Consider the following 100,097-nt stretch of genomic DNA (forward strand, 5'->3'; position numbering starts at 1 on the left):
GTAGTTCATGTTCTGATTCTCCTTGTGTAGGGGTGGTGTGGTAACTTCATTCTACACGAATCAGTCATGGGCTATTTTTTTATTCTCTTAGCAGCTGTCGCACTTCATATTACAATCCGTCTGGTAAAATAGAATTCAAACTATAAGACAGGTAGAAGGAGTGCGGTAATGATTTATTTAAGAAGCTTTAAGCTTTCTGATTATACGAATCGAAATCCCAACATATACCCTGATTATGTATTTAAGCACGTGGCTGGAGAGGTGCTTTTGTTTGATCGAATTACTGTGTTGTATGGGAATAACGGTAGCGGAAAATCCACTTTGCTCAATGTAATTTCCAACAAGCTAGGAATCTCGGGGGCTGAAAAAATGACAAGCTATGGGCATAGTATTTATGCTCAGCGATTCCTTGATTTGAGTAGCTATCAGCTTGGGCATGATGAGCAAGAGCATGAAATCAGGCAACTTCCAGAAGGAAGCCGATATATGAAATCAGAGGATATTTTATATGAGATCAAGAAGATACAGCAATCTTCCGTGCTGCGTGAAGGAATAATGTATGAGCAGATTAACAAAGGGATGAGCAAGGCTCAGGCGGCACAATATGAAGCTACGTATGCGTTTAAGAAGAAGCTGGAGAACATTCAATTCTCGCAAGAAAAATACTCTAATGGAGAAACGTCCATGCAGTTTTTTGAGGAATATTTGCTACCTGGGCAATTGTATTTATTAGACGAGCCGGAAACGTCACTTTCTCCTGCCAATCAAATAAGAATGGCAGAACAAATAAATGAGCTGGCACGATATTTTGATAGTCAATTTATTATTGCCACTCATTCTCCCTTTGTTTTAGGCGCGTTACATGCAAAAATTTATAATCTGGATGCCAAGCCTCTTCAAACAGCAGAATGGTTTGAGCTAGACAATGTACAATTTTTTTATCGATTTTTCAATAAGCATAAGCAATTGTTTGAAAGAGAGTAGGAGCTCATGGCCGCAAAATGGTTTCCAATGCGAGCTGAGGCGCTTTGCTAAATGAAGCGGAGGGCCTTTTGCGTTTCGGAAGGTTGCGAGCAAGCTGGCATATTCATATTGGAATCTGGGACGCTTTTACCTCATAAACAGGGCGTGTTTAAACCGCCGTATGCTTTTTGTACTTGACGGCTTCCCGATCCGTATTTACACTGACGATGATTTGAGGCATATATTTTATAACGATTGGAGTGAAGCGAATGGAGCAGTTGATAAGCATTGTGATGCCAACGTATAATCGGGCGCATATCATTTCCGGGGCGATTGAGTCCATCTTGCGCCAGTCTTACACGAGCTGGGAGCTGATCGTCGTTGATGACCGAAGCACAGATCATACGGAAGAGGCAATCCGCGAGTGGACGCGCAAAGATGCGCGAATCCGCTATGTGTGCAATGAACGGGAAAAAGGACCGGGCGGCGCGCGAAACACGGGGATGCTGGCGGCGAAAGGCGAATATTTGGCGTTTCTTGATTCCGATGACGAATGGTATCCTTGCCATTTGACCGACAGCATGAAGACGCATGCGCTGACGAAAGCGGATATCAGCTTTGCGCTATGGGTGGAACGGCACGGGGATATTACCTCCTACAACTTCGACAATGAGGTTGAGCGGGATTGGCTACATTCGATGAGAACAACGTTTGAAACATGGAATGACGAAGAAACGATTGTATTCGAAAAAGGATTGTTCGAGGCGTTTTTGTCGCATACGCGCAATTTTTTTCAACTGAACACGATGGTATTCCGTCGGGAGCTGCTGGACGAAGTCGGCTTGATCAACGAACATTTTTATCTGGGGGAAGATACGACCTATCTGCTCCGCTTTTTCGACAAATACAGAATTGCGCTGCAAACCAAACCTCATTCCGTCTACAGGCAGTCTACCGACAGCCTCTACTTCTTCTGCGACCGCTGGCAGCTTGATCCCGATACGATTCATCTCAACGAGGAAATATATATAAAAATCGAGGGCCTTAGCTTCAAATCTATCAAGGTGCGCGAGCACATCCGGGATTTGGTCACTCAGTCTGATTCCGTCGGCAATAAAGCGAAACAGCTCTCTTACATTGACATCGGCATTGCAAGCAAATATTATACGCTCAGCTATCTGAACCGTTACGACCGCAAAAAAGCGCTCCACTATTGCCGCCAATCCCTTCGTTACAACGTTTCGATTTTTAATCTGTTTTTGTTTGTCAAGCTGCTGTTTTCAAGCAAGAGCGGAAATGTTTTTTTGCATAGAGCTCTTAATTTTTGGTAGATTTACTCAAAAAAGTAAAAGAATTTCCCCCTCTATTGTACGATTTTCTCCCTATCGCAAGTGAAAGATTAGTACTACTATAAGGGTAAGTAGCAAGAAATTACCTTTTTATGAGAAAAATATTGCATTTCACTACTTTAACTCATTACCGCTACACCCGGTTAAACGTCATGATTTTTCCCCTGCGTAACACTGAACCGCCTGTATGATGAGCACTGCGATGTACAAGCCATATTTTTTTGTTCTGCTGGCGTAGTTTTCAATCAACTGGTACCCGCACAATAGCAAATCTGCCTAATTAGCACGACCTCGTTCTATTGCATGAGCTTGTCCATCAGCAATTATTCCACACAAAAAGCATGAGTTTCCCAGTCAACATGCCCCCTCACAATCAATGAAATAACTATTCAGCACGATCCCACACATAAGCCTGAACTTGAACTTGCTTATTCCTTAAGAACAGTCACATTGGCACGAATTTGCCGCAGAATTTCTTTTTTGAACGGCTTGATTGCACCAGCTTGTTTTTTTCGTTAAGAAAGAGAAACAATGTAGGTTTGTTTGCACTCTGAATGTTCCTTAAAAAGAATATTTGGAAAATGATGTTTGTTATTAAGAAGTTAGCTAAGTTTTATTTTTCCAGACTACTCCACAAGGAGAGTGTATTTATGTTCAGAGAGATGCATAAGTCCAAAATTCACCGTGCTGTCGTGACAGAAGCCAATTTGAATTACGTAGGAAGCATAACCATTGATCAGGATATTTTGGATGCATCGAACATCCTGGAGAACGAAAAAGTGCAAGTGGTCAATATTAATAACGGAGCCAGGCTGGAGACGTATGTCATAACCGGCCCAAGAGGCTCGGGTATGGTGTGCTTGAACGGCGCCGCTGCCAGACTGGTCCAGCCCGGCGACCGCGTCATTATTATTTCTTACGCGATGATGGAGGAATCGGTAGCCCGCACGTATCGTCCGCATGTCGTCATTATGGACGAGCATAATCGTATCGTAACGGAGGATTATCAAGAACTGCATTCCACAACGGTGTGATAAAACACAGAACGGAGGGCTGCCGACTATGAGATCCATCCGTAAATTGTCCGGCGTATTGTTGGCGCACAAGGAAAGCGATGCGGGAATTTTATTTTGTGAAAGCAGTCAGGAGCGCTACTTGTCGTACGGTCAATTACTTGCAATGGCCGGAAGGGCGCTCCATCTGCTGCGCGAGCAGGGCCTTGAACCAGGCGACTTTGCCGTCATGCAGACAGAAGATAACGAACGGTTTATCCTTCTGTTCTGGGCTTGCGTGCTCGGCGGTATTGTCCCCGTACCTGTGACGGCGGCGCGTACGGACGAAGGACGCAAAAAGCTGATCCAGATATGTAAGCAGTTGCAAGCGCCGAGATTGCTCTGCGATGAAGAGCTTTGGCCGGGAATTCAAGGCTACGCTTTGAAGCACGGGGAATCGGAGGTGCTGGCCCAGCTGGAGTCTGGTTGCGTGCCGATTGCGGAGGTTCTAACGGCGGCTGCAGATGCAGACCGGCCCGAGACTGAGCCATATGACGCAGCCGAATCGGACACCGCATTCATCCAGTTTACATCGGGCTCTACCGGAGACCCGAAGGGGGTCGTGCTGACGCACGGCAATCTATTATCGAACATGGCCGCCATTATTCATGGGGCGCAGTCAACGGAGCGGGATTCTTCGCTGAGCTGGCTTCCGCTGACGCATGATATGGGGCTCATCGGCTTTCATCTTTCGCCGCTGTTTTGCGGCATGAATCAGTTTCACTTGCCAACCTCCACGTTTGTGCTTCATCCCATGAAATGGCTGGAACTTACGCATAAGCACCGGGTGACATGTCTCTCCTCGCCGAATTTCGGTTATGTGCATTTTCTGCAGCATTGGAAGCCGGAAGGAGCGGCGGCATGGGATTTGTCTTGCGTCAGGTTGATTTTTAACGGGGCTGAACCGATATCTGCCGCCCATTGCCGCGATTTTCTGGAGGCGATGAAGCCGTATGGGTTAAAGGGAAATTGCATTTTCCCGGTATACGGGCTTGCGGAAGCGAGCCTGGCCGTGACGTTCCCGGGAACGGAAGATCACCTGAATACCATTAAGCTTGAGCGCCAATCACTGGCTATTGGACAACCTGCACGAATGGCCGCGCACGGGGATCATGCCGCGATCGAGATCGTCGAGCTGGGCTTCCCCGTACAAGAGTGCGAGGTGCGCATTTGCGACGAAACAGGAAACCCTTCGGCAGCAGGCAGCGTAGGCTTGATTCATATTAGAGGCCGCAACGTTACAAACGGCTACTATAAGCGGCCCGATGTAAACAAGCAAACGATTTCCCCGGACGGCTGGCTGAATACGGGAGATTTGGGTTTCTTGCTGGAAGGGCGTTTATATGTGACCGGCCGCATGAAGGACGTCATTTTCGTCAACGGGCAAAATGTGTATCCGCATGATCTGGAGGCGTTGATCAGCGGCCTGAAAGGGGCCGAAACCGGGAAAACGGCGATTGCCGCCGTTCAGGATGCGACGACCAAACGGGATGCGATCGCAGTTTTTATTCAGCATCGCGGCAAGACCGGCGGATTTGTACCGCTGATGGCCGAGGTGAAAAAACTACTGAACGCATCGGCCGGTCTGGACGTTGCTTTTGTTGTCCCCGTTCGGCGAATTCCGAAAACGACCTCCGGCAAAATTCAACGCTACGTATTGGCGGAAGCGCTGCGAGAAGGCGAGTTTGCCGAAGCGCTTGCCGAGCTGGCGGAGCTGGAAGCGGCGGCCGCGCTTAAGCGGCGTGATGCGGAAGGCGGCGATGCCTTGCGCGGGGATGTCAGCTTGGAGCCGGCCACGGAGACGGAGCAACGGATCATGTCCATCTGGCGCGAGGTGTTGAAAAAGGATTACATAGGCCGAAATGACGGCTTTCTCGAGCAAGGAGGCAATTCGCTCAAGGCGGCTTATGCCGCCGCCAGGCTGCAAGAGGCGTTTGGCGTCGAGCTTACGCTTACCGAGCTGTTTTTGCATGATACAGTGAGTTCGCTGGCCGCTTTGCTGGAGCAAAAGGCGCAGGAGGGCGAAGGAACTGCCGCCGTTGCGCCGCCGGTGGCCAAAGCGGAGGAGCGGACGGTTTATCCGGCGACCTCGGCGCAAAAGCGGCTATTCATTTTGGAAGAGCTGAATCCGGGGCTGCTCAACTACCATCTGCCATTTGCGGTCCAGGTGAAGGGCCCGCTCGATATCGAACGATTCCGCGCGGCGTGGCGGGCGCTGATAGAGCGGCATCCGGCGCTGCGGATGTCCTTTTACATGGAAGAAGGCCATGTGATGCAGCGCATCGATCAGGCGGTCGAGCCGCCGCTTGCCGTCGTTGACGGAAGCGGCTGGCCGGTGCCTTCGCTGGCGCTGCGGCAGCGCAGCTTCCTGCAGCCGTTTCGTCTGGATCAAGCACCGCTGCTGCGCATGGAGCTTGTGCGCATGGAGCGCGAGTCAAGCGTTCTGCTGCTGGATATGCATCATATCATCACGGATGGAACGTCGATGGGCATTTTGATGTCCGATCTTACGAGGTTTTACGAGGGGAAAGCACCTGAGCCGTTGTCGATTCATGGCGGGGATATAGCGCTGTGGGAGGAAGCGGGCCAAAGCGGCGGGTGGCTGGAGCGCCAGAAGCTTTATTGGCGCGAAATCTTTCGGGATGGCGTGCCGTCTCCAGCACTTCCGTCCCCCCGCCCAAGACCACAGACGCCAAGCTATCGCGGGGCAATTGAGCGCTTCGAGCTGGAGCCTGAGCTTGCCGGGTCGCTGCGGATGTTGGCTAGGCGCGAGGGCGTAACATTATACACTGTGCTGCTTTCGATTTATTATGTACTGCTTGCGAAATACACGGGCGAATTCGATATCGTTGTCGGCACGGCAGCCGCAAGACGGTTACGGCCAGAGCTGCAAAGCGTAGTCGGAATGTTCGTCAACATGGTTCCGGTCCGCCTGCGCGGGGATAGCGGTGCACGCTTCGATCAATGGCTGAAGCAGGTCAATGGGGAGACACTGGCGGCTATCGGCAACGGGGATGTGCCTTATGAAGAAATAGCCGAACTGGCCAATGTGAAACGGGAACACGGGCGGAATCCGCTGTTCGATTCGGTGTTTACGCTGCAAAATATGGAGCTGCCCGAATGGCGGAGCAAGGATGTCGTCTACACGCCCCAAGCGATGGACAGCGGCTCGGCCAAGTTCGACCTGACTTGGGAGTGCGCGGATACAGGCGCAGGCATCGCATTTACACTGGAGTATGCACTGGATTTGTACGATGAGCGTGCCGCTGTGCAATTAGCCCGGCATTATGTAGCGCTGGCCCGGGCAGTAGCCGCGCAGCCGCATGTGTCGCTTGGCGAGCTTGATCCCGTCGATGACCAAGAGCGGGAACGGCTGCTCCGGCTTGGCCGTTCATTCGCCTCGCCGCTGCAGGAGCTGTCGCTGCACAGGCTGTTTGAACGGCAAGCGGTGGAGACACCGCAGCAGATTGCCGTTGAATTGGGCGAGCGGGCATATACCTACAGCGAGCTGAACGAACGTGCCAACCGGTTCGCGCGCACGCTTGTACGGCGCGGCGTGGCGCCGGGTGCGAAGGTGGCGCTGCTGTTGCGGCGCTCGCCCGATATGATTGCGGCGATATTGGCTGTGCTGAAAGCGGGAGCCGTCTATGTGCCGATCGACCCGCACTATCCCGAAGAGCGGATTTTGTTTATGCTGCAGGATACGGAAGCGCGGGCGATCGTGGCTGCGGCTGCGACGATGGAGATGGGCGCACGGCTTGCCGGAGACAGCATAGATGTCGTCGACATGGATGGACTCGATACGAGATGGGCCGGCGAGTCCGGCTATGATCTGGACATCGACGGCTCGGCGGACGATCTCGCTTATATCATGTACACGTCCGGCTCGACGGGCAAGCCGAAAGGGATTATGACCGCGCATCGCAATGTGTCCCGGATTGCCGTCCATACCGATTATGTAAGCATTTCGGAAAACGATGCGCTGTTGCAGCTTTCCAACTACGCCTTTGACGGTTCAACGTTCGATTTGTACGGAGCGCTGTTGAACGGCGCGAAGCTGACGCTGGTCGGCGAGGAAGAGGTTGCCGACGTTGTGCGGCTGACCGAGCTGATTGAGTGCAGAGGCATTACCGTATTCTTTGTGACGACGGCGCTGTTCAATACGCTGGTCGATCATGGGCTGGAGTCGCTGCGCGGCCTGCGCCATATTTTATTTGGCGGAGAGCGGGCTTCCGTGCCGCATATCCGCAAAGCGCTCCGCGCGCTTGGACCGGGCGTGCTCCTGCATGTCTACGGCCCTACGGAAACGACGGTGTTCGCTACCTGCTATCCGGTCACGGAGACATGGGACGGACAAGGAACGGCCACCATGCCGATCGGCGCGCCGATCGCGCGTTCAGAAACGCTGGTGCTGAATGAGCAGGGCCGATTGCAGCCGGACTGGGTGCCGGGCGAGCTGTGGATTGCGGGCGACGGTGTCGCATCCGGCTATGTGAATTTGCCGGAGCAGACCGCTTCGAAGTTCCGGCCGCATCCGTTCCGGGAAGGCGAAACCGTGTACGGAACCGGCGACCTGGTGCGCCGCTTGCCTGACGGAAATTTGGAATTTCTGGACCGGATCGACAGCCAGGTCAAGTTGCGGGGTTACCGGATTGAATTGGGCGAAATCGAAAGCGGGCTGCTGGATTGCGCGGGCGTCAAGGAAGCGTTTGTCGCGCTGATCGAGAATGACGGCGCGCCGTATTTATGCGCTTATATCGTTGCGGAGCAAACCGAAGGGCAGGCAAGCGTTCGAAGCCAACTGACAGGCAAGCTGCCGTCATTTATGATTCCCGCCGCGTTTGTGCAGTTGGAGAAGCTGCCGCTGAGCGGGAGCGGCAAGGTGGACAAAAAAAGTCTGCCTGCGCCGGAGCGCGCAGTCCCATATGAAGCGCCCGCCACAGATACGGAAATCATTGTCGCAGGATTGTGGCAAGAAGTGCTTCATGTAGGGCAGGTTGGCGCGCTTGACCACTTCTTTGAGCATGGCGGCCATTCCTTGAAGGCGGCCGCATTGACCTCAGTAATCTACAAGCATTGCCGGGTGCGCATGCCGCTTCAGGAAATTTTCAAGCTGCCGACGGTCAGAGAGCAGGCGGCCTGGATCGACAGGGCTGCCAAGGAAACGTACGAACCTGTTGTGGGCGCGCCAAAAGCCGCATCCTATCCGCTCAGCCCGCCGCAGCGGCGCATGTTTTTGGCGGAAAGCATGGCTGATATCGGACTAACCTACCATATTCCGCTCGCGCTTAAACTAACGGGTGCGGTGGGTGAGACCAGAATCGGGCCAGCGCTTCGGAAGTTGATCGAACGGCATGAGCCGCTGCGGACCTCCTACCATTGGATCGACGGCGTTCCGGCACAGATCGTGCACGATTCGGCCGCCTTTGTTCTGCAAACAGCGGAGCTTGCGGAGACGCCGCTGCCGGAATGCTTGAGCGAGTTTTTCCGGCCGCTGGAGCTTGCAGCAGCGCCGCTGCTCGCCGCATGTTATTGCCGGCCCGAATCGGAAGGTGCGGAGGCTTATCTGCTGCTCAACATTCACCACATCGCGGCGGACGGTATATCTGTCAAGCTGCTGCTGGAGGAGTTGACCGCTTTGATCGACGGCGCTGAACTTGCGTCGCCGGCTCTGCATTACAAGGATTACGCCATTTGGCAGGAGCGACAGTCCGGCTCGGAGCGGGCCAGGGCAAGCCGAGCGTTTTGGACGGAGCAGCTTGCAGAGTCGCCGGCGCCGCTCGATATGCCATTGGATCGACCGCGCGGCGACCGTCAGACATTTGCGGGTGATACGTATAGCTTCCACATTCCGGCGGCGCTCGCCGCACGGCTGAAAGAGACGGCCGCAAACGCCGGAGCGAGCATGAACAGCCTGCTTTTTGCTGCTTACTCGCTGTTGCTGAAGGGAACGACGCATCAGTCGGAATTTGTAATCGGTTCTTTGGCGGCAGGCCGGACGCATCCGGACACGGCCCGGATGATCGGCATGTTCAACCAGTTTCTACCGATTCGGATGTCGGTGGCGGACGAGCTGCCAGTCCTGGCGTTTGTCGGTGAGACCCATGGGCGTTTGCTTGCCGCATACGGTCATGGCGATGTCAGTCTCGAGCACATGATGGAAGCGGCCCGGTATCCGCATGAACCGTCGCGCAACCCGCTGTTCGATACGATGCTGATCGTTCACAACCAGTTTGAAGACGAGAAGCTGGTGACGCGCGGTGACGGCTGGAGCATGGAGCCTTTGCCCGTCGGCCACGGAACATCCAAACTGGACTTTAAGCTCGATCTGTACAGCGATGGCGAAGGCGGTCTGCGGGCGGAGCTGGAGTATAATACGGGATTGTTCCATAAAGGCACGATGGAGCGGTTGGCGGCGCGGCTGCTTTACATTTTGGAGCAAACGGCCGCCAGCCCCGACCTGATCTGTGGCGAGGTCACTATGGCGACGCCTGCCGAAGAAGCCGCCTTTGCGGCATGGAATGATACGGGACATCCGTACCCGGCGGAGAAGACGATTCACGGATGGTTCGCCGAGTCCGCCCGGCGGTGGCCGGACTTCCCGGCGGTGCGGTCGGCCGAAGGCTCGCTGACGTACGGGGAGCTGAATGACCGCGCCGAACGCATGGCTGCCTTGCTAAGAGGCAAGGGGGTTGCGGTCGAAACGATTGTGCCGATTGCCGCTCAGCGCTCGTTGTCCATGATGATTGCGATTATGGCGGTGCTCAAGGCGGGAGGGGCCTATTTACCAATCGACCCGGAGCATCCGCCCGAGCGGACTCGCGGCATCCTTGAGGATAGCGGGGCCAGACTGCTCCTGGCGGGGGCCAAGTGGATTCATACGCTCCCGGCCTTCCAGGGAGAAACGCTCGATCTGGACGCGCTTGCGGCTGCCGCCGCATCGGAGCTGCCGAAGGGCGAAGAAGAAACGGACCTGCCGCCTCAAGCGGGCCCCGAGCATTTGGCATATGTCATTTATACATCAGGCTCTACGGGCAAACCCAAAGGCGTTATGGTGGAGCACCGCTCGGCAATCAACCGGCTGAACTGGATGCAGACGGCTTATCCGCTGAATGAGCACGACGTTATTTTGCAAAAAACGCCGATCACGTTCGACGTTTCCGTATGGGAGCTTTTCTGGTGGAGCTTTGCCGGTGCTTCGCTTTATTTGCTGGAGCCCGGCGGGGAGAAGGAGCCGTCGGTCATGCTGCGCTCGATTGTGGAGCAGACGGTTACGGTTATGCATTTTGTGCCGTCCATGCTGGGCGTCTTTTTACCCTATGCAGCGGACAGCGGCAGAGGCGGCGAGCTTTGTTCCCTGCGATACGTATTTGCGAGCGGCGAAGTACTCAAGCCCGCGCATGTTGCAGGTTTTTACAGCCTGATGGAGCGCGGCGGCGGTCAATGCCGGCTCATTAATCTGTACGGCCCGACGGAAGCGACGGTCGATGTCAGCTATTACGATTGCCCGGACGCTGGGGCGGGTACGATTCCGATCGGCAAGCCAATCCATAACATCCGGCTCTACATTGTGGACGAGCGGATGAGACCGCAGCCGATCGGCGTGTCCGGCGAGCTGTGCATCGAGGGTGCCAGTCTTGCGCGCGGATATCGCAACAGGCCGGATTTGACGGAGCAAAGCTTTGTTCCGAATCCGTTTGCCGCAGGAGAGAAGCTGTACCGTACCGGCGATCGCGCAAGGTGGCTACCGGACGGCAATATTGAATATTTGGGACGCTTTGACCATCAGGTCAAGCTGCGTGGCCTCCGCATCGAATGCGGCGAGATCGAGCACGCGCTGCTCTTGCAGGCGGAAGTTCTCGATGCCGTGGTGACGGCGGTGACGGACCCTGCAGGAGAGCCGGCGCTTTGCGCAAATCTCGTGACAGCAGACGGGGAGGCGCCGGAGGAAGCGAGCCTTCGGGCGGCACTTAAGGAACTGCTGCCGGAGTATATGATTCCTTCGTATTTTGTTGCTATGGAAGCGTTCCCGCTGAGTCCGAGCGGCAAAGCCGACCGCAGCCGCCTGCCACAGCCCCGGTTCGTTGAACCGGCGGCTTGCGGCGAGGCGCCGGCTACGACGACGGAGAAGCGGCTGGCCGAGCTTTGGCGGGAGGTGCTCGTTCTGGCCGCAAGCGGGCCGGACGATCGAGCGGTGATCGGGAGAGAAGCCCATTTCTTCCAATTGGGCGGCCATTCCTTGCGCGCTGCGCAGCTTGCGGGCTTGATCGAGCAGCGTTATGGAGCGGCGTTTGCGATGAAGGATGTGTTCGACGCTCCCCTGCTGCGGGAAATGGCGGCCCGCATCGACACCGCGGCTCCCAAGCGGATCGCGGTTATTGCCCGGACGGAAAGCCGGCCGTTCTACCCGTTGTCGCTCGCGCAGAACAGGCTGTTTGTGCTGCAGCAGCTTTATCCCGACAGCACGGCCTACAATCTTCCGCTCGCGCTGAACCTGACGGGCAAGCTTGATCAGGACAGGCTTCGCGAGGCGATTCAAGGGCTGATTGACCGCCATGAACCGCTGCGCACCAGCTTTGACTGGGCAGACGGCAAGCCGGTGCAGCGTGTCCATGAGCGGGTTTCGTTTGAACTCGCCGTGCATGCCTTGATGGATGCGGCGGACTTGAATACATTTGCGCGTGCGGTCGTCCGCCCGTTCGATTTGCGAAAGGCTCCGTTAATTCGGGCCTTTCTCGCGACGGACGGCGAAAGTCGGCATACGCTGCTGCTGGACATTCACCACATCGTCGCCGACGGCGTGTCCATGAATGTAATGGCGTGCGATTTCGAGCAACTGTATCGCGGCGGCTCCTTGCAGCCGCTGCCAATTCACTATAAGGATGCCGCCGTTTGGCAGCAGGAGTGGATGGCTTCGGAGGCGAGAGAGCAGCAAGAGCAATATTGGGCGTTCCGGCTAGCGGGTACGCTTCCTGTGCTGCAACTGCCGACCGATTTTCCGCGTCCGCTTGAACAAAGCTTCGAAGGCGCCAAGCTTGCGCTGTCGATTCCGGCGGAGCTTGCCGAGGGGACCTCGGCGGCGGCGGAGAAATGGGACGTTACGCCATTCCATATCTGGCTTGCCGCCTACCATACGTTATTGCATCTGATGACGGGGCAAGACGATCTTATTGTCGGCACGCCGATCGCCGGCCGCTTCCATCCCGCAACCGAGTCTCTGGTCGGCATGTTTGTCAATACGCTGCCGATTCGCAGCAGGCCATCCAGCGAACTGCCGTTCAGAGCGTTCGCCGAGCAGCTCAAAGAAACTGCGCTTGCGGCGCTGGACAACGGCTTGCTCCCGTTTGAGCATATGGTGACGATGCTGGGTGTGCCGCGCGACCTGAGCCGCAATCCGCTGTTCGACACGATGTTTGTCATGCAGCATATGGAGGCCGGACAGGCGGCGGACGCCTTGCAATTCGAGACGCAAGTGCCGGACAATCGCGTATCGAAGCTGGACTTGACGTTTGAGATTGCGGATCAGGGCGCAAAAGGCGCAGCCTTGACGATCGAATATGCGACGGCGCTGTTTAAAGAAGACAGCATACGCAGAATGGCGGAATGGTATTTCCGTATTGTCTGCCTTGCACTGGCCGAGCCGGAGCGGCCGCTCGGAGGGATCGGGCTACTTGACGCCGCGGCGGCGGAGAAGCAGAACGAAGCGTTCAATCGCACGGTGGCGCCGTATGCAAGCGGCGATACGGTAGAGGTTTACCTCGAAAGACAAGCGGCGGAAACGCCGCAGGCCGTTGCGGTTGCGGCGGAGGACGGAGCATTGACATATGCGGAATTGAATCGGAGGTCGAACCGGCTGGCGCAGGCGCTCAGAAAGCAAGGCGTCAAGCGCGAGGAGCGCGTGGCCGTCGTGATGGATCGCAGCCTGGAGATGATGATTGCAATCTTTGGCGTGCTGAAGGCGGGCGGAGCTTATGTGCCTGTTGCGCCGGGCTTGCCGACGGAGCGAATCCGCTACATGCTGGACAATTCCGGAGCCAAGCTTGTCTTGACGAAGGGCAAAGCCCCGGAAGGGCTGGAGACATTTCTGCCATTTATGGACGTTCATGAGACGCTGGCGCAGGAGCGACACGACTTCCCTGTGGAGAAGCTGCATGATTCACGTTCGCTTGCTTATGTGCTGTATACTTCGGGATCGACCGGACAACCGAAAGGGGTCATGATCGAGCATCATTCCGTCGTCAACCGGATCGGCTGGATGCAGAAGCGATACGGACTGGACGCAAGCGGAGTCATTATGCAGAAAACGCCGATTACCTTCGACGTATCGGTCTGGGAGCTGTTCTGGTGGAGCTTTGCGGGAGCCAAGCTGGTCCTGCTGCCTCCGGGCGGCGAAAAGGACACCGCACTTATGATGGACACGATAGCGCGGCATGGCGTAACGACGATGCATTTTGTACCGTCAATGCTGCACCTGTTCATGGAGCATCCCGGCTTGCTACGCGGGGAGGCAAGGCTGGAGAGCCTGAGGTATGTGTTCGCCAGCGGCGAAGCCCTGACTGCGGATCAGGTGCGGCGGTTCCGCGAGCGGATCGGAGTTCCATTCGATGCCAGGCTTGTGAACTTGTACGGCCCGACCGAGGCGACGGTTGACGTTTCCTATTACGATTGCTCTGACGGCGATATTCCGATCCAGGTGCCGATTGGCAAGCCGATCGACAATATCTCGCTTTATATCGTGAGCGATGCGATGAAGCTCCAGCCTGTCGGCATTGCCGGGGAACTGTGCATATCCGGCGCGGGCCTGGCGCGGGGTTATATCGGCCGGCCCGATTTGACGGAAGAAAAGTTCGTCGATAATCCGTTTGCGGCGGGCAGTCTGATGTATCGGACAGGAGACCTTGCCAGATGGCTGCCTGACGGAACGATCGAATATTTGGGCCGAATCGACCATCAGGTAAAAATAAGGGGCCAGCGCATCGAATGCGGGGAAATCGAGCATGTGCTGCTCGGTCATCCGGTGGTTTCGGAAGCGGTGGTCATGAAGCGGGACGCCGCAAGCGGGAGTCAATATTTATGCGCGTACATCGTTTGCTCCGAACCTGCGGACCAACAGGAACTGCGGGATTTTACAGCGCTGCGCCTGCCGGATTATATGATTCCGCAGGCCGTGGTGGACCTGCCAGCCATGCCCCTGTCTCCAAACGGCAAAATCGACCGGAAGGCGCTGCCGGAGCCGGAGCTGGCGGCGGATAGCGGTACTCCGTTTGTCGAAGCGACAAGCGATATCGAACTGGCGATTGCCGACGTATGGCGCGAAATCCTGCAAAGGGACGACTTCGGCATCCATCATCGTTTCTTCGATGTTGGGGGAGAATCGCTGCTGCTGGTGCGGGTGCATCAACGGCTGGAGGCGTTGTATCCAGGCGCTCTCGGCGTAACGGATTTGTTCACCTATCCGACTATCGCATCGCTTGCGGCTTATCTGGAGTCGAGAAATCGCGAGCTCGCGAGCTGGAGCTGGAGCGGACTGCCTGTGGCAGACGACTACGTCAGTAGCGGCTATACCGCGGAGCGTATCGGTAGCGTTCAGTTCCAACTGGACCGGGCGGTTGCACAAGGGATTGCGGAACTTGCGGCATCCCGCTCAGTGACTGTTGAAACTGCGGCTTATGCCGTATATCTGTACTTCTGGCGCGGCGAGTCCGGCATGGGCCGGCTTGTGCTTCCGGCAATGACGGACAATGGGCTGATTGCCCCGAAAGAAATCGACTTTGCGGAGGTGCGCGATTTCGATACGCTGCTGCGGCATGCCGCCAAGCGGGCGAGTGCGGGAGAATGTTATACTGCACGGCAAATCAGAAAGCAGCCGCAAGCCGAAGCCGGATTTGCCTTGTTCCCGTTATTTGCAGGAGCAGCGCAGCATGGGTTCAAGGAGCGGGAGGCGCTATTGGAACGATTCGATGTTGTGCTGTATATGGATGGCGCTGCGTCACCAAGCGGAGCGGAAGGGCCAGAGCTTGGCGGGGTTTGGACGTACGACGCCCGGCGCCTCGGCAAGGAGGCGGTGCTGGATTGGGCTTCCGCTTACCTGGAGCTGCTGTCGAGCGTGGTCGAGCAATATCGCGCCGCAGCAGACAGTGCCGCCTCGAGGGAGTAGCATGAGCCAAGCCGGGGTGCGTCTGACCCAAGAATACATTTGACAGAAGTAAGAAAGGAGATTTCCTGTGAAAAAAGTGTTGACCGTTATAGGGAATATCGCGCTTTATCTCGGGGTCTTTTATGCACTGCTCTATCTGCTTCGCTCTACTTACAATTACGAAGCGACGCTGTCCTTCGCCAAGTTTCTGGATCGCAACCCGGCCATGTTTATGGTCGTTTTGTTCACGCTGATTACGCTTGTTTACATGCTCATCTTTCGTATCAAAGGATGGATCTGGCCCCATGCAGAAAAAAATCTGTTCCGCGCGTCGGGCTTCAAACGGCTGAGCGGCTCGCGCATCTTGCTGATGATTGGTCTGGGTCTTGCCGGAAGCTTGTTCAGCATCGGCCTTATTGTTATTGACGATATTGCCCAGCGATTCCCGTCCATTCCCGCGCTAGTAGACGATCTGATCAGGGGGGATTCGATCTGGTACGTCATTCTGGGCGCCGGTTTGATTGGCCCGGCATTTGAAGAAATATTGTTCAGGGGCCTCATTTTTAGCGAGCTTCGCAGGGTTATGCCGGTATATGTGGCCTTGGTTCTGCAAGCCGCGGCTTACGCCTACTTCCAGCCGAGCGCGGCGCTTTCGGTCATCAGCATCGGTTCGGGCCTGATTTACGGGGGGTTGTATTTGCGCACCGGGTCGCTGTGGTCGCCTATTCTGGTACAGAATACGGCCATGGGCACAATCTTTTTATTTAAATATTTCGGGTTCTACGAATGGTTTGACAAGCTGGGCGATGTTTCGCTGTATATCATTACAGCGCTCTGTCTGGCTGCGTTGATTGGAGGTTCCGTCTATGTCTGGCGGACCTCCGGTAATGGCGGCATCGGCGCACGTGTCAGTCAAGCTCTGACGGCTGACGCGCCGCCGGCAGCACAAAAGGGGGGCTGACCGCATGAAGGCGTGGGGAATGATGCTGGCTCGCGTGGCCGTTGTTATCGGCCTGTATTTTGGATGGTTTTTTACCGTGACGACCTTATTTTTCGATTATGTATACCCCAGAAGCACGTGGTTTGAACAGAACACGGTAACCGTCATTATTTTGAACGATATGGTAGGTTTGCCGCTAATGCTGCTGGCCTGGAGGTTTATATTCAAAGAAAATCTGTTTAAGGCGGCTGAGTTCCGTGTAATGGGCGGCAAATCGGTGGCGATCGCTTTATGGATCGGGCTTGGAGCCGGCCTGTTTACAGTCGCTTTCTCCCGGCTTCCCGCCATTGCATCGGACAGGTACCAGTTCCGCGAATTGTTTGATTACCTGAACCGCGCGGAATGGTATGTATTTCTGGTTTTTCTGATTCTCGGAAATATTTACAAGGAGACGTTGTTCAGAGGCATTCTGATGAATGAGTTTAGACGCGTGTTCCCGGTGTGGATCGCCATTGTGATTCAGGGCGTGTTGTACGGTGCGTTGTTCTTTTTCGGAGACATTCCGCTGTCGTTGTACGGTTTTCTTGGCGCTGTTATTTTTGCGCTCTTGTATGTCTGGTTTAAATCCATCTGGGCGCCGATTGCCGCGCAAGTCGCCTGTCAGGGCAGCCAGTATCTGCTTTGGCATTACGGGCCAGAGACGACAGACGTCACCGTCATGTCCATCGTAATGGCTGTAGCGGTCGCCATGATTGCGGTTGGCATATTCCTTGCGGTCAAGCGTCGCTCTTCGATCTCCGCGCCGCTGTCTTCCGAGGCGGTGACTTCGGCGTGAAGGGATTGCGAATAGCGGGAAATACCGTCTTATATTTGGTCATTTATGCGGCGATTGTGAAGCTTGTCAATCAAGCGCTCTACAACTGGGTCAGCGATCCCGGGCTGAAAGATTGGATCGCTGATAATTCCGGCATTGTGATGATCGTATCCAATATCATCGTGCTTGCACTTTATCTTCCGCTGCTGTGCTGGCAAAAAATTTCGCTGAAGGATTTAGGGTTTGTTCCTGTGCGCGGCGGATCATTGCTGCTGTCCGCAGGGACGGGCGTCTGGCTCGGCTTGTTTATCGCCGCGTTTACCCGTCTTCCGTGGATAAAAGCGACCTTTCCGGCCATTTCTGATCTGGTCGCTTTTGTCGCCGGCGGCAGCCTGATCATTTTTGTACTCGGCAGCTTGCTGCTGGGGTCTTTGCTGGAGGAATGGCTGTTCAGAGGCATGGTGTTCCATATGTTGCGTAAGCGTCTTTCGGTTCTGTGGACGGTGCTGCTCCAAGCCGTATTGTTCGGTGCTGTATTTATGAATGTGACACTTGGTGTATTTGCGGCGCTTGGCGCGATTGTATACGGAGCCGTTCGCGCCGGATCGCATTGTCTTTGGGGGTCGCTTGCGGCCCATGTATGCAGCACAGGCACCTTGTATATCATGCTGCAATGGGCGGGTGATTGGCAGTCCGGTACGCTTGGATTATTAGCCCTGATCAGCGGACTCGGCATCGCGGCGCATGTGTTGCTGCTGCTGCGCGGGAGCGGCGGAAGGGCGGAAAAAGAACAGACCGTCAGTGATTCCATTACTATCTAGGAGGGATGGGTGCCATGTTTCAACTGGATCTGCTAGACACCAAAAAAGACACATCCGGGCGGAAGGGGCGGAGTGGAGGCTCCGTCTCCAATGTTTCCCTCAAGGATATTGCGATTGTCGGGATATCCGCCAAGCTGCCGCGCGCGGAATCGCACGAAGCCTTCTGGGAGCTTCTGCGGAGCGGCAAGGACCTGGTAGGCGGGTTTCCGGATTCCCGCAAGGAGGAATTGAAGCCGTATTTGCGCCGCATGGAGGCGCAATACGGCTCCGTTTCCTTTTTTGACGGGGCGTATATCGAAGATATTTCAGGTTTTGACTATTCTTTTTTCCGGCTTTCGCCCAAGGAAGCCTCGCTGATGAGTCCGGCGCAGCGCCTATTCCTGCAGACGGCCTGGGGCGCGCTTGAGAATGCGGGGTACGGCGGAGATGCGCTGCATGGTTCGCGCACCGGCGTCTTTATCGGCTATAACGGAGACGCACTGCATGATTATAAGCGAATCATCGAAGCGCTGGACCCGGACGCCTTGTCCATGGCGGCGCCCGGCAATCTGAGCTCCATGATACCGAGCCGGATTTCGTATTTGCTTAATTTGCGCGGACCGGCGATCAGCGTGGACACTGCCTGCTCCTCCTCGCTGGCAGCGGTCCATCTGGCATGCCAATCGATCCGCAGCGGCGAATGCGAGGCGGCGATTGCCGGTAGCGTCAAAATTAACGTGCTTCCGCTGGATACCGGCATACGGCTTGGCATCGAGTCAAGCGACAACCGGGCCAGAACGTTCGACGACTCGGCGGACGGAACGGGTATCGGCGACGGCGTGATTGCGCTGCTGCTAAAGCCGCTGTCCCGAGCGCAGGAGGACGGAGACCCTATTTATGCCGTCATCAAAGGAAGCGCGATGAATCAGGACGGCAGCTCGGTCGGCATTACCGCCCCGAATGCCCTCGCACAGGAGGACGTCATTGTGCGCGCCTGGCAGGATGCGGACATTGATCCTGAAACGGTGACGTATATGGAGGCACACGGTACGGGAACCTCACTGGGCGACCCGATCGAAATCGACGGGCTGACGCGCGCCTTCCGGAGATATACCGATAAACGGCAATTTTGCGCCATCGGCTCGCTGAAAACAAATATTGGCCATCTCGACCATGCCGCCGGCATTGCAGGGCTGCTCAAGGCGATCCTGTCGCTTGTCCACAAGCAGCTTCCGCCAACGCTTCATTACCGCTCGCCTAATCGCAACATTCCGTTTGTGGATTCGCCCGTTTATGTCAATGACGAATTGACGCCATGGGAGACGGACGGCGAAGCAAGAAGATGTGGAGTAAGCGCGTTCGGCATGAGCGGGACCAATTGTCATGTTGTGCTGGAGGAGGCTCCCGCCGCGATGCCTTCGGGTCGTTCGGACAGAGCGGAGCTGTTCTGCTTGTCCGCACACAGCATGACGGCGCTGGAACGGCTCTTGCTGCTAATACGGGACTGGGCTCAGCAGCATCGCGGCGATGAGACCTGCAGCCTGGCCGACCTTTGCTACACCTTGGCTGTCGGCCGGGGAGCCCATCGGTATCGCCTGGCGATTGCGGTAAGCGGCTGGGAAGAGCTTGCCCAGACCTTGCATGCCACAGCCGAAAGCGGCCTTACCGGCCTTATGCAGCCGAACGTCTGCTTCGGGAAGGTCGATTCAGCTGCGGCCGGGAATATGCGGCAGAAACCAAACGAACGGGAAATAGAAGCGCTGGAGCTGGGCCAACGTTACGTGGGCGGATACGAGATCGACTGGAAGGCGATCTATCGGGGACAACGCCGCCATCGGCTGCCGCTTCCGACGTATCCGTTCGATTCTCACCATTGCTGGGTGGAGGAGGCGCGCGCCGGAGCGTCGCTTCATACGCCATTTGCCTGGAGCGGATATTCGCTCGTTGGGGATATTCCCGCGGAGCTTCAACAAGAAATGAACGAGACGTTTGCCAGATGGCAAGCCGCGCTGGAACGGAGCGGCGGGATAACGAGTCAGCGCCGCCGCGGCGTTGCGTTAACCGGGGAACTTTCCGGCCTGGAATGGGAGCAGCATGTCGCAGATGTCTGGGGAGAGCTGCTCGGTTATAACGAATTGTCTGCCAATGCCGGTTTTTATGAGCTGGGCGGAGATTCCATTATTGCGCTCAAAATTGTAAACCAGCTCAGCGAGCTTGCGGGCGTCCGCATTCAGGCGGCGGATTTGCTGGGGCATGCGGATCTGCCTTCATTCACGGCCCTGATCGAGCGGCGGATCTGGGAGAGCGGCGCGGCGACAGCGAAAAGAGCGAACGCTCCGCACGATGGACAAGGGGCGGACGTTGGGAACGGCGGACATGAGGCGAACGGTGGTAATGACGGGCAAGCGGCGGCCGACGGCCTTGACGGAGCAGGAGCGTCCGGCGGACATGTCAGGCCGTTGACCAGCCAAGCGTCCGACTCTTTGTCCGGCGATAGGCTGGAGCCGATTCCAAAGGCGGCCCCGCAAGAGCATTATCCGGTTTCATCGCCGCAGAAACGCATGTATTTGCAACAGCAGGCGCTGCCGGATGATCGCAGCTACAATTTGCCCGAATTGTTGCACTTGGACGGGGCTATTGATGCAGATCGGCTGGAGGCCGTCCTGCAATCCATCGTGGAGCGTCACGAGACGCTTCGTACCACCTTCCACGTCATCGACGGAGAGATCAGGCAGCGTATTCACGCTGCCATTCCTTTCCGCCTGATTCGCATGGAAGCCGATGAAGCGGAGGCGGACGGCGTGCTGCAAAGCTTGTTCCGGCCGTTCAGGCTCAATACGGCTCCGCTTCTCCGCGCAGCCTTGCTGACGCTGGGGCCGGAGCGCCATATGCTGTTTCTTGATATGCATCATATTGCATCCGACGGCATGTCGGCAGGCATTCTTTTGTCCGACCTGATGACTTTATATCAGGGCGGTTCGTTGCCGCCGCTGCCGCTGCAACACAAAGATTATGCGGTATGGCAGGAGAGCAGGCCGCTCTCCGGGAACGCCGAACGGTATTGGCGCGAGCAATGCCGGGGAGACTGGCCGACGCTGGAGCTTCCGACCGATGTCCCGCGTCCGCCCGTCAAAGGCAATCGCGGCGAAACGTTCGACGTGTTCGTCGAGGCCGATTTGACAGCGGCTGTGCGCAGCCTCGCGGCCGGATCGGGCGCGACTCCGTTTATGGTGCTGTTATCGGCGTATTACACTTTCCTCGCTCACTATACGGGGGCCGAGGACATTGCCGTCGGCACGCCGATTGCGGAACGGAACAGGCGCGAGTTGGAAGCGATCGCGGGCATGTTCACCGGCACGCTGGCGCTGCGCGCTTATCCGCGCGCCGACAAGCCGTTCAGAGCCTTCTTGTCCGAAGTGAAAGAGATGGCGACCGGGGCTTACGCCCACGCCGATTATCCATTCGAGGAAATCGCGCAATGGATGGACAGAAGGGACGCCAGCCGGAGTCCGCTGTTTGACACGATGTTCATCATGCAAAACCTGGGTATTCCAAAGTCTTCGTCGGAGGGATTGTCGTATCGCCACCAGCGCTTTGAGCATGGCACGGCCAAATACGATTTGATGATTCAGGCTGTGGAGAATGGTGCGGAATTGCGGCTTGTCGTGGAATATAATGCAGATTTGTTTCGCCGCGCGACAGCCGAACGGTTCATGCGGCATTATGTGCAGCTGCTGCGCAGCGTGACGCTCCGTCCCGACGCCGCGCTTGGCGAAGCGGAGATGCTGACGGAAGAGGAGCGCCTGCACATGCTGGGGCTGGGAAGACGCGAAGCGGACTTTCCGCCGCCGCGCTGTCTGCATGATTGCTTCAAGGAACAGGCGGCGGCCGTTCCCGACCTGCCGGCCGTATCTTACGGCGGTGAATCCATGACCTATCGGCAACTGGATTGCCGCACCGATGCGTTGGCGCGAACCTTGCGCGCCAAAGGTGTGGGACGTGGCAGCGTAGTCGGCATCATGGCGGAGCGTTCCATCCCCATGCTGACCGCTATGCTCGCCGTTATGAAAGCCGGAGGCGCTTATATGCCTGTAGATCCGCATTATCCCGAGGAGCGCATCCGCTATATGTTGGAGGACAGCGGCGCGGAGCTGGTATTCGCGGACGGCGCGCGTTCCGGAGCCGCGGCCGTCGTGCCGGCCTCCTTGCAGGTGCTGGACATTGCGGATGAGACGCTATTCTCCGGCGGAGACGATGCCGCCGCATGGCCGCAGGACGCCGCCGATCCGATGTATGTCATCTATACCTCCGGTTCTACGGGTCAGCCCAAGGGCGTCATTGTGCCGCACCGCAGCTTTTACAATTTCGGACATTCGTTAAGAACGTTTTTCGATGGGCAATACGGCGAGAGAGACAGATGCCTCAGCCTGACCAATATTTCGTTTGACGTCAGCGTAGCGGAGCTGTTTATGCCGCTTATGTTCAGGGCTTGCACGGTGCTTTACCCGGAGCCGAAATTGCTTGATCCGCGGCGAATTGCCGAGGTGATTGCGGAAGAGCGGATTACATTCACTTATTTGCCCCCGTCTTTGCTGAAAGAGGTTGCGCGGCTGCTGGAGCAATCGGCTTCCGCGATTACGCTAGACAAAATGCTCGTTGGGGTAGAGCCGATTAAAGACGAAACGCTGGAGCTGTATACGAAGCTTAATCCCGAGATTCGGATTATTAACGGCTACGGTCCGACGGAGGCGACGGTTTGCTCCAATATGTACGCATACAAGCCGGGCGCTTATCGCGGTGGCTATGTGCCGATTGGCGGGCCGATGCACAATGTCGAAATTTATATATTCGGCTATGGCGGCCAGCTTGCCCCTATCAGTGCAGCCGGGGAGCTGTATATTGCCGGCAGCGGCCTTGCCGACGGTTATGTGAACAAGCCGGATATGACAGCCGAGTGCTTTTTGCCGCATCCGTACCGGGAGGGCCGCTTCATGTATCGCACCGGCGATATCGCAAAGTGGCTGCCGGACGGCAACGCGATGTATGTGGACCGGGCCGACCAACAGGTAAAAATCAGAGGCGTGCGGATTGAAATGAACGAGGTCCGCTCACAATTGATTTCCCTTCCCGAGGTGGAAGATGCGGTTGTGGTCGTTCACGAGCAGGCAAGCGGCGACAAGGAGCTGTGCGCGTATGTGGTCGCTTCGGACAAGCTCCCTTCGCGGGAATGGCGAAGAAAGCTGAAAGACAAGCTGCCGGAGGCGATGATTCCGGCCTATATCGCGGCGATTGACGTGATACCGCTAACGCCGAACGGGAAAGTGGACCGGCGCGCCTTGCCGGAGCTGGAATCCGGGCTTCGGGAGAGGGGAAAGCCGGAGCTGCCGCGAAACGGGATGGAAGAGCGCGTCGCCGCCATTTGGGAGGAAGTGCTGGGCGATCCTGCCGGGCCAATCGGCATTCACGACGACTTTTTCGAGCTTGGCGGCCACTCCTTAAAGGCTGCCGTGCTGGCGGGCAAGCTGCAGCAGGCGACGGGCGTGGAGGTTCCGCTCAGCCTGATATTCGAGCTTACTTCCATTGCTGAAATGGCCGCCTGGCTGACGGAGCGGGACGGCGTCGCTGCGGCGGCAGAGCCGATCCCGAAGGCGGAACGCCGCGAGTGGTATCCGATGTCGCGCGCCCAGCGCCGCCAATATATGATGCAGTTGCTGGCCGGAGACGCCACAATGTATCATGTGCCGTTCGCGCTCCTCTTACAGGGCAGGCTGGATGCGGCGCGGCTGGAAGACGCGTTTACGGCGCTGATCGGCCGACACGAAAGCTTGCGGACGACCTTCCATATGACAAAGGAAGAGTTCAGGCAAAGGGTTCATCCGCCGTATGCGTTCAAGCTGGAGGCGCTGGATCGCGCAGCGTTCACCGGGGACGAAGCACTGCGGGGAGCGCCGCCGGACGACGCCGAGGTGACGAGGCTGATGGGAGTCTTCCAGCGCCCGTTCCATCTGGACAAGCTGCCGCTGCTGCGGGCGGGGCTGCTGCGGCTGAATGAGGAGGATCATCTGCTACTGCTGGATATTCATCACATTATTACGGACGGCGTATCCTCCGTTTTGCTGGTGAATGAGCTGTCGCAGCTGTATGCCGGGCAAGCGTTGCCGGAGCTGCGTGTGCAATACAGCGATTATGCGGTGTGGCAGGAAGCCGGATTTGCAAATACCGCTTATGCGGAGCATGAGCGGTACTGGATGAAAATCTTCGAAGGCAAGCTTTCTGTGCTGGAGCTGCCGACGGATCGGCCGCGGCCGTCTCTGCCGAGCTATAAGGGCCGCCGCCATTCGTTCCTGCTGGACGCAGTGACAACGGCGGAGGCGCGAAAGCTGGCGCGGGAAGCGAAGACGACGCTGTATACGGTGCTGCTGGGCGCTTTTGCTGCGATGCTGGCCAAATACAGCGGGCAGGCCGAAGTGATTGTGGGCACTCCCGCCGCCGGTAGGGAGCATGCCGATACGCATGGCATGATCGGCATGTTCGTCAATACGCTGGCCCTGCGGACGCGGCCGGAAAGAGACAAGACGGTACGGGCCTATATGGCGGAGCTGCATAACCATGTCGTAGAGGCGCTTTCACGCCAGACGTATCCTTTCGAGGAGCTGGTCGAAGGGCTGAAGGCCGATGTGGACAGAAGCCGCCATCCTTTGTTTGACGCCATGTTTGTCTTGCAAAATATGGACCGGGCGGTGATGGAAGAAGGCGGCGTCGTCTTTGGCGAAATGCCGTTCGAGACAGGGACAAGCAAGTTCGACCTGACTCTGGAAGCGGTGGAGCGGGAAGCGGAAATCGAGCTTCAACTGGAATACGCAACGGATTTGTTTCATGAGGCAACCGCTCGCCGCATGGCGGAAAGCTATACTGTGCTCATGAGGGAGATGTGCAGAACGCGCGATCGCACGGTCGGCGAGCTTGAGCTGATGAGTGAAAGCGAGCGGGAGCAATTGCTGGCTCTGTTGGCCGGAGGAGGCATGCCGGTACAGGCCGAGAGTAAAGAGGGGAGCAAGGGTAGGATGGAAATTCGAGCTGAGAAGGGCATGACGAACCGGCAAGGAGACGCGGCGGCGGCTTCCACGCAAGCAACGGTGGAATGGACGGGGTTTGTGCAGGAAGTGGAGCGCCAGGCGGCGCGCACGCCGGATGCGGCGGCGATTCAATTCAGCGCGGAGATAATGACGTATGCCGAGCTGAACGAACGCGCGAATCGGCTTGCCCATTCCTTGCGGGCGAAGGGCGTGGGGCCTGAGCGCATTGTCGCGCTGATGGCGTCCCGTGGCCCGCTGCTGCTTGTCGGCATTTTGGGTGTTCTGAAAGCCGGAGGCGCATATGTCGCCATTGATCCCGCTTACCCGAAAGAGAGGATCGACTGGATGCTTGAGGATTGCGGCAAAGCGCTTCTGCTGACGGAAAAAGCATATGCCGGAGTCGTAACGAAAGCCGTTGCCGAGTGGTATCTGGACGATCCGGAGCTGTATGCGGCGGACAGAGGCAATCCGGAGTTTGTCTATAAGCCGGACCACTTGGCGTATGTGCTGTATACGTCGGGCTCGACCGGGCGTCCCAAAGGCGTGATGATCGAGCATCGCGGGCTGGCGTATTTCATTAGCGGCTTCCGAAACCGGATCCCGTTTGAGAAGGGCCAGAGCATCCTGGCGATGGCATCGGTCTCCTTTGATATTTTTGTCGTTGAAAATCTGCTTCCGCTCACGCTGGGTATGCGGATTGTACTCGCGAGCGAAGAGGAACGGGGCGACGCAGCCTTGCTGCAAGGCCTGATCGACACGCACGGCGTCGATGTGGTGCAAATTACGCCGTCGCGCTTCAAATGGTGGATGAATCAGCGAGGCGAAACAGACGGTTTGCAAAAGCTGCGCATATTGATGATCGGGGCGGAGCCGCTGACGGCCGATGTGCTCGGCAGGCTGCGCGCCGCTACCGGAGCCAGATTGTTTAATTTGTACGGTCCGACGGAGACGACGGTGTGGACCTCAATTCGGGAAGTGACCGAAGGAGAGGACATTTCGATCGGCACGCCGATCGAAGGTTCCGTCATGATGGTGCTTGACGAAGGACTGAAGCTGCAGCCGACAGGCGTGACGGGCGAAATTTGCATCGGCGGGCCGGGCGTCGGACGTGGGTATCTCAGCCATCCCGAATGGGATGTCGCTTTTGTGCCGAATCCATATGCGCCGGGCGAACGTATGTATCGCACGGGCGACCTTGGGCGCAGGCTTGAAAATGGGGAGTTTGCTTATGCGGGACGCCGCGATTTCCAGGTGAAAATCAGGGGCCACCGGATTGAAATCGGTGAAATTGAGCAGTTGCTGCTTCGCCATGAGCAGGTGAAGGAAACGGTCGTCACCGCGTTTCAGGAAGAGGATGGGGAATATGCGCTTTGCGCGTATGTCGTCATGCAGAACGCCGCGGCAGCGGATGCGGAGCAAGGCGGCGCCGCGCCACCCGGCCGGTTGACCGCGCAGTTGCGCGAATATCTAAGGGACAAGCTGCCTTCTTATATGGTTCCGGCCTTCATGGTCGTTCTGGATGACATTCCGCTTACGCCAACGGGCAAAATCGACAGAAGGGCGCTGCCGAAGCCGGGACAGGCCGACGTGGGCACACGAGAGCTTGTTCCGCTGTCGACGGATACCGAGCGCAAGCTGGCGGAGATTTGGAAGGAACTGCTCGGTATGGATGTCATCAGCGCCAAGGACAGCTTTTTCGAGCTGGGCGGCCATTCTCTGAAGGCGGCGGGCATGGTCAGTCGCATTGCGGAACGCTTTGGCGTCCAAATGCCGCTGCGCGATATTTTTATGAATCCTACGCTTGAAGGTCTAGCGGCCCATCTGGACACTAGCGAAACCGTGGCTACGGCACTCATTCCGAAGCAGCCGGAGCGCGAGCATTACCCGATGTCGAGGGCGCAGCGCCGCCAATTTATGATGGGGCTGATCTCAGGCGAGGCAACGATGTACCATGTGCCGTTCGCCGTGCATATGCAAGGCAAGCTAGATGTGGAGCGGCTGGAGGAAGCTTTCCTTGTGATGATGCGCCGCCATGAATCGCTCAGAACGACGTTCCATCACGAGGAGGACGAGTTCCGCCAGCGCGTGCATGCGGAGCCGGTATTTACGCTGGAGCGAGGCGCCAGGCTGAGAATGGCGGCGGGCAAGCTGCTCGCGGAAGGCGGAGACGAAGGATTGTTCGGCGGCATCAGCGCGCTGATGGAGCGCTTTATCCGTCCGTTTGATCTCGGCAGTCTCCCGCTGTTCCGGGCCGGATTAATTTCGCTTGGCGAGGAGCGCCATCTGCTGCTGCTGGACTTTCATCATATTATTACCGACGGCGTCTCCGTCAGCGTCCTGCTGCAGGAACTGACCACTTTGTACGACGGCGGCGAGCTGCCGGGGCTGGATATCCAGTACCGGGATTACACGGTATGGCAAGAAGAACAAATCGGCAGCGAGTCCTATATGGGGCATGAGCGCTACTGGCTGGAGGCGTTCGAAGGGGAGCTGCCGACGCTGGAGCTCAAGACGGCCTTGCCAAGGCAGGAACTGCAAAACTTTGAGGGCGGTCTGATCAACTTCAGACTGGATGAGGAGCTGACGCTCAAGATCAAGGCGTTTGCGCGCGAGCGCGGCACGACGTTGTATACGGTGCTGCTCGGGGCTTATTCGATGCTGCTGAGCAAATGGAGCGGTGAGGAGGATATCATTATCGGCACGCCGGTAGCGGGCCGCAATCATGTGCAACTTGAAGGGCTGATCGGGATGTTCGTCAATACGGTCGCGATTCGCAGCTTCCCGGAATCGTACCGGACCGTTGGCGATTATTTGTCCGAGCTGCATGAGGATGTGCTGCGGGCGCTGGAGCACCAGGATTATCCGTTCGAGGATTTGGTGCAAAAGCTGGGAGTCGAACAGGACCACAGCCGTAATCCGCTGTTCGATACGATGTTTATTTTGCAAAATATCGATCGCGTCGCTTACCGTTCTGGCGGCACTGAATTCAACCCCAAGGAGTTCGATCCGGGTGTCAGCAAATTCGATCTGACGCTTGAAGCGGCGGAACGGGACGGGCGGCTCGGCTTTGCGCTGGAATATGCGACAAGTCTTTTCCGCGAAGAGACTGCCCGGGCGCTGGCGGATGATTATACGGCGATCATGCGCGCGTTGGTCGGAGGCGGAGCAAGCCAAAAAATCAGTGCTGTGAACTTGAACCAATATTCCGAGCCTAAGGAGGCGGCGAACGATGAAGCTGTCGATGAAAAGGAAACCGTTTAACGAGTTTTGGATGAACTGCATGCTGAACCAGGCGTTTTCCATTGCGGTGTCGGAGGAGCCCAGCTACAGGGATGCGGCGTATTTGAACATTTACCGTTACTATCCTTGGGAGGCCGCAACGGACAAGGATTTCCGCTATCCGACAATTGACACACTATATTATATGGACGATCCGGCCAGATTTCCGCTGTCGCAGGTGATCCGCTATATCGAGCCCGGTCATTTCCGAAGCAAGGAGACGGTGCTGGAGGAAATCAGGGCGATGCTTACGGGCGGACGCAGCTTGAGCGTAAACGTCGATTTGTATGACTGGCTGCCGGGCAGCATGGCCTGGAAAAAGTTCCATTGGTATCATTATTCGCTGTTTAACGGATACGACAAGGAGCGCGGCGTCTTCTACGTCATTGACGATACGCTTGCAGGCTACGAGGAGCACGAGGTGCCGGAGGAAAGGCTGCTCAAGGCGTACGGCAATTCGGAATACAACGTGAACCCGGACTATTTGGGGCCTGCCTTCTACGTATACAACCTGCAGGAAAAGGTTCAGCCCTACGAGTTGAAGCTGGCTGAAGTGGTGGAAAATGCGGAGCGGCTGGCGAGGGAGCTTGGCGAGTTCTCAATAGAGGGCATGTGGAATGTAGATTCCGACCCGGAGAAGAAGCAAGCTCATTTGACCTATGGCCTAGTCGGTGTCAACATCATTTGCAACCGGCATATCGCCAACATGTCGCTGCTCCGCTCCATGCGGGATAAGAGTCTGATCGGCGAAGCGCTGCATGAGTCGCTGTCCGGTCAGCTTGGCGCAGTGAGGGACGGATGGGAGCTGGTGAAGGACCGCTTTGTGACGGGGGACTTCGAACGCGGCAGAGAGCTGGCGCTCGCGGACGATTTGTTCGCGAAGGAAAAAGCGTTCTGGGCCACGCTTGTCGCCGGCGCGTAAAGGCCGCTTGCGTCAACATGTTACCCGGGAGGCGGGCGTTATGACGATATCTTTAATTTGTTTGCCATATGCAGGAGGCTCCGCACAAGTGTACAAGCGCTGGACGAACCGGCTGCACCCTGGCGTGCGTCTGGTGCCGGCCGAACTGGCAGGCAGAGGAAGCCGCATGGGCGAGCCGTTCTATGCGGATGCAGCGGAGGCCGTGCGGGATTTGCTGCCGCTGGTGCTGGAGACAGCGCTTGGCTCCGATTCATATGCTTTATTCGGCCACAGCATGGGCAGCCTGCTTGGGTATGAGGTGCTGCATGCGCTGCGGGAGGAAGGATTCCCGCTGCCTGCGGCAGTCTTCCTCTCCGGCAGAGGGGCGCCGCATTGCGAGCAAGATGAGGCTCGCCGGACCCATATGCTTCCGGATGACGAGTTTCTCGAGGAATTGAAAGGGCTCGGCGGCATGCCTGATGAGCTGTTCCGCCATCGGGAGCTGCTGGATATGTTTATGCCGATCCTAAGAGCCGACTTCAAGCTTGTCTGCGAATACGAGCATCGGATGCGGCTGCCGCTACCGCTCCGGCTCGCCATCTTGAGCGGCATGGATGACGGCTGCGTCAAAGGCCCGCTCGGTGAATGGGAGCGTTATGCGACGGGAGGCTGCGAGCTGATGCTGTTTGAAGGCGGACATTTCTTCCTGCATGAGCGGGAACGTGATGTTATAGCGGTGATAAACAAAATGCTGACCGAGGCGCCTGCCCCGATCTGACCCTGAGGAGCGTGATGGAAGATGCTGAACAAACATGCGATATGGTTGCCCGGTCAGGGCTCTCAGCGCGTCGGAATGGGAAAAGCACTGAGCGAGCGGCATGCGGTTGTCAAAGCGACGATGGAGGAAGCGAACGAAGTGCTGGGCATGCGCCTTGACAGCCTGATGTATGAGGGACCGATGACGGAGCTGACGCGGACGGACAATGCCCAGCCTGCCATTCTTGCGCTTGGCGTGGCGATGTACCGCGTCTACAGCCGGGAATGGGGATACCTACCTGCGATGGCTGCCGGCCACAGCCTGGGTGAGATTACCGCTTTAACCTGCGCGGGGGCCATAACGTTCCCGGATGCGCTCCGGCTCGTACGCCGCCGCGGCGAGTTGATGCAAGGGGCCGCCGCTGCGGGGATTGGCGCGATGGCTGCCGTGAACGGGCCGAGTCCCGATGTTGTCGCCAAAGTATGCTTGGAAACCAGCGCAGGCTGCGCGGACGGAAGCCGTATTGTTGTGGTATCGAATATGAATTCAGAGCGGCAAACGGTGATTTCGGGCCACAAAGAGGCCGTCCATGAAGCGTCGGAAAGACTGTCCGCCCATGGGGCCGCAGTCATTCCACTGCAGTTAAGCGCGCCGTTCCATAGCCCGTTGATGGCGCCGGCGGCGGCACAATTTGCCGAAGTGCTGAGTGACGTCTCGTTTGGAGAAATGGGTTTTCCCGTAGTTTCCTCCTTGACGGGTCTGCCTTACGGGAATATGGCAGAGATCGCGGGTATGCTGGCAAGGGGATTGACGGACCCCGTCAATTGGCCGGCGGTCCTTGCATTTCAGAAGAGCATTGGCGTTGCCGCTGCCGTGGAACTGGGTCCGGGCAATGTATTGAAACGGCTGGCTCCATCGGACGGACTGCGCGTATTCGCTTTTGACGACAAGGAGGATGAGGCGCATCTGGTTGCCGTAAGCCGGCAAAGAGACGCTTATTCAATTGAACTGCTTAATCGTTGTCTGGCTATCGCTACTTGCGTCCGCAACCGCAACTGGAACGCAGCCGAATATGAACAAGGCGTCGCTTCGCCTTACCGTGGCGTGCAGCAGTTGGTCGAGCGACTGCGGGATACGGAAGAACAAGTGGCGGAGGCGCATGTTCTGCAAGCTCTGGCGATGCTGGAATCGGTCTTTCGCACCAAAGGCACGTCCGCCGAAGAGCAGGAGCGGCGGCTTGCAAGACTGCGCGATGAGTTCGGCCTGCGCAGCTTGCCAGGCGTTTCTCCTGCCGACCGACCATACGCGGGCAGTCTATTATAGGAAGGAGTGGGGTCATGGGTATCCGGCTGGCCAATGACGAGTTGGAACAGGATGGAGCCCGGCGCCCCGCGGGGCTGCCGTCTCCCGTGGAGATTTTGCAGGCATTGATCCGTTTCAATACAACAAATCCGCCGGGCGAGGAAGCCGCATGCATCATGTATATCCGGCAACTGCTTGAGGATGCGGGCATTGAGACGCGGATCGAGGCGTTTGATCCGGCCCGGCCCAATCTGCTGGCCAGAATGAGGGGCAGCGGGGAGGCACCGCCGCTGCTGCTGTATGGGCATGTCGACGTCGTTGGCGTAGACAAGCAAGCCTGGAGCCGCGACCCGTTCGGGGGCGACATTGAAGGCGGCTTCGTCTGGGGGCGGGGCTCTCTTGATATGAAAGGCGGCGTGGCGATGCTCGTCTCGGCTTTCCTCCGCGCGCATGTCCGCAAGCTGCCGCTGCGCGGCGATCTCATTCTGGCGATTGTCAGCGACGAGGAAGCAGGGGGCGAATACGGGGCTTCCTTCCTGGTAGAACGGCATGCCGATTATTTTGCGGATGTAAAGTATGCGCTCGGCGAATTCGGCGGCTTCGCGTTTCATGCGCTGGGGAAAACCTTTTATCCGATTATGGTGGCGGAGAAGCAGATATGCTGGCTCAAAGCGACAATTCGAGGAGACGGAGGCCACGGCTCCATGGGCAAGCCGGGATCCGACTGTATGGCGCAATTGGGGAATATGCTTCAATCGCTTAGAAGGAATAAGCTGCCGATACGTGTGACACCAGCGGCCCGGTTGATGATTGAAGGCATGGCCGCCGCGCTGCCGCTGCTGCCGGCGCTGCTGCTGAGAGGGCTGATGCGTCCCCGGATGAGTGGCCTCATCCTGAAGCTGCTGGGGAAAAAGGGCGGGACGTTCGCCCCGCTTCTGCGTAATACGGTCAGCGCGACCGTCGTTCGCGGCGGCGAGAAAATCAACGTTCATCCAAGCGAAATTATGGTCGAGCTGGACGGCCGAACGCTGCCGGGCGTTACTCCGCAGCAATTTATGGACGAGCTGCGCCGAATCGCGATTAATGATTCGATCGGGCTGGAAGTGCTGCGCCATGACCCATGCGCCGCAGCTCCCGACATGGGGATGTTCGGTTTGCTGTCCGATGTGCTGAAAGAAGCGGATAAGGAGGCCGTTCCGGTGCCGATGCTGCTACCCGGAGGAACGGACGGAAGATTGTTTGCGAGGCTCGGCATCCAAACCTACGGTTTCCTGCCAATGCCGCTGCCCGAGGACATGCAGTTTACCAAACTGATTCATGCCGCGGATGAACGCATTCCCGTAGAAGCGATCGGGTTCGGCACGGATGCGATTTACCGGGTGCTGGAGCGGTACGGAGCGCAGCCGCTGTCATCGGATGGTTAGAACAGCTTGTCATGCACATGCCGTTACCGTAGACCGATGCAAGGAACATGCAAATTGTGCATAGAAGAAAAGCGCAAGTTCAGGGCGACTCTCGCTGGGGACTGACCACATAGCGTGAGACAAATAAAAGCACCTTCAAAAAAAGCTTCCATGTCGTAAGTTGTGGAGGACAATTTTGGAGGTGTTTTTGTATTGGGAACAAGAGTGGGCTAATGATCTGGTATGCTTCTCAGTGTTGTCGTGAATATTATTCTCGATGCACTGGTCATCTTCGTCTTCCATTGGGATGTGATCGGCGTTGCATCTGCTACGGTCATTTCTAACTTGGTTGGCGAATCCATTCTACGCCTTCCATATAGGATTTAAGAGCCAGTTCTTATCGATCTCAGTAAAACAGTTTAAGGCTACCAAAGACATTCTGAGTAACGAAAATACCTATGCGGGTAATAAAATGATGGCTGAAATTTGGCTGCTGGAATACCGGTGATTGGCTTCATTCCAATGCCCGACTATCTGCTCGTGGATAGTGAAAACAGAGTGATGGACAAATTTGATGCAAAGCTCATGTATACGCAAATTGTATCGTTGCTGAATGCGGCCAAGCTAGTAGACGCAAGGGAGACGACTAAGCTTGTCGCCTACTTGGAGCTTTGCAGGCAAATGGGGCTGACACCGCAGAATGAGGATGAGTTTAATATCAAGCAAGTAACCGATGATTTTTACGGCTCGCTTTTCTCAAAAAGTGGTTTCAGACATGTACAGCCCGATTGTATGGAGCTATATCTGCCAAAGGATCAAGAGAAATATACCGTAACGTATGTCGACGAAGGGAAGAACACGGATTCATTGTATGCGATGGAGCAGCTACAAAGGAAGGATAAATATGCAGTGTTTCTTAACGGAAACCATGGGCTTATTCAAATCAAAACGGCTCTTCCGAATGGAGAAAAGCTGCTCGTGGTAAAAGATTCATACGCCAACAGCCTCATTCCTTTCTTATTAAAGCATTTTAGCGAAAATAAATGTGTTAGACCTTCGGTATTACCTCGTTATGCTTACAATAGTCGTCGTGATTAGTGTTTTGTCCGGATGTTCGGGTAAGGATGACAAGACTCCAGAACAACTGTCGGCCACCCAAATCGGAAAAAGTATCGAACAGGCAGTGAGTCTAAAGGAAATGAAAAAGAGGGATCTGAATAAACTGCAGGAATTGTATAAGATTGATGTAGACAACGTGGATGATTTTATTCTTTATACGTCTACATCGAATGTAAAAGCTGACGAATTGGCCGTCATCAAGCTGAAGGACGAGAGTCAGGTTGAAAACGTCAAAGAAAAAATCGAGCTACGAATCGATTCGCAAAATATAAAATTCAAAGACTATCGCCCGGATGAATATTTTTTGGCCCAAAATCATGTATTAAAGACGAAGGGACCATTTGTATTTTTCGCAGTTTCTAAAGAGGCTAATCAAATGGAACATACGTTTGATGACGTATTTTACTAAAATGGCGGGAACAGACCGACCGATTAATATAACGATGATAAGGAGTAATTTGCATATGATTGATGCCCTATGGTTACGTTCTTGCCTCTGTAGGATGAGAGAGTTGGGTAAGCGGATCTTGAAGCTAAATCGGTCATGTCTTAATGCACATAAAACCCACGGTTTTAAAAGTTTCAGTCTTTATCGTACTGGAAATCTAGTATATCCATTATTGATTGCATGTTTAAGGAAAGTAGTTTTAACCGTGGATCCATAATTTTCTGCTTATCAGATTTAATTAAAAATATTAGTTCCTACTTCAAACCGTACTTTACGGATAAATTAATTAAATCTATCGTTCAAAATAAGGGTTCTCAGATTTTCAACCTCAATAATTATTCATAGGTTCCTGACATTTGATTAAGAAAAACAAAGAAGGCCCTCATAAGAAGGCTTCTTTGTTATGATTATTATTTACAAAGTCTGAAAAGCAATAAGTACCGGGGATGAAGAATTCCCAACAATATGCCATATGCAATCGCCTACGTTAACTAGAGGAAGTCAATTCTAAATCTATAACATTTCACAGATTCTATTTGAACTGGCCACGGGTGTTATGGTTGATGAGATTAAATCATTATTTAAGAAATTCATTCGACAAAGTGAAAAAAGCGAGGGGTTAATAAAGAAGCTTTATTCTGGAGATTTTTGGTGCTGTCACATTTTGGGTCGAGCTGTTCGTTGTATAGAGTGAAAGGGGGGGAGACAGCTTGAATGATACGGAGTTAAGTCAGATCATTGCAGATGTGTTAGATGGGGACACAGAAAAATTCGAAAAAATCATGGAGGTTTATCAAAAACAGATTTTTCTCTACTGTTATCATATGCTGGGCAATTATGCCGAAGCTGAGGATAACGCACAGGAAGTATTTTTGAAGACATTCCGCACCTTGAAGAAATATACCCAATATCAAATAGATTTTGGCGCCTGGGTATACAAGATTGCCTACCATCAATGTATCGACATCATCCGTAAGCGAAAGTTGGTGAAATATTTGCCTTTCTTTTACCAGGATGAGAAAGAAAATAATGAAGTCGACTTGCATATTGAAGCCAACTATTTTGATGAATCCGTACATCAAGCCATGGCAAAATTATCGGCGGAAGAGCGTAACTTGTTAATCTTACGTTGTGTCGAGGATAAAAGCTACCAGGAGATCGGATTGATTCTCGGCAAAAACAGTGCCAGCCTTCGTAAAAAATACGAACGTGCATCTGCAAAATTTCGAAAGTATTATGCTCAAGTGAAGGGAGTGGGAGTGTATGAATATGGACAGGGATCGGGATTTGAAAAGACTGTTTGATGACCCGCGCATTCCCGACGCCGACTTGACAGGAAAAGTAATGAGAATATTACATGCTAAGCCAAAAGAAAAGGAGAGGTTTTTTATGAAATATAAAGTTGTGTTGACTGCGTGTTTAGGGATGATGTTAATGGCCTCCACGGGTTATGCGGCAGTTCAATATCATTCTTTGACGAATAAAGATGGCAAAGTCGTATATGAAACTAAATCGACGAAAGATTACGTAAAAAAAGAATCGAAAGATGAGACAGAACGGTTCAAGGCATTTTATGAACTTAAGGATAAGGTGCTAAAGAACGGGGAAGCTGGGCTGTTCTATATGGTTGCCAATAACCCGAATCATGAAACAATTATTGGAACGAAGGTGACTGTCTTCCAAGATCTTTCTCAATTGCGTGATAAGATTACGGATAAATCCATTAAGATCGCAGACAAAGTCAATGGAAATTATACATTCCAAAAGGCGGACGTAATCTTTAAAAATGCTCAGGAAGTGAATCCTCCTTCTTGGGAAGAAAAAAAGAAAATGGCAGAAAAGCTGAGAAAGCAGGCGGAAGAATCCAATCAGGGATATGCCATGATGCCGGTTGAAATGACAGATCAGCTTTTCCTTCTCTTTGCTACGTATCAAAATGGCGAAGATAAAATCGGGGTTGATATCACTAATCTGAGTGGAAATAGCGATCCTACAATGTATATTGACGAGAACGTTGAATTTAAGCAGGAGAAGGTTCAAGTGAAGGGAATAGAAATGCTGCATACAGAATTTGCTCCTTCGCAGACGCACGAGCTGAAATGGGTATCCGAGAGCCCAGACAAAAAGGTGAAATACGCCTATACTTTACGTGGAGACATAAATAAAGTAAGCAAAGAAACCCTAATGAAACTTGCCGAAGGCTATTTGGAATAATAAATATTAAAACAACGGGAATCTTCTCCAATCTAATTGGGGGAGATTCCCGTTTACTCCGTATCGATATAATAGAAGGCTGAGAATCCGAATAAGATTCTCAGCCTTTTGTGCGCTTTAGCAGCGTAAATTCACTTTAATACATATTCATCTTAAATGTAATTGTTAAAGATGCTATAGGAATTCAGCATCATGAATGCAGTCGAAGAGAGTGAGTTGCCGATAAACACTGTCCGGTTTTTCATGCCTATTGTAATGGAATTATCCAAGGCTGTACTTACTTAAAATCTTATAAGAAATTCTTGAAATCACAGAAATTTATCCAATAGGGGGATGCTATTATACAAATATAAATAAAGACGAGGTGATGATATGCAAGCAAAATTGGCAGCGGACGCCATTCCCCTCACCAAAAAGCGGAATTCATGGATAAGAACGATAAAGAAGTATAAAGTGATGTACGCGCTCTTGTTCCCGGCATTAGTTTACTTTGCCGTATTCAAATACATTCCTATGGCGGGAATCATTATTGCTTTTAAAAACTATAACCTAGCTTTAGGACTATGGGATAGCCCATGGGTGGGATTTAGAAATTTTACAGATTTTATGAACGGCGTTTATTTCTGGGACATCATGAGAAATACGATAATCATATCGCTGTATAAGCTATTGTTCGGTTTTTCAGCTCCTATCATACTTGCTTTGCTGCTCAATGAAGTTTATACCCAATGGTTTAAGAAAATCGTACAAACGATCACTTATTTGCCCCATTTTCTATCATGGGTCATTGTTTATGGAATGATGGTGGCATTATTAGCCCCAGGGGATGGTCTTTTTAACATGATTTTGAAGGAAGCTGGAGTTGAACCCATCTCATTCCTAACGGAACCTGCCTGGGGCAGACTGCTGATCATCTTATCTGAAATATGGAAGGATATTGGATGGGGAGCGATATTGTACCTTGCAGCATTAGCAGGAATCGATCCAAGCTTATATGAAGCGGCTAGAATTGATGGCGCTTCCAAATGGAGACAGCTATGGCATGTAACACTTCCCGGCATTCGAGGCGTGATGATTCTGATGCTGATCCTTAAATTAAGCCATATTCTGGATGCTGGTTTTGACCAAATATTCATGTTTGCCAACAGCTTTAATCAGGAGAAGATCGACATTATCGACACATGGGTATACCGTGAAGGGCTCGAGCGACTTAAGATTGGCTTGGCTACTGCTGTGGGATTGTTTAAAGCGGTCATCGGATTTGTTTTAGTGTTGGCAGCGAATAAGCTCGCCAAAAAATTCGATGGGCAAATTTGGTGAGGTGGTTATCAATATGATCAATTTGACAATCGGAGAAAAAGTCTGGCAAGCAGTCGTTTATTTTATTCTTATTTTGCTAGCTCTACTTTGCTTACTACCCTTTCTATATGTGGTTGCTGTTTCAGTGACACCAGAATCGGAAGTGTTAAGAAGAGGAATTGTTATTATACCCGAATCCTTTACCTTTCTAGCCTATAAAGAAGTATTCATTTCTCATGGTATCGGGCAGGCGTATAAAATTACATTGTTTCGAACGATAGTGGGCACTGCTCTCAATGTGTTCTTTACGGTAATAGCGGCATATCCGTTATCCAAAAAATATTTGCCGGGTCGAAGCCCATTTTTACTATTCATTGTCTTTACCATGATGTTTGGGGGAGGATTAATTCCGACTTATTTACTAGTCCGCTCTCTGGGATTGCTAAACAGTCCGTGGGTATTGATTATTCCACATCTCATTAGTGCATTTAATCTGGTGATCATTAAAGGCTTTTTCGAGCAATTGCCTGCTGAAATCGAGGAATCAGCGAGAGTAGACGGTGCAAGTGAGCTTCAGTCGTTATGGCGGATCATTTTACCCCTGTCCTTGCCCGTCCTTTCCACAATTTCATTATTTTACGCAGTCGGGCATTGGAACAGTTATTTCGATGCTATTGTTTATATCAATGATACCAACTTAATGCCGCTTCAAGTGATCTTGCGCAACATCCTGCTTAACGTCGCAACACAAAGTGCTGATTCGCTTGCCAATACCGGAGCTGTTAGTACGTTCGCTATACAAATGGCAGCAGTTGTCGTGACTACAGTTCCGATTTTGATCGTTTACCCATTTATGCAAAAGCATTTTACCAAAGGTGTACTCTTGGGATCGGTTAAAGGTTAAAAAGATATTCCAACCTGAGTTGTTACGGGGAAACCGTGATAATATAGAAGCAAAGGAGAGGTCATTATGCAACGAAAAGCGATTACATTTGCTATTCTGACAGCAATGGTCGGTGTGGGAACGGTATTGTCAGGATGTGGGGAACAAAAAGAGGTTACATCATCAGCTTCGGGTAATTCACAAGGCCAGTCTAGTCCCTTTGAAACCAAATTGAAAATTTCGATGTTTAACCAAGGCACTTTCAATGCTGCTGCTCCGATTCCTCCTCGTGAAGAAGATATCCAACGCCAAATGTTGGAGAAAGCAGTAAATATCGACTTGGAAATGATGATTCCTCAATCAGGGCAAGCAACGACTAAATTAAATACGCTCATTGCTGGCGGAGATATTCCAGATTTGATCTTCTTGAAGAGCCGGGCTGATCTCGCGCAATATTATGACCAAGGGGTTCTTGCGGATTTGACACCGTATCTGGATCAATTTCCTGAATTGCAGAAACGTTTTAGCAACGACTCCTGGGAGGCGATGTCCTATCAAGGAAAAACCATTGGGGTTCCAGGTTATGATAATGTAAACGGTATCAGCCGGAGCTTCTTCATCCGCAATGATTGGCTGAAAAAGCTGAATATGGAAGTGCCAACAACACCTGACGAGCTATTCGAAGTTATGAAAGCCTTTACAGAGAAAGATCCGGATGGTAATGGCAAAAACGATACGTACGGATTCATAGGTGGAATGAATAAAGAAGGCAATCTGCAAACCTACGGCTTCGATAGTTTGATGTGGATGTTTGGCGTCAATCCTCCCTCAGCCATAGATGTAAAAGACAATGAACCGGTGTTCCTGTATACCGACCCAAAAATGAAGGAAGCGCTCGCTTATATTAATAAAATGATGGAAGCCAAAGTTGTAGATCCAGACTGGGTGACGATGAATACTCCCGATTTGCTCGACCAAAAGTTATTTAAGGGTAAAGTTGGCTTCATGATAAGAGATGCCCGCAGGCTGGAACCGGATTATCAGCAGAAAATGAAAGAAATCAGTGGAGAGGTGCCGGAATGGATCGTTATTCCTCCAATGACAGGTCCTTATGGTGATCAAATTGTAGAGAGAAAATCGTTCCAAGGCAATTCATGGGCCATATCCAAGAAAGCGGATAAGGACAAAATCATTCGGATCTTGTCCATGCTGAATTATCTCTTTACGGACAAAGAAGCCTATCCGAATTTTGCATACGGAATTAAAGGGATTCATTGGGATTTAGTGGACGGCAAGATCAAAAATAAAACCTCCGAATTATCGAAGGAAATGAAAGAAAAGTACCTATGGGTTGATCATTATAGAATGCCGCGTCGTGGTGATGATGCTGAGTACTTCAGCTTCCAAAATCCTAAGACGGCAGAAGCTTTTGAGAACAATCAGAAATACGTGGCGCCTACTTTGCCCGGGAATTTATTGACTGAAGACCCGAACGATACATTGGCAGCGGACCGCCAACGTTTCATTAATGAAAGCTTGGTCAAATTTATGACCGGCAAAGATCCTCTTGACAACTGGGAGAATTTCCTCAATACGTTGGACACCAAGTTTGACATGCAGAAATATAAGGACACAGTAATCAAGCAATTTAAAGAAGCGGGCTTAATCAAGTAAATCAAGTAGAAACGGCTTCGCCGTCCTTTTAAAGGGCGGTACCGTTTCAGCGGGAAAGATAAGGAACATTTATGCGCGAAGCATATAAATTCTTATCTTTTAAACAAAGAGAGTGGCTAAAATTAGCCCCTCTCTTTATTGTCATATGCTATTATTTGTTTAATACAGATTTAAAAGGAAGAGGATCGATGCGAAGAAGAATCAGCTTGCCTTTAAAATTATTTTTTATCGTGTTTGCATTTGTATTAAGCTGCATAATCTTGATAAGCCAATTGTCTTATCGCTATGTCCAAAAGGAAATAAGAACCTCTGACATTTATTACACCAACCAAATACTTGACAAGGTAGATCAATATTTCACAGTTAATTTTTCCTCCTTCCAGACGATCCTGTTCTCGGTCGAGTCATCGGTGAAAGCCAACATTGACAATACAGATGTGATTAAAAAGCAATTAAGAGAGCTGTATGAACTCAACAGTAATTACGTTAGTAATATTTATTTGATCAAAAGCGATTTATCCATTCTAGGCGGGAGTACACCTACCCGAATATTCGATGAACCTTTAGCTGAAAGAGAACCTTTGTTTGATGCAGCTGACAAGAATAGAAGGATTACATTTGTCAGTGATCCTTACAAATCTAAATATTCCGGCTGGACCGTTACGATGGTTCGATATCTGAACGGTGCTCCGTTTCCCATGGCCATTGCGGTAGATTTGGATCTAAATGCCATTGAAGAAACCTTGTTCAAGATTAATAAAAAAGAACAAATGGATTTGGCTCTAATCACCGCATCGGGAAAAATCATTGCCGGATTTTCGGAAAATAAAGGACCCATAAATATTCAAGATCATACTTTTTCAATCGGTGAAACGTCAGCAGAACAAATTCTGGATACTACAGAAACAAGCCTTCAACTACATACCAAGGATGGTATTCCAGTCTCCCTTCTGAAAAAACCGACTGAGAAATTCAACTGGACCATCATCTCGATCAACGATGAATCACGCTTGAAAGCTGCTTTGTCCAGATTGGAAACCTATTATATCGGGCTTCTAGCTGCAGGTCTTCTCTTAAGTCTGTTCATTTCCTTTTTTATTGCCAAATATATAAGGACCCCTCTCTATGCGCTCAAAACAAAAATGAAGCGGGTGGAGCAAGGCCTCCTCACAACTACAATATCGATTAACCGAAACGATGAGTTTGGAGATCTCTCCCGGGCATTCGATCGTATGCTGCAGCAAATTGTGGAACTGATACGTGGAGCAGAGCTACATAATGAACTTGAGCGGAAGCTGGAAATCCAAGTGCTTCAGTCTCAAATAAACCCTCATTTTCTGTATAACACGCTTGGTTCTATCAGCAATGTCATACGACTCGGACAAATAGAGAAAGTAGATGTGGTGATCGAGTCTCTCATTTCAATATTGGAATATGGGATAGCTGATGCTTCTGAGAAGGTTTCACTACGTCAGGAATTGCAAAATGTATCGGACTATATCGCGATCCAGAACATCCGCTATAACAGAAACTTCCACTTGATTAAAAATATCGAAGCAGGGTTAATAGATTTCCCGGTTTTTCGAATGCTGCTGCAGCCCCTTGTGGAGAATAGTATCTTCCATGGTTATAACGGAGGGGGGATCGAAGGCCCTATTACTATTCATGCGTACAGGGAGGGCGGCATCGTCATCATAGAAGTAGTTGATCTAGGCGAGGGAATTCCAACTGATAAAATAAAGCATATTTTGATTTCAGAACCGAGTGATGTGGAAGTAAAAAGGAAAAGAATCGGGTTAAATAATATTCATGACCGAATAAGACTTCACTACGGAGAACAGTTCGGGCTCCAAATCCTAAGTATACCTAAGGAAATAACCCGTGTGCAAGCCTTATTCCCAGCAGGCTCGTTTAAAGGAGATGCATGATGGTGAGAGACTACACCTGCTTCATTGTTGACGATGAAGATCTAATCATTCAGAGATTGGAATTGTTTTTTAACGAGCTCTCCCATAGGGATAAGCGATTTCATTTAGTGGGAAAAGCGAATAATGGGCTGAAGGGGATAGAGGAGATCGTAAAGCTTAAGCCGGATATCGTGATATCTGATATCGTTATGCCGCGAATGGATGGAATTTCCATGATTGAGCAGCTAAAACCAAAGCTTCCCCATACCCAATACATTCTTTTGACCGCTTATTCATCCTTTGAATACGCCCAGAGAGCTATTCAAGCCAACGTATTGGAGTACATTGTTAAGGTTCCGCTCAGGGAAAAGGATTTAGATCGCGCTTTAGATAAGGCAGCCGTGATTTTAAATGAGGTTAAGAAAAAAGAAGCGGAATTTCAATCGTTAAACGTATCCGTGCTTGAAAATAAATATAGAGTCCGCAAGCAATTTTTTAATGAGCTTATCAGAGGCGAAATTCCTTCTCATCGGGCATCGGATTTTGCCAATCGCATGCAATTCCATTTCTTTCAAGCCAACTATTGCTGCTTCATTGTTGAAATGAATCTGTATGAAAGTTTCCGAAACGATTATTCAGCGTCTGATCAAAACATCTTGAAATATGCGATTACGAATATAATCGAAGAAACTGTGGTGAATGGTGGCAGAGGTGTAGCTGCGGATCTATCCGATAATCGTTTTATTGGCTTTCTTTCCTGGGAAAATAATCGCAGCGATATGGACACGGAATATGCTTGCCATTCATTGGGCAGTCAGATCGTCTCCCATTTACATCAATATTTGAATCAAAGGGTATCCGTCGCTTTTGGAGGTCCGCACCGAGGCTGGGAATCTATCAAACAAGCTTACATGGAAGCAAATATCGTGAGTGAGGATTTCTATTATCATGAAGAGAAAGTAGTCAAAACAACTATGCATCGGTTCCAATACCGTAATGACAAAAAGGAGGACTTTCAGCTGAAACTGGCTGATTTTCTCACATGGGTACAAAGGAAAGTTTCCAAGGAAGAGCTGGAGAAAAAACTCTCTGATTTAAACCAATTTGTGACGAATTATAAAATTCATAAGTCTATCATGACACCTATGCTTCAAGACTTATACAGAGACATTACTGCGAAATTTAAATCGGGGAACTCGTTGACCACGGATGTATCAGAGTTTCCTATAAAATTCATGACATTTCGGGAGCAGCTTGCCTATATTGGCGACTTCACATTCGAATATGTACACGCTGGCCAACTTTTACATCGTATAGAAATCATGAGTGCTATGCGGTTTATAGAGAAAAACCTGAAACAGAGATTAACGCTCGAGGCGATTGCCGAGGAAGTTAATTTAGCTCCATCGTATTTTAGCAGCTTATTCAAAAAAACAATGAATGAGGGCGTTATCAGCTTCATCAACCGCAAAAAAATCCACTTGGCTCTCGAGCTGTTAAATGTTCAGGATTATTCTTTATTGGAATTGTGCGAGGAAGTAGGAATTGTGAATGAAGGTTATTTTTGCAAGTTATTTAAAGAATATACGGGTGATACGCCTAAGCAATATCGGATAAAAATGACACGGTATGAATCCAAATAAGGTTGCAAAAAATGTATAAATTTCTCGCGAAATCATGTAAAAAAAAGGGCACCAAAAGGCTTACCATGATAGAAGGATCTAATCATGGAGGTTATCAAAATGGAGCTTATTAAAGCAGATGTAACCGTCGTCGGCGGAGGTATTGCTGGGATATGCGCTGCCATTGCTGCCGCACGCCAAGGGCTGCAGGTTTCACTTATTAATGATCGGCCGGTTCTTGGAGGAAATGCGAGCAGCGAGGTGAGGGTTCATATCAACGGGTCAGCATATCTCGGAAACAGTCCATCCTATTATGCACGCGAGGGCGGATTGGTGGAAGAACTCAAGTTGAAGATTTTTCACTATAACCCGTTATACAACAAGAAGCTTATGCTATCACTTTCGGATACGGTCTTGTTGGATATGGTTTATGCTGAGCCTAACATTTCTCTATTTCTGAATACATGCGTGCATGAAACGGGCATGGAGAACGGCAGAATTAAATGGGTGGAGGGTCTTCAATTGGCTTCCGAAAGAAAATTTCGTTTCGAAAGCCGAACCTACATCGATTGCTCCGGAGATGGAGTTGTCGGATATCAAGCAGGTGCTCTCTTCCGCTGGGGGAGAGAAGCGAAGCATGAATACAAGGAAGAATTGGCTCCTGAAGTGGCGGACCATTACACCATGGGCGATACGATCTTGTTTCAAGCCCGTGACGTAGAATATTCCGTTCCATACAAAAGACCTGGCTTTGCATATGATATTACGAAGTTGGCCTTTTTCGATAGTATCAGAAAAGGCTTAAACCATCGGGCTTTACCAAGAAAAATCAACGGGCTTGGCGGATTGTGGTGGCTGGAATACGGTGGACATATGGATATTATCAAGAATAATGAAGACATCGCATTGGAACTGCGGAAATTGGTGTATGGGATTTGGGATTATATCAAAAATAGCGGCGAATTTGATGATGTAGACAATCTCATCTTGGATTATGTATGCCCGATTCCGGGAAAGCGGGAGTCGAGGCGGTTTATAGGGGAACACACCTTGTCTCAGAACGATCTTACAACAAAGCCGCATTTCGAAGATGCTGTATCCGTCGGAGGATGGTATATGGATTTACATGCTAATAAGGGCGTCTACGATGAGGGGCCGGCTACAGCATGGAATTTCGTTCCTGGATTGTACAATATCCCTTTCCGCAGTTTATATTCACGTAATATTCCTAATCTCATGTTCGCTGGTCGCAATATAAGTGCTACCCATGTGGCTTTCGGATCTACTAGAGTAATGGCAACCTGCGGTTGTATGGGGCAGGCGGTTGGGACGGCTGCTTCGTTATGCTTGAAATATGAGATAGACCCTGCAGCCATAGTCGAATCTCATATGGAGGAGCTGCAGGCACTGCTGCTTCGAGATGGCCAAACGATTGTAGGGCTTCAAGAGGAATTGGATCCTTACTTCGCTGACGGATTAAATATTCGAGCCTCGTCTCAGCGCAGCTATGACAATCTTCATCCAAGCGAAGAGATTTCCTTGGAGAAAGGGTTATGTTTGGTCTTGCCGATTCAGACAGCCGAGGCTGAAAGCGTACGGATCAAAATTAAAAATAGGTCCGAGCATTCGGAAACACTGCATGTGAAGCTGTTTGGCGGGGAACGGAAGGAAAATTACATTCCCACCAGCGAGTTGAGAGACTACCGCCTGGTTATTGCAGCCGGTCATGACGAATGGATTACGCTAGACTTAGGCTGCAAGAAACCGGCTGACGACAAAATCTACATCGTATTGGAGGGTACGGCGAGCCTTGCCGTATACGGCAACGAAGAGAAATTGACAGGAGCGGTTAGCTTCCATTATAGGCCGGAAGAGCCGTCCAGGCTGAAGAAATTCAATAAGAGCATTTGCTTCAAGGATCTGTTACCGTCCCAGAGTATGTATAATCCCGAGAATGTCATCAACGGCTTCTCCAGACCTTATGGCCAACCGAACGGCTGGATTTCTGAACGTACGGAAGGACAGGAATGGTTGGAATTCTGTTTTGCAAGCCCCAAAAATGTAGACGAAATCCATCTTGTTTTCAATTCACAGCTGGATTTGGAGCATTTCAACGACCCAATTGAGTCCCTTATCCAAGATTATGATATGACCTTGACCTTAGAAGACGGAACCGAGAGGACAATCTTAACTCGTGGAAATTATCTCACGTTGAATAAACATAAGATGGATGCGAAACGTGTAACCCAAATCCGGATTAATTTCTGCGCAACTTATGGTTCGCCTTATTTTGAAGTGTTTGCTGTAAAATGCTTTGCTCCTAAAATTGATAAATGAGGTCAGGTGAAGTCACGATGAAGGAATTATTCCCTCGTAGAGGGCTCCCCAATATCATTCAGAAATTGGAAAATGGGGATACCGTAACAATCGTCTATTTCGGCGGCAGTAATACCCGTTCTGAAGGCTACAGGGTCATGACGGCGGATTGGCTTCGTGAGAAATATCCCCAGGCGGATATCCGCTCTGTGAATGCAGGCATTGATGGGACCGGATCGGATTTGGGATGTGCCCGTTTGGAGACAGATGTACTGCGTCATCGGCCTGATCTAGTATTTGTTGAATTTGTCGGTAACGATGGCGGAGATCCCGAATCCAAGGCGCGGATCGAAGGGATTGTCCGTCAGATCCGCAAGCGGAGCCGGTTTACCGATATCCTGTTCGTTTATACGCTGAAGGAGCGGGATGTGGCCTTATTTCAGTCTGGGGAATACCAGAAGGGGGCTTTAATGCAAGAGGAAGTGGCCGACTATTATGGTATTCCTTCGATTCATCTGGGCGTAGCGGTCAGTCACTTGGTTTCGGAGGGAAAACTCATTTTTACCTCAAGGGAAGACGTGTCCATTTCCGGAGCCGTTATTTTTACGCATGATTCGATCCATCCGACCATTCCCGAAGGACACCAGATTTACACGGATACGATCACCCGGTCATTTGAGACAATTAGCGAACTCAGGGGTCATCTGGGAAGGTTAGTACATCACTTGCCTCAGAATCCGTTGGTCCCGGCTAATCCTTGGGAGTATGCGACCATGCTGTCACTGGATGGTCTTACTACTTTTTCCGCAGGATGGTCTTACATGACGCCCGATGATTCTGCTTTAGTGCGCGAGTACAATTGGTTGTTCCCCGGCCTATGGCGAGCAGTCGATCCTGGAGAGGCTATCACGGTGCAGTTCGAGGGAACCCATATCGGGTTATTCGATATCGGGGGGCCTGATTCTGGCAGATTGAAGGTGTCGGTGGATGGGGGGGACCCCTTTATTATCGATCGATTCACACTATACAACGATCATAATCGAAATCAGTATGTATTCTTGCCGGAGCTCCCGAATGGGAAACATACGGTTCGCTTTGAAGTCGATACCGAGAAAACAGACAAAGCGGCCGTGTTTGAGGCATGCGGCAATGAACGAAGTAGAGAGCACGTTAGGCAGAATCCAGATTGGTATGATCAAACGGTGATTCAGCTTGGGAAGTTGTTATTGGTGCAGCCGCCATTATAATTAATCATTAGGCTTTGTACAATTGGTAGACCTACATCATAACTGACTGCAGTTGAGCGAGCAGTTATGATGTAGGTCTCTTTTTTAAAATATAAGAATTTATATGTTACATGCTATAAATTATCCTAATATTTCTATGAGAAACGGTCGTCGTCTTTAAAGGACGACCGTTTCTTCTTGCTTAAAATCTTATAAGAAATTCTTAAAATCAAAGAAATTTCACAGTTCTGTAACATGCTATGATAAAACCGACAGAGCGGGCTTAGCCAGAAGTAAAGGCTATTTGCTTCTGTACGATCTTCGAACAAAGGAGGGCACCATTATTTTGAAAGCGTTATCAACACAAGGGAGGCTGTGAGTTGTATGATAAAAAGGAAGCTGTTTTTCTTAATCGTTTTCATCGTAACGATATTAGTTCCTTTCAGCCTAGTCGGAATAAGGACCGCTTACGCGGAGCCCTTACCGTATAAGACGATTATCATCGATGACGGGAGCATCACGATCAATGATGTTGTGACACCTGATGTGGGTAACGAGTACAACGGATATTCAGCTCCGAATTGGACCACAAGTACAGGGGTGAAGGGATATGATAACTCCAGTTCTAAATATACGAGTACAGCGGGCAGAACGATATCCTGGAATCCGCGATTGGAAGCGGGAACGGCGAGAATATCATTATACAAGCTTAACTGGGAGGATAAGGCGGATAGCAATGTAAAAATTGAAATCGTTCATAATGGAACGACGGATGTTCTCTATATGGATTTGCGACCTTCATTTGGTGCTCCTGCGGGATGGGTGGATCTGGGAGAGTACTATTTTTCCGGGGTTGGAAAAGAATTCGTTAAATTGACTCGGTCTACCAGCACAACCAGCACGATAATTACTCGTGCAGATGCGGTCAAGTTCGAAGGGAATATTCAGCAAAAAGAGCCACATAAGACGATCATCATTGATGATGGAAGCATCACGATTGATGATGTTGTCACCACTGATGTAGATAACGCGAATAACGGGTACTCCGCTCCTTATTGGACTACAAGTACGGGAGTGAAGGGATATAATAATTCCAGTTCCAAATTTACCGATGCTGTAGGAAGAAGCATCACATGGAATCCGCGATTGGAAGCAGGGACGGCGAGAATTTCGTTTAACAAGCTTGATTGGGCGGATAAAGCAGATAGTAATGTTAAAATTGAAATTGTTCACAATGGGATTACGGATGTCATGTTTATGGATCTGAGGCCCTCGTCGGGCCCATCGGCCGGATGGGTGGATTTGGGGGAATATTATTTCAGTGGGAATGATAGCGAATTTGTCAGACTGACTCGAACGCAGCCCACGACCGGAAAGATCATTACGCGGGCCGATGCGGTCAAGTTTGAAGGGAATATCCGGCAGCAAGCTCCGCCGTTACCTCCGCTGCGCAGCCGTACATTAACGAATCTCAGTTACACGGAAAAAGGCAGTATCGAGAATGCTAGCTATAAGGCGACTTTCTATGAAGCAGCTTGGGATGGAGGCAAATCCATCGTTCGTGATATGTTCTACAAGGACACGGATACAGGGAACTGGGTGCCTGTCAATAATGTGGCGGAAAGACTTGAAGAGCAATGGGTCTTATTGGATGGGAATGCGGGGAGTCTAACCAATTACTACGATACGATGAACAAACGCTGGATTACATTCGACGAGATTGATTTCCCTGACAGCCACACGGCGATATTAACCGATTCTTCACATGGAGACGATTACGATTTACAAGTGAACTGGTCCCTGTCAGGGGACAAACCTGATGTTTCCTTCGCCTTTACACCTCGCAGGGATGGCAATTATGTGATCGGCTATCAGTCTTTCACAACAGAGCAACTCTCTGGCATTAATGAAGTGTTAAATGGGTTCAGGTCACACGCCAAAATGGTAGGTTCGGTGGAATCAACAAGCTTAAGGGAGCTGAGCGCTCCGATGAGTCTGGTTGAAAAGAAAGATGGCTTGGGGAACGCTTTTTCGTATGGTGTATTTGTACCGTCGGAAGAGCTTCCTGTCGAATTCGAACCGACGGGAGGCGTTTCCAAACAACGGCTTGGCATGAGTCTTGTCAACAACGAAGGCAGCGTGCAGCCGGTCCTTTATGCTCCTCAACTAGGGAATTATTCGCAAATGACTGCGGAAAGCACATATCAGTTTCATATGGGGCTAATCGCTCAAAACAGCAGTATATATGAGGCTTACAGAGATATTCTCCGCAGTGAATACGATTATTCGGCATACCGGGAAAATGTATCAGACCAGTCTCTTACTGACGCGATGTTCAATATGATCGATTTGCTTAAGATAGAGCCACAAGGGGATGACTCTGTTGATTATGTCCCGTCACCCAGCGGGTGGTGGAGCCGTGCCAAGGGCTTTATTGACATCGAAAACGAGGATAGCGTTCGAACAAGCTCGAATGCGGTTCTTTTGGGGGCTTACTATTTGACTGGGGATGACCAGCTTTACGATACGAGAGCATTGCCGTCCGTCCAGTATGGCTTATCGCGTAATGGTATAGGTTGGTCTCCGACGCAGAAGCCAGTATACGGTGTGCCGTCGTTATGGAAAATGGCAACCTTGCCGTTCGATTTTTCAAGCGTAGCCGCTGTCAATCAGATGATGGGTACTTCGGCAGGAATTGGGGCGCTGGCACAGGAAGAGTACCTCGTGCGTGATCCTGACCAGAAAGACCGGGGGCCTGTCATTCAGCCCCTGATGATGTATCGTATGACGGGAGATGCGCAGTATTTACAGGCTGCCAAGGCTGCAGCCGACAGCTATATCCTTCAACATATCGATACTCCTGAATCCGTGAATGTGAGTAAAAATGAGTTTATTTATTATTATAGCAAGCTGTGGATGGAGATCTTGGAGCTTTACGAGGAAACGAAGGATCCCAAATACTTAAATGCCGCGTACAAGGAAGCCAAACGGTACGCCACCATGTTCGTTGCCCGTCCGGTTCCTGAAGGCACGGTTACGATTCCGCAGCCGGAGACGTATAATTACGCGGAGTCGTTCCATTGGCCGGACAGTGGTAAATACGATTATCCTAGGAGTAAGCTCCCTGAAGACGTTGCCGGGGGCATACAAGCGGAAAGCCAGCTTATATCACCCAACGGGTTGACATTTGAGGCGGGAAGTACAACTGGCTATTATCGGATGAATGCACAGGAGGCTCCTTTCATGCTCAGATTGTCGCTCTATACAGGCGATAAACTGCTGCAGGATATCGCTCATAATGCGGTCATCGGACGATATTCCAGCTATCCAGGTTATTACTATAAGGGCTTCGCTGTTAGCCAACTTGAACCAGAGTTTCCTCTGGAAGGCCCAAGCGGGGCTACATCCATCTATTATCACCATATACCGGGACAGCTCGGGCAAACGATAGATTATTTGATCAGCGAACAATCGTTGAAATCGAATGGAAGTATTACATTTCCTTCTGTATTTGAAACTAATTTTTTATGGTTTAAATATCATCTTTATGGTAATAAACCAGGTCAATTTTACGGTAATTCCGACGTTTGGCTCTGGATGCCTAAGGGGATAATTCAGACCAACCATCCTCAATTGAACTGGATAACGGGAGAGAGCGGGAATAAATTCTATATCGGGTTAAGCAACGCGTCGTCAGTTGAAGTCCAGACTCCGATTGAATTGAATGCGCAAATCATTGGGTTCAACCCGGCACAAGATTATACCGTAACCATCATCCGCGATAATGGCACACCAGAGCAAGCGGTTATGAGTGGCGGAATTATTCAAGCCACGGTTTCAAGCAAGGGATTAACCGCTATCATAGTAGAAGGACTCAACATTGAAGTGCCGCTGCATCAGGTCAGAACTGCTGATACATCGGATGCAAGTTATTTCTTCGATACCCACAGTCCAATAGATGCGGTTAAAGGGATGCTGATCGTCAAGCCCGACGGAACTGCCTACGATGCTTATGTACAGGCAAAAACGACAAAACCAGTGTCGATCCATTATTCCTTGGATGGCGGGGCTACGTATACGACCATTCCAGATACGATCTATCCGATGGAATGGTCGATACGGGTAAACGATTTATCCCAAACCTTCACTTATTATGTGGAATCGGGCGGGAAACAGACTCGCAAGCGGACACTCTATCTGCCTGATCAGGTAACGGTAACTCCAGTTCAACCGGATTGGCAGGATGGTTCATCTATCATTGTGGATAATACGGAGGCGGAGACAGAAGGCGTCTGGATACGGGATACAACGGCTAACAACTATTACTATGATAACTATGTGTATGCCAAATCTACTACTGGCAAAGCGACAAGCAGAATTGCATGGAGGCCTAAGCTGCCGGAAACTGTTACTTACAGCGTATATTACAAGCTTCCGCAAATAACTGCTACCAGTGAAAATTGGGCAACGAATGCCTCATTTACCGTTTATTATAGCGGGGGCTCCGAGACGGTCACCATTGATGAGACAAAGGCCAATGGAACTTGGGTACACTTGGGAGCTTATCCTTTTGCAGCTGGCGATAGTGGATATGTCGAATTAACCAATAAGGCCAACAAGTCACGGGTAGTTGCTGATGCGATGATGTGGGTGGACCTAAACAGTATGCCGCAATTGGAGTCTGCGGTGATCCTGTCGGATCGGGACGAACTGCAGATGACTCAAACCGCACAACTAAGCGTAACCGGCTATTTAGATAACGGTCTGATTGGTGATCTAACACAGGCAAATGTGCAGTATTTCGTTGATCGAACCGATCTGGCTGAAGTGGACAGTAGCGGTTTGTTGACTCTTCTAAGTCTGGACGGGGAAACGGATCACATTGAGGTATGGGCAACTGTAACGATTGACGGGGTGACCTTAACAACACCGCCTCTGACAATGGCGATCAGGGACTTAACAGTTATTATCGACAGCACGAATACAACTGGGTTATACACGACAGAAGGGTCTTGGAGCCAAAGCAATTTAGCCGGATACAAAATTGGGGTGAAGTCCCGTTACTCTACCGTTCAAGGATCATCAGCGACGTGGAAGGGGCAGTTTCCAGAGGGGAAATATACGGTCTCCATCTACAAGCTCGTCCATACGACGGCAAACGATAATTATGTCAAAGTGGAAGTGAAGCATCAGTCGGTTACCGAGGTCACGTATATCGATGCAACCGTTGGCTCGTCGGGTTGGGTTAATCTAGGAACGTTCGACTTTACTGGAGACGGCAGCGAGTATGTTCGTTTAACAAGGGTTACACCTACAACGGTAGATCCGCCAACTCTACCTGCCGATATGATTTATACGAGGGCAGATGCAGTCAAGTTCGAACGGCATTCCGGTAGTCCGGCGTTGCTTGCAAATGGGGTACCAGGTAAACCGACACTTTCGAATAATAGCGGTGTTGCGACAGGCTTACATGATGGCAATTATGAAGTTACGATGAATATGTGGTGGGGAAACAATGGCACATTGTATGAGTTGTACGAGAATGGCCAATTGATCCAAACGAAGTCACTGGCCGATGTTTCGCCAGCTGCCCAGACTTCCATTATTCCTATTCAAGGTAAGCCGAATGGAACCTATGTGTATACATGTGAGTTAACGAATTTATATGGAACGACTTCATGTGATCCACACACCGTCACCGTGACTGATGCGAAGCCCGGCAAACCTGTGTTGTCCAGTGACAACTGGGATCAAGATGGGGACTATAACATTACTGCTAATATGTGGTGGGGGACGAACGCAGCACAGTATCGATTATATGAAAATGGCGAACTGATTGAAACGAAATCTTTATCTCCACAAACACCAAGTGCTCAATCGGCCACTACACAAATTTCAGGGAAATCTCCTGGCATCTATCAATATCGCTGTGAGTTTATGAATGGAAGTGGAACAACGGAAAGTGATACTATACAGATTATTGTAAAATAATCCTTGAGCTGAGTGGATGAGAACGATCCATTCGGCTTTTTTATTTCTTGGAATTTAGTATTGTATTATGCAAAATGCTTGTAACTCAATACTATGAATTGATGGAGGGGGCTCTTATTTTCCTATATTCGAAGTGAGTCCAATATGGCTGCGAATCCAGTGGAAATACGGTTTATAGAACTAGAACCGTCGCTGGCCTAAGCAAAAGTAAAAAATTCTGACGGATTCTTATCCGCCAGAATTTGTTCAATTAAGTGCCGTAAACCTCGAAATCGAATATCGAATATCCGTATACGGTCCCTCTAGCAGTACACAGCACTCTGACGTAACGACCGCTATTTGCGGTAAATGTAATATCGTCAATAGAACCGTCACCGGTCGTTGTTACATAAGCATCCGTCCATGTTGTTGCGTCGTTAGACACCTGAACTTTGTAGCCTTTAGCGTATGCGTCTTCCCAATTCAACTTGACGCGGTTCACGCTTTGGGTTGCGCCCAGATCGACGTAAATCCATTCATTGTTGCTTCCTTCCACGCTCGCCCAACGGGTAGTGGAGTTGCCGTCTGTTGCCCTGGAAGCTTCAAATCCTACACCTTCGATAGAGCTGGCTACCGCTGTCTTGCCTAGCGCAAGATTGGTGCTGTCAGGAGGAGTTGAATCTGTAGTTGCTGTTGCGGTATTGCTGTTAGCAGACAGGTTGCCTGCAGCATCTACAGCATTCACAGTATAGCTGTAAGCTGTCGAAGCGGTAAGACCGGTATCGCTGAAGAATGTGTCTGTAGGTGCTCCTACTTCCACGCCGCCACGGAATACCCGATAACCTGTTACTCCGACATTATCGGTGGAAGCAGTCCAACTCAGATTGATTTGGCTGCTTGAAGCTGCTGTTGCGATCAGATTCGTTGGATCCGAGGGAGCTTGTGTATCCGCAGCACTGTAGGTAGGTTTCCACCAGTTACCCGAGATGAACAGCAGATTCAGCATGTTAAAGGAGTCGCTGTAGTAACTTTCCTTTTTGCTCTTCATCCAGTCCCAACCTGCATTGACCCAAGCTTGATGCGTGCTGGTAGTCGTCGCTGCGGAAATGAAAGGCGCTACGAATACCGCTGTTGCATAAGTACCGCGATTCGAACCGTTCAGTTGGTAACCGTCCTTCACATTGTTCGGATTATTGCCTGTTTTTCCTTTGATCCATACCACCATTTTATTGGCGATATCTTTACCGCGGGTATCTCCATACAAGGCATAATCCATTACGATACGAAGCGGTACACGGCTTGCATTGTAGTTGTATTCATTTGTTTCAGGGAACTCTTCCAAATAGTTTTTGGGAGCTGGCTTAGGCGGGTTGCCTACCACAAAGTCCGATATCAGACCAGTGCTAGACGAATAAGCTGCTGTAAATTGGCTGTATACGTTATACAGATTGTTGATGACATCTAGCCAAGTTGAATCTCCAGTTACTTCATTGAAAGCCCGGAGATGGCTGAGCATCCAGTCGGAGGGACGCGTATTCAAGGCGCTCTTCGTATCCCAGTCCCCAAGGTTCAGCCTGTTGTTAGTTGTCACATTGCTAAGCTTAATAGCGCCAATCATCTTTTTGGCTTCAGCCAAATAATTGATCGTTCCGGTCGAGCCCCATTGGCGATCGGCTAGAATAAGGGAGTAAGCGATATCGAGGTCCCCATCTGTTGCCGAACCGAAGTGCCCTTGAGCCGCAGTACTATCTGCTACAATCCATCCCATTAGGTTCGAGTTGTTAGAGCTCTTAAACGTTCTAGCCGTTTTGAACAAACCGTCATAGATTGATCTGGCATTCGTATCGTAACCAGCCATAAGTACGGTAATGACCATACCGTATCCTTGGCCTTCTGATGTGCCGAGCGGATCGAAGCCGTCCGCTTCACCAGTAATATCTCCTTTTACATAGTACCCTCCAGGCAGCGAGGACAAGTTGTTTTTAAGATAAGTAGCTTTCCAGTAGTCATAGTAGGAAGCTACAGAACTGTTCAACGAGGATTGACTGACGTGGTTTGGTTTAATGATACCCGGATAGCTGACTTGTTGAGGAAACGGTTTCAATTCACCCGCTCCATGAGCTTTCGGTTGAAGCGGTGCAGGGGCGGCTAATGTCGCTAGAAGCATAACCGCCGAAAGCATGACAAGTAACATCACTTTCATTGTGCCTGAGGTCGATTTCAATGAGTACACAAAAATTCCTCCTTTAGTGATGGTTAGTTTAATTAACGTCAATGAATCCTACTTCCCTATAGACTGATCTTCAAAGTAAAACGCTTAACAATAAGTGCTATTCACGCCTTATAAGTTTAAGCGCTTTAACTTTAGGGCAGAAGTGACATTTTCCTTATGCTGAAGAGATTTGAAGATACGCGCTTCAATAGGGAATCATCGCATCCTCAACGTCACTTTTATCACTTTCACTGTGTCTGAGGTGATTTCATGAGTATTCAAAAATTCCTCCTTAAGTGATGGTTAGTTTAATTAACGTCAATGAATCCTCCTTCCCTTTAGACTGATCTCAAAAGTAAAACGCTTAACAATAAGTGCTATTCATGTCTTAAAGTTTAAGCGCTTTAACTTTAGGGCAGAAGTGACATTTTACTTATATGCTGAAGAGATTTGAAGATACGCGCTTCAACAGGGAATCATCGCATCCTCAAAGTCACTTTTCACCTACACGCTACAAATTACTAGCCAAACAGCATTACTTATTCACAAATGTATCACAACTATTTTCGCCGTGTCTAGGTATTTTTAATTAAATTTAAAAATTAATGTTCACAAAATAAAAGCGTTTACACCAAACAAGGTTATGGTAAACAAGGTTCATTAAACAACTCCTGTTGCTACATTGAATTTAAGATCACCCAAAATTAAATTTAAACGTTAATATCTAATGGCTTCGTCCATTGTTTTCATAGGGCGAAGCTATTAGTGTTTTTGGGGAATATAACGGCCGGATCCCCTAGCACACACACAATTGCGAAAAGGACTGTTATTTATAAGTCAAATTTGTTCTAATCCAGTCTAAATAAGCGCTTACATTAGGGGGTAGCTAAACTTACAATTATGTCTAACCATTTAAATTTGGGAACTTCTTCTACAACGGTGACGAATTTCACTGTCATAGGCTTTCTTGCAAAGCTAGGTTGAATATTTGAAAGGGGGGGCGTCATGGGGATTAGTAGACGAAAACCAACAGTGATTATCTTGTTTACCGCTCTGATTGTTTTTGCTTTACTCGTGTTGAGCTTAACTAACAAAAAGGCGGAACTACCTGAAAATTGGATATTCACAGTAGAGGGATACGCCGTAACAGAGGAAGAATTTCAATTTTATGTCAAGGAACAAAGAGCTATAACGGCAGACTATTTCTTCAGAACTTATGGGGTCCAAGTAGATGAGGGCTTCTGGACACGTCAATACGGCGAAAATCATGAAACCCCATCTGAATACGCCAAAAAATCTGCGATGACCGCATTGTTAAAGACCAAGCAGGAGCAATTTATTGCAGACGAGCGGGGGATCGCCCCTTACAAAAGCTTTGATGAGCTAAAATCCGACATGGAAGATGAAAATGTTAAGCGATCTAAGATGGATGATTCAGGAGGGACTTACTATGGGTTGCCTCAGTTTGATTTAAATCAGTACATGCAATATTTAAGTGGCGCCCGTTGGCCGGATTTGGTAGAAACCCAAGTAAAAAAAACGAAAATGAGCGAAGCAGAGTTGCAAGTTGAGTATGCATCAAAAAGTGCGGAATATGTTCGTGTTGCTAATGAATTAACGGCTGCGTTAGCGACAGCGGGACAAGCCAAGGAAGAGAAAGTGTTAAATCGATTGGATATATCCAAAGAAGATACCGAGTCTCTTAAGTTCTGGGAGTCATTAGCAGCTGCTTCTGTAGGTGAGACAGTAATCGGTAAATATATAGGCGAGGATCACGTTGCCACATTAATCACAAAACCGGAAATCACCAAACTTAAACTGGAAGAAGTGAAAGATTCCATTACATATGGGTGGGCGGAATCTGACTTGCGAGCGTTAATTGCAAATACGAATAAGTTGAAGATCGTGTATAACGGTAATCGATTCAGTGAATTGGTAGTGAACTAGAATAGGTTATGTTTTTAAGTTTATAGAAATCTATGTCTATTGTGACTTCCATAGATGCAGATTTTTTATAAAGTATTAATTTATTAATTTCAAAGGGAGGAAGTGTTTGGATGATACGATCGAAATGGATGCAAAAAGCTTTGTCGATGATTACAGCAACATCGTTGGTATTCCCTGGTCTGTTCGGCTTGGCGCCTTCATCTGAAGTGTCAGCTGCGGGAGGGGGCGAATCTTTTGACTCTGTTGTACTAGAATTGACACAAGCGGCAGGTCAGGCAGGCAGGGTGAATCTTACCTATAAAGGTTCGCCTTTAAGCAGTCTGGTGAAAGGACCGGTTATTGACGAGGTTAATTATGATTCCGGCAATTCGAAACTTTTAACTGTTAATAATCAGGGGAACATTACTTTAGCTAGCGGTTATACTTTTGCGTCGCCAGGTGCTCCGGGCATCCCGGTGACAATCACGGCCACGGCGAGTTACTACCATGACTCAGATGTGTTATTCATGGAGGACTTCGAGAACAACAATGGTCCGATGACATCAACGGGCAAATTAGGTTCGTCATACACGCTGTCCGATGCTCAGTCCCGTTCCGGATTGAAAGCGGTTACACCCTCGAATGATACAAATAATGAAAATGTAGCCCAAGACGTGGCACTGCCGGCAGGTAGCAATTATAAGATGACAGCATGGTATTTTGACCCGTATCCTGATGAGGAGAAGACAGCGACGGATAGAACTCAATTTGCTATTGTAGATGGCAAAAATGCTACCTTTGCTGGGACATTCTATCAAAGTTCAGAGGCTGATGTTATTCATAACCCGACGAGATATACTTGGGCATATGCACCATCATCAGCGGGTACAGCAGGCAACCGTTGGAAAGATAGCGGGGCTTTACGTTCCACAGGCTGGCATAAATTCGAGTGGCTCATTACACCGAATGGTGCGACGTTACAAATAGACGGAACATTAATATCCGATTCAGCGCAAAGTGATATTTACAAAGCTATGAAGAGCGGTACAACCATTCAGCCTAAAATAGCTGGAGGATGGAACAACCAGGCAGGCAACAAAGCTTATATTAAAAATAAACATCTAATCGACGATTTTTATGTTGTAAAAGATGTGGCTACAACAACAGGAACCAGAACATTAACAATGAATTTGGTGCCTCCCGGCGGATTGCCAAATTTAGAAATAATCACTCAGCCAACAACGGCAGAAGTGAAACAAGGTGAGACAGCAACATTTAGCGTTACGGCATCAGCCGCTGCTGCAGCATATCAATGGTATGTATCTGACGACGAGACTGGCTTGAACGGGGTAAAAGTCAGCGGAGCTGATAAGGCGCTATTAACGCTTCCCAATGTGGACTCCGCTTCACAACAAGGCAATTTCTATTATTGCGAAGTGTCCTCGTCAGAGGGAGTTATGGTGAAATCCAATGCTGTACCGTTATTGATAACCACCAATACACTGGTGAATGCGCCAATTAACCCGACGCTTGACTCGGACACAGGCATTTACAGTGGCGCCTCCAATTACGGCGATACCCTTGTAACACTGTTCAAAGACGGTGGACCTGTTGGTTATTATTTATCGAAAAATGGGGGACCTGACCAGTCTAACAATCATGAAAGGCATCATGTTCTGCCCTATGCAAGGGCACTGGGAGTGGGCAACTACACTGTTACAGCCATTGTCATTAATAATGCGGGGGACATCAGTGAAGAAGTTGCAGCATCCGGAATATTGACGATCGAGAAATTGTCTGCACCTGCAAATGTCAGATGGAACGGCACATACGCTACATGGGATCGCGTCGCTAATGCATCTGCCTATTCGGTTCAACTCTTCAGTAATGGAGTGGCTAATGGAAGCCCGATTGCAGCAACAAGCAATGATGCGGCTTTATCTCCGACTTTAAATGATACATTTAAAGTAAAAGCAAACGGCAACGCAACGTCACGATTCTTGGACTCTGATGAATCAGTGGAGAGTGCACAATATTCAGCCAAAATTGCGCTAATTCGCCAGAACGATTCTTTACGGGCCGGAGATAAAACGCGGTTAATCGTTGACACTGCTGATGTATTCGTTGCAGATAACATCAGCTTCAGCCCGGCGGATCAAGACAAAAATAAAATTGAAGTTGATGATGCCGGATTCGTGACAGTTAAGAAAGGTTATGTTCCGACAGGGAACGAAGAGGTCACTGTACATGTAAGCGTTGATTACTTCAATAAGGCAGACACTAAGTTTTACGATGGATTTGAAGGGGAGAAGAAATTTTCAAATGGTGCGAACGGATATGTTCACAGCAATGTGATGTCCCGTACTGGAGGAAAGGCCGCAACTTCAAGCGGCGCCGGTCAGGTGGCTACTGTTCCAGGTACCTATAATTACGCCCCTGCAACCGGTAAGACAACAATCGTTACTGCTTGGTACTATGATGATGGCAGAGCGGCTTCCAATGACCACGCTGTCTTTGGCTTAACCCCATCGTCCAATGAACATATCGCAATCAATTATGGCAATGGAGATGGCGATTGGGCGGCAAATCTGACCAATTACGCAGTCAGACCTGGTTCATCCGGGAGATTCTATCCTGTAGATGTCAAGCGAAGCGAAGGCTGGCATAAATTTCAATGGTTCGTTACATCAACGGGAACAACCTATAAAATCGATGGACAAGACATTCAAAGGCAATCAACAGATAGCGGCAATTTTGATACCTTAGTTAAAAACAACATTTCCAAAATCGATGCATTGCAGCTTGCTACGAACTGGGGCAACAAGGCTGGAACGGTTAAGGATATACAGAACAGGCACTTTATCGATGACGTATATGTTATCGATAGTGGAATAACAGCCCAAACCGGAACAGCTTCCATTACGCTAAAGCTCTTGCCTAAAGAGTATAGTCACTTGGAAGACAGCACATATGTTATTGGGCTGGATGACTATAATATCACCGTAAATCCTGATTTAGCGGATCTAGCTGGAGTGGAGATCGGCGCTGTAACTCTGCAGCGGGATGTGGATTATACGGTTAGCGATAATGTATTGAAGATTAACAAAGAATCTTTTGCAAGAAATAATATCGTGCCGGGAAAATATACCGTTAGACTTGATCTGAATCCTGCCGAAATCACATTCGAGTTGAACATTCTCCCCCTTGAAGTCCGTGATTATTATTTCTCCAATAACGGTGACGATCATGCAGATGGACGCACACCGGCTACGGCATGGAAATCAATCTCCAAGATTAATGAATATGTATTTATGCCAGGTTCAACCATTTATCTGGATGCGAATAGCGTATGGAATGAACAAATCAGACTGCGCGGCAATGGTGAGAAAGGAAATCCGATTACGCTTACAAAATATAATACGACCGACCCTAACCAACGCCCGATAATAAATGGAGGAGGAACAGCGTCAAGCCCATCAGGCATTTCCTTAAACGGTACAATTGAGTTATATGACGTTAACTATTGGGTAGTCAGTGGAATTGAAGTAACGAACATTGGCAATGCGGCAGGTGACGGCCGTTCCGGTATCGCTGTAATGTCACGGATTTCCAAGCTGGGGCAAGGTCAGTTTAATATTCAAGATTATGCTGATGCTCGTATGCAAGGAATCGTCGTTCGAGATAACTACGTTCATGATGTTAATGGGCTGCACCAAGCAAATGGAGCAAGTAAGGTATCCGGCGGCATCATTATTAATGGATATGTAGATATATTGGTTGAAGGCAACAAAACCCTTCGCTGCGATAATGAAGGTATTCGCAATAATGCCTACGGGCCAAGCAATCCAGGGACGAATAACACAGGTATTACTTGGAGTAACTCAAGCTATCCTTGGGCATCAAACGCTGTGTTTAGAAACAACTGGGTTTCTAGTTCGGTTGGAGATGGCATTGTCATGTCCGGTGGGAACAACTCCCTTGTGGAACGAAATGTGGTCACAGACAACGGTTACAGCTATCTAAGCGATAAGAGCGGCAACCTGGTTACGAACTGGGGACCAAATAATACAACACCAACATATCTAGGTTCGCAAAACTATGCGGCAGCGTGGATTATGGCAAGTAAAGGCACGATCTTCCGCTATAACGAAGCTGTGGATAACCCTTATCATGCAAGTAATGACGGTATGGCTTGGGACATTGACAACTATTGTCAGGACAATGTGTATGAATACAATTACAGCCGAAATAACTATGGCGGTTGGTACTTACAGATGAATGCTGCCAAGGGCAATATCGTTCGCTATAACATTAGCGTGAACGACGGTCGCAGTCCGGATTTTAACAAGAGCTTTAACAGTCTTATATTACTTGCGGGAGGTTCTTCAACGAGTGAGGAACTAAGCGGATTATACTATAACAATGTCATCGTCACACCATTGAAGAATAGCAGTTCGTTAGTATTTGATCCGACAGCCTCCAACTTGCATATTTATTTCCAAAATAATATATTTGCCTACACTGGGGCAAACAATCAGGTGGGTCTGAAAGGCGGGGGAACATCAGCTCCATTTGCAACCGGACGGTTTACGAACAACATTGTATATCCGGCTAATCTTTTTGGTAGCATGAACGCAGGTGGAGGCGGATATCTAGGTGCAGGCGTAACAGCAACAGACAACCGCTATGTAACGGAAGAGGGACTAAATTCTATATTAAATGATTATAAATCTGCGCCGGAACATTGGATTACCAACAGCGGAACAGTGGATGCCAAGCTTGATTACAGTGCGATGAACGGGTTCCGTCTTGCTGACGGTAATAACCTGGCCTATGGTGCAGGTGCCGAGATTGTAAGCCCTTATGTGGATCGCGCGAACGCTCTCCCTCATATGACGGAGAGAACAGACTTCTTCGGCAATCCACTTAGCGGCAGAACGCCTTCCATCGGCGCGCACAACCCTTATGCGGTAACTTTTGATTCTAATGGTGGTAGCGAAGTTGCGATGAAGTTCGCTGATATGAGCGGGACAATTCCCGAGCCAACAGCGCCGACAAAAGAAAACACTGTTTTCGGCGGTTGGTTTCAAGATGCAGGATTAAACGATGACTGGGATTTCGTTGCTGATCCTGTTACAAGGGATATTGAATTATATGCGAAATGGGTTGAAGACGCAGGTACTGCGCCAACGATTACGACGAATTCGCTTGCAGATGGCAAGGTAGGACAACCTTATTCTGCAGTTCTAACCACTGACGGCGATAAGCCGATCAAATGGGCTGTTGTAGATGGTCAATTGCCATCAGGATTGAGCTTGGATGAAGATGCAGGTGTTATCTCTGGTACACCGGATCAATGGGGTCAATTTACATTCAAAGTTCAAGCTAACAATGACGCAGGTAGTGACACGAAACCGTTCAATATAGTGATCACTGAAGATGTCTCAGTTGACACAGCTCCGGAGATTATCACTAAGACTTTGCCGAGTGGCAAAGTTGGACAACCGTATACGGTAACATTATCGGTATACGGCAGCGATCCAATTACTTGGAAGGTCCAGGGAGGAGATTTGCCAGTAGATTTGAACCTAGATGAAGCAACAGGCGTTATCTCGGGTACGCCTCAAAAGGCAGGATATTACGAATTCACTGTTGCAGCAACGAATGATTTTGGAATAGATAAGCGAGTATTGAGCATCGAGATTAAAGAGGATAAGCCAGTTGATACAGCTCCGGAGATTATCACTAAGAATCTGCCAAGCGGCAAAGTTGGACAACCGTATACGGTAACATTAGCGGTATACGGCGACGAACCGATTACCTGGAAAGTGAGTGATAATTATTTACCTTCTGGGTTGAATTTAGAAGGAGTTACGGGTGTTATTACAGGGGTGCCTACTGAATCGGGAACATACAAATTCACTGTTACAGCTTCTAATCATGTTGGCATGGATACGATAGAGTTAACTATCGTAATTGCTGCAAATAATAACGGCGAAAGTTCAGGTGACCAAAGCAGTACGCCGACTCCTTCGCCAGAATCACCGGTTGCGGATTCTATTGATGCTACAATCAAAGAGCAGCTGAAGAAAGGCAATTCCATTGAATTGACGATGTCAGCCGGAAAAGATGAGCTTGAGATTCAAAACGATACGATCGGTGCGATTATTAAAGCCGACAAACCGCTAACCGTTACGAATGATACCATATCTGTTAAATTGTCTCCTGAATTGTTGAAGCAGTTGAATACAGGCAAGAGCATGAAGGTTGTCATTAAACCTGTAGATGAAAGAGACGGAGTTAAAGGGCGGGGATATGAGTTGAAGATCTTCGCGGATGGCCGGGAAGTAACGGATTATACAGGGCTTATACCAGTAACCTTCAATCTGAAAAAAGAGAAGTTGTCGACTAACGATATTAGCATGTTATGCGGTGTCATGCTTCGATTAGACGGTAAAATGGAACGATTAGGCGGCAAATATGACCATGAGACAGGTAAATTTAACTTCTCGGCAAAAGGACTTGGCTATATCTTTGTTACAACCAAGCCTGAACCTGTGAAATTAGAACTTACTCTAGGTAAGAATGGGTATAAATTAAACGGAATCGAAATGAGTATGGACGTTGCCTCAGTGGTAGTTAAAGGCAGAACGTTAGTGCCACTGCGCTTCGTTGCTGAGAGCTTAGGAGCAAATGTAAGCTGGGATAACATTACGAAAACCGTAATGATTACCTTGGAAGGTCAGACTTTGCCGATTGCGATCGGTGAAATTGCACCAGGAATGGATGTTGTAGCTGAACTTGTAAACGGACGTGCTATGCTCCCACTTCGCTTCATTGCTGAGTATTTTGGTGCAGATGTATTCTTCGATAATACTAAGAAATCCATTAGTATCTTGAAGTAGTATTCGTTAATATTAGCAGCTACACACGAAACCCTCTAACATGCACTGCAATGTTAGAGGGTTTCTATTGTGCGCACGTCATAACTTGGCGGAGAAAGTCCGCTACAGACGTGGCATGCGAGAGTGCGGAGCGCCAGCATTCGGAAACGTAGAGAAAGATGCGCTGCAACGGACCTGCTGGAGCAGATTCTGGAAATAGACAATTATCTGGCACTTAAACCTACACGATATAGATAACAATTTATAGGGGAAAGGTAGCGAGAACCTATCAGTTAGACGGGTCTCTTTTTTTATGAAACTCTATTAACGAAAGATAAAATTGTATTAACTGGAAACGATTCTTTAGATTGTGTTAATCTGTCTAATAGTGAACTCAATTTAGAGCGAGGGATGTTAATTGAAAAGAAACGTATTATACATTGAAGATAATGAGAAAATAGGCAGCTTTCTAAAAGAAGAATTGGAACAGCGAGGATTTTCAGTTCAGTGGCTGCTTTCTGGTGAAGGAGCTGAAAAAGAAGTAAATCAGCATGAAATCGTTATTTTGGATATCATGTTACCCGGTTTGGACGGATTTACTGTGGGAAAACGATTAAAAAAGGCAGCTCCTGCTGTTCCTATTTTGCTGTTAACAGCTCGAACATCGATAGATGATAAGGTAGAAGGTTTACAATTTGCTGATGACTATTTAACGAAACCATTCCATACGGATGAATTAGTTGCAAGATTAGAAGTACTAATCCGTCGAAGTGGCGGAACACATTCCGAACGTATTTCATTAGGGAATTATATTGAAGTAGATTCAGAAGTCCAAATGGTATTTGACAAACGCACAGGAGAAGAAATTATATTGACAGGGAAACAACATCAAATTTTAAAGTATTTCTTACGCCACCCTAATCAAGTTTTACCAAAAGAACAAATCTATGAAGCCATTTGGGAAGAAGCCTTTATAACAGGTGATAAAACATTAATGGTACATATCCATCGACTGCGTCAAAAGTTGGAACGTCATCCAGACTCCCCAGAGATTATAGAAACTTTGAAGGGAATAGGCTATCGGGTGAAACTATGAAACAGACTAAATCATTATTTCGTCATTTTCTAAAAGGACATTTTCTATTTATCTTTTTGCCTCCAATTGTACTTATTTTCTTATCTGCGTTCATTGAGTCTCCTATTAATGGAGAAGAGCTGAATGCGTTAAATCTATTTTACTTTGTACTACTTTTGTTTGGTTTTATTATTGTCGCATTTGTTGTAATATCTTGGATTTTCTTCTTGAGACTTCGTAAACGGCTCACCCGCTTACAGGAAGTCATGTCATTTTCAGCTAATCATAATTCATTTCCTAGACCAATTTCTGTTCAAAGTGATCGTATGGATGAAATAGACCAGTTAGGAAGTTCTTTTAATTGGATGATTCAGCAGCTTGAAAACAGTCGCAAGCGAGAATATGAAGAGGAATTGTTACGACATCGACTCATAGCGAATTTATCTCACGACTTACGAACGCCTCTTACCATTTTGAGAGTACATGTCACCCGATTAAATAAAGAATCAATGAGTCTAGAAGGACAAAACTCATTATCAGAGATGAATCATACGATTACAAGAGTCGGAGATCTAATGGATGATTTACTTTCCTATACATTGCTTACATCAGGGAAACATCCTTTCAGGCCCACTTCAACAGATATTGGACGTTTAGTAAGAGCATCTGTTGCTGCGTGGTATCCTGTATTTGAAGAAAAGGAAATTCAGATTGATGTTGATTTACCTACAGAGGAGACTCTTTATTGGGAAGCAGATCCTAAATGGATGACACGGGTTCTAGATAATTTATTTCAGAATATTCTTCGTCATGCAGCAGAGGGGAAATATGTAAATATTGTGGTTGATGTAGAAAAAGAACAAATCATTGTTGCAGACAGAGGTCCAGGTATGGATAACTCTTCCTATGAGCGTGGAGCGGGGATTGGATTATCGACTTCAAATTATATGTTGAAAAAAATGAAGCTGAAAGCTGACTTTACATCAAATGATAATGGCACAAGAGTAGCTATTGGTAGAGCTTAAACTAAAGTTAACCCAGAAGTAAACAGCATGATAACCGAGATGTAACTTTGCTTCTTTAAAATTAGAACCATAACAGAAAGGAAGTGTTATGGTTGCTTACAATTAATAACTTAGTCAAACATCGCGGAAATCAAGAAATCTTATCAGGTATCAGTTTTAAAGCTAGACCAGGTAGAGTAACTGGTTTTTTAGGTCCAAATGGGGCAGGTAAAAGTTCTACACTTCGCATCCTACTTGGATTAGATCGTGCCACCTCCGGGAGTGCACTAATTAATGGAAAGCCATTCACAGAATTACATAATCCTCTAACAACAGTAGGTGCCGCACTTGATGGATTTGGAGCTCATCGTATGCGAACAGGACGGGCACATTTGCGTTGGATTGCTCGTGCCGCAGGATTGTCTAACTCACGTGTCGAGGAAGTTTTAGAAATCGTAGGTCTTACTAATGCCGCTGGTAAAAGAGTTGGGAAGTATTCCCTTGGTATGGGGAGAAGACTTGGCATAGCAGCCGCACTACTTGGTGATCCAAAAATATTGATTTTAGATGAACCCGTAAACGGGCTCGACCCGGAAGGAATTCGGTGGATTCGGACATTTTTACGTGAGCGTGCCCAGTCTGGAAACACGGTGTTACTATCCAGTCATCTTATGGGAGAGCTTGCAGAGACGGTTGATGATGTGGTGATTATTAAGCATGGAACAATCGTTGCAGATGGAACATTAGAAGAAGTTATAGCTAACCATTCCACGCTAGAGGAAGCCTTTTTTGCCCTGACATCTGAAAATGCAGGTGATGTTGTATGAGAGCATTCAACGCGGAACTATCCAAAATGTTCTCCCTGCCGGGCATTTGGCTTGCCTTTCTTCTTGGAGCAATTGCCCCAGCGGTCATTGCTGCCTTGGACAGCATAGCACAAAAAGAGGAGATTATAGCTGGAGTTGGCACTCGGCTATCGGAAGTTGGCTATATTGGATTAGTTCTTGGTGTGCAAGGTGTCATTATTCTTGGTGTGCTTGCTGTCAGCAGTGAGTATTTGACAGAGAGCAGTGAATCTGGTGGGGGACAACAGATTACAACAAGTTTAACTGTTGTTTCATCCCGATTTCATTTTTTGCTGGCAAAAGCAGGCGCTGTGACAGTGATCAGCATAATGCTTTGTATTATTGCTATTACGACAACAGTGTCAGCAACGCATCTTATTCTTGGTGAATATGCCCCTACATTTGAATGGTCTAGACTTATCGGTGCAGTTTGTTACTGGACATTTACTGCTCTTTTAGCACTTGGGATTACTTTGCTAACCAAAAATGGCATCATCCCGCTTGCTGTACTCATGATAAATTCATCCGTTGTATCCTTTAGTGTCCTGCTTTATAGGGTTACAAAGTTGGCATTTTACTTACCGGATAGGGCTGGTGCAGAAATGTTTATGTTTACAAGTGATACGTTCACTGGCAGTTTATTCGACAGATATCACACCCCGTTCACAGGTGGTTTAGTCATGTTTGTCTGGGTAGTCGTTATTTTCATTGCTGCAGCTATTGTATTCCATAGGAGAGACGTTGCATCATGAGTGTCTCATCTAGTAGGAAGATAACACAAATCCTTGGTGCTGAACTGGATAAATTAGTTACATTACCCTTGATAGGTCTCACTCTTATGGGTACATTCATTCTAAATTTAGTTTTAGCTGCAGCTTTTACTTCTGCTGGTCTACAAGGTGCATCAGGAACGCAAAATATACTGAATATAGGACTTGCTTCTATGGGATATCTTCAAGCAGGGTTCATCATTCTTGGTATAATAGCTACTTGTTCGGAGTATACAGGTGGACAGATTCGAACTACTTTAACTACGATACCTTGGCGTGGGTTTCAATTATCTACGAAGCATTTGGCATTGGTGATTATCACCGTTCCTGTGGCGTTTATTATTGCTGCATCAGGTGTACTATATACCTTTATCATGATGAAAGACACAGCAGTAGTGATTGAAATAGACACAATGATAACAACATTAGTAGGTGCAACAGGCTATCTAACATTAACCACACTTCTCAGTGCAGCTATAGGTGCTTTATTAAGACGAACCACTCCTGCTTTAGTGGTACTGTTTGGTTATTATTTCATTGTCAGTCCATTGACGAGAGTTTTTCTACCTGGTATTAAAAATTATTTAAATTATTTTCCGGGTACGGCAGGATCTTATATGTATATGCCGTCTTCTTCCGATGAAATAAATGTTCTTACACCAATGCAAGGGACAGGTATTTCAATGTTATGGACACTGGTCTTTATTACAGTAGCTATTGTATTTTACTGTAAACGAGATGCCTAAGTTTAGGTTTCATCATTTTGAGAAGATAAGGAAATGAATTTGCCCCTGTGGATAAGGATTGGCTTAAACCGATTTATGAAGAGGGAAAGCAAGAAATAGCTCAGGAGGACCAGAAAGTCTAGGAGGTCCAGGAGGTCTAGGCCAAAGTTCCGGAGGTGAAGCTGTGACCTACAAAACCGTTCAGGATTCTATCGACTCACTTAATTCAGATGGGGTATGGATTACTTATGATGCGAATACAAATAAAACAAAAATAACAAAGCATAGAAGATTTCGTAACCGATTGAAAATGTTAATAGTGTTGATTTTGCAACGGTCTGGGTACAGTCGCATACAACAGCTGAACGTACTGGAACCAGCACGGATAATTTTTTTGCCTGGGTTAACGGTTGTTTAAATAATTTACGTAAGTCACTCGAACATAAATCCTTTAACCATATGGGTTAAGGGATTTGTGTTCATTTGTTCTAGGAACATGAAGAATGCTATTCGTAATATGAAATCTTACACCACCTAGGGTGCTATGAAAGTAAATTTACGCTGATAAGTATGTGGCCAGGTTCCTTATGTGGGCATGAGAATAACAGGGATGGGGACGGGGGAGTACCAGTTATTGGATCGTGTCGGTGGATAAGAACATAGTCCCATTAGAGCCGCCACGCGCGGGTTTGCTGTTTTAAGGGACCAAGCTCTTGTCCTTTTCTCTGGCCAAGAACTTGGTCCCTGTGCCGATATTATATTTATCTAATCAGTAAAAATGCTGAGAAACATTCGTAATATTATCCCTTATAAAAATACCCGGTCATGGAAAAAGATTGCTAGAATCAACCGTGAAGTGCTCAGCGAATGCTTGGGGGATCATCCACTATGTGAATGGTTAATTGGATGATTTCTTTACAATCGTCAGTGGTAATCCACAAGCATTACGTGATTGATACCTTGGGACCAAGCGAATTTGATCATGAACTTTCCATTATAAAACAGGTGGTCGCCTTCTTTCTTTGCGAACCGGTCCTAACAAACGATTCGCCGAGGCAATTTCAGTATCATTTCATTTTTGTTCGCAGTGATGGAGAACAATTAAAAAGAATTACAAAAATTATTGAAGAAAACGGGATTGTTCCAGCGGTGGATCCCACAGAGTACCATATTGAAGATATTAACAAAGCTCTGAACCTCGTAGCCACAGGACATCCCAAAGGAAAAGTCATTATCCAATTTTAAAGAGAGTCCCAGCAGATATTGCAAAAAAAAGGGAAACGGAAGGCGTATAGCCTTCTGATGATGGTCAAGGATACCTATGGTCACCTGGGACTTATACCGAACAGTATATAAAAGGGTGGAAAAAGGTTACGGATGCGGTACATGAAGCAGGTGGAATTATGTGCATCCAATTAATGCATGCCGGTCGTATGTCACATCCTGCCATCGTCGAAGAGATTGGAGCAGAAAAAACCGGTTTCCGTATTTCACCAGGGACACCTCTTGGGAGAATTCAAGATGGGGAACAAACAAGGTCCAGAACCGTATCTCTACCTTGTAAAAGAGTTAGCTATACTTCCAATTGTTCGGTGAAAATAAAGTATTAGACTTTAATCAAATTTCACAAAATGCCCATCGAGCTTTATCGATTTAAGCCAAAACAAAAAGAAGCTCTGAAACAACAGAGCTTCTTTTTGTTTAACGATCATTGGTTGGTGAAACCTAAACCCGTACTTGCTTGATTTGCATAGTTTTGGTTATATCCGATATGTGCGTTGTTATTACTCATGAAATTATTGGAGTTACTCTCGATTTGGTTACACACTTGAATCATTGATTGTAATTGCTGAATAGCAACCTGATGTCCTTGTAGTGCCGATTGAATCGTATTAGCAGCTTGTCTTTCACGTTGAGCTAATTGATCTAACTGATGAGCATTTTGCTGTTCTTGTTGAAGCAACCGTTGGTAATTCTGACTTGCCTGCTCCGTTTGATGAATTAGCTGTTGAATAGAGTTTTTAATTTGTTGCGTGGATTGGTATGTCATTTTATTACCTCCTTTGTATTTTTAAATCTTAGATTAGATTGGTTAAATCAATATGAAATTAAACATGTAAATTTTTGCCTCGATTGCAAAAGTCAGATACCGTTTCTTTTATCAAGGATAATATGGTACTTGAAAGTGTACATAAACATTCATCTTATCTCCTCTCCTTTTGTTAAATATTTAAGTTTAATCCAAAAAGGCTAATCCTAGTTCTTGAAAATAATCTGCACGACCTGCAATGAGACGTTTTATGTTTAAACTGCTGTTACTCAGATAATAATGGGTTATAGAAGGAGTTTATATCCGATGTTTTACAAACTTCAATATGGTTTTTGTATATGAACATTCAATAGGAGACTACCTAATGTTGGCCTAACAGGGTGATTAAAATGTGGAAAGTTTTAGTTTCATACCTTCCGGAATGGAAAGTTTTTATGCAGGGTTTTATCGCATTTTTCATTCCGTATATTATTTCAAGATTTTTTAATTGGATTAGTACTTCAAAGAGGATTAATGAAAATGAAATGGTGGAAATAAAAGATGAAACAAAAACTTGATTTTGATAATCAAAAAAAGAAAGGATCGAAGTCTTCTCAAGAAATATCAGAGCATTTTATAAGTGATTTCACCTTAGATCTTGAACTTGTGAGGAAAAAAATCGGTCATAACTCGGATGTAAACTTTAGAGAGTTTCACATAGGAGGAACAGGCGTTTGCGCAGCAGTCATTTTTGTTGACGGGTTATCTGATAAAGAGCTCATCGAGAAACACATTATGAAATCACTTATGGTAAGTTTTTCTGAAAAATACAACCAGGAGTCACCTTTTGTGAAAGGGGACATTTCAAAAGAGTTTATTAAAAATCAAATCCTTTCCATTAGTGAATTAACAGAAGTACATGACTTAAATGATTTGGTGTCCAAAGTATTAACAGGATCGACAGCATTGTTAGTTGATGGAGTGCCGAATGTGCTAATTCTCGGTACAACCAAAGGGAAATCACGAAATATTGAAGAACCAGTTTCGGAGGTATTGGTTAGAGGTCCACGGATAGGATTCACAGAAACTTTAAGCGATAATACTGCCCTTTTGCGACAGCATGGTGATAATCGTGACTTATCAATCATCAATTTTCAAGTTGGACTGCGTACAAAAAAAGAACTGGTCATCGCCTATATCCAAGACATTGCTGACCCTAATTTAGTCGAAGAGGTTAAGGACAGAATCAAAAAAATAAATATTGATGATGTACCGGAATCAGGCTATGTAGAACAACTCATCGAAGATAATTACCTCAGTCCTTTTACACAAGTACAGAGTACGGAGCGTCCCGACCGAGTTTATAGTGCCTTGACGGAAGGACGAGTGGCGATCTTGTTAGATGGGACGCCATTTGCCTTGATCGTTCCGGTTACATTTAGTATGCTGTTGCATTCACCAGAAGACTATTATGAGCGTTGGTTACCTACTTCTCTCCTCCGCCTATTACGTTATTTTGCCGCTTTTATTTCTCTTTTTGGACCTTCCTTGTACATTTCATTTGTATCGTTTCACCAAGGATTAATCCCAACCAAACTAGCCTTATCTATCATGGGAACGAGGGAAGGAGTTCCGTTTCCCGCAATAATAGAAGCACTGATAATGGAAGTAGCCATCGAAATTTTTCGGGAAGCAGGGCTTCGCTCACCTAAGCCTATTGGCCCGACAATTGGGATTGTCGGCGGGCTGGTCATTGGGGAAGCTGCCGTACAAGCAGGGATTGTCAGCCCATTTATGGTGATTGTAATGGCATTAACTGCCATTTCTTCCTTTGCCATCCCTCAATATAGTGCAGGGATTACTTTACGTATGCTTCGTTTTGTAGCCATGTTTTTCGCTGCTATATATGGATTATACGGGGTTGTTCTGTTTTTCCTTTTCGTTTGCAGTCATTTGGTGAAGTTGAAGAGTTTTGGTGTGTCTTATATCGGTCCGATCGTTCCTTATCGAGTAAGTGATTGGAAAAACTTTATGGTTCGTATACCACTTATGATGAAGAAACGCCGTCCATGATAATGTATACGAAAGATTCCATTCGCAAAGGATAGTCGCTATGAAAGGAAATAACCAACCATGATAATCAGTTCAAAAGATCGAATTACAACTTCACAAGCAGTTGTTATCCTCGTCAACTATATTCTTGCAGCGGGGATTCTCACCCTGCCCCGAGTATCAGTGGAAAAGGTGAAAACGCCAGATGTTTGGATTAGCGTTTTTTTAGGAGGGCTGATCGCAATGATCGCAGGTGTAATCATCGTGAAATTAAGCCAGCAATTTCCGGGAAAAACTTTTTATCAATACTGCCAAGAAATTGTGGGTAAATGGGTGGGCGGGGTCCTTAGTTTAGTTATTATTGGTTACTTTTTTACAATTTCAGCATTTGAAGTCAGAACAATGGCAGAAGTAACAGGTTTTTTTTTGCTGGAAGGTACTCCCACCTGGGGTATCATCCTGCCGTTTTTGTGGGTAGGCTTCTATCTGATCATAGGGGGGATAAACCCGATCGCCCGTATGTTTGAAATAATATTCCCTATTACGATCATCATTTTTTTGCTGGTTACCTTTATGAGCTTAGGAATATTTGAGATAGATAATCTTCGCCCGGTTTTAGGTTTGGGAATGCTACCCGTGTTAAAAGGGATTAAGACAGCCTCACTCGCATTTTTAGGTCCTGAAATTATGTTGCTCCTTGTAGCGTTTTTGAAACAGCCTGACAAAGCCGTAAAAGTCGTTCTAGTTGGGATATCCATCCCTTTGATCTTTTACGTTTTAACCGTTGTAATGGTAATAGGAGCCTTATCTGTGGACGGAGTGGTCACAAGGACATGGCCTACACTTGATCTTATGCGAAGTTTTGAAATCACCGGTTTAATTTTCGAACGATTTGAGTCTTTGTTGCTTGTGATTTGGATTATGCAAATATTCGCAACATTTACCATCACCTACTACGCGGCTGCGTTAGGGCTAGCTCAACTCTTCAAAAAGAACATCAAACCATTTATATATGGCTTGATACCGATTATTTACATCATTGCTATGTTTCCGAAAAATATCAATGATCTATTTAAACTTGGCGATAGAATTGGTAACGTCGCCATATTTTTATTTGGCGTCCTGCCACTAATCTTACTTTCAATTTCGAGATTGAAGGGTGAAAAGCATGAAACTAAGTCATCATAGTGTGCGGTTATTTTTGGTTCCGCTGATATTTCTTATACTCCTGCCTCTTTCAGGATGCTGGAGCAGTAAAGAAATTGAAAGCTTGGGCCTAGTTGCAGGTACTGCGATGGATTTAGAAAAAGGAGGGGGTGTTGGGGGAGAGCTGGAACAAGAAGACAAGTATTCTAATAGAGATCTGTTTATTATAACTAATCAATTTGTCACCTCAGAGACAACTGGAACTGTAACAAAAGGAGGTGCATCACAACAAAAGGCTTACAAAAACGTTTCAGAAACGGGCGATGCCATCCTTACCACTTTACGTAATATGATATTGAGAATCGACAAACGTGCTTTTGCTGAACATTCAAAAGTGATTGTCATTGGAGAGGATCTTGCACGTACTTTGAATCTGCAACAGATTTTGGATTTTTTTCTTAGGGAAATGGAGATAAGACCAAGTGGCTACATTCTAATCGCTAAAAACCGTGCAAGTATAACATTAGAATCGAAGGAACCAAAAGACATTCCAGCATATCAACTCGTTGAGATTATACAAGGTCACAAAAGAACCACAAAGATTTTACCTCCTATGATACTGGCCAAATTAGAGGGAAAGTTGCATTCAGGATCCAGTTTTCTTTTGCAAAATGTGATCTCGGCGAATGGGAAAAATAAATTTTCAGGAGCTGCCGTGATTGAAGGAAAGACAAAAAAATTGCGTGGTTTTTTGAATGAACAGGAATTACAGGGCTTAACCTGGATAACCGGAAAGGGGAAAGGCGGCTTAGTAGAAAGCTTTGATGAAGAGACAGGTCAGCCAATTATATACGAAGTATTGAAAATGAAAAGTAAAATTATACCTTATGTTGATGGAGACAGCATCTCATTTAATATAAAAATCGAGTCTGAAGGAAGAATTGCTGAAAATTGGGTTATTTCGGAGGATGCATTTAAAAATGAATTTCTAAAAAGAGCTGAAAAAACTGCTGAGAAAATGGTGGAACTTTTAGTAAAAAATGTATTAGAAAAATTACAACAGGAATACAAAGCAGACGTTTCCGGGTTCGGAAATAAATTGAGAATTGAGTACCCTTATGTATGGGAAAAGGTCAAAAAGGATTGGGATCAAACATTTAGTAAAGTTCCGATCAAGTATGAGGTAAAATTAACCATCAAAGACTATGGAACGGTAGGTAATTGATGCCTCATATTCAATAACTACTGGAACACTACTCCGACCTTATTTTATTAAGTGTGATCATGGTTGTTGGTCATACTTCACACGATTGATGTTTAAGAACACAACTGCGTCTAGGACGGGATATAGCCCTAAACAACAGCTTCGACCTGAGGATAATGTCACGTATCTTAAGCAAGACTACCAGTTCTCCACAGAATGTAAAAATCCAGTGGGGAAGCCAAAACTTTAACGTTACCACCATTCCAGGTAAGTCCGCTATGACATACAAATGGCATGGGAAGGTCTCCTAGACATAAAAGGTGATAAAGAAGAAGCAGCGCATATCGCGACTTCTTCTTTATGTGCGCCTAACATGTGCGCTATCTATATGGTTTAATTCCCGGAATGATAATAATTTGTTTAAGTTGCACACGGAAACATTAGAAAAAAGATTATCTGCTAACAGAGAAATAGATTGCCATCAATAAACAAGAAATTTTACGTTTTAATTCGATAACCGTTTTGGCAGGGTGGGCTGCTGCCTGATGTTGATGTGACACGCGTCATCGAACTTGGCGATGAAATCCGCCGCAGAATCGAACAATCTATTGGCCAGACGGACGGAGAAGGACCCAAACATGTTGAACCCCGAATCACGTGATAATTATGGAGGATATCGCCCAAGGGGAAGTGCGGTCGGGCATAAAAAATTAGACCGGTTTGACATCATCGAAACCGATCTATTATGTGTAAGTTTCCTTTCCAGCGTGGAGAAGCCCGTGATCCGCAGTTTGGCTGCATACCACGTGGAATGATTCAAATGCTTGGGCAATGTTAGCATGGGCCATCATTTAATTCGGCAGCGGTTGATAATTAATCATCGGACCGCTGCTTTTTTTCTGCCGTTCTATCCCTGTCGCTTCATAAAATACGGATCGGTTGCAAACTTTATAGAAGAGTTGGTGGAGGGTGAAGACATCTTTACTTTATACAACGAATCCCATGGAATAGCTTCTTTTATTTATCATAATAGCAGGTCTATCGCATCCAGCACAGCTTCGGCATTATTCGAACCAATCTGATATTTCGCCGTCTTCTTCACGAGTTCACTCGCATGTTCCATCGCATAGCTATAATGTACATGCCTTAGCATTTCGACATCATTGCCACTATCTCCAAAAGCCGCCGTCTTATTGTTCGCAATCTGCCATCTTTGCTGAAGAAGCTGAATTCCATGCGCCTTGTGAATGCCCTTTACAATAATATCCACATCCTCATGACCGCACGATACGGCCGTAGCTTCCTCCCCTAACTCAAGCTTCAAGTTTACAAGTGCTTGATCCAGATCTTCAAGTGGAAAACGAAGGGCAAATTTAAATAATTGATCCTCAATAGACGTTAAATTCTCTACTCTCTGTAATCGATGGTAGTATTGTTTCGAATAATTATAATAGTCATCTGATTCATCATGCCGCATGTAAGCACTTTGTTTGCCGCATAATGCAATGTTCGCGGAAGGATAGTGTTTTAGCAACTCCAGAGTCTTCGCAATCGTTTCACTAGACATTCGACCTGTGAACACTTCCTCTTTCCCGTCTATAATATAAGCACCATTCTCCGCAACAAAAGCAATTTCATGCTCAATTTCAGGAAAAAACGACCGCAGCTGATAATATTGATTCCCGCTAGCCACAACAAACCGAATGCCTTTTCTTTTCATCTGCGCATACTGATCCAGAAAGCGATCTCGATTATAATCCTTGCGGTCATTCAGAAACGTGCCATCCATGTCTACGGCAATGATTTGTACATCCATGTTCAAATCCTCCCCTTATTCATTAATTTAAAGTCACGTCCGCTTGATTATGGTAGAATCTGCCGATACCTAGCAGCAGTATAATCAAATAGATCGCCGCAAAGCCAGCGATATACCACAGCGCAGACACCGTGCCTGAATGGTCCATCGAATATCCAATCAGTGCAGGGAAAACCGCGGCTCCGAACCCAGCAAAAGCTGTAACCAGACTGGTCACGAGACGCGTCATGCCGGGAAACGTATGATTCGCATACACCATCGTGATCGAATACACACCAGACATCGTCAACCCCATCATGATGACCAGGATAAAGCTGACGACAGTATCCCTCCATAACGCAAACATAACGATCGCCACGAGTGTACCAAACATACTCCAGCGTAAATAACTCGCATAATTTATTTTTCGAATAATCCAACCTGTAGCAGCCCTGCCAATCACCATCGCTGTCCAGAACAAGCCAATACTCAACGAGGCGTAGTAAGGGGTAACTTCTAAATGATTCAGGAAGATGGAGGACATGAAATGATTCAGACTCCCCTCAATCCCGCTGTACATGAAAATCAAGAAAACGAATGCGAAGAGAATGTACCGCTTCATCTGCTTGGTCTTGAACATCGGCGGCGGCGCAGTGTCGGCATCCAAAGATTCCGCGACTTCATTTCCCTCCTTGGCAAATGAAATGAAGGACCATATGACTGCCATAATGATCCCAAGACATGCCGTCACGAGGAAGGAATACTGCCAAACCTGATTCGCAATCAATACACTAGCGATGAGCGGCATACAGAGCGCACCGATCCCGAACGAGACCTCGAGATAACTCATCACCACAGCTCGACGGCCCACGAATATTTCCATCATCAATGTCGCAACAACGCACTCGATTGCTGCTGCACCTACACTATTCAAGAAATTTAATGCCACAACCCAGCCGAACGGCGGAAGTGACCATACACTGAACTGTGCAATCGCAATGACGATCGCAGAGAGAGCGAGTACATATTTTTCCTTCATTAACACTTTCATAAGCCATGCCGAAATTGGCACGCCCACAATAAATCCAACTGCACTCACGAATACCATCTGCCCGCCAACCGTATAAGATTGCTCATAGTGAGCGAGCAATTGCGGCATCACAGAACCGATCGTTGTAATGACAAGTCCTGCTAGAAAATACAATGAATACGAAGCGAACGCAAAGGTTCTCATGACTTAACCTCCTTCTAGAAATAGGGATCATTCTGCTGATATTTTCATTGTAAAGAATGAAATGCATTTCAAGTCAAGCATTCAAAACCATATTTCTAAAAAAGAAATCGGCATGTTACAATGATTCCAAATATGCAGAAAAAAGGGGGATCATTGTGGCGAATATCAAAGATGTAGCTAGAATGGCAGGTGTCTCGATTGCAACCGTATCCCGCGTTCTCAATGAGTACCCTTATGTCGCCAAAGACAAGCAAGAAAAGGTTAGGGCGGTTATGAAGGAATTGAATTATTCGGTGAATGGCAACGCGGTGAAACTAATAAAAGGAAAGACAAATACCATTGGTGTCATTGTGCCATATAACAATAACTCTTGTTATGATGAACTCATTAACGGCATTCTGAAGAAAGCGCATGAGTTGCATTATCAAGTTCTCTTGCTCCCTTCGTATTATGAGAACGTCATAGAAAGTGGCTATCTTACTTTATTGAAAAAGAAAATGATCGATGGAATCCTACTCACTTCGCATACACTTCATCATGAGCAGATCTTAGCCTTGTCCAAGTGGGGAAAAATCGTATGCTGCGAGGCTTGCCCCGTCGAGCTTGTCCCGTCTGTGTTCCCAGATCGATTCGCAGCGTATATCGAAGTCTTCACTTATTTGAAGAACAAAGGCTATAATCGTATACATTTCACATCAGGAAGAGATTTTCAATCGAGTCCTAGTACGCGATTACGTATTCAGGCGTTTCAAGAAACCATCACCGAAGCGTATGAAAATCAGTTCTTCGACCAGTGCTTCGACTATCAAGATGGAAAAAGAGTTGGCGACCTCATGTTTCGAAATTCGATCGTTCCGGATGCGATTTTTACAAATGGCGATGAAGTCGCTGCAGGAATTATAGCTTCCGCCCAGACCCACGGCTACAGTTACCCGCAAGATTTCGAGATTATTGGCGAGGAGAATACGCCTTTAAGTGAAATATTAGGTTTCCCAAGTGTGGATTATCATCAGACTGCAATTGGCGAGCAAGCCGTCTCGCTATTACTAAGCGATGAATATGCCCGAATTCAGATTCGACATCAACTCAACTTCAGAGCTCGAACAGAAGCGAGTGCGTTGTCCTGAATGTGCGCGAAGTTCACTCCTACCTACACCATAAAGAAGCCATACCCTTGAGGGAATGGCTTCTTTGTGGTTGTTCGAACTCCATGAATGTCACAAAGGAGGAAGGGGAGCTTGTGGAGCAAATCGAACAATTTCTAATGAAACTTCATGAATGCATGGTGGGTGAGATGAAAAAAAATAAAGTCGATTGCCTGTCTTCATTCCACTTGATATACAGTTCGGTTATTTTTTAAAATGAAAATGTTTAAAGACTGTGTAATTGATAATCAAATGGCTGATAAAGTTAAATTGGTTTGGTTACCTCTGAGAAAACGCTTGTTTTTGATTTCCATTTTCTGTTTTTCGCAAGTTGTTCTTTAGATATAGGCTCTTGCAAATGAAAGCAGCGGCCAGGGCATAGGCTTCTGCGAAAAAGAATGGGGCACGTATGCCCAATTCGTCTATAAACCCGCCAAGCACGGGACCAATGATGAACCCTAAACCAATCACAGTGCTTGATATCCCATGATTTTAGCTCTATTCTAATGAAGTGCTATCCGCGATAAAAGCAGTTACTTTCCCACTCATTACCTTATATTCATAAATTAGGAACTGTATTGAAATGTAATGTTCAAAACGCTACTTCACTAAGTATGTTACTTTGATTGCGGATTTTTAAGAAACGTTTCCATTTCATCCAAATATCCTGGCACCGTAATTTGCCGGGGCGCGAATATACTTATCATCAAAGCTCGAAAATCTGAATCCGCCGTTTTCGTACTTATCATCCTATGTTCCGTGTCATGGAAGACGGTTACCGTCAATAATTCGGGCGGTACGATGCCGCGATATACTTGCTCCGTCTCTTTCGAATCTACATTTATATCTTTGTCACCTAATAGCAGCAACACAGGGGAGCGGAAAAGGCGAAGATCATCGGTTGCATCTGACAAAAAGTTTTTGCTGACAAAAGCCCAACGCTCTTTTGACATCGCATCTTTTTTGCCAACTAGCTGCAAGTATTCGACATAAGACGCATTTTCCCTTAAAAGTTTCCGTACTTCCATGTTCTTTGCCACTGTTTGTTCAATGTCAGCTTCTGCATAACCATCGTGTTGCATTTGCATACGAGTGTTGTACTCCCCTTGACTCGACCAGTTAATGGCAGGTGCTACAAGTATACTAAAAGCAAGCGGTTCTTTACCGGCCAGTTTTGGAATAACCCATCCTGCTTGACTTGCACCCCACGTTCCTATTTTTGTTGCGTCAATCATCGGCTGTGTTTTTGCCCAGGCGATAGCCTGACGCGCTTCTTCCACGCGATCATCGATACTTTGATCCAGCCAATTTCCTTCAGAGCCGTTAATGCCACGCTTGTTCAGCGACAAGGAAGCGTAACCAGCGGAAGCTAACCGCTCCCATAGCGGCTTATAGCCCTCATCGAGGGAGGCATCAACGGGTCCGTCACCATGAATAAACAATACTAATCCCAGTTTGTCCGTATAGTTTTTAGGAAGTACAAATGTACCGGTCAATTTACCTTGGGGCGTCTGGATTTGAACAGCTTGCTCAACCATATCAAAGCTGTGTTGTTTCAAAATATAAAGTCCTGCACCGCCAAATAGCATGACGATAATCAATATAGAAATGGTAATTTTCTTTTTCATCATATTTCTCCTCTGAAAGATTCGCTTTATTTCAACTTCATCAACATATAATCCCACTTCGATTCATTGAATAGCAAATGACGCACTAAGCTATTGTTTTGTAAATGAGTCTGGAATGTCAGAAGCTCGTATAGATGCTTGGCACGTGGGTTACTACCTACGACGTGTAAGCTCAGCACATCTAGGTGTGGCTCCGTTTGCACAAACTGCTGCGCCCACTGTAATAATAACTTTCCGACCCCCTTGCTTCGATGGTCCGGATGGACAACAATGTCAGCAATATAACATTCTCCAGCCTGTGGTTTATGATCTAATAAAGATAATCCGATCAACATTTTAACCAGGTTCCATTTTCCTAACCTATTGAAGCTTTTCCACGAAGGAAGTTTTTGCTTTTGCTTCATATCATATTCGGGCTTCCATTTGATAGAAATCGTACCGATCACTTCTCCATCCTGCAAGGCGGCCATTCTTTGACCTGCCGGTTCGGTGGGGAAATGTTCAAACAGCTTTTCGAAAAAAAGAGCGAGATCGTCATCATTCATGCTCGTCAGGGTTTGGAATTTTCCGCGAAACCCGTGAACAAGCAATCGGCTGACCTGGGGATTGTACTTGGCCTGCATTGGTTCGATTGTTATTGGCGCTATCGTCATGTTCGATTTCCCTTTTCGGAATTAGCAGACGATTCGATCAAGATTTGTAACTCGTAATGCAACTCGTTCTTGCTAAATAATGATAAATAGGATCTTTCAATAAGGAAAAGGGGTCCCGCTAGGGTATATGATTGCGCAGCAGCATAGTCGTACAACTGTTCAATCATTTGTTCAAGCTCTTCTTCATCATTAACGAGGGACTGTATCGAAAGGTAATTTCCCTCAGGCAAACAAATGTCACCAGGCCAATGAGTTTGAGTTTCCAGGCATAAGATAGTTATGCTCGAATCATCGTATATATAATGAATGTCCGATTCGAACAAATTCGGAACATGCTTCGCTTGTTCAGCCAACAGTTTGGCATTAGGCTTAGTGTGTGAGTCCATTTCAATCCAACGTGCAAAATAGGTAGTGTCACGCCACTTTATTTGATAGTGGTTGGACTGCGAATTAAAGTTTTGCTGTTCCTGCAAAACTTTTTTGATGAACTGTTGAAGCTCTTTGAGCCGTATCAGCTCCGCATCTACTTCCCGCAAGGAATGATGAAGAAGCTGTCGATATTGATCTGCAGAATAGGAGGTCATACAATCTTTTATGGATTGAACAGACACTCCCAGCTTGCGAAGCAATAGAATATGTGATAACTGATATATTTGATCGATGCCGTACATTCTATATTGATTGTTATCTGTATAAGCGGGCTCAAGAACTCCCTTCTCTTCAAAATAACGAATTTGATGAACAGAGACGTTCATAACGTTGGCTAATTCACTAATCGTAATTTCACTCTTCATAAAAACTCACTCCTAACGCTTGGAATACCTCAACGATACACCTTAGGTCAGGCCTAAGGTCAAGGGGTTGTATAAAAATTTTTATTTAACCAGATCATTCAGGTAGATGAAGTGAGAGTAATTTGAATGAAATTTAGCAACGGATGTGGGAGCTCGAACACATAATTATGACTAAAGCTCATATTTTCGTAGGGGGATTTTTTTGGCAACCCTATTTCGAACAGGAAAAAACATTTTAAAATGTGGCTGATTTCTCAAAAAACGTTTGACAAATCAAACTGAAATCCATGATCAAATTTGTACATATGATATCTATCGTTTCGCTATTCATGGCAATCGAAAAATTTATTATGAGTAGTATCACCGTTCCTAAAGAAAATGCGATGAACGAAGCTGTTAAAGGTGTTTTTGAATAAGAACTTAAACGAGCATGGAGTCATTACAGGGAAATTACCGCAAAAAGCCAACATAGACCCTAGTCAAGTGATCAGTCTAGGTGTCGATTTTACAGCCTGCACTGTGCTTCCGGTACGAAGTGTCCATGACAAGGAGGTCAGATTTATTAAGTGTGGCAGCGGCTGTTCATCCAAACATACCGATCATATGAGTGACTTTTTAAGATTTGATGTCCATTCCAAAAATTGTAGATAAGAAGTTGGAATATTTGAGGGCGATTTTAGCTTTTGACGATTTATCAAGGTTCCATCTTTTTATATAAAGGAGGGAGAGTGTGCTCAACATATGGGAGAACACTTAAATCCGAAATGTCGGAGTGTTTGCTGGGGGTGAACCGGTTGAACATGAAATTAAAAAACGAAGCCTGATACGCAATGTCTACAGCCTGAATATTGTCCGAAGGCTAACGATTGACGGGAATGATCAAATAGGGTTATACGCAGGTTCTGTTACGGCCATTTCGTCACAACCAGCCACCAATTATATCCCGGCCAATGTTGTGGACGGCGTCGCTGCGCCGCAGTGGTTTGCGGACAGCACAGACACCCCCGACTGGGAAAGGCAGGCTGTATCCTTGGCGTCTGCCGCGGGAATCATTGAGGTGCGGGTGCGGGACCATTTCATGCAGGCGATACAGCTACGTGGGCGGATGTGGTGACGGTACTGCTGAGAATGTTGAATCTTAGGGAGTTGAATCGATTATGAAAGCTCTAATTATTTCGGATATTCACAGCAACGTCAAAACGCTGGAATCGATCCACAAGGCAGAATCCGACTGTGACGTGATTTATTGCGCGGGAGATCTTGTAGACTACGGGCCTTTCCCGCGGGAAGTTATCGAATGGGTGCATAAGAACGATGCGAATTGTGTTCGCGGCAACCATGACGACATTATTATCGACCTGTACCGAAACGGCAATAGCGGTCATGATGTGGCGGAGGATGAGATCAAGTGGGCGCATTACAATGCAAGGCTGCTCGGCGAAGCGGAAATTTCCTTCCTCGAAAGCATTCCGGTCTACCGCACATTCGAGATGGACGGCTATAGCTATACAATGCAGCATCTGTACGAAAACTATTTGACGATTGATAGCTTGCCCAAGTACGATGCTTTCTGGGCGGAACGCAACGAGAGGACAAATGGGACCGAAGAAGATCGCCGCATTATTTTCGGACATACACATCGCAGATGCATTCATTATTTGAGTGACGACAGTCTGTGGCTGAACCCGGGAAGCGTGTCCTACCGTCGTCGCGACGATCCGTCGAAAGAAGCGCACTATTTCACGATTACCGATGGCAAAATAGCGATGAAAAGTCTTGTCTATGACCGCACGCCTTTGCTCGAAGCGACACAAAAGTTGCGGTTGAAAGAAGAAGAGATGAAGGTTGCGTACTTCTTTTTCGGGTAAGCGGCGGGAGAGCAGGCAACAACATTGGGACGTATCCACGATTTGGTGTCGGGATACGTCCTTTCTCATTTATTGTACACCGGCAGGTTGCGATTTACAGCTTGCAAGGCGATAATTCCCGCTCATTTTGCGCCTCAGTTTACATTTTTATGATTGCTTCATTTTTTTACACTATGGCATGGGAAACGTATCTTTCATAATAGAAGTTGTGAAGTTGCGGATATGATCCTGCAGAGGCTGCGGATCATATCCGCCTATTCTATAGGAAGCAGGTGGGAAAATGACTACTATTTATTGGGTATCGAATAGCGACGAGTTGGCGGCAGCCATTGGCCGGGCAGAACCTGGTTCTTCGATCTTGTTGGCAGACGGTGTTTACGAACGGAATGAAGACTACATTATTGAAGACAAAGTAGGGTCGGACACCACAATATTAAGCATTCGCGCTGTAAATAAAGGAAAAGCGACGATCGCTGGAGAATCAAGTATACGCATCTTGAACTCTGCTTATGTAGAGGTATGGGGGCTGCATTTCCAGGTCGAGCAGCGCGAATCTATCATTCTAGACGGTTCGCGGCATGTGAGGATTGCGCGGAATAGATTTGAGCCGCGACAGATTGGGGCGGAGTATAGCCTGCTGTCTGTGATGGGAAGCGGCAGCGGCTGGAACCGGATAGAACGCAACGAGTTCGGGCCAAAGGCCGACCTCGGACCGCTCGTTATTTTTGATGGCGACGGTGAACAAATCTCGCAGCATGATGTCATTGAATATAATTATTTTCATCATATAGGCCCGCGTTTCGTCAATGGACTTGAAGCGATCCGGCTCGGCCTGTCCGGCATCTCTCTCTCGAACGGCTATATCACAATTCAACACAACCTGTTTGAAAATTGCGACGGAGAGCCCGAGATTATTTCGGTAAAAAGCTGCTATAATACAGTTCGGTACAACACGTTCCTTAACTCCGCCGGCCAAGTGACAGCGCGTCACGGACATGGAAATCGCTTTCATAATAATGTATTTATCGGCGATGGCGTGAAGGAAGAAATGGGTGGATTTCGCATTTACGGCAACGACCACCACATTTTTGATAACTATATGGAAAACTTGACGTTGGATGCGCTGCTCATTGACGGAGGCAACTACGATGGCGGATCGGACGGCTATCCCGAGGCGCCGACGCAGGAGGAACTGAGGAAACATTGGCGCGTCTATCGCGCCAGTGTAGTGAATAATACGATTGTCAATTGTCGTCACGGCATTACGCTCGGCAAGCGGATTCCTTATGCGCCGGAGCAATGTGTAATCGCTTACAATCGAATATGCGGCAAGGAGCAGCCGGCCATCTATGAATACCGGCCGTCTCCGGCGGTTTGTATTAACAATCATAAAGCGGATGTCGCGGATATTCGTTGTCCGGCTATTCTGACAAGAATTGACGTCGGTCCCGACTCCGACTAAAGCTAACATGGAGGAGAACCTATGGCCCAAACTCGAAACCGGTGGACAATCTATCTGAAGCAGCTCCGGCATAAAAATCGCAGCGTATATATGACCTGGATGCTTTCCTACGTCTCGGTGCTGCTCGTGCCCATTCTGATCAGCGGCGTCATATACGGCGCGACGCTGAACGTTGTAAAGGCTGAAATTAACCGTGCCAACCAATCTATTCTTCTTCAGATGGAGCAAGCCATAGATAGCCAGTTCAAAGGAATCGAGAATCTAAGCCTCGAGGTGAGCCTCAACAGGCGAATCGCAGCATTTATTTCGGCCGATACCAATCTGTCTGATTCGGACCACTACGATATATACCAAATCGCTAATGATTTGCGCGTATACGAAATCGCTAACGATTTTCTTGAAGGCATTTATATTTACTACAAAAATAGCGATACGGTCATCGCCCGCAACAACCGTATGAACATCGAAACGTTATACGACCATATTCGTCTTGAAGAGCATATGCCGTTCCAGTCGTTACGAGAATATTTTGACCAATGGTACATTAAAGGCTACCACTCCGTTGTTGTGTCTGAAGAGAATGAGTGGCGGCCTACGGTCATGTATGCCCAAAATGTGAACTCAACAATCATGAATCAACCTGGAGCTGTCTTGCTGTTCATGATTGACCGCAGCAAGTTGCTGGAGCAAGCTTCGGTGCCTGAGAAAGGTACGATCTTTATTCTGGATGAAGACAACCGGTTCATTGCGTCTACGGGTGAGTCGCTGTCGGAACCTGCTCTACTATACGGCGATATGTCGGAAGAATCGGGACAACTTGAGATCGAGACTGCCGGTCGCCGGCTTGTAGCATCCTACACAACCTCATCCATTACGGGATGGAAATATGTGATGACGCTGCCGGCGAACGTATATCACCAGAAGATGAACGTGGTAGAGCAATTGACGATCGCCAGCATCTTGCTTTGCCTTATTGTTGGCAGTGGCGTGACGTATTGGCTCCTCAAGCGGAACTACCTGCCGATCCATGCGCTGATCCAGAGCTTGTCGTTCAAGGCGGGGTTTACGTTTGATCGCGGCTCCAATGAATACTCCTTTCTGGAGCATGCGCTGAGCAGCACCTTCCATGAGAAGGAGGCGCTTCATTACAAGCTGAATCAGCATAACAATACACTCAGATCGCACTTTTTGCAGCGGCTGCTGAAGGGGCAACTCGACAGCCATATCCCGTTGCACGAATCGTTCTCAGCCTATGATCTGCGTTTCCCGCTGAGCGGATTTTCTGTTATTTTGCTGCGTATCGAGCATTTCGGCAAGTTCCATCGGAAGGATGAGGATCAGGTCCATAACAAGCGGTTGCTGCACTTCCTGATCGCCAACGTGGTCGAGGAGGTCGCGCGAAAGTCAGTAAACGCCTATACGGTAGAGCTGGACCAGGAGTTGCTCGCCTGCATCGTTAACCATCAGCTTGCATCGCCGGCGGAGCAGCGGGGGGAGCTGGGGCATATCGCGGAAGAAACGATGTCGTTCATCTCCAATCATGCCCATGTCCAGTTGACTGCTGCCATCAGCGCGCAACAGGAGGGCGAATATGGCATCTTCCAGGCGTTCCAGGAAGCGATCGAGGCGATGGAATACCGTATCATTGCAGGCAGCGGGGGCATTATTCATTATGGGGACCTGAGCGGCAACGACAACCTAGGGGCTGCTTCAGGTGGTTATTTTTATCCGCTCAAGGCCGAGCAGCAATTGATCGCTATGGTTCGCGAAGGGCAGCTCGATAAGGCGAAAGCGTTCGTCGGGGAGATCATTCAGAAAAATGTGACGACGGAGCCGTTTCCTTTTTATACAGCCAAATGTCTCATGTTCGATCTAATGGCTACGCTGCAAAAAGTAATCGGCGAAATCCGCATCGCGGGCAAGCCGGATATGCCTGACGGAGTGCGCGCCATCGAACGCCTGATGCAATGCCAGACGGTAGGGGAGATGCGCAGCCAGCTTTACGATATGCTAGAGCTTCTGTGCGGCTACGTTAATAATAACCGCGAATACTGCAGCAATCCGCTAATCGATAAGGTCATGAAATATGTCAACGAGTATTACCAGGACGAGAACCTGAACATTTCGATGATCGGGGAAGCCTTCTCCATGACGCCGTCGTATGTTTCCAAACTGTTCAGGGATCTTGCAGGCGAATCTCTGCTCGATTATATTAACAAGACGCGGCTGGTGCAGGCCAAATTGCTGCTTATCGGCGGGAAATATACGATCAGCGAAATATCGCTGAAGGTTGGTTACAACGATGTGAATACCTTCCACCGCATATTCAAAAAATTTGAAGGGATAACGCCCGGGCGCTACAGGGAAGTCAAGTAGCTCTAGGGCTTTTCTTTTCAAGAAAAAGTGGCAAACATGCGGTTTTGTTACCCTCATTTTTGAGAAATTGCAGTATATTTTAGGTTTTAATGATGGCTTGCAGCACCGGATTAACGTTATGTTGAAAGCGTATTCAAACCAACTTATTCGAGACGAAAAGAACGGAGGGCACAATGGCGAAAAATCGCAACGACAAGACTCATAAAAGGCTGCAGCTCACACTGGGGATCGCAATGGTACTTTCTTTGTTGTTAACCGCATGCTCCAGTAATGGGGGCTCCGGAAACAAGGATAAGACAGCGCCGACTCAAAGCGCCGTCAGCAATAAGGGCGGCGATGGCGTAAGCAAAGGCAACGAGGGATCGGATATGCCGGCGTATCCGCTGGATACGAAAGATACTTTCTCATACTGGGCTCCAATCAACGGAAACCTGATTACATTTACAACGAATCTGGCGGAAGCGCCGATCGGGAAGGCGATTGCAGAAGCTACCGGCGTGAAAGTGAACTACATCCACCCGTCCGAAGGTCAAGCTGAAGAGCAGTTTAATTTGTTACTGGCTTCCAGCAAGCTGCCGGATGTGCTGGAGTACGACTGGAGTATTTATCCGGGTGGACCGGAGAAGGCGATTTCAGACGGGGTTATCGTACCACTAAACGATTTGATCGACCAATATGCGCCTAACCTGAAGAAGATGCTGGAAGCTAATCCAGAGCTAGATAAAATGGTAAAAACCGACAGTGGACAATATTACGTCTTCCCGATGGTGCGTAACGAGGAAGGATTAGTCTTCCGCGGACCCATGCTGCGCAAAGATTGGTTGGATGAGCTAGGGCTGCAATTGCCTGTAACGGTAGACGATTGGCATAAGGTTCTGACGGCGTTCAAAGAGAAAAAAGGCGCCGTAGCACCGCTGACGGCTCTATACGCGAACAAAATGAATTTGCAGGACGCGTTCTTCGGCGCATACAAAACGTCGCATGGCTTCTATATTGACGACCAAGGCAAAGTGAAATACGGCCCGTTAGATCCACAATACAAGGATGTTATGACGTTGTTCCGCCAGTGGTATTCCGAAGGGCTGATTGATAAAGACTTCCCGATCGTCGAGCGCGACACGCTGGATAAGCGGCTTCTGAACGGCGAGTCCGGCGCGACTGTTTTCCTGCTGGGCGGCGGCATGGGCAAATGGCTGGAGTCCGGCAAAGCCCAAAATCCGGCCTTTGATCTTGTAGCGGCTCCTTATCCGGTATTGAAAGCAGGCGAAAAACCGTTCACCGGACAACGCGATTTCAAATATAACCCGAAAGCAAGCGCGGCCGTGACGACATCGGCGAAAGACCTGGAAACGATCGTAAAATGGCTGGACTTCGCATTTAGCGAGCAAGGAACCATGATGTACAACTTCGGCGTTGAAGGCGAAAGCTACACGATGGACAATGGCGTTCCGAAATTTACCGATATGATCGTAAAAAACGATAAGTACACTTCACAGCAGATGTTGGCGCAGTATACGGTTCCGAACGGTCCATTTCCGATGCATGAGCAAAAAACAACCAACACGTTCCCACAACAGGACGAGGCAGTCCAGATTTGGTCGGACACCGATGCGGCGAAACATATTTTGCCCGCGTTCATTACGCCTACTGTAGATGAGAGCAAAAAGGTAGCGCAAACGATGACGGCAATCAACACGTATCTGGAAGAAATGTTCATCAAATTTGTAATGGGCAACGAGCCGCTCGATAAGTTCGACAGCTTTGTGAAGCAGCTGGAAGATATGGGGATTCGCGATGTAATCGACATCTATCAAGGCGCCTTGGATCGCTACAACAACAGATAACTCCATGTATCGTCCCACGGCTGGCTGCAGGCTGCCGTGGGGCAAGGGAATGGTGCAGCCATCCCCTGCCGATAATGCTGGATGTGGATAGGAGGAGTAGGAGATGGCTCAATTGAAGCTGGGACGCAGCAAAGTCACGCATGTCGGTCGTCTGCCGCTTAATATTGCGAAAGACATGGTTAAGAACAAGTATTTGTACATGATGCTTACTCCTGTTTTGTTATATTTCATTATTTTTCATTATTTCCCGATGTACGGTTCGATTATTGCCTTCAAGGATTTTAACCCCCGGCTTGGAATTGGGGGCAGCGCGTGGGTAGGACTTGAGCATTTCAAAGACTTTTTTGGCGGGATGTATTTTTGGCGGGTGTTTAAAAACACTCTGATGATTAGCTTGTACGATCTCATTTTCGGTTTTCCCGCCCCGCTTATTCTCGCCTTGTTGCTTAACGAGGTGAAAAATGCGCTGTTCAAGCGTTCGGTTCAGACGATTACTTATTTGCCGCATTTTATTTCGCTTGTCATTATTTGCGGCATGATCAAGGATTTTACGAGCAGTGAAGGCGTCATCAACGATATTATCGCATTTTTCGGCGGTGAGCGGGTTACGATGCTGCTGGAGCCGTCTTTTTTCCGGACAATCTTCGTTTCGTCGAATATATGGCAGCATATAGGCTGGGGTACCATTATTTATTTGGCCGCTCTGTCTGCGATCGATCTCGAGCAATATGAAGCTTGCAAGATCGACGGAGGTGGGCGCTGGAAGCAGATGCTTCATATTACTCTACCCGGTCTGCTTCCCGTTTTCGTTATATTGCTCATCCTGAACATTGGCCGAATTATGAGCGTTGGCTTCGAGAAAATTATTCTGTTGTACAACCCGACCACTTATGTGACAGCGGATGTCATTTCCTCGTATGTGTACCGGATCGGGCTTCAAGATTTTCAATTCAGTTTCAGCTCCGCTGTCGGATTGTTCAACTCCGTGATTAACTTCGCGCTTGTTATCGGCTCCAACTGGATAAGCCGGAAGTTGAACAATACGGGTTTGTGGTAGAGGAGGGTTCGCATGCGAGTAAGCTTGGGTGAACATATATTCCGGGTTTGCAATACGCTGTTTTTGTCAGCACTCATGATTGTAACAATGTACCCAATTCTATACGTGGCATTTGCTTCATTCAGCGAACCAGCGCTGATGATAGCGCATAAGGGCATTCTTTGGAAGCCGCTGGGCTTCTCGCTTGAAACCTATGAGGCGGTATTCAGCAACCCGATGATCCTGCTCGGCTACCGCAATACGTTATTTATTGTCATTGTAGGCGTGGCTCTCAATTTGCTGCTTACTTCCTTTGCCGCATACGCCTTGTCCAGAAAAACGTTGCAATATCGCAAGCAGTTTACGTTGTTTATCGTGTTTACCATGTTTTTCAGCGGTGGATTAATTCCGTTCTACTTGCTGGTCAGAGGGTTGGGCATTACGGACACACTATGGGCGCTGATCCTGCCTACCGCAATAAGCGCATTTAACCTCATTATCATGCGAACATCGTTCGAGGCAGTGCCGGATGCGCTGGAAGAGTCGGCCAAGATCGACGGCGCCAACGACTTTGGCATTCTGTTCCGCATCTTCCTGCCGCTATGCAAGCCCGTGCTTGCAGTGGTAGGCCTATATTACGGAGTAAGCCACTGGAACTCCTGGTTTAACGCCATGATCTTCCTTCAGGATCGGTCGCTGTATCCGTTGCAGTTGATCCTGCGAGAAATTTTGATTATTGGCGAGGCAACCTCCATGGCGGAAGGAGCCTCCCAGGATGAGATCATCATATTGGGCGAGACATTGAAATACGCCACGATTATGGTAGCGACCCTTCCGATTTTTCTGGTCTATCCGCTATTACAAAAATATTTCGTGAAAGGCGCCTTGATCGGTGCCATTAAAGGTTAGGAGAAGGGGTGGAATTCAGAGATGAGCAATGAAAATGTGAAATTGAAGCCATCCGAGCTGACGGCTTGGTGGGATAAAGTGAAGATTAAAGTTGATCATATGATCGAAGCGGGCTGGACAGAAGCGCCGCATGTTTCGGCGGCGGGCAAATATGACCAGATCAAAGTGGATCAGTGGATTTCAGGCTTCTGGCCGGGCATTCTGTGGATTCTGTACGATATGACCGGCGAGCAACGTTATCGGGACGAGGCGGAGCCTTGGGATGAACGCATGGAGCAATGTTACTTGCGGGACAACCATTTCCACCACGATGTTGGCTTTCAGTTCCTGCCAACATCGGTTATCCGCTACAAGCTGACCGGCGACCCGGACGCTCGGCGGCGCGGGCTGTTCGCCGCCAACTATCTGGCAGGCAGGTACAACCCGGCAGGACAGTTCATTCGAGCTTGGCCCCGCAACCAGACGGGTTGGTCGATCATCGATTCGATGATGAATTTGCCGCTTCTGTTCTGGGCGAGTGAAGAAAGCGGTGATCCGCGCTTCAAGCATATTGCGGTCGCCCATGCAGACATGGTGCTTCGCTCATTCATCCGAGGCGACGGCTCGGTGCATCATATCGTTATCTTCGATCCGGAGACGGGCGAAGTGGAGCGTTATGACGGCGGACAGGGCTTCGCGCCGCAATCGTCCTGGTCGCGGGGCCAAGCTTGGGCGCTCTACGGGATGAGCTGCGCTTACCGCTATACGGGAGAAGCGCGTTACTTGAATGCGGCGAAGGGGGTGGCGCATTATTTCATCAGCGCGTTGGCGGAAGACGATGTGCCGCATTGGGATTTCCGTGCGGCGACCGACTTGACGGACGAGCCGCGCGACACTTCGGCGGCGAGCTGCGCAGCATCTGGCTTGATCGATATCGCGTCGCAGGTGGCTCCTGAGGAAGCCGCTTTATATCAGCGCGCGGCCACGCGCATTCTTCGCTCGCTGTCGAACAACTACAGTGCGCTCGACAAGCCGGAGTATGAAGGCATCCTGCTCGGCGCAACCGGTCATAAGCCAGTCAATACCAACATCAACGTATCGCTGATTTACGGCGATTACTATTATATTGAGGCTTTGGCGAAGAGCAAAGGCTGGAGCCAGCATGTTTTTTAAGCGGGATCAAAGGCCGTAATCACGAAGCCGGGAGGACAGTAAGCTCCTCCCGGTTTTCGTATTCTTGAGAGGAGGTGCCGGACGGAACGAAGGAATGATTCAATGACCATCATTTCATAATGGAAAGGATGAAAATGAATTATGGGAACCAAAAGTATGACGTGCATTATTTTGATCTGTATGCTGGTTGCGTTAATGCCAGGAACGGCGAGGGCGGCTGATACGAAGTTCACAATTGGCAGCTCCGACGTGACGGCAAGCGGAGATGACGGCAACGTTCCAGCTAACACGGTGGACGGCGATTTCTTAACACGGTGGTCGGCGAATGGCGACGTGCAATGGATCCAGTACGATTTGGGTGTAAATCGCAAAGTGTCTTTTATCAAAATTGCATTTCTGAATGGGTCAAGCCGCACTTCTACTTTTGATATTTTGACGTCTACGGACGGTTCCACCTTTACGACCGTCAGCAGCGGAGTTGTGAGCAGCCTTGTGGAAGGTCTGCAAACGTTCGATTTTCCGGATGTCGATTCTACCCGCTATGTCAGGATCGTTGGGCACGGCAATTCCTCCAACCTGTGGAACAGCTATTCTGAAGTTGAACTCTACGGTACCGCGAGCGGATCTCCGCCAGACGCAAGCAAGTTGGCGATTACCGTGCCACAACTTATGGCCAGCGGAGATGACGGCAATATCGTCGCGTATACAATCGACGGCGATCTTAACACACGCTGGTCTGCGAGTGGCGAGGGGGAGTGGGTCCAATACGACCTTGGATCGAGCAAGCGGGTGGAATACGTGAAGATCGCCTTCACCAACGGGGCGGAGCGAACCTTCGCTTTTGATATCCAGACTTCATATGATGGTTACAACTTCAGTACAGTGCTTTCGGGAGCGGTCAGCAGTCTGAGCAATAGCTTGCAGACGTTTGATTTTGCCGATGTTGCCCCCGTCCGCTTCGTTCGTATTGTTGGTCACGGCAACTCGGTGAATGTCTGGAACAGCTTTACCGAGGTCGAAATTTATGGTAGCGATTCTAGCGGCAGTGGTAGCGAAGGGACTGTCGTCGAAGTTAGCACTTCCACGCAGTTGGCTGCCGAGCTTGCAACCGCTACCGCGGGTAAAACGATTGTGTTGGCAAACGGTACGTATTCGCGTACAAGCCCGTTTGCTGTTCAGAACAAAAACGGCACTGCCAACGCGCCAATCGTCATTAAAGCGAAAAATCGCGGTCAGGCTATCATCTCGGGAGCATCAGGCTTCCGCGTCGAGAACTCCTCGCATGTGGTGCTAGACGGATTAAAGTTTACGAACACAAGCAATGGCGCAGTGGTGTTGGAAGGCTCGCACCATGTACGACTGACCCGTAATACGTTTGCGCTTCCAAGCTCGGGGAGCGGCCTGATGTGGCTGCAAGTGCGGGGCACGAATAGCCATCATAACCGCATCGACCGGAACGACTTCGGACTGAAGAGCGACACCGAACCGCTGATCGCTTACGAAGGACAGGACGGCTCAGGACAAATTTCACAATACGATATTATCGAATACAACTATTTCCATGATGTAGGCCCATGGGTAGCTAACGGCAAAGAGACAATTCGTCTCGGCTTGTCGGGTCTTACGCTCTCCCACGGCTATAATACGATACAATACAATGTATTTCAGAATTGCGATGGAGAGCCGGAAATCGTATCAGTCAAGAGCAGCAGCAATTCGGTGCGCTTTAATACATTCCGCACGTCCAAGGGTAGCCTGACGCTGCGGCATGGCCATAACAACAGCGTATATGGCAACTTCTTCCTCGGGGACGGCGTGGAGTCGGATCAGGAAGGCATCCGGATGTTCGGCAATGACCATAAGATTTATAACAACTACTTTGAGAATTTGACTGGCGAAGCAATCTACTTGCCTAACGGCGACTTCGACGGCGGTACTGGAGGCTCCCCTCCAAGTCCGACGGGCGAAGAATTGCGCAAACAATGGAAAGTTTACCGGGCGCTTATCGTCAACAATACGATTGTAAACAGCAAAACCGGTATCGTCATCGGCTCGGGCAAAGCGTATGCTCCGCAGGATTCCGTCGTGGCGAACAATATCGTTTACAACAGCACCGGCACGCTTTATTACGAGGCGGCGACAACGAATACGCTATTCCAAGGCAACATCGGGTTTGGCAGCACTATTAGCAACAGATCGCGCAGCTCGGAGCAGATCCGAAATATCAATCCGCTGCTAACTGCGGTGAGCGGCATTCAGAAACTGTCCGCGAGCAGCCCGGCAATTGATGCAGCCGTGGGGACATATGCGTTAGTGCTGGCGGATATGGACGGTCAAATGCGGGCGACAGCAGATGTGGGGGCGGACGAATATTCCGGCGCGCCTCTACTGAATCGCCCGCTAGCGGGCGATGATGTGGGGCTGAATACGCCTTAGGATCAATATATGTGCAAGCATGCCGGCGGTTGGTTCGCCGGCATGACTTTGTCGATCCATTGATGTATGGAGCATTCCTGTTATTCACTTCATTTGGAAGGATGGGAGACAATGATTCACAGCAATTATGGAGCAGCGGGAAAAAAAGAGGTGACTGTACATGCATACTAGCACAATGTTGCCAGCTCCGCGTGGCGGCGGCTTCCGTATGGAAGGTTATTGGGTATGGTGCGGTTCCGTCGTGCAAGGCGAGGATGGCAAATTCCATATGTTTGCCTCGCGCTGGCCGAAAACACTGCCGATGCATCCCGGCTGGATGGCGGCTTCGGAGATTGTCAGGGCAGACTCGGATACCCCCGAGGGACCGTACCGATTCTGCGAGGTGGCGCTTCCGGCGAGGGGAGCGGAGTATTGGGATGGACGCTGCACGCATAACCCCCATATCGTCAAGCACAACAACAAATATTTGCTTTATTATACGGGTTCGACCCATCCGCTAAGCGATCCAGAGCCGCCCGGGAATTTCGGGTTAACCGATCCTCAATGCATAGTGGCGCGGGCGAACAAACGGGTAGGTCTGGCTATAGCGGACAGCGTTTTGGGCCCGTGGCGCAGAGCGGACGAACCGATATTGCCAACACGACCCGGCCGATTCGATAGTTTTCTGACCTCCAATCCGTCTCCGTGTGTCCGGGAGGACGGTTCCGTGCTGCTGATCTACAAGGCACGTCACTACGAAGGCAACCTTCATGGCGGCATGACGATTGGCGTTGCGTATGCGGATCACTACGAGGGGCTTTACCGGGTGCTGAGTGACGAGCCGGTGTTTCCTCCAGAGTCGTTCCATATTGAAGACCCTTTCATCTGGCAAACAAACGAAGGATACAATTTGATCGCCAAAGATATGGAAGGGCATCTATGCGGAGAAAAATACGGCGGCATCTACGCCAAGTCGCCGGACGGGCTGAAATGGAGCTTGCATGGGCAGCCGCAAGGCTATTCCCGGACGGTGCGTTGGGATGACGGCACGGTGCAGACGCTGGGCAATCTGGAGCGGCCGTTCCTGTTGTTCCAGAACGGCAAGCCGACTCATTTGTTCGCAGCCGTCTCGAACGGCAGTGATGGTTTTAAGGACGCTTCCGATACGTGGAACATGGTTATACCTTTGAAGCAATGATTCACTGGGGCTGTGGCAAATTATGAACCGGCTCGTGGACAAGGGCAATACAGTAGCGAAACATTCTTTCACAGGGAAATATTTAAAATAATCATGGCTTTTCTGATTGAATCAGACTGTTCAAGCACTAAACACTTGATATGATAGTCCGACTTACGTAAGAATATCAAATCAGATTAAAAATTGTTTATACCTAGCCACCTTGCGTACTAAAAGCGGGTGGTTTTTTATTTCAGACAACTTATTATTTTTATCGAGAAAAACAGGGGCGTATAATGTGTAACAATATATACAAATGTCGGATGACAAATACGAATGCCCATATCAAAATGAAAGTGTTAAACACAACATTCAATCAATGAGGTCATACACACATGGACAAGTTGAAGAAATCCATGTAAGAGGACAATAACATGATTCTATTGCCACGAGCCTTAGTTTGGTAAAATTAAACCATTCCTATTGGAATCACGAATTGGTACGAGCGATAGAATTATTATGGCACAGGAGTCGGAGCATTTCGCGAGCTGCTCTGGAATTCCGTGAGGTAGTTGTAGAATATTTTGGAGCGATATCCAAACAGGCGTAATCAGTACTTCAGCAAATACTAAAGAACTTTCCGGCGTTTTCTAAGAAAAGCATGTAAGTTAACAAGAATGTTGTACGAATAATATCCGCGATAATCGCGGTTTTATCGGAATATAATCTTGTCATTTCTCATTGTCAAGATTACGTCCCGAATACGTTTGAGACCAAGAATTTTTTCCATTTTCCAATAGATAGATTAAAATTGTTCTATTACGCTTTATAAGAAAAGAATGCTAGCGAGAGTAGCATTTGTATTGGTCATTCGATGGCTCACAGCATAAAACCAAGAAAGATGGAGATATTCATGTCCAGAGTGTGATAAATAAAGGCATGAATTCGGATTCTATTTTACAAACAAATCGTTTAATAAGCTTAAGTGACTAAAATGTCACTTCAATGTCACTATAATGTCATTTTGGGGAGATATACTAAACCCATCGATAAATTATTAAAGGAGATATTATGGAAGTGAAATTACGGAAGCCCCTCTTTGTAGGAGCAATTTTGTACACGCTGTTGATATTATATTTTATGTTTTTTGCTTTCAGTAGATTAGATCATTGGAACAGCGATTATGGATACACATTTATACTTGTTCCTGAAGGAGTTCCGCTTCGATTTCCAAAACTAACTTTTTCATGGGTATACAACTTTGGAAACATTGCTGCCTTTATCCCTTTTGGAGTAGTAATTCCTCTGTTGTATCGTTCCAGTTTTGGGAAGTTCATATCCTTGTTTGTCTTGACGATTCTCGTTCTGGAAACGATGCAGGCTTTAACTCATCTTGGCAGCTTTGATGTAAATGATGTTATATCCAATACATTAGGTGCAGCGATAGGATTTATCGCCTATAAAGTTGGATTTTCTTCAAAAATTTCTTATAAAAAGCTTATTGCTTCAGCCGTATCTATTGGTATTCTTCTTGTTGGAGTAATCGTGATCTCGGAAACCATCAATTATGTTGTAGCGAAAAGAGAAAGCCCGATTCAAGCATTACACGAAGTGAAAGAAATGAATGGAACCATGCCTATGACTGAAAATCTTCCAAGTTTCACCGTAGCAGGCAAGAAAATAGAACCCAAAATGAACGTGTATAACAGTGAAGGGGATAAAAGCAAATCATACACCTACATCTTGGGGAACAAAAAAGATGTGACGTTCTATTCTTATTTTGGCATTCCAGACAAGGGAGATTCCAAGGGAGAACTCACTATATTGGTAGATGGAAACCAAAGAGTTCATTATCAGTACAATGAACAATATAATAATGGAGCAGAACCTTTAGATATACCATTTTATGACAAGGTGAACGAAATTACGATTATCGTTTCCGGGAACGCTAAACTATGGGACGTTGGATTCAGTGAAATGAAGCATTGGTGGGAGTGAAGAACAAACACGCAACAAATAGAAACAGCGATAATCGCGGCAAGGCTGTCAAGAAAGTCTCGACAGCTTTTTTTTATATCATAATCATTTAATACAGTACCGCGTTAATGTTGCGGAATGATTGTCCAATACGTTTCGTTGCGCCCGCTCGTGACACGTCCCATATCCTAGTGTATTATGCCTGTAAACACAAAATAATTATATGAACAATAATAATAATGTAAAAAATGACATTAACGCTATTCCCTCGCTTGTACCAATCCAAGCGTCAGATTGATCGCTATAACCTAGACATAGACGCACAGGCTATACTCGTCGCGTCTAGACTAATGGCAGCAGGAGCCAAGCTTGGACATGCCGTGGAGATTCATTTCTCCAGATTCGGTTTATCAATAGGGCGCTATCGTTTTTTGGCAGACCTTGAAGATAACGATGGAGAAGAGTTGCCTTCGCAATTAGCGGAGAATCTAGAGGTTACACGCAGGAGCCATTTCACGGCGCTTCTTCGCTCCTTCCTCCGTCAAAATGACCGATCTCTGACGGACATCGTCACGTCGAAACGAAGTCCGATTTTTACAGATCGTTTGTTCAACTTGATGGCGGAAATTATTTCTGCACACCAGGAGAAGAAGGAGGGCTGATCATTCAAAGATACCCATACAGAAGGGCATTACCATTTGGTACGGTTCAGCAGCTCTAATTGGCACGGTTATTGCTTGGCTTCGAGATGACATGCCCTATAACCCGGCACGGTTTTGTAAGCATAGGCAAGTACACGCAGTGCTCTGCTGGAGAACTCCTCATTGGCTTCACTGAAACGTTCAAGAACTTCCGGGGTCATCGGCACTTCTTTTCCACTTAATAGTACAGGCGTGTATAGATCAAAGCGCACATCCGGCCCGCCTTTGGTAATTATCAGATTATGTAACGAAAACAAGGTTAACGAAATGCAGTAACGGCGCGGGTTTGCGACATTCCCGGGTTATTATTTTTGTTCGGTTAAGGTGAAAAGCATCAGGTAGTCGGCGTGTTTGGGGATGTCAAAGAACGTAGACAATATAAGTCCGGAATGGTGAAACGCGAAGAAACTTACAAGGCATTTGCAAGGGATGACGATGGGCAAAACATTGATATTGATATTAAATTCATAAAAGACGTTAAATGGGGGAGTGATATGCTCCCATCATAGTAGACAGTAGAAAAAACAAAAATTTCTACTGCTACAATGATGGGAGTTTTTCTAATGTCTAAAAGAAGTCCAGCCTCTTTAAAAGTAAAATTACATGTCG

At 48.2% G+C, this 100,097-nt stretch carries 56 protein-coding genes and 5 pseudogenes; 51 read left to right on the plus strand and 10 right to left on the minus strand.

What is annotated here, in order from left to right:
* The first annotated feature begins 168 nt into the window (after positions 1-168).
* From L1028_RS17530 to L1028_RS17650, 25 genes and pseudogenes are all read left to right on the plus strand, one after another.
* The gene (locus L1028_RS17530; RefSeq protein WP_234535993.1) at positions 169-984 is read left to right on the plus strand and encodes an AAA family ATPase; all 816 of its coding nucleotides are present in this window, start codon (positions 169-171) and stop codon (positions 982-984) included.
* 248 nt (positions 985-1,232) lie between these two features.
* Positions 1,233-2,294, plus strand: a complete 1,062-nt coding sequence (locus tag L1028_RS17535) for a glycosyltransferase family 2 protein (RefSeq protein WP_234535994.1) — start codon at positions 1,233-1,235, stop codon at positions 2,292-2,294.
* Between the two features lie 668 nt (positions 2,295-2,962).
* Entirely contained in the window at positions 2,963-3,346 is a 384-nt protein-coding gene (gene panD / locus L1028_RS17540; RefSeq protein ID WP_103996753.1) for an aspartate 1-decarboxylase, read from the plus strand.
* A 28-nt stretch (positions 3,347-3,374) separates the two neighbouring features.
* A complete protein-coding gene (locus tag L1028_RS17545; RefSeq protein ID WP_234536011.1) occupies positions 3,375-15,521 on the plus strand; it encodes a non-ribosomal peptide synthetase in 12,147 nt (4,048 codons plus the stop codon).
* A gap of 67 nt (positions 15,522-15,588) precedes the next feature.
* Positions 15,589-16,461 carry a CPBP family intramembrane glutamic endopeptidase gene (locus L1028_RS17550; protein WP_234536012.1) on the plus strand — a complete coding sequence of 291 codons (873 nt, stop codon included), beginning with the start codon at positions 15,589-15,591 and terminating at the stop codon, positions 16,459-16,461.
* A 4-nt stretch (positions 16,462-16,465) separates the two neighbouring features.
* Positions 16,466-17,275, plus strand: coding sequence for a CPBP family intramembrane glutamic endopeptidase (locus tag L1028_RS17555; protein ID WP_234536014.1), 810 nt, complete (start codon positions 16,466-16,468; stop codon positions 17,273-17,275).
* A 35-nt stretch (positions 17,276-17,310) separates the two neighbouring features.
* The gene (locus tag L1028_RS17560; RefSeq protein WP_234536016.1) at positions 17,311-18,075 is read left to right on the plus strand and encodes a CPBP family intramembrane glutamic endopeptidase; all 765 of its coding nucleotides are present in this window, start codon (positions 17,311-17,313) and stop codon (positions 18,073-18,075) included.
* Between the two features lie 14 nt (positions 18,076-18,089).
* A complete protein-coding gene (locus L1028_RS17565) occupies positions 18,090-28,391 on the plus strand; it encodes a non-ribosomal peptide synthetase (RefSeq protein WP_234536029.1) in 10,302 nt (3,433 codons plus the stop codon).
* The gene (locus L1028_RS17570; RefSeq protein ID WP_234536031.1) at positions 28,360-29,331 is read left to right on the plus strand and encodes a cysteine peptidase family C39 domain-containing protein; all 972 of its coding nucleotides are present in this window, start codon (positions 28,360-28,362) and stop codon (positions 29,329-29,331) included. The genes L1028_RS17565 and L1028_RS17570 overlap by 32 nt, the downstream gene beginning before the upstream one ends.
* A gap of 40 nt (positions 29,332-29,371) precedes the next feature.
* The gene (locus L1028_RS17575) at positions 29,372-30,088 is read left to right on the plus strand and encodes a thioesterase II family protein (RefSeq protein WP_279306876.1); all 717 of its coding nucleotides are present in this window, start codon (positions 29,372-29,374) and stop codon (positions 30,086-30,088) included.
* 21 nt (positions 30,089-30,109) lie between these two features.
* On the plus strand, positions 30,110-31,390 hold the full coding sequence (gene fabD, locus L1028_RS17580) for an ACP S-malonyltransferase (protein ID WP_234536033.1): 1,281 nt from the start codon (positions 30,110-30,112) through the stop codon (positions 31,388-31,390).
* A 14-nt stretch (positions 31,391-31,404) separates the two neighbouring features.
* Positions 31,405-32,793 (plus strand): M20/M25/M40 family metallo-hydrolase, encoded by a 1,389-nt coding sequence (locus L1028_RS17585; RefSeq protein ID WP_234536034.1) that lies wholly within the window; start codon positions 31,405-31,407, stop codon positions 32,791-32,793.
* Between the two features lie 219 nt (positions 32,794-33,012).
* Positions 33,013-33,220, plus strand: a pseudogene (locus L1028_RS17590) (MATE family efflux transporter); the annotation flags it as partial.
* A 38-nt stretch (positions 33,221-33,258) separates the two neighbouring features.
* Positions 33,259-33,870: a DHHW family protein gene (locus L1028_RS17595; RefSeq protein ID WP_423803057.1), complete on the plus strand. Its 612-nt coding sequence runs from the start codon at positions 33,259-33,261 to the stop codon at positions 33,868-33,870.
* Positions 33,845-34,300, plus strand: a complete 456-nt coding sequence (locus L1028_RS17600; protein ID WP_234536210.1) for a DUF4358 domain-containing protein — start codon at positions 33,845-33,847, stop codon at positions 34,298-34,300. Before L1028_RS17595 ends, L1028_RS17600 begins: the two co-directional genes overlap by 26 nt.
* 749 nt (positions 34,301-35,049) lie before the next feature.
* Entirely contained in the window at positions 35,050-35,643 is a 594-nt protein-coding gene (locus L1028_RS17605; protein WP_234536035.1) for an RNA polymerase sigma factor, read from the plus strand.
* Between the two features lie 85 nt (positions 35,644-35,728).
* On the plus strand, positions 35,729-36,553 hold the full coding sequence (locus tag L1028_RS17610) for a hypothetical protein (RefSeq protein ID WP_234536036.1): 825 nt from the start codon (positions 35,729-35,731) through the stop codon (positions 36,551-36,553).
* 372 nt (positions 36,554-36,925) lie between these two features.
* On the plus strand, positions 36,926-37,873 hold the full coding sequence (locus L1028_RS17615) for an ABC transporter permease (protein WP_234536037.1): 948 nt from the start codon (positions 36,926-36,928) through the stop codon (positions 37,871-37,873).
* A gap of 13 nt (positions 37,874-37,886) precedes the next feature.
* The gene (locus L1028_RS17620; RefSeq protein ID WP_234536038.1) at positions 37,887-38,756 is read left to right on the plus strand and encodes a carbohydrate ABC transporter permease; all 870 of its coding nucleotides are present in this window, start codon (positions 37,887-37,889) and stop codon (positions 38,754-38,756) included.
* 66 nt (positions 38,757-38,822) lie between these two features.
* Positions 38,823-40,409: an extracellular solute-binding protein gene (locus L1028_RS17625; RefSeq protein WP_234536039.1), complete on the plus strand. Its 1,587-nt coding sequence runs from the start codon at positions 38,823-38,825 to the stop codon at positions 40,407-40,409.
* A gap of 188 nt (positions 40,410-40,597) precedes the next feature.
* Complete coding sequence (locus L1028_RS17630; protein ID WP_234536040.1) at positions 40,598-42,337, plus strand: sensor histidine kinase; 1,740 nt, start codon at positions 40,598-40,600, stop codon at positions 42,335-42,337.
* Positions 42,334-43,959, plus strand: a complete 1,626-nt coding sequence (locus L1028_RS17635; protein WP_234536051.1) for a response regulator transcription factor — start codon at positions 42,334-42,336, stop codon at positions 43,957-43,959. The genes L1028_RS17630 and L1028_RS17635 overlap by 4 nt, the downstream gene beginning before the upstream one ends.
* An 84-nt stretch (positions 43,960-44,043) precedes the next feature.
* Positions 44,044-46,275: an FAD-dependent oxidoreductase gene (locus L1028_RS17640; protein WP_234536053.1), complete on the plus strand. Its 2,232-nt coding sequence runs from the start codon at positions 44,044-44,046 to the stop codon at positions 46,273-46,275.
* A gap of 17 nt (positions 46,276-46,292) precedes the next feature.
* Positions 46,293-47,501, plus strand: coding sequence for an SGNH/GDSL hydrolase family protein (locus L1028_RS17645; RefSeq protein ID WP_234536076.1), 1,209 nt, complete (start codon positions 46,293-46,295; stop codon positions 47,499-47,501).
* 363 nt (positions 47,502-47,864) lie between these two features.
* Complete coding sequence (locus tag L1028_RS17650; RefSeq protein ID WP_234536079.1) at positions 47,865-53,471, plus strand: golvesin C-terminal-like domain-containing protein; 5,607 nt, start codon at positions 47,865-47,867, stop codon at positions 53,469-53,471.
* A gap of 250 nt (positions 53,472-53,721) precedes the next feature.
* Here the strand turns inward: L1028_RS17650 and L1028_RS17655 are convergent, their stop codons facing one another.
* Both L1028_RS17655 and L1028_RS17660 read right to left on the minus strand, forming a co-directional pair.
* Positions 53,722-54,438 carry a galactose-binding domain-containing protein gene (locus L1028_RS17655; protein WP_341482560.1) on the minus strand — a complete coding sequence of 239 codons (717 nt, stop codon included), beginning with the start codon at positions 54,436-54,438 and terminating at the stop codon, positions 53,722-53,724.
* Positions 54,415-55,563, minus strand: a pseudogene (locus tag L1028_RS17660) (family 8 glycosyl hydrolase); the annotation flags it as partial. The pseudogene L1028_RS17660 and the gene L1028_RS17655, both read right to left, overlap by 24 nt.
* A gap of 1,104 nt (positions 55,564-56,667) precedes the next feature.
* Between L1028_RS17660 and L1028_RS17665 the strand changes: the two are divergent.
* The 10 genes from L1028_RS17665 (at position 56,668) to L1028_RS17710 (ending at position 70,501) form a co-directional block, all read left to right on the plus strand.
* On the plus strand, positions 56,668-57,609 hold the full coding sequence (locus L1028_RS17665; protein ID WP_234536082.1) for a hypothetical protein: 942 nt from the start codon (positions 56,668-56,670) through the stop codon (positions 57,607-57,609).
* Positions 57,610-57,719: 110 nt separating this feature from the next.
* Positions 57,720-64,493, plus strand: a complete 6,774-nt coding sequence (locus L1028_RS17670; RefSeq protein ID WP_234536103.1) for a stalk domain-containing protein — start codon at positions 57,720-57,722, stop codon at positions 64,491-64,493.
* Positions 64,494-64,890: 397 nt separating this feature from the next.
* Positions 64,891-65,568 (plus strand): response regulator transcription factor, encoded by a 678-nt coding sequence (locus L1028_RS17675; protein ID WP_234536106.1) that lies wholly within the window; start codon positions 64,891-64,893, stop codon positions 65,566-65,568.
* Positions 65,565-66,572: a sensor histidine kinase gene (locus L1028_RS17680; protein WP_234536108.1), complete on the plus strand. Its 1,008-nt coding sequence runs from the start codon at positions 65,565-65,567 to the stop codon at positions 66,570-66,572. Before L1028_RS17675 ends, L1028_RS17680 begins: the two co-directional genes overlap by 4 nt.
* Before the next feature lie 83 nt (positions 66,573-66,655).
* Positions 66,656-67,378: an ABC transporter ATP-binding protein gene (locus tag L1028_RS17685; protein WP_480248028.1), complete on the plus strand. Its 723-nt coding sequence runs from the start codon at positions 66,656-66,658 to the stop codon at positions 67,376-67,378.
* Positions 67,375-68,148 (plus strand): ABC transporter permease, encoded by a 774-nt coding sequence (locus tag L1028_RS17690; RefSeq protein ID WP_234536129.1) that lies wholly within the window; start codon positions 67,375-67,377, stop codon positions 68,146-68,148. The genes L1028_RS17685 and L1028_RS17690 overlap by 4 nt, the downstream gene beginning before the upstream one ends.
* A complete protein-coding gene (locus L1028_RS17695; protein WP_234536132.1) occupies positions 68,145-68,912 on the plus strand; it encodes an ABC transporter permease in 768 nt (255 codons plus the stop codon). Before L1028_RS17690 ends, L1028_RS17695 begins: the two co-directional genes overlap by 4 nt.
* A 163-nt stretch (positions 68,913-69,075) precedes the next feature.
* Positions 69,076-69,309 (plus strand): hypothetical protein, encoded by a 234-nt coding sequence (locus tag L1028_RS17700; protein WP_234536135.1) that lies wholly within the window; start codon positions 69,076-69,078, stop codon positions 69,307-69,309.
* A 530-nt stretch (positions 69,310-69,839) separates the two neighbouring features.
* Positions 69,840-70,136: a zinc-binding dehydrogenase gene (locus L1028_RS17705; protein ID WP_234536138.1), complete on the plus strand. Its 297-nt coding sequence runs from the start codon at positions 69,840-69,842 to the stop codon at positions 70,134-70,136.
* A 107-nt stretch (positions 70,137-70,243) separates the two neighbouring features.
* Positions 70,244-70,501 (plus strand): hypothetical protein, encoded by a 258-nt coding sequence (locus L1028_RS17710; RefSeq protein ID WP_341482561.1) that lies wholly within the window; start codon positions 70,244-70,246, stop codon positions 70,499-70,501.
* Between the two features lie 98 nt (positions 70,502-70,599).
* Here L1028_RS17710 and L1028_RS17715 read toward each other — a convergent pair whose 3' ends face one another.
* Positions 70,600-70,941, minus strand: coding sequence for a hypothetical protein (locus L1028_RS17715; protein WP_234536141.1), 342 nt, complete (start codon positions 70,939-70,941; stop codon positions 70,600-70,602).
* Positions 70,942-71,481: 540 nt separating this feature from the next.
* Here L1028_RS17715 and L1028_RS17720 point away from each other — a divergent pair.
* The 3 genes and pseudogenes from L1028_RS17720 (at position 71,482) to L1028_RS17730 (ending at position 75,343) form a co-directional block, all read left to right on the plus strand.
* Positions 71,482-73,028, plus strand: a pseudogene (locus L1028_RS17720) (spore germination protein).
* A gap of 25 nt (positions 73,029-73,053) precedes the next feature.
* Complete coding sequence (locus tag L1028_RS17725; protein WP_234536144.1) at positions 73,054-74,160, plus strand: spore germination protein; 1,107 nt, start codon at positions 73,054-73,056, stop codon at positions 74,158-74,160.
* Positions 74,141-75,343: a Ger(x)C family spore germination protein gene (locus L1028_RS17730; protein WP_234536147.1), complete on the plus strand. Its 1,203-nt coding sequence runs from the start codon at positions 74,141-74,143 to the stop codon at positions 75,341-75,343. Before L1028_RS17725 ends, L1028_RS17730 begins: the two co-directional genes overlap by 20 nt.
* Before the next feature lie 1,003 nt (positions 75,344-76,346).
* Here the strand turns inward: L1028_RS17730 and L1028_RS17735 are convergent.
* A complete protein-coding gene (locus L1028_RS17735; RefSeq protein WP_234536150.1) occupies positions 76,347-77,138 on the minus strand; it encodes a Cof-type HAD-IIB family hydrolase in 792 nt (263 codons plus the stop codon).
* Between the two features lie 22 nt (positions 77,139-77,160).
* On the minus strand, positions 77,161-78,351 hold the full coding sequence (locus L1028_RS17740) for an MFS transporter (protein WP_234536153.1): 1,191 nt from the start codon (positions 78,349-78,351) through the stop codon (positions 77,161-77,163).
* A 155-nt stretch (positions 78,352-78,506) separates the two neighbouring features.
* Here L1028_RS17740 and L1028_RS17745 point away from each other — a divergent pair, with 155 nt between their 5' ends.
* A complete protein-coding gene (locus L1028_RS17745; RefSeq protein WP_234536156.1) occupies positions 78,507-79,478 on the plus strand; it encodes a LacI family DNA-binding transcriptional regulator in 972 nt (323 codons plus the stop codon).
* Positions 79,479-80,113: 635 nt separating this feature from the next.
* Here L1028_RS17745 and L1028_RS17750 read toward each other — a convergent pair.
* The 3 genes from L1028_RS17750 to L1028_RS17760 are packed head-to-tail and all read right to left on the minus strand — an operon-like array spanning position 80,114 to position 82,571.
* On the minus strand, positions 80,114-81,124 hold the full coding sequence (locus L1028_RS17750) for an alpha/beta hydrolase family protein (RefSeq protein ID WP_234536231.1): 1,011 nt from the start codon (positions 81,122-81,124) through the stop codon (positions 80,114-80,116).
* A 26-nt stretch (positions 81,125-81,150) separates the two neighbouring features.
* Entirely contained in the window at positions 81,151-81,777 is a 627-nt protein-coding gene (locus L1028_RS17755; RefSeq protein ID WP_234536175.1) for a GNAT family N-acetyltransferase, read from the minus strand.
* Entirely contained in the window at positions 81,774-82,571 is a 798-nt protein-coding gene (locus L1028_RS17760; protein WP_234536178.1) for a helix-turn-helix domain-containing protein, read from the minus strand. Before L1028_RS17760 ends, L1028_RS17755 begins: the two co-directional genes overlap by 4 nt.
* Before the next feature lie 1,157 nt (positions 82,572-83,728).
* Here L1028_RS17760 and L1028_RS17765 point away from each other — a divergent pair.
* From L1028_RS17765 to L1028_RS17820, 12 genes and pseudogenes are all read left to right on the plus strand, one after another.
* On the plus strand, positions 83,729-84,439 hold the full coding sequence (locus L1028_RS17765) for a metallophosphoesterase family protein (RefSeq protein ID WP_234536181.1): 711 nt from the start codon (positions 83,729-83,731) through the stop codon (positions 84,437-84,439).
* Between the two features lie 280 nt (positions 84,440-84,719).
* On the plus strand, positions 84,720-85,901 hold the full coding sequence (locus L1028_RS17770; RefSeq protein ID WP_234536183.1) for a polysaccharide lyase 6 family protein: 1,182 nt from the start codon (positions 84,720-84,722) through the stop codon (positions 85,899-85,901).
* 21 nt (positions 85,902-85,922) lie between these two features.
* Complete coding sequence (locus L1028_RS17775; protein WP_234536186.1) at positions 85,923-88,277, plus strand: AraC family transcriptional regulator; 2,355 nt, start codon at positions 85,923-85,925, stop codon at positions 88,275-88,277.
* Positions 88,278-88,450: 173 nt separating this feature from the next.
* On the plus strand, positions 88,451-90,121 hold the full coding sequence (locus L1028_RS17780; protein ID WP_234536189.1) for a type 2 periplasmic-binding domain-containing protein: 1,671 nt from the start codon (positions 88,451-88,453) through the stop codon (positions 90,119-90,121).
* 175 nt (positions 90,122-90,296) lie between these two features.
* Positions 90,297-91,178, plus strand: a complete 882-nt coding sequence (locus L1028_RS17785; RefSeq protein ID WP_423803059.1) for an ABC transporter permease — start codon at positions 90,297-90,299, stop codon at positions 91,176-91,178.
* Between the two features lie 12 nt (positions 91,179-91,190).
* On the plus strand, positions 91,191-92,066 hold the full coding sequence (locus L1028_RS17790) for a carbohydrate ABC transporter permease (RefSeq protein ID WP_234536194.1): 876 nt from the start codon (positions 91,191-91,193) through the stop codon (positions 92,064-92,066).
* A gap of 21 nt (positions 92,067-92,087) precedes the next feature.
* Positions 92,088-93,218, plus strand: a complete 1,131-nt coding sequence (locus tag L1028_RS17795) for a glycoside hydrolase family 88 protein (RefSeq protein WP_423803058.1) — start codon at positions 92,088-92,090, stop codon at positions 93,216-93,218.
* 141 nt (positions 93,219-93,359) lie between these two features.
* Positions 93,360-95,654 carry a chondroitinase-B domain-containing protein gene (locus L1028_RS17800; protein WP_234536196.1) on the plus strand — a complete coding sequence of 765 codons (2,295 nt, stop codon included), beginning with the start codon at positions 93,360-93,362 and terminating at the stop codon, positions 95,652-95,654.
* 160 nt (positions 95,655-95,814) lie between these two features.
* Positions 95,815-96,831 (plus strand): glycoside hydrolase family protein, encoded by a 1,017-nt coding sequence (locus L1028_RS17805; RefSeq protein WP_234536198.1) that lies wholly within the window; start codon positions 95,815-95,817, stop codon positions 96,829-96,831.
* A 466-nt stretch (positions 96,832-97,297) separates the two neighbouring features.
* A pseudogene (locus L1028_RS17810) lies at positions 97,298-97,420 on the plus strand (LysR family transcriptional regulator); the annotation flags it as partial.
* Between the two features lie 461 nt (positions 97,421-97,881).
* Positions 97,882-98,808: a VanZ family protein gene (locus tag L1028_RS17815; protein ID WP_234536201.1), complete on the plus strand. Its 927-nt coding sequence runs from the start codon at positions 97,882-97,884 to the stop codon at positions 98,806-98,808.
* Between the two features lie 202 nt (positions 98,809-99,010).
* Positions 99,011-99,290 (plus strand): annotated as a pseudogene (locus L1028_RS17820) (MarR family transcriptional regulator); the annotation flags it as partial.
* Positions 99,291-99,517: 227 nt separating this feature from the next.
* Here the strand turns inward: L1028_RS17820 and L1028_RS17825 are convergent.
* Together L1028_RS17825 and L1028_RS17830 are read right to left on the minus strand one after the other, a co-directional pair.
* Positions 99,518-99,700, minus strand: a complete 183-nt coding sequence (locus L1028_RS17825; protein ID WP_234536204.1) for a hypothetical protein — start codon at positions 99,698-99,700, stop codon at positions 99,518-99,520.
* Between the two features lie 197 nt (positions 99,701-99,897).
* Positions 99,898-100,097, minus strand: a 200-nt coding sequence (locus L1028_RS17830; RefSeq protein WP_234536207.1) for a hypothetical protein, incomplete at its 5' end; no start/stop codon positions are given.

The sequence above is a fragment of the Paenibacillus pseudetheri genome, from assembly GCF_924513355.1.
In the GTDB taxonomy this organism is placed as follows: domain Bacteria; phylum Bacillota; class Bacilli; order Paenibacillales; family Paenibacillaceae; genus Paenibacillus_AQ; species Paenibacillus_AQ pseudetheri.

Excerpts from the sequence above, each read along its gene's own strand:
- L1028_RS17615 (WP_234536037.1), top strand. The coding sequence starts at position 36,926 with ATGCAAGCAAAATTGGCAGCGGACGCCATTCCCCTCACCAAAAAGCGG.
- L1028_RS17650 (WP_234536079.1), top strand. The coding sequence starts at position 47,865 with ATGATAAAAAGGAAGCTGTTTTTCTTAATCGTTTTCATCGTAACGATA.
- L1028_RS17735 (WP_234536150.1), bottom strand. The coding sequence starts at position 77,138 with ATGGATGTACAAATCATTGCCGTAGACATGGATGGCACGTTTCTGAAT.
- L1028_RS17780 (WP_234536189.1), top strand. The coding sequence starts at position 88,451 with ATGGCGAAAAATCGCAACGACAAGACTCATAAAAGGCTGCAGCTCACA.
- L1028_RS17610 (WP_234536036.1), top strand. The coding sequence starts at position 35,729 with ATGAAATATAAAGTTGTGTTGACTGCGTGTTTAGGGATGATGTTAATG.
- L1028_RS17775 (WP_234536186.1), top strand. The coding sequence starts at position 85,923 with ATGGCCCAAACTCGAAACCGGTGGACAATCTATCTGAAGCAGCTCCGG.
- L1028_RS17730 (WP_234536147.1), top strand. The coding sequence starts at position 74,141 with ATGAAACTAAGTCATCATAGTGTGCGGTTATTTTTGGTTCCGCTGATA.
- L1028_RS17690 (WP_234536129.1), top strand. The coding sequence starts at position 67,375 with ATGAGAGCATTCAACGCGGAACTATCCAAAATGTTCTCCCTGCCGGGC.
- L1028_RS17715 (WP_234536141.1), bottom strand. The coding sequence starts at position 70,941 with ATGACATACCAATCCACGCAACAAATTAAAAACTCTATTCAACAGCTA.
- L1028_RS17530 (WP_234535993.1), top strand. The coding sequence starts at position 169 with ATGATTTATTTAAGAAGCTTTAAGCTTTCTGATTATACGAATCGAAAT.
- L1028_RS17555 (WP_234536014.1), top strand. The coding sequence starts at position 16,466 with ATGAAGGCGTGGGGAATGATGCTGGCTCGCGTGGCCGTTGTTATCGGC.
- L1028_RS17630 (WP_234536040.1), top strand. The coding sequence starts at position 40,598 with ATGCGAAGAAGAATCAGCTTGCCTTTAAAATTATTTTTTATCGTGTTT.
- L1028_RS17640 (WP_234536053.1), top strand. The coding sequence starts at position 44,044 with ATGGAGGTTATCAAAATGGAGCTTATTAAAGCAGATGTAACCGTCGTC.
- L1028_RS17665 (WP_234536082.1), top strand. The coding sequence starts at position 56,668 with ATGGGGATTAGTAGACGAAAACCAACAGTGATTATCTTGTTTACCGCT.
- L1028_RS17625 (WP_234536039.1), top strand. The coding sequence starts at position 38,823 with ATGCAACGAAAAGCGATTACATTTGCTATTCTGACAGCAATGGTCGGT.
- L1028_RS17725 (WP_234536144.1), top strand. The coding sequence starts at position 73,054 with ATGATAATCAGTTCAAAAGATCGAATTACAACTTCACAAGCAGTTGTT.
- L1028_RS17795 (WP_423803058.1), top strand. The coding sequence starts at position 92,088 with ATGAGCAATGAAAATGTGAAATTGAAGCCATCCGAGCTGACGGCTTGG.
- L1028_RS17670 (WP_234536103.1), top strand. The coding sequence starts at position 57,720 with ATGATACGATCGAAATGGATGCAAAAAGCTTTGTCGATGATTACAGCA.
- L1028_RS17535 (WP_234535994.1), top strand. The coding sequence starts at position 1,233 with ATGGAGCAGTTGATAAGCATTGTGATGCCAACGTATAATCGGGCGCAT.
- L1028_RS17805 (WP_234536198.1), top strand. The coding sequence starts at position 95,815 with ATGCATACTAGCACAATGTTGCCAGCTCCGCGTGGCGGCGGCTTCCGT.
- L1028_RS17755 (WP_234536175.1), bottom strand. The coding sequence starts at position 81,777 with ATGACGATAGCGCCAATAACAATCGAACCAATGCAGGCCAAGTACAAT.
- L1028_RS17740 (WP_234536153.1), bottom strand. The coding sequence starts at position 78,351 with ATGAGAACCTTTGCGTTCGCTTCGTATTCATTGTATTTTCTAGCAGGA.
- L1028_RS17585 (WP_234536034.1), top strand. The coding sequence starts at position 31,405 with ATGGGTATCCGGCTGGCCAATGACGAGTTGGAACAGGATGGAGCCCGG.
- L1028_RS17695 (WP_234536132.1), top strand. The coding sequence starts at position 68,145 with ATGAGTGTCTCATCTAGTAGGAAGATAACACAAATCCTTGGTGCTGAA.
- L1028_RS17575 (WP_279306876.1), top strand. The coding sequence starts at position 29,372 with ATGACGATATCTTTAATTTGTTTGCCATATGCAGGAGGCTCCGCACAA.
- panD (WP_103996753.1), top strand. The coding sequence starts at position 2,963 with ATGTTCAGAGAGATGCATAAGTCCAAAATTCACCGTGCTGTCGTGACA.
- L1028_RS17765 (WP_234536181.1), top strand. The coding sequence starts at position 83,729 with ATGAAAGCTCTAATTATTTCGGATATTCACAGCAACGTCAAAACGCTG.
- L1028_RS17565 (WP_234536029.1), top strand. The coding sequence starts at position 18,090 with ATGTTTCAACTGGATCTGCTAGACACCAAAAAAGACACATCCGGGCGG.
- L1028_RS17680 (WP_234536108.1), top strand. The coding sequence starts at position 65,565 with ATGAAACAGACTAAATCATTATTTCGTCATTTTCTAAAAGGACATTTT.
- L1028_RS17770 (WP_234536183.1), top strand. The coding sequence starts at position 84,720 with ATGACTACTATTTATTGGGTATCGAATAGCGACGAGTTGGCGGCAGCC.
- L1028_RS17760 (WP_234536178.1), bottom strand. The coding sequence starts at position 82,571 with ATGAAGAGTGAAATTACGATTAGTGAATTAGCCAACGTTATGAACGTC.
- L1028_RS17570 (WP_234536031.1), top strand. The coding sequence starts at position 28,360 with ATGAAGCTGTCGATGAAAAGGAAACCGTTTAACGAGTTTTGGATGAAC.
- L1028_RS17815 (WP_234536201.1), top strand. The coding sequence starts at position 97,882 with ATGGAAGTGAAATTACGGAAGCCCCTCTTTGTAGGAGCAATTTTGTAC.
- L1028_RS17620 (WP_234536038.1), top strand. The coding sequence starts at position 37,887 with ATGATCAATTTGACAATCGGAGAAAAAGTCTGGCAAGCAGTCGTTTAT.
- L1028_RS17750 (WP_234536231.1), bottom strand. The coding sequence starts at position 81,124 with ATGAAAAAGAAAATTACCATTTCTATATTGATTATCGTCATGCTATTT.
- fabD (WP_234536033.1), top strand. The coding sequence starts at position 30,110 with ATGCTGAACAAACATGCGATATGGTTGCCCGGTCAGGGCTCTCAGCGC.
- L1028_RS17800 (WP_234536196.1), top strand. The coding sequence starts at position 93,360 with ATGGGAACCAAAAGTATGACGTGCATTATTTTGATCTGTATGCTGGTT.
- L1028_RS17600 (WP_234536210.1), top strand. The coding sequence starts at position 33,845 with ATGCTTACAATAGTCGTCGTGATTAGTGTTTTGTCCGGATGTTCGGGT.
- L1028_RS17785 (WP_423803059.1), top strand. The coding sequence starts at position 90,297 with ATGGTTAAGAACAAGTATTTGTACATGATGCTTACTCCTGTTTTGTTA.
- L1028_RS17545 (WP_234536011.1), top strand. The coding sequence starts at position 3,375 with ATGAGATCCATCCGTAAATTGTCCGGCGTATTGTTGGCGCACAAGGAA.
- L1028_RS17635 (WP_234536051.1), top strand. The coding sequence starts at position 42,334 with ATGATGGTGAGAGACTACACCTGCTTCATTGTTGACGATGAAGATCTA.
- L1028_RS17790 (WP_234536194.1), top strand. The coding sequence starts at position 91,191 with ATGCGAGTAAGCTTGGGTGAACATATATTCCGGGTTTGCAATACGCTG.
- L1028_RS17645 (WP_234536076.1), top strand. The coding sequence starts at position 46,293 with ATGAAGGAATTATTCCCTCGTAGAGGGCTCCCCAATATCATTCAGAAA.